127 protein-coding genes (1 of these 127 running past the window's edge) are annotated in these 115,343 nt (G+C 34.6%); 23 read left to right on the forward strand and 104 right to left on the reverse strand.

Features of this window, described 5'->3' with window-relative positions; translation table 11 throughout:
- The coding region (locus ACFHWD_RS05515; protein ID WP_378060951.1) for a hypothetical protein at positions 1–268 on the forward strand (268 nt) is incomplete at its 5' end.
- Positions 269–300: 32 nt separating this feature from the next.
- On the opposite strand, the gene ACFHWD_RS05520 is transcribed toward ACFHWD_RS05515, so the two are convergent.
- The 40 genes from ACFHWD_RS05520 to dapF form a co-directional block, all read right to left on the reverse strand.
- On the reverse strand, positions 301–1,179 hold the full coding sequence (locus ACFHWD_RS05520; protein ID WP_179977194.1) for a site-specific tyrosine recombinase: 879 nt from the start codon (positions 1,177–1,179) through the stop codon (positions 301–303).
- Between the two features lie 30 nt (positions 1,180–1,209).
- Complete coding sequence (locus tag ACFHWD_RS05525) at positions 1,210–1,440, reverse strand: endonuclease III (RefSeq protein ID WP_150356502.1); 231 nt, start codon at positions 1,438–1,440, stop codon at positions 1,210–1,212.
- Positions 1,437–2,087, reverse strand: coding sequence for a stage II sporulation protein M (spoIIM, locus tag ACFHWD_RS05530; protein ID WP_150356503.1), 651 nt, complete (start codon positions 2,085–2,087; stop codon positions 1,437–1,439). The genes ACFHWD_RS05525 and spoIIM overlap by 4 nt, the downstream gene beginning before the upstream one ends.
- A 73-nt stretch (positions 2,088–2,160) precedes the next feature.
- Positions 2,161–2,682, reverse strand: coding sequence for an NUDIX hydrolase (locus ACFHWD_RS05535; protein ID WP_150356547.1), 522 nt, complete (start codon positions 2,680–2,682; stop codon positions 2,161–2,163).
- Positions 2,683–2,789: 107 nt separating this feature from the next.
- Positions 2,790–2,960 carry a hypothetical protein gene (locus tag ACFHWD_RS05540; RefSeq protein WP_179977193.1) on the reverse strand — a complete coding sequence of 57 codons (171 nt, stop codon included), beginning with the start codon at positions 2,958–2,960 and terminating at the stop codon, positions 2,790–2,792.
- 142 nt (positions 2,961–3,102) lie between these two features.
- The gene (spo0A, locus tag ACFHWD_RS05545; protein ID WP_150356504.1) at positions 3,103–3,918 is read right to left on the reverse strand and encodes a sporulation transcription factor Spo0A; all 816 of its coding nucleotides are present in this window, start codon (positions 3,916–3,918) and stop codon (positions 3,103–3,105) included.
- 215 nt (positions 3,919–4,133) lie between these two features.
- A complete protein-coding gene (spoIVB, locus tag ACFHWD_RS05550) occupies positions 4,134–5,240 on the reverse strand; it encodes a SpoIVB peptidase (RefSeq protein ID WP_378060955.1) in 1,107 nt (368 codons plus the stop codon).
- 178 nt (positions 5,241–5,418) lie between these two features.
- On the reverse strand, positions 5,419–7,119 hold the full coding sequence (gene recN / locus ACFHWD_RS05555; protein WP_179977191.1) for a DNA repair protein RecN: 1,701 nt from the start codon (positions 7,117–7,119) through the stop codon (positions 5,419–5,421).
- Between the two features lie 11 nt (positions 7,120–7,130).
- Entirely contained in the window at positions 7,131–7,583 is a 453-nt protein-coding gene (locus ACFHWD_RS05560) for an arginine repressor (protein ID WP_150356507.1), read from the reverse strand.
- A complete protein-coding gene (locus ACFHWD_RS05565) occupies positions 7,570–8,433 on the reverse strand; it encodes an NAD(+)/NADH kinase (protein ID WP_150356508.1) in 864 nt (287 codons plus the stop codon). The genes ACFHWD_RS05560 and ACFHWD_RS05565 overlap by 14 nt, the downstream gene beginning before the upstream one ends.
- The gene (locus ACFHWD_RS05570) at positions 8,430–9,254 is read right to left on the reverse strand and encodes a TlyA family RNA methyltransferase (RefSeq protein WP_150356509.1); all 825 of its coding nucleotides are present in this window, start codon (positions 9,252–9,254) and stop codon (positions 8,430–8,432) included. The genes ACFHWD_RS05565 and ACFHWD_RS05570 overlap by 4 nt, the downstream gene beginning before the upstream one ends.
- 19 nt (positions 9,255–9,273) lie before the next feature.
- Entirely contained in the window at positions 9,274–11,148 is a 1,875-nt protein-coding gene (dxs, locus tag ACFHWD_RS05575; protein WP_150356510.1) for a 1-deoxy-D-xylulose-5-phosphate synthase, read from the reverse strand.
- Positions 11,149–11,204: 56 nt separating this feature from the next.
- A complete protein-coding gene (locus ACFHWD_RS05580) occupies positions 11,205–12,089 on the reverse strand; it encodes a polyprenyl synthetase family protein (protein ID WP_150356511.1) in 885 nt (294 codons plus the stop codon).
- Positions 12,090–12,114: 25 nt separating this feature from the next.
- On the reverse strand, positions 12,115–12,354 hold the full coding sequence (locus tag ACFHWD_RS05585) for an exodeoxyribonuclease VII small subunit (RefSeq protein WP_179977190.1): 240 nt from the start codon (positions 12,352–12,354) through the stop codon (positions 12,115–12,117).
- Positions 12,355–12,369: 15 nt separating this feature from the next.
- Positions 12,370–13,566 (reverse strand): exodeoxyribonuclease VII large subunit, encoded by a 1,197-nt coding sequence (xseA, locus tag ACFHWD_RS05590; protein ID WP_150356513.1) that lies wholly within the window; start codon positions 13,564–13,566, stop codon positions 12,370–12,372.
- 48 nt (positions 13,567–13,614) lie between these two features.
- On the reverse strand, positions 13,615–14,076 hold the full coding sequence (gene nusB / locus ACFHWD_RS05595) for a transcription antitermination factor NusB (protein WP_150356514.1): 462 nt from the start codon (positions 14,074–14,076) through the stop codon (positions 13,615–13,617).
- A gap of 138 nt (positions 14,077–14,214) precedes the next feature.
- Positions 14,215–14,607: an Asp23/Gls24 family envelope stress response protein gene (locus ACFHWD_RS05600; protein WP_150356515.1), complete on the reverse strand. Its 393-nt coding sequence runs from the start codon at positions 14,605–14,607 to the stop codon at positions 14,215–14,217.
- Positions 14,608–14,715: 108 nt separating this feature from the next.
- Entirely contained in the window at positions 14,716–15,246 is a 531-nt protein-coding gene (locus tag ACFHWD_RS05605; RefSeq protein WP_150356516.1) for a SpoIIIAH-like family protein, read from the reverse strand.
- A 59-nt stretch (positions 15,247–15,305) separates the two neighbouring features.
- Positions 15,306–15,959 (reverse strand): stage III sporulation protein AG, encoded by a 654-nt coding sequence (spoIIIAG, locus tag ACFHWD_RS05610; RefSeq protein ID WP_150356517.1) that lies wholly within the window; start codon positions 15,957–15,959, stop codon positions 15,306–15,308.
- 14 nt (positions 15,960–15,973) lie between these two features.
- A complete protein-coding gene (spoIIIAF, locus tag ACFHWD_RS05615; RefSeq protein ID WP_150356518.1) occupies positions 15,974–16,570 on the reverse strand; it encodes a stage III sporulation protein AF in 597 nt (198 codons plus the stop codon).
- 16 nt (positions 16,571–16,586) lie between these two features.
- Positions 16,587–17,807: a stage III sporulation protein AE gene (spoIIIAE, locus tag ACFHWD_RS05620; protein WP_179977187.1), complete on the reverse strand. Its 1,221-nt coding sequence runs from the start codon at positions 17,805–17,807 to the stop codon at positions 16,587–16,589.
- An 8-nt stretch (positions 17,808–17,815) separates the two neighbouring features.
- Complete coding sequence (spoIIIAD, locus tag ACFHWD_RS05625; protein ID WP_150356520.1) at positions 17,816–18,199, reverse strand: stage III sporulation protein AD; 384 nt, start codon at positions 18,197–18,199, stop codon at positions 17,816–17,818.
- 9 nt (positions 18,200–18,208) lie between these two features.
- Positions 18,209–18,406 carry a stage III sporulation protein AC gene (spoIIIAC, locus tag ACFHWD_RS05630; RefSeq protein WP_150356521.1) on the reverse strand — a complete coding sequence of 66 codons (198 nt, stop codon included), beginning with the start codon at positions 18,404–18,406 and terminating at the stop codon, positions 18,209–18,211.
- Positions 18,407–18,466: 60 nt separating this feature from the next.
- Positions 18,467–18,985 (reverse strand): stage III sporulation protein SpoIIIAB, encoded by a 519-nt coding sequence (spoIIIAB, locus tag ACFHWD_RS05635; protein WP_150356522.1) that lies wholly within the window; start codon positions 18,983–18,985, stop codon positions 18,467–18,469.
- A gap of 1 nt (position 18,986) precedes the next feature.
- Entirely contained in the window at positions 18,987–19,904 is a 918-nt protein-coding gene (spoIIIAA, locus tag ACFHWD_RS05640; protein WP_179978271.1) for a stage III sporulation protein AA, read from the reverse strand.
- 129 nt (positions 19,905–20,033) lie between these two features.
- A complete protein-coding gene (locus tag ACFHWD_RS05645) occupies positions 20,034–20,438 on the reverse strand; it encodes a CD1247 N-terminal domain-containing protein (RefSeq protein ID WP_150356524.1) in 405 nt (134 codons plus the stop codon).
- 39 nt (positions 20,439–20,477) lie between these two features.
- Positions 20,478–21,035, reverse strand: a complete 558-nt coding sequence (gene efp, locus ACFHWD_RS05650) for an elongation factor P (RefSeq protein WP_150356525.1) — start codon at positions 21,033–21,035, stop codon at positions 20,478–20,480.
- A gap of 313 nt (positions 21,036–21,348) precedes the next feature.
- Positions 21,349–22,425 (reverse strand): Xaa-Pro peptidase family protein, encoded by a 1,077-nt coding sequence (locus tag ACFHWD_RS05655; RefSeq protein ID WP_150356526.1) that lies wholly within the window; start codon positions 22,423–22,425, stop codon positions 21,349–21,351.
- A gap of 120 nt (positions 22,426–22,545) precedes the next feature.
- Positions 22,546–22,959, reverse strand: a complete 414-nt coding sequence (locus ACFHWD_RS05660; protein ID WP_150356527.1) for a hypothetical protein — start codon at positions 22,957–22,959, stop codon at positions 22,546–22,548.
- 17 nt (positions 22,960–22,976) lie between these two features.
- Positions 22,977–23,417 (reverse strand): hypothetical protein, encoded by a 441-nt coding sequence (locus ACFHWD_RS05665; protein WP_150356528.1) that lies wholly within the window; start codon positions 23,415–23,417, stop codon positions 22,977–22,979.
- Between the two features lie 85 nt (positions 23,418–23,502).
- On the reverse strand, positions 23,503–24,234 hold the full coding sequence (locus ACFHWD_RS05670) for a hypothetical protein (RefSeq protein ID WP_150356529.1): 732 nt from the start codon (positions 24,232–24,234) through the stop codon (positions 23,503–23,505).
- 1 nt (position 24,235) lies between these two features.
- Entirely contained in the window at positions 24,236–24,634 is a 399-nt protein-coding gene (locus ACFHWD_RS05675; RefSeq protein WP_229980933.1) for a hypothetical protein, read from the reverse strand.
- A gap of 5 nt (positions 24,635–24,639) precedes the next feature.
- The gene (locus ACFHWD_RS05680) at positions 24,640–25,137 is read right to left on the reverse strand and encodes a type II secretion system protein (RefSeq protein WP_229980917.1); all 498 of its coding nucleotides are present in this window, start codon (positions 25,135–25,137) and stop codon (positions 24,640–24,642) included.
- Entirely contained in the window at positions 25,106–25,576 is a 471-nt protein-coding gene (locus tag ACFHWD_RS05685; RefSeq protein ID WP_229980915.1) for a prepilin-type N-terminal cleavage/methylation domain-containing protein, read from the reverse strand. Before ACFHWD_RS05685 ends, ACFHWD_RS05680 begins: the two co-directional genes overlap by 32 nt.
- Positions 25,576–26,046: a type II secretion system protein gene (locus tag ACFHWD_RS05690; protein WP_229980913.1), complete on the reverse strand. Its 471-nt coding sequence runs from the start codon at positions 26,044–26,046 to the stop codon at positions 25,576–25,578. The genes ACFHWD_RS05685 and ACFHWD_RS05690 overlap by 1 nt, the downstream gene beginning before the upstream one ends.
- Positions 26,033–26,443 carry a type II secretion system protein gene (locus ACFHWD_RS05695; RefSeq protein WP_378060966.1) on the reverse strand — a complete coding sequence of 137 codons (411 nt, stop codon included), beginning with the start codon at positions 26,441–26,443 and terminating at the stop codon, positions 26,033–26,035. Before ACFHWD_RS05695 ends, ACFHWD_RS05690 begins: the two co-directional genes overlap by 14 nt.
- A 34-nt stretch (positions 26,444–26,477) precedes the next feature.
- Positions 26,478–27,695, reverse strand: coding sequence for a type II secretion system F family protein (locus tag ACFHWD_RS05700; protein WP_378060968.1), 1,218 nt, complete (start codon positions 27,693–27,695; stop codon positions 26,478–26,480).
- On the reverse strand, positions 27,686–29,182 hold the full coding sequence (locus tag ACFHWD_RS05705; protein ID WP_378060970.1) for a GspE/PulE family protein: 1,497 nt from the start codon (positions 29,180–29,182) through the stop codon (positions 27,686–27,688). Before ACFHWD_RS05705 ends, ACFHWD_RS05700 begins: the two co-directional genes overlap by 10 nt.
- Before the next feature lie 169 nt (positions 29,183–29,351).
- Positions 29,352–30,416, reverse strand: coding sequence for a hypothetical protein (locus ACFHWD_RS05710; RefSeq protein WP_150356028.1), 1,065 nt, complete (start codon positions 30,414–30,416; stop codon positions 29,352–29,354).
- The gene (gene dapF, locus ACFHWD_RS05715) at positions 30,416–31,237 is read right to left on the reverse strand and encodes a diaminopimelate epimerase (protein ID WP_150356027.1); all 822 of its coding nucleotides are present in this window, start codon (positions 31,235–31,237) and stop codon (positions 30,416–30,418) included. Before dapF ends, ACFHWD_RS05710 begins: the two co-directional genes overlap by 1 nt.
- Positions 31,238–31,443: 206 nt before the next feature.
- On the opposite strand from dapF, the gene ACFHWD_RS05720 reads away from it, so the two are divergent.
- The 4 genes from ACFHWD_RS05720 (at position 31,444) to ACFHWD_RS05735 (ending at position 36,131) form a co-directional block, all read left to right on the forward strand.
- Positions 31,444–33,192 carry an NFACT family protein gene (locus tag ACFHWD_RS05720; protein ID WP_179977113.1) on the forward strand — a complete coding sequence of 583 codons (1,749 nt, stop codon included), beginning with the start codon at positions 31,444–31,446 and terminating at the stop codon, positions 33,190–33,192.
- A gap of 199 nt (positions 33,193–33,391) precedes the next feature.
- A complete protein-coding gene (gene pyrR / locus ACFHWD_RS05725; protein WP_150356025.1) occupies positions 33,392–33,925 on the forward strand; it encodes a bifunctional pyr operon transcriptional regulator/uracil phosphoribosyltransferase PyrR in 534 nt (177 codons plus the stop codon).
- A 44-nt stretch (positions 33,926–33,969) separates the two neighbouring features.
- The gene (gene uraA / locus ACFHWD_RS05730) at positions 33,970–35,292 is read left to right on the forward strand and encodes a uracil permease (RefSeq protein ID WP_150356024.1); all 1,323 of its coding nucleotides are present in this window, start codon (positions 33,970–33,972) and stop codon (positions 35,290–35,292) included.
- 77 nt (positions 35,293–35,369) lie between these two features.
- Positions 35,370–36,131 carry an exodeoxyribonuclease III gene (locus ACFHWD_RS05735; RefSeq protein ID WP_179977112.1) on the forward strand — a complete coding sequence of 254 codons (762 nt, stop codon included), beginning with the start codon at positions 35,370–35,372 and terminating at the stop codon, positions 36,129–36,131.
- Here the strand turns inward: ACFHWD_RS05735 and ACFHWD_RS05740 are convergent.
- From ACFHWD_RS05740 to mraZ, 20 genes are all read right to left on the reverse strand, one after another.
- The gene (locus ACFHWD_RS05740) at positions 36,128–37,045 is read right to left on the reverse strand and encodes an RluA family pseudouridine synthase (RefSeq protein ID WP_179977111.1); all 918 of its coding nucleotides are present in this window, start codon (positions 37,043–37,045) and stop codon (positions 36,128–36,130) included. The genes ACFHWD_RS05735 and ACFHWD_RS05740 overlap by 4 nt on opposite strands.
- Positions 37,035–37,490, reverse strand: coding sequence for a signal peptidase II (gene lspA / locus ACFHWD_RS05745; protein ID WP_150356021.1), 456 nt, complete (start codon positions 37,488–37,490; stop codon positions 37,035–37,037). Before lspA ends, ACFHWD_RS05740 begins: the two co-directional genes overlap by 11 nt.
- Positions 37,491–37,663: 173 nt before the next feature.
- The gene (locus tag ACFHWD_RS05750; protein WP_179977110.1) at positions 37,664–38,356 is read right to left on the reverse strand and encodes a 5'-methylthioadenosine/adenosylhomocysteine nucleosidase; all 693 of its coding nucleotides are present in this window, start codon (positions 38,354–38,356) and stop codon (positions 37,664–37,666) included.
- 161 nt (positions 38,357–38,517) lie between these two features.
- The gene (locus ACFHWD_RS05755) at positions 38,518–39,204 is read right to left on the reverse strand and encodes a DivIVA domain-containing protein (protein WP_179977109.1); all 687 of its coding nucleotides are present in this window, start codon (positions 39,202–39,204) and stop codon (positions 38,518–38,520) included.
- 15 nt (positions 39,205–39,219) lie between these two features.
- Positions 39,220–39,999, reverse strand: a complete 780-nt coding sequence (locus ACFHWD_RS05760; protein WP_378060976.1) for an RNA-binding protein — start codon at positions 39,997–39,999, stop codon at positions 39,220–39,222.
- A gap of 31 nt (positions 40,000–40,030) precedes the next feature.
- A complete protein-coding gene (locus ACFHWD_RS05765; RefSeq protein WP_150356018.1) occupies positions 40,031–40,297 on the reverse strand; it encodes a YggT family protein in 267 nt (88 codons plus the stop codon).
- 52 nt (positions 40,298–40,349) lie between these two features.
- A complete protein-coding gene (locus ACFHWD_RS05770) occupies positions 40,350–40,817 on the reverse strand; it encodes a cell division protein SepF (protein WP_150356017.1) in 468 nt (155 codons plus the stop codon).
- Positions 40,818–40,828: 11 nt separating this feature from the next.
- On the reverse strand, positions 40,829–41,494 hold the full coding sequence (locus ACFHWD_RS05775) for a YggS family pyridoxal phosphate-dependent enzyme (RefSeq protein ID WP_150356016.1): 666 nt from the start codon (positions 41,492–41,494) through the stop codon (positions 40,829–40,831).
- Positions 41,495–41,640: 146 nt separating this feature from the next.
- A complete protein-coding gene (locus ACFHWD_RS05780; RefSeq protein WP_150356015.1) occupies positions 41,641–42,366 on the reverse strand; it encodes a DUF881 domain-containing protein in 726 nt (241 codons plus the stop codon).
- A 10-nt stretch (positions 42,367–42,376) separates the two neighbouring features.
- The gene (locus ACFHWD_RS05785; protein ID WP_150356014.1) at positions 42,377–42,718 is read right to left on the reverse strand and encodes a small basic family protein; all 342 of its coding nucleotides are present in this window, start codon (positions 42,716–42,718) and stop codon (positions 42,377–42,379) included.
- Positions 42,719–42,738: 20 nt separating this feature from the next.
- On the reverse strand, positions 42,739–43,458 hold the full coding sequence (locus ACFHWD_RS05790; protein ID WP_378060980.1) for a DUF881 domain-containing protein: 720 nt from the start codon (positions 43,456–43,458) through the stop codon (positions 42,739–42,741).
- Positions 43,459–43,465: 7 nt separating this feature from the next.
- Positions 43,466–44,239 (reverse strand): cell division protein FtsQ/DivIB, encoded by a 774-nt coding sequence (locus ACFHWD_RS05795; protein ID WP_150356012.1) that lies wholly within the window; start codon positions 44,237–44,239, stop codon positions 43,466–43,468.
- Between the two features lie 202 nt (positions 44,240–44,441).
- The gene (spoVE, locus tag ACFHWD_RS05800) at positions 44,442–45,554 is read right to left on the reverse strand and encodes a stage V sporulation protein E (RefSeq protein ID WP_179978263.1); all 1,113 of its coding nucleotides are present in this window, start codon (positions 45,552–45,554) and stop codon (positions 44,442–44,444) included.
- A 132-nt stretch (positions 45,555–45,686) separates the two neighbouring features.
- Entirely contained in the window at positions 45,687–46,640 is a 954-nt protein-coding gene (mraY, locus tag ACFHWD_RS05805; RefSeq protein ID WP_179977107.1) for a phospho-N-acetylmuramoyl-pentapeptide-transferase, read from the reverse strand.
- A gap of 37 nt (positions 46,641–46,677) precedes the next feature.
- Entirely contained in the window at positions 46,678–48,072 is a 1,395-nt protein-coding gene (murF, locus tag ACFHWD_RS05810) for a UDP-N-acetylmuramoyl-tripeptide--D-alanyl-D-alanine ligase (RefSeq protein ID WP_378060982.1), read from the reverse strand.
- A 73-nt stretch (positions 48,073–48,145) separates the two neighbouring features.
- A complete protein-coding gene (locus tag ACFHWD_RS05815; RefSeq protein WP_229980904.1) occupies positions 48,146–49,603 on the reverse strand; it encodes a UDP-N-acetylmuramoyl-L-alanyl-D-glutamate--2,6-diaminopimelate ligase in 1,458 nt (485 codons plus the stop codon).
- A 163-nt stretch (positions 49,604–49,766) separates the two neighbouring features.
- Positions 49,767–51,608 (reverse strand): stage V sporulation protein D, encoded by a 1,842-nt coding sequence (locus tag ACFHWD_RS05820; RefSeq protein WP_150358413.1) that lies wholly within the window; start codon positions 51,606–51,608, stop codon positions 49,767–49,769.
- 6 nt (positions 51,609–51,614) lie between these two features.
- Positions 51,615–52,085 (reverse strand): cell division protein FtsL, encoded by a 471-nt coding sequence (locus ACFHWD_RS05825; protein ID WP_179978262.1) that lies wholly within the window; start codon positions 52,083–52,085, stop codon positions 51,615–51,617.
- A gap of 36 nt (positions 52,086–52,121) precedes the next feature.
- On the reverse strand, positions 52,122–53,051 hold the full coding sequence (rsmH, locus tag ACFHWD_RS05830) for a 16S rRNA (cytosine(1402)-N(4))-methyltransferase RsmH (protein ID WP_179977105.1): 930 nt from the start codon (positions 53,049–53,051) through the stop codon (positions 52,122–52,124).
- A gap of 20 nt (positions 53,052–53,071) precedes the next feature.
- Positions 53,072–53,500, reverse strand: coding sequence for a division/cell wall cluster transcriptional repressor MraZ (gene mraZ, locus ACFHWD_RS05835; RefSeq protein ID WP_150358418.1), 429 nt, complete (start codon positions 53,498–53,500; stop codon positions 53,072–53,074).
- A 300-nt stretch (positions 53,501–53,800) separates the two neighbouring features.
- On the opposite strand from mraZ, the gene ychF reads away from it, so the two are divergent.
- Positions 53,801–54,898 (forward strand): redox-regulated ATPase YchF, encoded by a 1,098-nt coding sequence (gene ychF / locus ACFHWD_RS05840; protein ID WP_150358410.1) that lies wholly within the window; start codon positions 53,801–53,803, stop codon positions 54,896–54,898.
- A 62-nt stretch (positions 54,899–54,960) separates the two neighbouring features.
- Here ychF and ACFHWD_RS05845 read toward each other — a convergent pair whose 3' ends face one another.
- Entirely contained in the window at positions 54,961–57,291 is a 2,331-nt protein-coding gene (locus ACFHWD_RS05845; protein ID WP_150358409.1) for an AAA family ATPase, read from the reverse strand.
- Between the two features lie 231 nt (positions 57,292–57,522).
- Here ACFHWD_RS05845 and ACFHWD_RS05850 point away from each other — a divergent pair, with 231 nt between their 5' ends.
- Complete coding sequence (locus ACFHWD_RS05850; RefSeq protein WP_150356385.1) at positions 57,523–57,951, forward strand: hypothetical protein; 429 nt, start codon at positions 57,523–57,525, stop codon at positions 57,949–57,951.
- A gap of 51 nt (positions 57,952–58,002) precedes the next feature.
- On the opposite strand, the gene ACFHWD_RS05855 is transcribed toward ACFHWD_RS05850, so the two are convergent.
- The 4 genes from ACFHWD_RS05855 to ACFHWD_RS05870 all read right to left on the reverse strand — a co-directional run bounded on the left by ACFHWD_RS05855 (position 58,003) and on the right by ACFHWD_RS05870 (position 64,614).
- A complete protein-coding gene (locus tag ACFHWD_RS05855) occupies positions 58,003–58,353 on the reverse strand; it encodes a PqqD family peptide modification chaperone (protein WP_179977104.1) in 351 nt (116 codons plus the stop codon).
- Positions 58,343–60,262: an OPT family oligopeptide transporter gene (locus ACFHWD_RS05860; RefSeq protein WP_150356384.1), complete on the reverse strand. Its 1,920-nt coding sequence runs from the start codon at positions 60,260–60,262 to the stop codon at positions 58,343–58,345. The genes ACFHWD_RS05855 and ACFHWD_RS05860 overlap by 11 nt, the downstream gene beginning before the upstream one ends.
- A gap of 66 nt (positions 60,263–60,328) precedes the next feature.
- Complete coding sequence (locus ACFHWD_RS05865) at positions 60,329–61,792, reverse strand: aminoacyl-histidine dipeptidase (RefSeq protein WP_150356383.1); 1,464 nt, start codon at positions 61,790–61,792, stop codon at positions 60,329–60,331.
- Positions 61,793–62,064: 272 nt separating this feature from the next.
- Positions 62,065–64,614, reverse strand: a complete 2,550-nt coding sequence (locus tag ACFHWD_RS05870) for a calcium-translocating P-type ATPase, PMCA-type (RefSeq protein ID WP_179978261.1) — start codon at positions 64,612–64,614, stop codon at positions 62,065–62,067.
- A gap of 288 nt (positions 64,615–64,902) precedes the next feature.
- Between ACFHWD_RS05870 and ACFHWD_RS05875 the strand changes: the two genes are divergently transcribed.
- Entirely contained in the window at positions 64,903–66,219 is a 1,317-nt protein-coding gene (locus ACFHWD_RS05875) for a putative manganese-dependent inorganic diphosphatase (protein WP_150356381.1), read from the forward strand.
- Between the two features lie 91 nt (positions 66,220–66,310).
- Here ACFHWD_RS05875 and ACFHWD_RS05880 read toward each other — a convergent pair whose 3' ends face one another.
- From ACFHWD_RS05880 to ACFHWD_RS06035, 32 genes are all read right to left on the reverse strand, one after another.
- Complete coding sequence (locus ACFHWD_RS05880) at positions 66,311–66,706, reverse strand: hypothetical protein (protein ID WP_150356380.1); 396 nt, start codon at positions 66,704–66,706, stop codon at positions 66,311–66,313.
- 82 nt (positions 66,707–66,788) lie between these two features.
- A complete protein-coding gene (locus ACFHWD_RS05885) occupies positions 66,789–67,574 on the reverse strand; it encodes a flagellar basal-body rod protein FlgG (RefSeq protein ID WP_150356379.1) in 786 nt (261 codons plus the stop codon).
- A 33-nt stretch (positions 67,575–67,607) separates the two neighbouring features.
- Positions 67,608–68,375 carry a flagellar basal-body rod protein FlgG gene (locus ACFHWD_RS05890; protein ID WP_229980893.1) on the reverse strand — a complete coding sequence of 256 codons (768 nt, stop codon included), beginning with the start codon at positions 68,373–68,375 and terminating at the stop codon, positions 67,608–67,610.
- A complete protein-coding gene (locus tag ACFHWD_RS05895; RefSeq protein WP_150356377.1) occupies positions 68,372–68,575 on the reverse strand; it encodes a hypothetical protein in 204 nt (67 codons plus the stop codon). The genes ACFHWD_RS05890 and ACFHWD_RS05895 overlap by 4 nt, the downstream gene beginning before the upstream one ends.
- Positions 68,572–69,042 carry a DUF6115 domain-containing protein gene (locus ACFHWD_RS05900; protein ID WP_150356376.1) on the reverse strand — a complete coding sequence of 157 codons (471 nt, stop codon included), beginning with the start codon at positions 69,040–69,042 and terminating at the stop codon, positions 68,572–68,574. Before ACFHWD_RS05900 ends, ACFHWD_RS05895 begins: the two co-directional genes overlap by 4 nt.
- Before the next feature lie 35 nt (positions 69,043–69,077).
- Positions 69,078–69,809 carry a FliA/WhiG family RNA polymerase sigma factor gene (locus ACFHWD_RS05905; protein ID WP_150356375.1) on the reverse strand — a complete coding sequence of 244 codons (732 nt, stop codon included), beginning with the start codon at positions 69,807–69,809 and terminating at the stop codon, positions 69,078–69,080.
- Positions 69,810–69,812: 3 nt separating this feature from the next.
- Complete coding sequence (locus ACFHWD_RS05910) at positions 69,813–70,484, reverse strand: flagellar brake protein (RefSeq protein WP_179977101.1); 672 nt, start codon at positions 70,482–70,484, stop codon at positions 69,813–69,815.
- A gap of 14 nt (positions 70,485–70,498) precedes the next feature.
- Positions 70,499–71,377, reverse strand: coding sequence for a MinD/ParA family protein (locus tag ACFHWD_RS05915; RefSeq protein WP_179977100.1), 879 nt, complete (start codon positions 71,375–71,377; stop codon positions 70,499–70,501).
- Positions 71,371–72,525, reverse strand: a complete 1,155-nt coding sequence (gene flhF / locus ACFHWD_RS05920) for a flagellar biosynthesis protein FlhF (RefSeq protein WP_150356372.1) — start codon at positions 72,523–72,525, stop codon at positions 71,371–71,373. Before flhF ends, ACFHWD_RS05915 begins: the two co-directional genes overlap by 7 nt.
- A complete protein-coding gene (flhA, locus tag ACFHWD_RS05925; protein ID WP_150356371.1) occupies positions 72,525–74,591 on the reverse strand; it encodes a flagellar biosynthesis protein FlhA in 2,067 nt (688 codons plus the stop codon). Before flhA ends, flhF begins: the two co-directional genes overlap by 1 nt.
- Positions 74,592–74,595: 4 nt before the next feature.
- The gene (locus ACFHWD_RS05930) at positions 74,596–76,419 is read right to left on the reverse strand and encodes a fused FliR family export protein/FlhB family type III secretion system protein (protein ID WP_150356370.1); all 1,824 of its coding nucleotides are present in this window, start codon (positions 76,417–76,419) and stop codon (positions 74,596–74,598) included.
- 49 nt (positions 76,420–76,468) lie between these two features.
- A complete protein-coding gene (gene fliQ, locus ACFHWD_RS05935; protein WP_150356369.1) occupies positions 76,469–76,738 on the reverse strand; it encodes a flagellar biosynthesis protein FliQ in 270 nt (89 codons plus the stop codon).
- An 11-nt stretch (positions 76,739–76,749) separates the two neighbouring features.
- The gene (fliP, locus tag ACFHWD_RS05940; RefSeq protein WP_378060992.1) at positions 76,750–77,526 is read right to left on the reverse strand and encodes a flagellar type III secretion system pore protein FliP; all 777 of its coding nucleotides are present in this window, start codon (positions 77,524–77,526) and stop codon (positions 76,750–76,752) included.
- The gene (fliO, locus tag ACFHWD_RS05945) at positions 77,516–77,929 is read right to left on the reverse strand and encodes a flagellar biosynthetic protein FliO (RefSeq protein ID WP_179977098.1); all 414 of its coding nucleotides are present in this window, start codon (positions 77,927–77,929) and stop codon (positions 77,516–77,518) included. Before fliO ends, fliP begins: the two co-directional genes overlap by 11 nt.
- 54 nt (positions 77,930–77,983) lie before the next feature.
- Positions 77,984–78,514 (reverse strand): flagellar basal body-associated protein FliL, encoded by a 531-nt coding sequence (gene fliL / locus ACFHWD_RS05950; protein ID WP_179977097.1) that lies wholly within the window; start codon positions 78,512–78,514, stop codon positions 77,984–77,986.
- Positions 78,515–78,558: 44 nt separating this feature from the next.
- Entirely contained in the window at positions 78,559–78,753 is a 195-nt protein-coding gene (locus ACFHWD_RS05955; RefSeq protein WP_150356365.1) for a flagellar FlbD family protein, read from the reverse strand.
- A 353-nt stretch (positions 78,754–79,106) separates the two neighbouring features.
- Entirely contained in the window at positions 79,107–80,159 is a 1,053-nt protein-coding gene (locus tag ACFHWD_RS05960) for a flagellar hook-basal body complex protein (RefSeq protein WP_179977096.1), read from the reverse strand.
- A gap of 246 nt (positions 80,160–80,405) precedes the next feature.
- Complete coding sequence (locus tag ACFHWD_RS05965; protein WP_150356363.1) at positions 80,406–80,810, reverse strand: TIGR02530 family flagellar biosynthesis protein; 405 nt, start codon at positions 80,808–80,810, stop codon at positions 80,406–80,408.
- A gap of 20 nt (positions 80,811–80,830) precedes the next feature.
- The gene (locus tag ACFHWD_RS05970) at positions 80,831–81,604 is read right to left on the reverse strand and encodes a flagellar hook assembly protein FlgD (RefSeq protein WP_179977095.1); all 774 of its coding nucleotides are present in this window, start codon (positions 81,602–81,604) and stop codon (positions 80,831–80,833) included.
- Between the two features lie 21 nt (positions 81,605–81,625).
- Positions 81,626–83,086 (reverse strand): flagellar hook-length control protein FliK, encoded by a 1,461-nt coding sequence (locus tag ACFHWD_RS05975; protein WP_179977094.1) that lies wholly within the window; start codon positions 83,084–83,086, stop codon positions 81,626–81,628.
- Positions 83,087–83,147: 61 nt separating this feature from the next.
- Positions 83,148–83,582 (reverse strand): flagellar export protein FliJ, encoded by a 435-nt coding sequence (fliJ, locus tag ACFHWD_RS05980; RefSeq protein ID WP_150356360.1) that lies wholly within the window; start codon positions 83,580–83,582, stop codon positions 83,148–83,150.
- A gap of 19 nt (positions 83,583–83,601) precedes the next feature.
- Positions 83,602–84,909, reverse strand: coding sequence for a flagellar protein export ATPase FliI (gene fliI / locus ACFHWD_RS05985; RefSeq protein WP_179977093.1), 1,308 nt, complete (start codon positions 84,907–84,909; stop codon positions 83,602–83,604).
- A 30-nt stretch (positions 84,910–84,939) separates the two neighbouring features.
- On the reverse strand, positions 84,940–85,707 hold the full coding sequence (locus ACFHWD_RS05990; RefSeq protein WP_179977092.1) for a flagellar assembly protein FliH: 768 nt from the start codon (positions 85,705–85,707) through the stop codon (positions 84,940–84,942).
- Positions 85,691–86,707, reverse strand: coding sequence for a flagellar motor switch protein FliG (gene fliG / locus ACFHWD_RS05995; RefSeq protein ID WP_150356357.1), 1,017 nt, complete (start codon positions 86,705–86,707; stop codon positions 85,691–85,693). Before fliG ends, ACFHWD_RS05990 begins: the two co-directional genes overlap by 17 nt.
- A 5-nt stretch (positions 86,708–86,712) precedes the next feature.
- Positions 86,713–88,299, reverse strand: coding sequence for a flagellar basal-body MS-ring/collar protein FliF (fliF, locus tag ACFHWD_RS06000; protein WP_179977091.1), 1,587 nt, complete (start codon positions 88,297–88,299; stop codon positions 86,713–86,715).
- Between the two features lie 15 nt (positions 88,300–88,314).
- A complete protein-coding gene (gene fliE, locus ACFHWD_RS06005; RefSeq protein WP_150356355.1) occupies positions 88,315–88,698 on the reverse strand; it encodes a flagellar hook-basal body complex protein FliE in 384 nt (127 codons plus the stop codon).
- Positions 88,699–88,716: 18 nt separating this feature from the next.
- On the reverse strand, positions 88,717–89,148 hold the full coding sequence (gene flgC / locus ACFHWD_RS06010; protein WP_150356354.1) for a flagellar basal body rod protein FlgC: 432 nt from the start codon (positions 89,146–89,148) through the stop codon (positions 88,717–88,719).
- Between the two features lie 11 nt (positions 89,149–89,159).
- The gene (flgB, locus tag ACFHWD_RS06015) at positions 89,160–89,561 is read right to left on the reverse strand and encodes a flagellar basal body rod protein FlgB (protein WP_150356353.1); all 402 of its coding nucleotides are present in this window, start codon (positions 89,559–89,561) and stop codon (positions 89,160–89,162) included.
- 427 nt (positions 89,562–89,988) lie between these two features.
- Positions 89,989–90,846 (reverse strand): flagellin, encoded by an 858-nt coding sequence (locus ACFHWD_RS06020; RefSeq protein WP_150356352.1) that lies wholly within the window; start codon positions 90,844–90,846, stop codon positions 89,989–89,991.
- A 158-nt stretch (positions 90,847–91,004) separates the two neighbouring features.
- Complete coding sequence (locus tag ACFHWD_RS06025) at positions 91,005–91,346, reverse strand: hypothetical protein (protein ID WP_150356351.1); 342 nt, start codon at positions 91,344–91,346, stop codon at positions 91,005–91,007.
- 238 nt (positions 91,347–91,584) lie between these two features.
- On the reverse strand, positions 91,585–91,920 hold the full coding sequence (locus ACFHWD_RS06030; protein WP_229980880.1) for a single-stranded DNA-binding protein: 336 nt from the start codon (positions 91,918–91,920) through the stop codon (positions 91,585–91,587).
- A 112-nt stretch (positions 91,921–92,032) separates the two neighbouring features.
- Entirely contained in the window at positions 92,033–92,404 is a 372-nt protein-coding gene (locus ACFHWD_RS06035) for a VOC family protein (protein ID WP_150356349.1), read from the reverse strand.
- A gap of 144 nt (positions 92,405–92,548) precedes the next feature.
- On the opposite strand from ACFHWD_RS06035, the gene ACFHWD_RS06040 reads away from it, so the two are divergent.
- Entirely contained in the window at positions 92,549–93,286 is a 738-nt protein-coding gene (locus ACFHWD_RS06040) for an MBL fold metallo-hydrolase (protein ID WP_179977089.1), read from the forward strand.
- Positions 93,287–93,301: 15 nt separating this feature from the next.
- Positions 93,302–94,027, forward strand: a complete 726-nt coding sequence (locus tag ACFHWD_RS06045) for an adenosylcobinamide amidohydrolase (RefSeq protein ID WP_378061002.1) — start codon at positions 93,302–93,304, stop codon at positions 94,025–94,027.
- 6 nt (positions 94,028–94,033) lie between these two features.
- Here ACFHWD_RS06045 and dut read toward each other — a convergent pair whose 3' ends face one another.
- Positions 94,034–94,465, reverse strand: coding sequence for a dUTP diphosphatase (gene dut, locus ACFHWD_RS06050; protein ID WP_150356346.1), 432 nt, complete (start codon positions 94,463–94,465; stop codon positions 94,034–94,036).
- A 139-nt stretch (positions 94,466–94,604) separates the two neighbouring features.
- On the opposite strand from dut, the gene greA reads away from it, so the two are divergent.
- Positions 94,605–95,066 carry a transcription elongation factor GreA gene (greA, locus tag ACFHWD_RS06055; RefSeq protein WP_150356345.1) on the forward strand — a complete coding sequence of 154 codons (462 nt, stop codon included), beginning with the start codon at positions 94,605–94,607 and terminating at the stop codon, positions 95,064–95,066.
- Between the two features lie 51 nt (positions 95,067–95,117).
- Here greA and ACFHWD_RS06060 read toward each other — a convergent pair whose 3' ends face one another.
- A complete protein-coding gene (locus ACFHWD_RS06060; RefSeq protein WP_150356344.1) occupies positions 95,118–96,500 on the reverse strand; it encodes a D-serine ammonia-lyase in 1,383 nt (460 codons plus the stop codon).
- A gap of 171 nt (positions 96,501–96,671) precedes the next feature.
- Here ACFHWD_RS06060 and ACFHWD_RS06065 point away from each other — a divergent pair, with 171 nt between their 5' ends.
- From ACFHWD_RS06065 to ACFHWD_RS06090, 6 genes are all read left to right on the forward strand, one after another.
- Positions 96,672–97,925, forward strand: a complete 1,254-nt coding sequence (locus ACFHWD_RS06065) for a hypothetical protein (protein ID WP_150356343.1) — start codon at positions 96,672–96,674, stop codon at positions 97,923–97,925.
- A 95-nt stretch (positions 97,926–98,020) separates the two neighbouring features.
- Positions 98,021–98,746, forward strand: a complete 726-nt coding sequence (locus ACFHWD_RS06070; RefSeq protein WP_179977087.1) for an ABC transporter ATP-binding protein — start codon at positions 98,021–98,023, stop codon at positions 98,744–98,746.
- On the forward strand, positions 98,733–99,485 hold the full coding sequence (locus ACFHWD_RS06075; protein ID WP_150356341.1) for an ABC transporter permease: 753 nt from the start codon (positions 98,733–98,735) through the stop codon (positions 99,483–99,485). Before ACFHWD_RS06070 ends, ACFHWD_RS06075 begins: the two co-directional genes overlap by 14 nt.
- Positions 99,486–99,503: 18 nt before the next feature.
- The gene (locus ACFHWD_RS06080) at positions 99,504–100,961 is read left to right on the forward strand and encodes a cell wall metabolism sensor histidine kinase WalK (protein WP_150356340.1); all 1,458 of its coding nucleotides are present in this window, start codon (positions 99,504–99,506) and stop codon (positions 100,959–100,961) included.
- A gap of 2 nt (positions 100,962–100,963) precedes the next feature.
- Positions 100,964–101,653: a response regulator transcription factor gene (locus ACFHWD_RS06085; RefSeq protein ID WP_150356339.1), complete on the forward strand. Its 690-nt coding sequence runs from the start codon at positions 100,964–100,966 to the stop codon at positions 101,651–101,653.
- A gap of 77 nt (positions 101,654–101,730) precedes the next feature.
- Positions 101,731–103,761, forward strand: coding sequence for a thioredoxin domain-containing protein (locus tag ACFHWD_RS06090; RefSeq protein ID WP_378061006.1), 2,031 nt, complete (start codon positions 101,731–101,733; stop codon positions 103,759–103,761).
- 62 nt (positions 103,762–103,823) lie between these two features.
- Here ACFHWD_RS06090 and ACFHWD_RS06095 read toward each other — a convergent pair whose 3' ends face one another.
- Positions 103,824–104,387, reverse strand: a complete 564-nt coding sequence (locus ACFHWD_RS06095) for a DUF3867 domain-containing protein (RefSeq protein WP_378061008.1) — start codon at positions 104,385–104,387, stop codon at positions 103,824–103,826.
- 193 nt (positions 104,388–104,580) lie between these two features.
- Here ACFHWD_RS06095 and ACFHWD_RS06100 point away from each other — a divergent pair, with 193 nt between their 5' ends.
- The 3 genes from ACFHWD_RS06100 to ACFHWD_RS06110 all read left to right on the forward strand — a co-directional run bounded on the left by ACFHWD_RS06100 (position 104,581) and on the right by ACFHWD_RS06110 (position 109,721).
- Entirely contained in the window at positions 104,581–105,852 is a 1,272-nt protein-coding gene (locus tag ACFHWD_RS06100; RefSeq protein ID WP_378061010.1) for a DNA recombination protein RmuC, read from the forward strand.
- 142 nt (positions 105,853–105,994) lie between these two features.
- Positions 105,995–107,689 (forward strand): putative bifunctional diguanylate cyclase/phosphodiesterase, encoded by a 1,695-nt coding sequence (locus tag ACFHWD_RS06105; RefSeq protein WP_378061012.1) that lies wholly within the window; start codon positions 105,995–105,997, stop codon positions 107,687–107,689.
- A gap of 1 nt (position 107,690) precedes the next feature.
- A complete protein-coding gene (locus tag ACFHWD_RS06110; protein ID WP_378061014.1) occupies positions 107,691–109,721 on the forward strand; it encodes a PAS domain S-box protein in 2,031 nt (676 codons plus the stop codon).
- A gap of 70 nt (positions 109,722–109,791) precedes the next feature.
- Here the strand turns inward: ACFHWD_RS06110 and ACFHWD_RS06115 are convergent, their stop codons facing one another.
- A complete protein-coding gene (locus ACFHWD_RS06115) occupies positions 109,792–110,520 on the reverse strand; it encodes a DUF434 domain-containing protein (protein ID WP_150356296.1) in 729 nt (242 codons plus the stop codon).
- Positions 110,521–111,307: 787 nt separating this feature from the next.
- On the opposite strand from ACFHWD_RS06115, the gene ACFHWD_RS06120 reads away from it, so the two are divergent.
- The 3 genes from ACFHWD_RS06120 to ACFHWD_RS06130 all read left to right on the forward strand — a co-directional run bounded on the left by ACFHWD_RS06120 (position 111,308) and on the right by ACFHWD_RS06130 (position 113,575).
- Positions 111,308–111,913, forward strand: coding sequence for a GGDEF domain-containing protein (locus tag ACFHWD_RS06120; RefSeq protein WP_179977082.1), 606 nt, complete (start codon positions 111,308–111,310; stop codon positions 111,911–111,913).
- A 61-nt stretch (positions 111,914–111,974) separates the two neighbouring features.
- Positions 111,975–112,748 (forward strand): YitT family protein, encoded by a 774-nt coding sequence (locus ACFHWD_RS06125; RefSeq protein ID WP_179977081.1) that lies wholly within the window; start codon positions 111,975–111,977, stop codon positions 112,746–112,748.
- Between the two features lie 188 nt (positions 112,749–112,936).
- The gene (locus tag ACFHWD_RS06130; protein ID WP_268905671.1) at positions 112,937–113,575 is read left to right on the forward strand and encodes an AEC family transporter; all 639 of its coding nucleotides are present in this window, start codon (positions 112,937–112,939) and stop codon (positions 113,573–113,575) included.
- A 28-nt stretch (positions 113,576–113,603) separates the two neighbouring features.
- Here the strand turns inward: ACFHWD_RS06130 and ACFHWD_RS06135 are convergent, their stop codons facing one another.
- The 3 genes in view from ACFHWD_RS06135 to ACFHWD_RS06145 are tightly spaced (at most 12 nt apart) and all read right to left on the reverse strand, a layout consistent with a single transcriptional unit that may run on beyond the window.
- Positions 113,604–114,437, reverse strand: coding sequence for an energy-coupling factor ABC transporter ATP-binding protein (locus ACFHWD_RS06135; protein WP_150356294.1), 834 nt, complete (start codon positions 114,435–114,437; stop codon positions 113,604–113,606).
- Positions 114,438–114,449: 12 nt separating this feature from the next.
- Positions 114,450–115,229: a cobalt ECF transporter T component CbiQ gene (cbiQ, locus tag ACFHWD_RS06140; RefSeq protein ID WP_150356293.1), complete on the reverse strand. Its 780-nt coding sequence runs from the start codon at positions 115,227–115,229 to the stop codon at positions 114,450–114,452.
- Positions 115,230–115,232: 3 nt separating this feature from the next.
- On the reverse strand, positions 115,233–115,343 hold the final stretch of the coding sequence (locus ACFHWD_RS06145) for a hypothetical protein (RefSeq protein ID WP_150356292.1). The gene runs 234 nt beyond the window's last position; the window shows 111 of its 345 coding nt (coding positions 235–345); the start codon falls outside the window, past its right edge; it ends in the stop codon at positions 115,233–115,235.

The raw sequence follows: 115,343 nt of genomic DNA on the forward strand, positions 1-115,343 counted from the left end.
GAATACATCATATATAATAATTCGTCAAGTAGTTATTATTTTAGGTATCGAACCTAAAATAACAAGGACTATTCATATCCAACTTATAGAAAATAGGAGAATTACGCCCTTTTTGTTAAAATTTAAATCGGCTGCACTACTTTTGAAACTAATAGTTGAAATACCAAATACAACTGCAAAAAACAAAGATAATATTATTTTACTTTTGTTTTTCACTTTATGCTTTTACCCTGGTGATTCAAATGGGGCCGTCGCACTAATTGATTAGTGCAGCAGCCCCTATATTTTTACCTACCCCCATTATGACCTGGGGTGAGACTTTTTATAAACTTCAGCAATTTTATTTCTTTTCAAAACCGACGAATAAATCTGGGTTGCGGAAAGATCTTTATGGCCCAAGAGCTCTTGTACAGATTTAATATCCGCTCCATTTTGAAGTAAATGCACGGCAAAAGAATGTCTTAATGTAAAGGCATTTATATTTTTATCTATTTTAGCTTCTTTTGCATAGTATTTTATTATTTTCCAAAATCCCTGCCGGCTCATTTTTACTCCCTTTAGATTTAAAAATAAAATATCCAAATTATATACATTTAATTCCTGCCTTATATCTAAATATTTTTTTAAATATTTCACAGCTACAGAACCTATAGGCACTATTCTCTCATTATTCTTGGAATTACTACATTTTACATATGATAATTTTAGATTTATATCATATAACGTAAGATTTAGAAGTTCCATTACTTTCATTCCAGCAGCATACATCACCTCAAGCATAGCCTTATCCCTTATCCCCTTGTCAGTGCTTAAATCCGGCGATGAAAGGAGCTTGTCTACTTCTTCTATAGTCAATACCTCCGGTACATTATGCACTATTTTGGGAATTTGATAGTATAAAATCGGGTTTTCATTTACAATTCCCTTAAGCATGAGATATTTGTAAAAATTTCTAAGGGATACAATATTTCTAACTATTGAAGATACGGCTTTGCCTGCTTTCTGAAGATACTGTACATAAGCCATTATAGATATAATCTCTACTTTTTCTACACTCTCTTTTCTATCCTTTATAAAATTAAAAAATTTATCTATATCTCTTACATATGCATCCATAGTATTTTTACTCATATGCTTTTTTTCCAGTTCTTTTGTATAAGCCAATAAAAGGCCATTCAAAATTATCACCCGCTCTTTGAAGTTATAATTTTAAAATTTCAGAAATTCGTTGAAAACATTAATATAATTGTATATCAGATCCACATTTTTGCTGAATATACCATTTACCAGTATGCTGTTGTCGTAAGAATGGGGTTCAATAATAAAATTATATAAAATAGTATCTATAAACTTAGGCAAAAATATTCCAAAAAATATCAATATAAAAAAGCACTTTAATACCCCTATAATAAAATTTGATTCCTGCTCATTAAATATCATAATAATATCCCTTCAAAGCTGGCTACAACAAGTTTAACCATATTTGGAGTTAAATAAGCTTCCATAAAAAAACCCACACACATTACCATGGATACCATTAGAAAAGACATAGAATAAGAGGTAATACTGACTAAAATATGTGATTTCCATTGAAGTCTCGCTCTATCTTTAAAAATCATAAGTGAAAATTCCATAGCAAGTACAGATGAAAGTATTATGCAGGGTATGTATATTATATTCTGGGGCAAAACCCCCAATAGTGAAATCCACATTCCTTTTATTCCTAATTGGCTTATTATAAAACTTATAGTAAATCCTATAGTAAATCCCTTTATTATATCTATAATAAGTATTATTGGTATTCCTATCATTGTAAGTCCTAAAAACCATATAGCCAAAATTACAGGAATATTATTTTTTAAAGTTTGAAGTAATATAGATTTATAATTTAAATCTCCAGAATTCACAGCAGTTGCAAAATTCTTAAGATAGCTTACGAGATCACTTTTTTCAAATCCTCCCATATATCTGACACTGTATATGCCCATCACTATACCTGTAAAAATACATAACAGGCTTATAACATACAGCCAAAAATTATTTTTAATATGTCTATTTATCAAACCTGAAACTTTATTTTCTAACACTATTTTATCCCCCTTTTGTCAATCATCTTCTCTCTAAATAATCTATGATCCACAAAAGAGTTATATGACTATATTATATCATCATAAAAGCACATATAGTCTTGGCATCTATTATTTCACCATTTTTTATCATATCTTTAATCTCACCTATTTTAACCTCTTTGATATTTATAAATTCATCTTCATCACCTATATCGTCTCTTCCCTTGTATAGATCCTCAGCCTTGAAAATATATATATATTCATCACAAAATCCAGGACTCGTGACTACCTTCCCAATATATTCAAATTTTCTTGCTTTATAACCTATTTCCTCCTCCAATTCTCTCATTCCGCATGTCTTTATATCTTCATCCTTCTCAATTTTTCCTGCAGGTATTTCAAGAATATTTCTCTCTATAGGCTTTCTAAACTGTTCTACCATAAATACGGTATCACTATCTTTATAGGCCAGTATTGCCACACCGCCAGGATGATTCACTACTTCTCTCTTACTTTTTCTCCCATTTGGCAATACAACAGTTTGTAGATTGACCTCAATAATTTTACCGCTGTATATCATATCTTTTTTTATAGTTTTTTCAGAAAAATCCACCTTCATATCACTTCCAATACAAAATTATGCTGTTTTATAATTTATTTAAATAAAATTTCAAATTAATTATCGTTTTCAATTTTATACTTTACTATTACAATTGTCAATTATATTTGGTTTTCTATTTTTTTTACCAACTTTTTGTAATACCTTATAATTTCTTTTATCTCTTCTTCTCTATCTATATCATTTGATATTTTTTCTCTAAGCTCGTTTACTCTACTTATAATTAAATTCTGTATGTTTCTTATTTCTTCTAACTCCAACTCTATCTTCATTTGTTCATATAACCTCCTTGCAAAAACTTCCATTCATTTTATATAAAATGAACGGAAGTTTTCAAATTAATTGATTTTATCTTTATGTTTGTTAATATTTTCATATAACTCAAAATCTTTCTAATCATTGATAATATTTATTCTAAGATACTTTGTTCTTTAATCGAAGTTTGTCAGCCACCATGGCGATGAATTCGGAATTGGTTGGCTTTCCCTTGTCATTATGTATAGTATAGCCAAAGATTTTATTTATAGTTTCCACCTGACCTCTTGACCAAGCAACTTCGATGGCATGTCTGATAGCCCTCTCAACTCTACTGGCAGTTGTATTGTATTTTTTAGCTATAGAAGGATATAATTCCTTCGTAACTGCTGATAAAAGTTCCATATTATTTACAACCATAGTTATTGCCTCTCTTAAATACATATAACCTTTTATATGAGCTGGAACACCTATTTCATGAATTATATTGGTTATCTCCTGTTTCAAATCTGCAGGATCATCCTTGAAAGATTTTATTTCATCGTTGTCCACAAATAACGTATTTCTTTTAACTTCATCCCCTCCTATTATAACATTGTTGAACATCTGCCTTATTCTTCTCGTAAGTACATTCATATCAAAAGGTTTTATGACATAGTAATCTGCCCCTAAAGTTATGGCTCTCTGGGTTATCTTATCCTGTCCTACTGCAGACAAAACTATTATCCTTGGCATTGGATCCATATTCATAGTATTTAGTCTTTCCAAAACTCCCAGTCCATCAAGATGAGGCATTATTATATCAAGCACTACTAAATCCGGCTTTTTCTCCTCAATCAGCTTAAGTGCCTCTAATCCATCCTTGGCAATACCTGTAACCACTATGTCCTTCTGGTTTAAAAGATAATCATTTAGAATATTACAAAATTCTTTATTATCATCTGCAATAATTACACTTATCTTTGAATCTTCCATATTTTTACTCCCCTTTTCTTAATTAATTCCCATATCTTAACAAATAATAAATTCGACAAAGGAATTTTAATTCCTTCTTTTTTATGTAAAAATTTTTATCTTTTATATAATCATTTTTTTGATTCTCTTAAATAAATATATTATACTTTATGTAGTTATAAAGATAGCATTTAAAATGCTATCTTTATAACTACATAATTACTTTAGCATATCTTCTACTTTAACAGGATATCAGCATCTTTTAACATCCAGTCTATATAAATGCCATATCCTATTTCAGGCTTATTTATAAGTACGTGGGTCACAGCTCCCACCAATTTACCATTTTGAATTATAGGGCTTCCACTCATCCCCTGGACTATTCCACCAGTTTTATTCAGCAGCCTGCTGTCTGTAATCTTTATGACCATACTTTTAGGTCCGGGCAGGTCTTGAGTCAGCAATTTCTGTATTTCTATATCATAGTACTCAGGTGTTCTTCCTGATATAGTAGTGAGGATCTTAGCGGGTCCTTCTTTTATTTCACTTCTCAAACCAATTTTAAGCGGCTCATAATTTACATTCTTAAGTTCTTCATTTCCCTTGCCAAAAATTCCACATTCTGTATTTTTATTTATATCACCTAATTTAAGTTCCTCATTTACAAATATACCTTTTAATTCACCTGGATTTCCCTTAACTCCCTTTTTAATAGATACTATGGATGAGTCAACTATATCTCCCGAATTTATATTCAACTTAGTTCCCGTATCTACATCTACTATGGGATGCCCTAATGCTGCAAACATTCCACTTTTTTCATCATAAAAAGTTAAAGTTCCAATTCCTGCAGTAGAATCTCTTATCCAAAGTCCTATTCTATAATTATTGTCTTCTAGCTCATTTACAGCCTTCACTGTCTTCTCAATTTTATTTCCATTTCTTTCCACAACTATTTTTATATTTTTTCCCTTTGTTCTATTTATTTCAGTCTGAGTCTGCTCAGCATTTTTTACAAAAGTATCATTTACCTTAATTATATTGTCTCCTATTCGTATGCCGGCCAGTGCAGCTGGGCTTGTTACCTTTCCCTGAGGAGTTTGTATATCTGAAAGTGCCACTACTAGCACTCCTTTGGTACTCAACTTTATTCCAATAGGCTGGCCGCCGGGATACACAGTAATATCACTGGCTTTAGCTGCTTTAAATGTTGACTTTGTTTTGATTGCCTGAGATAAACCAATACCTTTATCTATATTTTCAATTTTATAATAAGCACATAACATCATAAACAGGATTGGAATTAACATCCAACGCAATGTGATTTTGACCTTTTTTCTCATGCTTTTACCTCCCGTCTTACATTGCTTTTTCTAGGATTAAGTTGCCCTTTTAAATATGTTATTATGCTATTATATAGTTACATCTATAGTTAATGTATTGTTTTTAAATATAAATTTATACAGAAAGTTAAAAGTCACCTTTTAAGCATTTACTTTAAATGTTTAAAGACAACTTTTTTCAATTTTTATTTTCCAATTTTTTTAAATCTGCCATTTTAACAATTTCCTTAGCATGTTCCAAAGTAAGCGGCGTAACCTCAGAGCCTCCTATCATCCTGGCTATTTCATATTGTTTTTCCTGTTCATTCATTCTTTTAACCTTGGTATAGGTTTTATTTTTAATAACCCTTTTTGAAACCCAATAATGAGTATCGGACATAGATGCAATCTGAGGTAAATGAGTCACGCAAAAAACCTGATGTTTTTTTGATATATTGTACATTTTTTCAGCTACACACTGCGCTATTCTTCCACTTATTCCTGTGTCTATTTCATCAAATATAATAGAGGGAATGTGATCTTTATCCACAAATACAGTTTTTAATGCCAACATCATCCTCGACAGTTCTCCACCTGATACAATTTTTTGAAGAGGCTTCAAGGGTTCACCTGGATTAGTCGATATGTAAAAAGTCACTTTATCCATGCCCTTTAAATTGAATTTTTGCTCCAGTTTGACTTCTATTTTAAATACGCTCTTTTCCAACCCTACAAACTTCAACTCGTTTTTAACATTTTTTTCTAAGTCCAGGGCTATTTTATATCTGCATTCATGAATCTGTTTACATTTCAACTTCATCTTATCTTCTAATTTTAGTCTTTCCAAATTCAAATTTTCTATTATTTTAGAAACATCTTTCATCTCTTCATATTGCTTTTCTATTTTGTTCCTATAATTTAGTATATCTTTTACACTGCTTCCATATTTTTTTTTAAAACCATTTATCTTGTATATTCTACTATTTATAGCTTCTAATTCTCCTGCATCATAGTAAAAATTATCCTTTATATCTCTTATATCCTCTATACACCCTTCTATGTTATAATAACTATCCTTGAGAGAGTCTGATATATCCTTTACCTTGGAAACAATGTTTTCTATGGAAGCAAGCTGCTTTATAACCATACCTAAACTGTCATATACGGAGCCTTTATCTCCATTGCTGCTATAAAGGCTTACATAACAACTGTTTATAGTATTGTTTATTTTTTCGGAATTTGAAAGTATCTTAAACCTTTCATTTAATTCTTCTTCTTCCCCCTCTTTTAAATTAGCAGAGTCAATTTCGTCTATCTGATATTTCAAAAAATCAACAAGTTTTTCCCTATCCTCACTCTTACCAGAAAGATCCTGTATTTTATTCTCTATATGAATTAAATCTTTATAATCCTTTTCATACTGCCTTAACATGCTGCCAATGGAACTCTCCCCATAGTAATCTAAATAATATATATGATTTTCCTCTGAAAGTAGATTTTGATTATCATGTTGTCCATGTATATCCAGCAAAGTACTGCTTATATGTTTTAAGTTTGCCATCAAGATTGATCTTCCATTGACCTTTGCCACAGTTCTTCCAGACTGAAAAGATTCTCTGCTTATTATGACTAGATTTTCATTGGAGTCAATTTCTTCTTCTTCTAAAACTTCCAAAGTTTTAGGATTCTCTACAGTAAAAACCGCCTCAACAAAAGTCTTTTTTTCTCCTGTTCTTATTAAGTCCCTATTGAACTTTCCTCCCAATACATAATTTATGGCATCAATGAGTATGGATTTACCAGCTCCCGTTTCTCCAGAAAGTACGTTAAATCCCGATTCAAAAGATATACTTAATTTTTCTATAAGTGCAAAATTTCTTATGTTTAACTGGAGTAACATGAGCAACCCTCCTATCCAGAAATCATCTTTTTCATCCTTTGAGTTATACTTAGAGCTTTTTCATTATCTCTTGCCATGACAAATATAGTATTGTCCCCAGCTAAGGTTCCCGCTATTCCAATAAAATTCAGTGAATCAATAGCTTCTGCTGCCGCCGGAGCAGAACCTGAAATGGTCTTTATCACTACAAAATTATTTACATTTTCAACACTTATAACTGTTTGAGAAAATATATTTATAAGTTTATTTGACAGAACATTTTCCGTATGCGATATAGTGGCATATTTATATCGTCCACTATCAGCCAGTACCTTTATAAGCTTTAATTCCTTTATATCTCTTGAAACAGTTGCCTGCGTTACATTCATTCCACTTTTTTTAAGTTTTTCTGCAAGTTCCTCCTGGGTTTCAATATCATTTGAATTAATGATTTCCAATATTTTAGCATGCCTAGTTACCTTCATATATCTCACCTTCACATCCTTTTGCCTTAAATGTAATTTTCTCCTTAAGTGTATTAAAATAATCATTATTGTCAAATTTAATAAGTTTTCTCTTGTTTTGAGATCTTTCTATTTTTATAGGTCCAAACCCATTTACTTCAATACACTGCTGGCCGTCTACGGATAAATATACATTCTCAAATTTTTTTTTCGATGTTATGCTTATACGTGACCTGCTGTCCAGTATAATAGTTCTTGCAGTTAAAAATTGTGAATACATAGGCGTCAGGCACAGTACATCTAAAGATGGGTGTATTATGGGGCCTCCTGCAGATAAATTATAGCCAGTGGAACCTGTGGACGTACATACTATAATACCATCCCCATTAAATGTATTGTAGAAAGCACCATTTATATAGATATCATATCTCTGTATACCTGAATCGACTTTTCTACACAGTACTACATCATTCAGACCATCATAGCTTTTAACGCCATTCCCATCATCATAACTGCACTGTATCATATCTCTTTCCTCTACTGTATATTTTCCCATAAACAGTCTATTTAAGGCTTCTTTGACGTTACTTATCTCCACCTGAGCTAAAAATCCCAAATGCCCTATGTTTATTCCCAGTATAGGTGTCTTTGATTTAAGTACATTTTTAGATGTATTCAGTATAGTGCCATCTCCACCCAATACTATAATCACATCTAATCTATTGCTTTCATTTTCATCCAATCCTACGCAGTCCTCATATACGTTTATATTGACATTATTATCTATATTATGTATATTTTTTATTATAAAGTTCAACATTTGTTTATTCAAGTCTTTTGTTGTATTGACATTAATACCTATATTTTTCATAGTTCCTCCCCATTGAGCTCACCATGTGATGTTTCTACTATTTTAATTATATCCTCGTCTTTAAATAATCCATTAAAATCCTTTTTCTTAGTAAAATATATGAGATATTCTATATTCCCCTGGGGACCTTTTATGGGAGAATAATCCAATAAAATTATTTTCAAACCCTTTTCTTTTAAAAATTTTGCAATATCATTTATAACTTCTATATGCGTCGATTTTTCTCTAACAACACCCTTTTTCCCCACTTTTTCTCTTCCTGCTTCAAACTGCGGCTTGATAAGTGCCACTACACTGCCATTGTCTTTTAATAAATTCATAACTGCCGGTATAACTTTTTTCAGCGATATGAAAGAAACGTCTATACTGGCAAAATCAGCAGCTTCTCCTATCTGATCCGGAGTTACATATCTTATATTGGTTCTCTCCATACAAACTACCCTTTTATCTATTCTGAGCTTCCAGGCAAACTGCCCGTACCCCACATCTATGGAAAACACTTTTTTAGCCCCATTCTGAAGCATACAGTCAGTAAATCCACCTGTAGATGCACCTACATCTACACAAACCTTATTCTTTAAATTTATGTGAAATTTCTCTATAGATTTTTGTAATTTTAATCCTCCACGGCTTACAAAGGGAAGTTTTTCTCCTCTAAATTCAATATTTGAACTCTCTTTTATTTTTTGTCCGCACTTATCCACTCTCTGCCCATTTACAAATATTTCTCCAGCCATAATGCTTGCCCTGGCTTTTTCTCTGGAAGGAAATACACCTTTATTTACCAGAAGTACATCCAACCTCTCTTTTGATTCTGACATAATAAACTCCCTCACACCTTTAAAATACATGGCTCAATGCTTCTGTTTTAAGTACAGCACTTTCAATTCCCCTTGCATCCAATCCATACAATTTATATAAAATGTCAACTTTGCCATGCTGCACAAATTCATCTGGAAATCCTAAGTTTACCACTTTAATTTTATTATCTTTGGTATTTACATATTCCAGTATATAGGAGCCCAATCCACCTCTTACTACATTATCCTCAATGGTTATAATGGTTGCTCTTTCTTCTATTAATTGATTGAGCATGGTTTTATCAATTGGTTTGGCAAAACAGGCACTTATAATTTTAATATCTATATTCCTTTCTTTAAGCCTCTGCGATGCCAAAACTGCATGCTGTACCATTTTGCCCTGAGCTATCAATGCTATTTTACCTTTTCCTGATACATATTCCCATTTTCCAATATTAAAGTTTTTCAATGGTTTAAGAAGTATATCATCCCCTCCTCTTGGATATCTTATAGCTATAGGAAAATTTTGTTTCAATGCCCACTTTAACATATAAGGCAATTCATCTATACACTTAGGCGACATGATAGTCATATTTGGCATCTGAGTCAGATATGACAGATCAAATATGCCCTGATGGGTTTCTCCATCTTCTCCTACAATGCCGGATCTATCAACTGCAAAAACTACGGGAAGATTCTGCATACATACATCATGAAGCAGCTGATCATAGGCCCTTTGCAAAAAAGTAGAATAAACTGCAAAAACAGGTTTTAAACCTGAACTGGCCATTCCTGCCGCCAGCGTAACTGCATGCTGTTCTGCAATACCCACATCAAAAAATCTTTTTGGAAATCTTTCTGCAAAATTTTTAAGACCTGTACCATCCCTCATGGCAGCAGTTATGGCTACTATTCTTTTATCCTTCTCTGCCAGACTGCTCATTTCAGCTCCAAAGGTTTTAGAATAGGTATTGATTGAAGTTTTCACCAATTCCCCACTGCTGCAATTAAATGGACCTATTCCATGAAATTTGCCTGGATTCTTTTCGGCGAACTCATACCCTTTCCCCTTTTTGGTTATTATATGTATGAGAACTGGATTATTTAGTTTTTTAGCTGAATTAAGAACTTCCGTAAGTTCTTTTATATTATGTCCATCTATGGGGCCTAGATACTTTATCCCCATATCCTCAAAAAACATTCCCGGAACAACCATTTGTTTTATTCCATTTTTGAGTTTTTCAAGATACTTTGCCATTCCTTCCCCAATATTCGGTATCTTTTTTAACTTATTTTCCACTTCTTTTTTAAACTTGTTATATTTAGGATCTATCCTGATTTTATTCAGATATTTAGATACTCCCCCTACATTTTTCCCTATGGACATCTGATTGTCATTTAATACTATTATAAGTTTTGTCTTCCTGTATCCCACATCATTTAGAGCTTCCAGCGCCATTCCTCCTGTTAAGGCTCCATCTCCTATGACTGCAATCACATTATAATTCTTGTGTTCTAGATCCCTTGCCCTTGCCATACCAAGGGCTGCAGATATGGAAGTGCTGCTGTGCCCGGTTTCAAAAAAATCATATACACTCTCATTTCTTTTAGGGAATCCACTTATTCCCCCAAACTGCCTTAAAGTATCAAAACTATCCTTTCTCCCTGTTAGAATTTTATGCACATAAGCTTGATGACCTACATCCCATATAAGTTTATCGTGATTTAGATCAAATGCACTGAACAAACTCAATGTAAGTTCTACAACTCCCAAATTAGAAGCCAGGTGCCCCCCTGTCTTAGATACCTTGTCAATTAAAAATCTCCTGATTTCCACAGCAAATTGTTTTTTCTGGTTAAGAGACATTTTTTTTATATCATTTATATCTTTATATCTATCCAGCAAACTAAGCATTTTCATCTATCCTTTTTTATTAATAAAATCACTTTACAAATATTTTACACAGAAAATTATTTTTCTCTATTTAATAAAAATAAAGTTAAATTCTCTAACTGAGATGTATCCTTTTTAATTTCCTTCAGTACATCCATGCATTCACCTGTAATTGAATTACACATTTCCCTGCATTTATTCAATCCATAAGTGGTTATAAAAGTAGTTTTATTATTATCCAAATCACTCTTCGTTTTTTTACCTAAAACAGCAGTATCTCCTGTTATATCCAATATATCATCCTTTATTTGGAAGGCCAATCCTAATTTTTCACCATAATACCCCAACTTGCTTATATCCTGCTTGTCGGCAGACGCATGTACTGCTGCTGAAATTATAGAGCCCTTTATAAGAGCCCCGGTCTTTTTGCTGTGCATATAATAAAGTTGATCTATTGGTATCTCAGTATTTTCACTCAATATATCCACTGTCTGACCGCCCACCATTCCCTCAGCACCTGCACTTTCAGAAATAATACTGCAGGCCTTTAAAGCATTTTGTCCCCTTCCAATACAATGCCTGAACATCAAATTCATGGCTTCATTTAGAAGTCCATCTCCTGCCAGCATGGCAATGGCTTCGCCAAATATTTTGTGATTGGTGGGCTTACCCCTCCTCAGATCATCATTGTCCATAGCCGGAAGATCATCATGAATCAGAGAATAAGTATGTATCATCTCTATAGATGCTGCTACATCTATCACTTCACTGTAATTATCCCTGTAGAGCATATAAGTTAAAAGGAATAATATAGGCCTTATTCTCTTCCCACCCGCATTTAAGCTGTATTCCATAGCTTCATACACTCTTTTATTATAAGAACCTTTTCCCTTCATATAGTCTTTTAAATATTCATCCACTTCACCTTTTAGTTTTTCAACTATACCATTATTGACTTTCATTAATAAACTCTCCTCATTCCTATTACTATTTACTATTTATCCGAAGGCTGTCTTTTTCTTTAAAATCTTTTTCTCCCTCTTCAGTAAGAATTTTTATCTTTCCTTCTGCTTCATTTAGCATTTTATACAATTTATTACAGAGTTTTATTCCATCTTCATAGTTTTTTAAGCTCTGTTCCAAAGATAATCCGCCTGTATCCATTGAATTTACTATGTTCTCTAACTCCAGCATGATACTTTCATAACTTTCCTTTTTTCTAGGCATAATTACCCTCCTTTTTTAGATGCGGTTAAATTTGAATTCACCATCTCCATCTTTCATTATGACTTTAACCCGCTTTTTTTTATTCAATTCCTCTATAGTATTTATTACATTATTATGTTCGTCTTCTATTATAGAATATCCTCTGTTTAATACATTTAACGGATTATGGGCTGAAAGCAGAGAATTTATTTTAGTGAGCTTCTCCTTTTCTTCATTAACCTTTGTATTCATCTTTAAATTCAACATTTGTTTAAACTTATCTATAGTTTCATATTGATTTATTATATAGACCATGGGATTATAAGATTCCAAACTTTTTTTCAACAGAAATAATCTATCTCTTTCACTGTTTACTCTGTTCCCGATATAATTAGAGATCACATTTTTATAATTTAACAGCCTCTGCAAGAATTCATCCATGTTAAATACTGCAATTTCAGCAGCAGCAGAGGGAGTTGGTGCCCTCCTATCCGATACAAAATCCGCTATAGTATAGTCAATCTCATGTCCGACTCCTGTTATTATAGGCTTCTTCGAATTATATATGGCTTCTGCCAGCTTCTCGTCATTAAAACACCAAAGTTCTTCTATAGAGCCTCCTCCTCTAGCTATAATTATAAGCTCCACATCCTCTATAGAATTCAATTTATAAATACCCCTTATTATATCTTCACTGGCATTTACTCCCTGTACCAATGCTGGATAAATTAAAATCTTCACTTTATCATTTCTTCTTTTAGTAACATTTATTATATCCCTTATAGCCGCTCCAGTAGGCGAAGTAATAACACCTATTTTTGAAGCGCAAGCTGGTATTTTCTTTTTATGTCTTTCATCAAATAGGCCCTTTTTATCCAACTCAGCTTTCAACTTTTCAAAAGCCATGTACAATTCTCCTATGCCATCCGGTTTCATTTCACTGCAATAAAGCTGATATACTCCTTCTTTTTCGTAAACAGATATTCTCCCTTTAGCTACAACTTTCATGCCATCTTCAGGCAGGAAATTCAATTTGCTGGCTGAATCTCTAAACATAACACAATTTATTCTACTGTATTCATCCTTTAAAGAAAAATACATATGTCCGCTGCTGTGAAGTTTAAAGTTGGAAATTTCTCCTTTAATAGAACAATTGGCAAGTATAAAATCACTGTCAAATGCCTTCTTTATGTATCTATTAATATCAGACACCGTCAACGTCTTAATGTACATAGCACTTATCCTCTCAATATCTTATTCTTACACATTTTTATCCAATTATCATTTTTCCCTTATCATATTTCCAAGCACGCCATTTATAAAAGATGCAGATTTATCTGAAGAATATTTTTTAGCCAGTTCTATAGCCTCGTTTATGGACACCTTCTCTGGTATGCTATTTTCATATAAAAATTCATAAGTACAAATTCTCAAAATTGCCACATCAACTTTAGATAATCTGTCCAATTTCCATTTTCTCAAATACTTTTCAATCTCTTTGTCAATAGTATTCTTGTTCTCCTCTATACCCTTTAGAACTCTTATTATATACTGTGTGTCCAAATCTTTTAAATCACTGATTTTTTCTCCATAGAATTCTTCCTGATTATACTCTGCTGAATTTTTCTCTTCTCCCACGGCATTTTCCTTTAAACTCATTATGATATTACTGGATTTTTCTTTATTTATAGTCATTTGAAATAATAATTTCATAGTCAATTCCCTGGATTTCTTTCTATTCATTTTTTCCTCCTACTTAAATGTAGCCTATAAAAATAATTATTGTCATTTCAGATACAATTATACTTAAACTAATATACTAGTTCAAGTTTATTTGTATAAAAATAGTGCACCCTTAAATCAGCGGGTGCACTACCTATTTCACTCTTCTACATCATCATTACTTTCTTCTGTTTTGGGAATCATAACATTTTGTACATGTATGTTTATAGCCGAAACATCAAGGCCCGTCATAGATTCAACTGCCCTTTTTACATTTTCTTGAACTTTCAAAGCTACATCTGGAATTCTAACTCCATATTCCACTACCACATATAAATCTATAGCTGCACTGTTTTCGCCTACATTTACTTTAACACCTTTAGATAAATTTTTTTTACCCGACAGTATTTGAGTAATTCCTCCCACAAGGCTGGCACTCATTCCAACTATCCCATCTATCTCAGTAGTAGCAAGGCCCGCAATCACACCTACAACTTCATCAGATATTTTTACAATACCCATATCTATTTCATTATTCGTATTTTCTTCCATTGTTGCACCTCCTAGATTTTCACATCATCGAAAGACCCACGTTATATATATTATAGCAAAGGAATATTTTTTTTACAATTACTTATTTTATGTAATACTCTACGTCCTTTAACCCTGTTTAACTTCTATTTCCACATCTTGAATCTTAGACACACTCATGACTACATCTTTTATCACTCTTGTATCCTTATCTGACAATTTATTCTTTCCCTTAACTATTACTCTGACTTTGTTATCTTCTATAGAACATATCACATCTTCATATCCCTTGCTCTTTAGAATATTTTCTATTTTCATCTCATAATTCGTATTCATTGCCAATTCAGTATACTTTTTCTCTGCATCTGCACGGTTTTCCTTGGATGCATTAGTATCATCTATGAGACTTTTTAAAGTCTGAAGAGTTTCAGCATTTTTTTGATCTCTGGTAAGTCTTGTTTCCTCAAAAAACTGGGACTTAGACTGAGTTTGTGTTGTATTCTTAGTATTGTTGTTGTTAAGAGATATGGTACTTTTGCCGCTTTCATTGTCTACTCCATTTACATAATTTATAGGACTATTTAATTTTGTAGCAACAACTCCAACACAGATAATCAGTGCTAAAAGAGTCACAATAATAACAGCTTGTTTTTTATTCATTTTCAATTCCCCCCATCTACCTTCTAAAAAAATTATATGCACAAAGATATATTTATATACTATTTTTTCATAGGATATACATTCACCTTATCCTGGGATATTCCAAATAAATCAGTAACAGCTTTGGATATTCTAAGTTCAGTTACCTTGTCTTCAGCTCCTTCAGCCACAACGCATACCCCCATTACTTTTGGATTATAAGTTTTAAGTATAAGAGGTTCTGACTTGCTGCCATCATTTGTGGTTACTACTGTACTGCCGTTATTTTTTTGAGTGGTATTTCTCGTTCCACCTGAATTGTCTTTTTCCTCTGTAGTATTGGTTGAGTCATTTATATTAACTGCCGGCACATTTTCCTCTCCACTTTCAAAACTTACCATAACTTCTACCTTCCCCACACCATCTATCTGCTCCAGTGTATTTTTCAGATTATCCTGTATAGATTTTTCATAATTATCAGAACCATTTTGGGAGGCTTCACTTTGACTTTGGTTTTGATTTCCCCCATTGCTTTGTCCGTTATCACCGTTTATATTGCTGCTAGAAGTGCTGCTGGAGGTGTTCTTACCGTAATCGCTAAAAAGGCTGACAGCAGCAATTATAAGCACTCCCATAAGAAACACTATGGCTAAATTTATAATATTCTTCTTGTCAGTATGGATTTTGTGATTATTGTCTTTGGTAATTTTGTTTAACCATTTTTTTAAATTCATAGATTTACCTCCTACTAAGAATTTACGTGTATAATATCCTTAGATACACTTAATTCCTGGCTTAAATAAGTTTTTATCTCTGAAGCCTTTTGACTATTTTCAGAATTCAAATTATCTACAGATGCAGTTTCACCACCTATCTCAACCTTTTTTATTTTTTCTACATTGCCATTTTTAATTTTTACATTTATATTTTTTATATATACCATATTATTTTTCTCATCATACCCTGCTCCCACTTTAATTTCATATTTTCCCTCCGGATATTTTTCTTCAAGATTTTTCTCACAGCTGTTCTGCAAGTTTGCCTCAAAGGTTTCTATAGTCTCTGATATATTTTCCTGCTTATACTTGTCAAATTCACTGGAAGATTCTTTAGTCCCAAAATCTTTATTAAAGTCCTCCACGGCTTTTTCAGTATAGCTGTTTATATTAAAATCCCTATTGAATACTTTTATTATGGGATTGATAAATACTGTAATAAGAATCAGTCCCAGTACAAATTTACAATATTTCTTCATACTGTTATCCGGGAGAATCATCTCCACTGCTATTATAAAAAATACAGCAGTACATACACTTATCAGCCATTCTCTTAAAGATTGAAGCACGCATCTCCACCTTCCTTCACATCATAACCTTTCCCGCCGATGCCAGCATGGCTATCATTATAAAAAACATCACAGACACACATATTAAACAGGCCATTACAAGAATAAGAGAATCTCCTGCAGAATTTATACAATTTACCAGTCTTCCGTCACTTATGGGTTCTATAAGAGCTGCAGTGATCTTATACAAAACTATCATAATAATCAATTTAATTATAGGAAAAAGTAATATGATAATGATGATCAAAAGCCCTAGACTGCTCAGTGCATTTTTCAGCAAAAAGGAATATCCCGCTACAGTGGCCACTGCATCTGAAAGGCTTTTACCAACTACTGGTACAAAATTGTCCACTGCAAATTTAGCCGTTTTTACAGTAACCTCATCGATGCTCTTTGAAGTTATGCCCCTTACAGTCACAATACCTATAAATACGGTCATTATAATCCCCTGAGCCCACAGTGCACATTGATTTAAAAGTTTAGTAAGCTTATCTATCTTATATTCCGAAGATAAATTGTTCACAAACTGAAGTACAAAAGACATAGATATTATCGGTATTATAATATCCATAAACAAATTTGCACTTATGTTAATAGCGCCTATTATAATTGGATCCATAATAGAAGCTTCCACAAATCCACCTACGGCCGCTATTAGAGTTATAAGTATTGGTATAAGTGCTACCATAAAATCTGTCATTTCCTTTATGGTGGATCTGGCGATATCCACCCCTATATAAAAACTCTTTGCCATTATTATTATAATAAGTGAATAACAGGCAAAGTAAGCTATATTGGATAATCCCTCACCGCTAAAGGCTCTCTGTAAATTTGTGAGCAGTGCACATATGAGTGCAATGACTATCAAAAGCACCAAAAGTTTTATACATGCTGACATTTCCCTAAGTCCATAGGATATCAGTATATTCATGATTTTTTTAAGTGATATTTTCCCATCTCCACTTTTTATAAAATTCTTCACATAATCTTTTGCATCCAGATCTTTTAAAACTTCATTTTTTGTTTTCATATTGGATATATAGTTATAAAAATTTTCAATTTGCTGTTCTTGAGCTTCACTTTCCTTATTTCCCGTTCCATTTTGAGATGTATTCTCCAGTTGGGCATTATCCTGTATATTGGTGTTCACTGTATTGGTGTCAAAAGCTTGTACATTAAAGCCCATTATTAAACTTAAAAATAAACCTACAAGTAAACTCACTATAACATTCTTCATATTAACACCTACATAATTTTTAAAATTGACTGTAACACAGCCATAAGTATAGGAATTGCAAGTACTAAAATTAAAATCTTACCTGCAAATTCAACCTTTGCTCCTAAATTTCCCTGTCCAGCATCTCTACATATTTCACTGCAAAAAGAAGCCAGATACGCAATGGCAAGTATTTTAAATACAGTAGTTAAATAAACAAAATCTATATTTGCCTTAACTGCCAACTGCTGGATAAATTGAAGTATGGCTGTTATCTTTGTTATCATAAATAAAAATATAATAACTCCGGCAACTATACTTATGTATACTGCTATATCATCTCTTTTTCCCTTAAACAGAAGAGTTATAAACAAGGCAATAAAGGCAAAAGCTACTATTTTAATTATCTCCATAATCTTCTCCTAAAGCTGAAACATAGTCCTGACGGCATTAAACAATTTACTCACCAAATCTATCACCATCATAAGTACAATTAAAATTCCAGTAAGATTTGTCAACACTGCATAATCACCTTTGCCGCTGGCCTCTAACACTTTATTTATAAGTATGACAATTATGCCCACTCCAGCTATTTTAAAAATTAAACTTATGTCCATCATTTGATTTTCTCCCCTTTTTCATTTCTTATGGAATTTATCTAAATACACACATATTGCCACTCAGACTGAAATTATCACTATCACAGCTCCCAGTGAAAACCCAAGACACCTATACATCTTTAAATTTTTATTCATTGCAATTTTTGAAACTTCAATTTGATTTTTTATGTTGTCCAAAGTCAGTGAGAACATTCTTTTTTGTCCCTCTATATCTGATTCTCCAAGTGTTTTTGATAAATCCAATATTGCAGATATATCTTCATTTTTCAAACTTAAAATTTCTCTTTTATCACTAAATGCACATTTAAAAGCCTCATATACATTGTCAACGGAATTACTGTAAAGCATAGATGATATATCTTTAAAAACATCTTTAATGGGATCAATACTTTTTAACGCTGTATTTAAAATGGCATCCGGCAGCGGAGTATGCGTATACATGATTTCATTTTGAAGCTGATGAATACATCTCTGCATTTCTTTTAATTGTTCCACCCTTTTTTTGAAAATTCCTCCGTAAGTAAATCCTATTCCAGTGGAAGCAAATATTATCATAATATACCCCAAAATCTTCAGCATTTCATCCCCTCCATATTACAGAACTATTTGTAAAATCATACACATATTCAACTGTACCGGAACCTTTTCTGCTGCTCAATACTATGGCCCTTTTAAATATTTTATTATCCACTATTTCCTTAAAAACCGGCCTTCCGTACAGATCTTCTATTCCATAACCATGAATAGTTACAATCAAGCTTATTCCAGAATTCAATGCTGTTAGAATACTTTCCATATCCTTATAAGTTCCAATTTCATCACAAACTATGACGTCCGGTGACATGCTTCTAATAGCCATAATTATGCCCTGACTCTTGGGGCATCCATCAAGTACATCAGTTCTAATTCCCAGATTCATCTGCGGAATCCCATTAAAACAAGCCCCTATTTCACTTCTCTCATCTATTACACATATTTTTTTACCCGTAAGGCCTATATTCTGCATACCTCCAGATATATTTCTCACAATGTCTCTTATAAGAGTGGTTTTTCCACCCTTAGGAGGTGAAATTATTATAGTATTTATTATCTCATCTTCTCTTGTCAAAAACTTCATAATGGAATCAGAACAGTTGACAATTTCCCTACATATTCTGATGTTTATAGATGCTATATCTTTTATGGTCTTAACTTCACCTTTTTCAATAATACATCTCCCACATATACCCACTCTGTGACCGCCTTTGATAGTTATATAACCCTGCTTAATTTCTTCCTCAAAGGCATATATAGAATAATTGCTCATTCTCTGAATTATTATTTTTAGATCTTCCATCCTGGGTATATATCCACACACAACCTCTTTCAATCCTAATTGGAGTATTAAGGATCTATTGACCCTTATCCTTATTTCCTGTAAATAAGGGGACTTTATTAAATCTCCAATAGCAGTCTTTAAATTTTCCGGTAAAATGTTTAATATCTCCTTAGTATATATCTTTCTCATCTCCTTTCTTTATATTAATTCCTATTTTCATTTTTAAAAAATTATTCCATATAAATAAAAATAAAATAAAAAATCCTGTTAAAGTATGTAACCTTAACAGGATCTTTTATTATACGTAATTTAATTTTTACTATCATCACTAACACTGTTATCCCCAATAGGTATATTGTTATGACAATTGGGACAAGTTAAATTTTCCTTTTGTTTCAATATGTCTTTATCTATATACACAGTATCGTCACAATTTGGACATTTAACTTCTTCAAAATTTCCAACCATATCCCTATATGCCTCATAGTCTTCATCATACAGATCATCTTGTAAATATGCTAAGTTCTCATCTATGGCATCCATATAGTCTTCCGTATATTTTTGAGCCTCAGATAAATTTTCTATCTCTTCTGCCATACTCTCAAGTACATCTAAAATCTTCAAAAAAATTTTCCCTTCATTTGTACTTTTATCAATTTTTAGCCCATCCATCAGCCCGCTAATATAAGATACTTTAGATTTAATGGATTCCATGACATCACTTCCTAAATATTATTTATTTATTAGTATTTACTAAACTCTCTCCATATATTCTCCAGTCCTTGTATCAATTCTTATAGTTTCACCTTCATTTACAAATATAGGTACGGACACAACTGCCCCCGTTTCCACAGTAGCTGGTTTTAAAACATTAGTAGCAGTATTTCCCTTAACTCCCGGTTCAGTATGAGTTACTTGCAACTCAACAAAATTCGGAGCTTCTACAGAAAATGCCTCCCCTTTATAAAACTTTATTATGGCAAACATGTTCTCTTTTAAAAACTTTATTGCATCCTCTACCTTTTCATATTCCAATGGAATTTGTTCAAAAGTTTCCTGATCCATAAAATAATACAATTGACCATCCGAATATAAATACTGCATTTCTTTCCTTTCTATAACTGCCTCTTGCAATTTTGCAGTAGGATTAAAAGTAGTTTCAGTAACTGCTCCCGTGATAACATTTCTTAATTTTGTTCTTACAAATGCTGCTCCTTTACCCGGTTTCACATGGAGAAAATCCACTACTGTATACACTTGTCCATCTTGTTCAAAAGTAGTTCCTTTTCTTAAATCTCCTGCTGATATCATTTTCTGCCTACCGTCTTATATAAGCTCTAATTCAAGCTTATTTTCCCATTCATAGTGCCCGAAATCTAGCTGTTACAGCTATCCTACGTCAGGTCTCACACTCCAGGGACGTAAATTCGGATGTAAAATCCACCCTACAACTTCAATTACCTCTAAAATTAGTATTTGAAATAACGGCTTAACCCCTTTCTCATTCTTATTCGACCTGTTTTAATCCTAATTCAATTTTTTATAAACTCTTTATAAATCTATCTATTATCCATTTAACATTATATATCATTAAATACTATTTAACCATAGTAATATTGCTGACTTAATCTATGCATATTAAATTTTTAGGCGACTTTGACAAAACCCTACCACCATCTTCAGTTACTACAAGCAAATCTTCTATTCTAACTCCACCAAAACCCGGTATGTATATCCCAGGTTCATCGCTGACCACCATACCTGATTCCAATTTTCTATTATTTTTATAGCCAATTATAGGTGCCTCGTGAATTTCTCTGCCTACTCCATGACCCAGGCTGTGGCCAAAATTCTTCCCGTATCCTTTTCCACTTATATAATTTCTTGCAACGGCATCCACCTCCACTGCTGGAATGCCAGGCTTATACTCTTTTAAGGCCAATTGTTCAGCCTCTAAAACTATATTATATATTTTAAGCATTTCCCTTGAAGGTTCACCTATCACAACTGTTCTTGTCATATCAGAACAGTACTCCTTATAAATGCAGCCAAAATCCAGAGTTAAAAACTCTCCTCTTTTTATCACTTTTTCAGTAGCTTCACCATGAGGAAGACTGGATCTCACTCCGGAGGCCACTATAGATGGAAATGAAAGAGCACTGGCTCCTAACTTTTTCATATGAAATTCCAATTCAAGTCCTATTTCTCTCTCTGTCATGCCTGATTTTATAAAATTTACCATATGTGCAAAGGCCTTATCTGCAATAGCAGCAGCCCCTTCCATTAACTTTATTTCATCATCATCTTTTACTATTCTTATTTCTTCTACAATTCCCTCCATAGGAACAAGCTGACAATTCAATTTACTGTTAAAAACCACATATTGGCTGTAGGAAACTATGTTTTCCTCAAACCCAAGCCTTTTAATATTATTTTTATCTATTAAGTCTGATAAAAAATCTACAAAGGACATACCTTTACTATATTCTAAAATTTTATAATCTTTTACCTGTTCTGAGGCCTGTTCTGTAAACCTCGAATCCGTTATAAAGAATGCCTCTTCCTGTGTTATGAGTGAAAAACTTTCATTGCCCGTAAATCCACTTAAATAATTTCTATTTGGATCTCCCATCAACAAAACTGAATCCAATTTTTTTTTACCCATAGCTTCTCTTAATTTCGCAATCCTCTTTTTAAACATTGCAATTCCTCCTATAATAAGGCAGCATCAATTCATAAATAATCACATTTATTCCATTGTTACACTCAAACAATGTTATTTTATCAAAATTTGTGATTATTTGCAAACTTAAATGCCTATTCAGGGTACAAAATTAATATCTGTCCTTGCTTTTAAATTTTCATATCTGTCCTGTTCCATTGTAATATTATCCATACTATAAAAATTTTCTTTTTGACTTATTTTTTTGAAAGCATCCACAACTTTAGTTTTATCACCTGTTATTTCAACATTTACAGTTATTTTTCCCTCACTACTTCTCGAAAAATTTAATATTTGCACCCCCTCTATACCATTTAATTTCTGTAAAACATCACTGTAACTTATTCCACTCGTCTTCTTCAAATTCTTCTTTAAATTATTCTCTTGTAATTGAAGAACTCCGTTTTTTTCATTTAAATCTTTAATAAGAGCATAATTCTTTGATAAAAAAAACACACAGCTGCAGATCAGAGCTAATATGGTAAATCTAAATATATTATTTGCCATTTTCATTATTATCATTCCACCTATTATTTTAATCTTAAATTAATCTGCCAGATTTTCTTTTCCCCGTCCGTAATCTCTAAACATTTTAAATCTTTTATTATAAATTTATTTGTGTTCTCTATATTTTTGATCAGTGAAAGACAATTTTCCTCACCTTCTACATTGAAATTTATATCTTTATTTTGAATACTTATATCTTTAAAAGTTTTTCCCTTCCATATGTATTCGTAAAAATTTAAAAAACATTCAAATGTACCGCTTTTATAATGTACAGAACTTTTTCTGGATACTGAATTCTTTAATTCACCATCCAAATTGGTCAGTTTATTTTTATTTACTATAAACATATTTACAAGCAGCAAATTTATTATCAAGAGCAATACAACCGTAAATTTAAGTTTTTTGCCTTTTTCCGCTTTTACTCTTTCTTTATACCACTGAGGTAAAAAATATAATCCCTTCACATTAACTACCTCTCACTTAAATATTTTAAATACCTATTTTTTTCTATTATTAATGTCAAATGAGAAAACATACAAACCTTAAATATCACTTTACAATGAATTTTCCAAAATCTTTACATATATACTGTTTAGATACTTCTTCTATTGTATCTTTATAGGGAAAACCCACAAAATATATATATGTAAATTTAAAATCAGTCATCAAAATACTCAGCTTCATTTGAAATTGTTCTAGAATATCAAAAAAGTCATCCTTTTTTATATTTTTAAACACATTGTTAAATATCATTTTACATTTATGACATGCTATAAAATATAAAACCTCATTTCTCATTAATACAAATATATAATTTTCACTTTTTATTTTATCTTTATAATTTTCCCAAATATAAAATTGAATTGGCACTATGCCGGCAATATGGAATCCGGCGTTATGACATTCTTCTATCACTTTCCCGTTACGGTAATTCATACAGAACACCATTACCTCCAGGTTATATTTACAGCGCCTGATTATATCATAGGAAAACATTATATCATCGGTTTTTTTAAATTTATTTTTAAGTTCTTCCCTTATAATTTTAAAGATATTTGTTCTGCTTACTCTGGGTAATTTCATGAGCATCACATATACTTCTTCTCCATGAGCTAAAATAACTAGATTTCTATTCTTTAAATTTACTTTAATGCCCTTTATGGAAACAATATTCTTATTAATTACTCTACTATTAAATAGATTGAATATAAAATTTTTATTTGGGACTTCTCTATACACCATATCTGTATCATTTACTTCTAGAAATACCTTTCTATGCATTTTACTTACACTCCCTGCTGAAGGAATAATCTACACAACTGCATACAAATCTCCCTTCTCTAAGCTCGTATTCATAAATCTCTTCTTTATAAAATTTTCCATTAAATATGTATTCTGCTTTAAAGCAATCTATATTCTCATCATAATATATATAGCATTCTTCAAAATATATCTTGATATTATCTAAAGAGCACCTACTCCCTTTTAAATTGTTTTCTTTACAAGATACATTTTCAACTATATACCTATTTAACCTAGTTAAAAGATATTCTCTAGGTTTTTCAATTATGTCCAACTCGAGGCATTTTTTATAATCCTTCAAATTATTCGATCTAATGTTCATCTCCATACTGTAGCATCCAAGGGAAATAAAAATACATATACATCCTATAAGAACCACATATATCAATATAAACCCTCTTTCAGCTTTTTTCTTTCTATTCCAAAACATCTTTTATAAGAACTACCTTTCCCCATATCTATAGATATGTAAAAAATTCTTCCATACTTCTCCACCCTAAAATCCTCTATTCCTTTCAATATATTGTTTAAAGTAGAAGAATTGTTGGAACCATAGGAAATAACAATATAATTATCATTATGTTTTTTTATATAATCATACCCTCTATCGTCATATCTCCTCAATACAATCATATTATCTTTTATATCAATATATTTGGCACTCTCTACTTGATGTTCTATTATCATAAATGCTTCATTGACATAAAACAGCTCCCTGCTATAATTGACTTCCTCCCTGTGAAGTCTCATGTATTTTGATATGACCCTTATCTGTACTGTAGTTATAGATGCTGCCAGTGCTATAACTATAATCATCTCTATAATTGTAAAACCTTTTCTACACTTCGTTTTATCTTTTATAATTCCCCTTATAGAATTCACATTTATCCACCTTGATATTTCCATATATTTTTCTACAAAATTGTAAATTTATCTTTAACACCTCCCCTTCTGTTACATTTAAAATGATATAGGGCTCTTTTTCAGGCTTTACATCAGAAAATGAATTATAAACTTTTATTTTTTCCATATTTTCAACCTTTAGCTCATCACAGTTTAAATATACCCTGCCTTTTTCATATAAATTTAAAACATCTTCATAACTAAAATTATATTCAATATTATTTTTCACATATTCCATAATCAATGTACACCTGTTTACACCTTGATTATAATTCTTTACTTTGACAGCACTTACCTGTATACAGAGAGCTGCCATAAACAGCAGTGAAAAAACCACTATACTACACAGCACTTCTATTAAGGTAAATCCTTTCTTAACTGTTATTTTAGCTGTATTATTTTTTCCTATCTTCCACATCAGTACTTTATCTCCACATAAGCAGTGCCCACACACATAGTCAGGCAGTGAATTTTTTCTTTTCTATCCTTAAACTTTATACTACAGGCATCTTGAGTTATTCCCCGGTTATCTATTTTTATCCTGTTATCATCTCTTACCCCATTCAAAGTAAATCCCTCCGGCAATCTCATATTGAATATTTCATTTAAACCTACGTTAAAAGTTATGCATTCACTGTCTTGATCAAAATAGATATAACCTCCTTCTTTCTTATTATCTCTACAATAAGCCTTGGATTTGTTTATAAAATTTATAATATTATTGTCAGTTAAATCCACATCTATCTCGTTAGTAATTTTGCTGTAGAACCCCAAAGTGATCAAACTAAAGCTAAAAATTACAGAAAATAAACTCATAGTAAGGAGCAGTTCAATTAACGTAAAACCCCGTGATTTGGTTCCAGAAATCATAGTTTTAATTTTCATCATTAGGAAATATCTCAATGCCTTCTTTTCTCACTATGTAGGAATTATCTGCAGCGTCAATTTCCAAAGTATAGGTATTCTTGTCACTTTCATAATTTATAGTAATGTTCTGATCATCACTGCCCAGTTCAACACCGGTCTCTCCAGCGGAGGTAAGGGTGGATATACAGTTTTTTACATCTACCTCATCAAATTTTCCATCATTGTCTCCATAACTGGCCATAGCTGCCGTTTCTATTTGCTTAGCCGTATTAACAGCCTTTGTAATTTTAGCCTTATTTTGATAAGCAGAAAATTTAGGAACCAGAAACCCTAAAAGCACTAAAATTATGGCAACTACTAACATCAGTTCTATGAGGGTAAATCCTTTCTTTCTTCTATACCTGAATTTTCCTGTCATATTTCAACTACCTTCTTTCAATCTTATTTATAAATTACAATGTAGACTCCATTATAGTAAAGATAGGCATAAGTGCTGATATAACAAATATTCCTACTAACAGCGACAAGAATATTATTATAATAGGCTCCACAATCCTGACCATCTTTTTCAAACACCTATCCAATTTATTCCCAAATAATTGCTCCAGCTTTAAAAACATAACATCTATATTTCCCGTATTTTCAGCAGTATTAATTAAAGATAAAAATAATTTATCATTTATTTTTGCCTTACTCATTGCTTCACATATACTTTCACCTCCTTCCACATACTTTATTGCCTTCTCCATTTTATTTGACATAATACCATGACCCGCCAATTCACTTGTGATTTTAAGAGCCGTAATTATATTTACCCCGGATTTTACGAGTATAGCCATCGAAGAACATATTTTAAAAATCATAAGATCACTGTAAATTTTATTGAAGTAAGGTATTCTAATTTTTATATTTTCTACTATATCAGCCACCCTGCAATTTTTTCTAAATCCATAGGATATTATCCCTATAAAAATCACTGATGCTAAAATTTGAATATAGTGCAGTCTGAGAAACTGACAACTGTACATTACTATTTTTGTTAGAACTGGTACTTCACTCCCATTAGAAATTATAATGTCAATAAATTGTGGTACTATATCAACCATCAGAAACAGCAGCACAAATATTGAAACTACCAGTGTTATTGCAGGGTATATGAGAGAAGTTTTCAGTGAAGATATTATGCTGTAACATTTTTCATAATATTCAGATAATTTTTTGAATATTTCATCCAATCTTCCAGATTCTTCACCTATTTTAACCATTTCCACCATAAATACAGGAAATACATATTTAAACTGAGCCATACTTTCATGCAGTTCTTTTCCTTTTACCACTTCTTCTTTTACAGCTTTCAAAGTCTGTTTTACGGAATTGTTACCACACTGCTTTTCTAAGTCATCAAGCGTCTTAGACACAGGTATTCCTGCCCCCAGCATAATGCTCATCTGGCTGCACAATACACTTATATCCATCATGCTGGATTTTTTTAAAAATACATTTCTGTAATTTTTTACACTGCTCTGGTTATATATATAATATTCTTCTTCTCTCAAAGAAGCTTTTAATTGAGCAAATTTATATCTTTCGCATTTACCTTTGATTTTTTTACCTTCCATATTTATTGCCCAGTACTTTATTATAATATCCACCGCCTTTACTACAGGCACATCCTGAGAAACTCTTCATATGTAGTAACACCTGATTTAACAAGTTCCATACAATTTTCCTTCATAGTAGCCCCTCTTGATTCCTCTATGCTGTTTTCAACATTCAATACACTGTTTTTTGAAAAACCTCTCATATAATCATTCACATATGAAATATCATATATCACTGTCCTGCCTTTGTATGCCTTATGGTTACACCTGTCACAGCCCTTTCCCTTGTATAAAACCTGTTCAGAGGATAGATTCAATTTCACAATTTCCTCTGGAGAAGCCTGGTATTCTGTTTTACAGTAAGGACATATTTTTCTGACCAACCTTTGGGATATTATGCCTACAAGCGCATCCCGTATAAAATATTCCGGTATTCCCATATCTTTAAGTCTTATCGCGGATTCAGCAGAGTTGTTCGTATGCAGTGTACTTATAACCAAATGTCCTGTCACGGCTGCCCTTATAGCCATATGTGCCGTCTCTTCATCTCTTATCTCTCCAAGCATTATGACATCCGGATCCTGACGCAAAATGCTCCTGAGTCCCCGGGCAAAGTCAAGCCCTATTTTTGAATTTACATTAACTTGATTTACATCGTCCAGGGTGTACTCTACAGGATCTTCTATACTCACTATATTTTTTTCTCTAGCATTTATATTGCTCACCATAGAATAAACTGTAGTAGTCTTGCCGCTTCCCGTTGGACCCGTCACTAAAATGAGACCTGAACTCCTGTTTAACATGTTTTTTATCTTTGTCTCATCTTCTTTTAAAAATCCAAGCATATTGAGATTTTTTATCTCAGTATCCCTATATAAAATTCTCAAAACCACTTTTTCCCCATATATAGTTGGAAGAGTAGACACTCTAATATCATAATTGAAATTTCCCTTAGTATATTTTATTTTTCCATCCTGTGGAAGTCTTTTTTCAGCTATATCCATCTGGGCCATTATTTTTATTCTTGTACATAAAAGTGGATATATATTTCTAGGTATTTTTATGTACTCATATATAATGCCATCCACTCTCATCCTTATAGTCACACTTTTTTGAAAGGGCTCTATGTGAAGATCACTGGCCCTCTCATCTATGGCTTTATTTATTATGTAATTAGCTGCCTTAACTACAGGGGAACTTTGAAATTTATGTATATCTGAAATGTTTTCCCCGGTCATCTGTGAAGTATTTTTATTCATCTTTATGTCTTTCAATGCATGGTGTAAATTCTCCCTGCAATAATATGTATTTATCAAATCGTATATTTTTCTTCTGTCAGCTTTAACAAATCTCAATTCAACACCTAATATGAACTTTAGTTCCTCCACTAAATTAATATCTGGAGTTTTATCTGCAGCTATAATGATCTGTTCATCAGCCCGCTTCAATGCAATCACACAATTATCTCTGGCTATCTCTTCAGGTATCCTCTTCACTATATCTGGTTCCAATAAAATTTCATCAATGTTTACTTCTTTCATCTCTGTGGAAAACATATTATTTCTCTCTTTCTATCATATTTTAAAATACAAAGTACAAACTTCAAACAACATACAGTTCTAAACATATAATCAACAATATCGTATTCAACAATAATTTGTTATTGAGATTATATCCCAATAAAATATTTTCTAATCAATTATAATCAAAATAAAGTGATATTTTTCACTTCTCTTTATAAATATTATATATTCCCTCCTGATCAGATATGATATTTATGGATTTATCTCGGATGTTATACATGAATACATCTTCACCGCTCCCCCTGTTTACCATTCCCACAAAATACACATCTCCTCTTTTACTCTGGGCTATACCGCTGTACTCAGCAATATTTTCTGGGAAATCATAAGTTATCCTGCTAACTCCGCCATCCTTTTGTGTGAATTTATAAAGCGATTCAATATTTTCTTCATTTTTTCCAATAAAAAATACACAGCCATTTTTATTATCCACCGTAGAATCATATATCTGTTCAAACTCATCACTTAAGAACTTAAATTGTCCAGTTTTATGATTGTAATAATATAAATCCAATTCATCCTGATTCCGTGATGAAAACAGCAGATCATCCCCTATAGTGGTAAAATACATACAATATCCCCTTGTATCATTTAAATATACCTGTTCACTGTCTTTGCTGAGATCATATAGATATACTTTATCAGAATTTCTTTGCCCCTCTATATTTCCATAATATATTATTCTATGATCGTCCAGCCATTCATATAAATTCCCTGAAACCAAAACTTTAGATTTAAGTTCTATATATTTTTTATTTTTCAAATCATATACTTTCATACCCTGCGCACTGTCAGTAGAAGAACTGTTGAAAGCTCTATAGGCAATCTTATCTCCTGAAGGATTTATTTTTATATCTTTTACAGCAAAAAAGTCCTTGATTTCACTTTTTGTATTTCCATATAACGCAACTACCTTACTGCCAATTTTTGGGGTTTTATTTTTATCAACCAGATATACATAAACAGATTTTTGAGTATCATATACCATTTCTGAGATATGATCGACAGTTCCATTTTTAACTAATTGATTAGAATGTACATTAAATATATCCTCTTTATCTCCTCCATCTTTAATCACTATAACATCAGAATAATTTGGCTCTTTTATAACCTCGCCTTTATACTTATTCCTGGAACTACATCCACTCAAAGTGACAATATTTAAAAATACCGCCGTATAGAATATTATCTTCATGAAAATTTTCATTACATATCATATTCCCCTTTAAAAGAAACTTCTGCAGGACCCGTCATAAATACATTATTTCCTCTTATTTCCACCAATATATTTCCACCGGGTACTGTAACTTTAACTTTTTTATCAGTAAAATTCAACTTGTTTGCAGCCACAACACAAGCACAGCTTCCTGTACCACAGGCTAAAGTAGGGCCTGCTCCCCTTTCCCAGGTCTTTACTTTGATATTATTTTTATCTATAATTTCACAAAAATTTACATTGGTTCCCTGCGGAAATGCAGCATATTTTTCTACAGACTTTCCTTCTCTCACCTGGTATTTTTCCAGCCTGCCAAATATAACTGTATGAGGAACTCCCATAAACAGTGAAGTGATTTTATATATTTTTCCATTAGCTTCTATTTCCTTATTGACAATTTCATCCTCAAAATCAGCTGGAATTTCACCGGGTACAAAAGAGGGAGTCCCCATATCAACAGTAACTTCCTTAACCTCATCTGCATCTATATTCAAAAAGGCTTCCTTTATTCCATCTCCCGTTTCTATCCTTATGCTAGAACCCTTTACTATATTGTTCTCCCATACATATTTTGCAAAACATCTTATGCCGTTTCCACACATGGATGCATAAGATCCATCAGAATTAATTATTATCATCTTGATCTGTGCAATTTTACTTCCTCTAACTATTAATACACCATCTGCCCCTATTCCAAAATGCCTATTACAAAGCTTTACTCCAAGCTTACTCTCTTTACCTAAAAATTTATTTTTTCTATCATCAATGACTATAAAATCATTTCCGCTTCCCTGCATTTTAGTAAATTTCATATTAAAATTTCATCCTTTCGTAAAATTTTGCATACATAAATTAAGTTTACTACTGTGTCAACTTTTTATCAATGACAACTGTTGTACTCGGAATCATAGGCAAGCAATATTCTATACATAATCTTCCGATCAGCTTTATTTATTAAATTTTAGATGATATAATTTATTAAATACCCAATACAGAATATAAGAAAGAGGATGATATTATGGCATTAGATGGTATTTTTATATACAGTATTTTAGAAGAATTGAAATGTGAACTGCTGGGAGGGCGCATTGAAAAAGTCAATCAGCCTGAAAAGGATGAGATATTATTAACTATGAAAAACAACAGAAAAAACTATAAACTTTCAATTAGTTCCAGCCCCATATATCCTAAAATTCACATTACAGATAAAAATAAACCGAACCCCCTGCAGCCCCCTATGTTTTGTATGGTACTGCGAAAATATCTGAACTCCTCAAAATTAATCAATATAAGACAATTGGATACAGACAGAGTTGTATTCTTAGATTTTGAAAGTTCTGATGAATTGGGATTTAACAGTATTTACACATTAATAGTAGAAATAATGGGAAGGCACAGCAATATTACCCTAATTCGCCAGAGGGACAATTTAATCATGGACAGTATAAAACACATAACACCTGAAATAAATACCGTCAGATCACTATTCCCCGGAATTAAATATATATTTCCACCGACCTCAAATAAATTAAATCCTTTTCGTTTTTCTAAAAACGAATTCAAGACATTTATACAAAATCGCATAAAATACATAGATAAAAAATTTTTCTCCTCGACATTTACAGGGGTCAGTAGTTCATATTCAAAAGAGTTATTTCACAGATTGGAGGAATTGAACCTATCTGAAACCTTGAATGTTTTCGATGAAACAAGTGCAACTATACTATATGGTTTTAGTAATAAGATCTTCAACAAACTTAAAAATCACGAATTTTCCTTTGTATCCTACAAAAAAGGTTCTGTGGTAAAAGACTTTTATTGCGACAATCTGACCTATCTAGACGGCTATAAAGAAAATCTCTACTCCTCACCTTCCAAACTTGTAGAGGAATTTTATTTTGAAAAGGACAAAGCAGATAGATTGAACAACAGAAGTTCTGATCTTCAAAAACTTGTAAATATAAATCTAGATCGCTGCCATAAAAAAATCGATATTTTAAACCAGAATATTAAAGATGCTCTAGATAAAGATGTTTATCGAATTTGTGGAGAACTGCTTACCTCTAATATCTACAAAATAAAAAAGGGGCTCTCCCATATAAAAGTTCAAAATTATTACAACAACAATGAGTATCTAGATATAAAATTGGACGAAAATAAAACTCCTTCTGAAAACATTCAGCATTATTTTAAAAAATACAATAAATTAAAAAAGACAAAAAAGGCTGCCAGTGAACAATTGAGTATGGCAAATGAAGAACTGGAATATCTGAATTCAGTTATTACCAATATAAAAAACTTGGATAACTATGAGGATATTGAAGAAATAAAAAGAGAACTTATGGCAACAGGCTACATTAAACTAAAAAAATCAAATTCACGAAATAAATCCAGGGTTTCTAAGCCCATGAAATTTCTTTCCAGCGACGGAATAGAAATATATGTGGGCAAAAACAATCTCCAAAATGACTACCTTACTCTTAAATTTGCAGATAAAAGGGATATATGGCTTCACACAAAGAAAATTCCCGGTTCACACGTAATAATAAAAAATTTTGGTACAGTTCCAGACAAAACTCTGGAAGAAGCAGCTATGCTGGCAGCCTACTATAGTAAAGCTAAAGGCTCTTCAAAAGTAGCTGTAGACTATACCTCTATAAAAAATATACATAAGCCAAATGGAGCAAAGCCAGGAATGGTAATATACTATACCAATAAAACACTGTATGTGGATTCTTCAATGCCATCTATAGAACAGATTGAATAAAATTTATTTAAAATGGCTTGAAATATAAAAAAAATTATTTTATAATAAACAAGGTTATATATCCTTTAAAATGATCCAGTGAGATCAGTAAGGTAAAGTAGAATGGACGCCCTCTCACATGGAGAAGGGCTTTTCTTTATGCCCAATATACTAAGACACGAACTTTTAACTATAAGCTCGCAATGGAGGAGGTGATATTTTGAAGCTAAAAGCACTCATTTTAGATAAAAAGGCTATGGACAGGACATTGACTAGAATATCTCACGAAATAGTGGAAAAAAACAAGGGCACGGAAAATATAATGCTTGTAGGTATAAAAAGGAGAGGATACCCTCTGGCTGAAAGAATAGCGGAAAATATCTATAAAATTGAAGGTGTCAAATTGGATGTTAAATGTGTTGATATAAGCCTCTACAGAGATGATTTAAGTACTCTTTCAGAACAGCCTGTAGTAAAAGAATTTGATGTAACAGATGTAGAAAATAAAAGGATCATATTAGTTGACGATGTAATCTATACTGGCCGGACAGCCAGGGCAGCTATGGATGCAATTATTCATTCAGGCAGGCCAAAATTAATACAGCTGGCGGTCTTAATTGACAGAGGACACAGAGAACTTCCCATAAGACCTGATTACGTTGGCAAAAACATACCTACTTCCCGGGAAGAAATAATATCTGTAGAAATTTCAGAAATAGATAAAAGTGATTCAGTAAAAATATATGAACTGTAAAACTTTTAAAATAGTCCTGAGAGACTAAAAAAGGAGTGTCGTAAATGAAAGATTTTGTAGACGTAGAAGATAAATTACCCATATTAACTACTATACCACTCAGTTTCCAACATCTATTTGCCATGGTAGGTTCCACTATACTGGTCCCTATACTGACTGGTATGAGTCCATCCATTGCATTGTTCTGCAGCGGCATTGGAACTCTTATATATATAATATGCACTAAGGCCAAGCTGCCTGCTTATCTGGGCTCTTCCTTCGCATTTATAAGTCCCATACTCATCGCATCCCAAAATTATGGACCATCTGCCATGCTTTCCGGTGTAATAGCTGCAGGATGTGTATATGTAATAGTAGCCATTATAATAAAATTCTGTGGAGTAAATTGGCTCAATAAAGCTCTTCCTCCTGTAGTAGTAGGATCTATAGTAATTGTAATAGGCTTAAGTCTGGCCACTACAGCTATAAACTGGTCTGGATTCAACCCTACCTATACAACAGCTCAAATGCAGAGTATACCAAGGTGGGCATGGATGAGCGTTTCTGGAATAACCTTAGCTGTTGCAGTAGTTGGAAGTATGTATTTCAAGGGCTTTCTTGGAATAATACCTATATTGATAGCTATAATAGTAGGATATATATCTGCAATAATTTTAGGAGTTATACCACAACAATCCTTAAAATCCATAGCGAATACTTCATTTTTCAGTCTACCACCCTTTATGCTTCCAAAATTCAATATAAATGCCATGATACTAATGGCTCCAATTTCATTTGTAACTCTAGCAGAACACATAGGTCATATTTACGTGACAAACAACGTAGTAGGACGTGATTTCACCAAAGATCCAGGTTTGCACAGATCAATACTGGGAGATGGCTTAGCTACTATATTTGCAGGTTTTACAGGCGGCCCTCCAACTACGACATATGGAGAAAATATAGGGGTTATGGCCATAACCAAAATCTATAGTGTCTGGGTCATAGGCGGTGCTGCAATAATTGCCATTATTCTCTCCTTTATAGGCCCCGTAGCTGCACTTATTGAAAATATGCCAATGCCTGTGATAGGGGGAGTAAGCATACTTCTCTTTGGTATAATAGCCTCTTCAGGATTTAGGGTACTGGTAGAAGAAAAGATAGATTTCAGCAAAAACAGAAATCTCATATTGTCTTCTGTTATAATAGTAATAGGTATAGGGGGAGCTTCCATAAACTTCAGTGTCGGTGGAGCACCTGTGCAGATATCAGGAGTTGCTCTTGCATCTATCATCGGAATAGCACTGAATTTAATATTACCTGAAAAAAGCGCTGCAGAATTAAATGATTCAAATGATAAAAAGGATAGGAAAAGAAAAATAGGATAGTTATCCATGCTCCATGTCAAACCTGTCCTGGGTATATACATGGGACTATATTTTATATAAAAGGAGTCATATTACTTATGAGAATATATTCTTGGAACGTAAACGGCCTGAGAGCCATCTCAAAAAAGAACTTTTTTGAATGGATAGAAAACGAAAATCCTGATATACTATGTGTTCAGGAAACTAAACTTCAAGAAACTACCCTGGAAGATAAATTGAAAAACATAAGTGGATACCATTCATATTTTAGTTTTGCCCAAAAAAAAGGCTACAGCGGTGTAGCAGTTTACAGCAAATCTGAACCTGTATCCATAGAACATGGAATAGGAATTCCAGAATTTGATTCGGAGGGCAGAATCCTCGTAATTGAATTTAAAAACTTTACCCTGCTTAACATATACTTTCCCAACGGCCAGATGAGCCAGGAAAGACTGAACTACAAACTGAACTTTTATGATGCAATTTTAAATTACTGCAATCTCCTGGTATCTAAAAGTAAAAAGCTTCTAATATGCGGGGATTACAATACTGCCCATACTGAAATGGACATAAAAAATGCAAAAGCCAATGAAAAAAGCTCCGGGTTCCTTCCCATAGAAAGGCAGTGGATAGACAAGCTCATAAAAAATGGATATACCGACACCTACAGATATATGAATCCACAAAAGATAGAATACTCCTGGTGGAGTTATAGATTTAAAGCAAGGGAGAGAAATGCAGGCTGGAGAATAGACTATCACTTTGTATCAAACAACCTACTTAAAAAGGTAAAAAAGGCAGCCATCTTAACTCAAGTTACCGGTTCAGATCACTGTCCTATTATGGTTGAAATAAGTTAAACATGGCCTTTATCAATTATATCTATTATCTTTTTGAAATAATCCGGTATTTCTGTCTCAAACTCCATATACCTACCTGTTGAAGGATGTACAAAGCCTAATTTTCTAGCATGAAGCAGCTGTCCATCTAGTCTAAATCTCTGCTTTTTATATCCGTATACCGGATCTCCCACCAGTGGATGGCCAATATAGGCCATATGAACTCTTATCTGATGGGTTCTTCCAGTTTCCAGTACACATTTAATCAAGGTATTACTCTTAAATCTTTTAATGACTTCATAATGGGTAACTGCCCTTTTACCCCCATGAACTACTGCCATTTTTACCTTATCTCTAGGATGTCTTGCAATAGGCTTATCTACGATGCCATTATCCTCTTTTAAAACCCCCTCCACCAGTGCAATATACTCCCTAGTCATAGAGTGATCCTTTAACTGCTGGGCCAATTTGTTGTGAGCATTGTCATTTTTTGCAACTACAAGTATTCCCGAAGTATCCTTATCTATTCTATGTACTATTCCAGGCCTCATCACACCATTTATGCCTGACAAATCACTGCAGTGGTTCAAAAGTGCATTTACAAGTGTACCTGTGTACACGCCTGATGCAGGATGTACTATCATTCCCTGAGGTTTATTTACTACAATAATATCTGTATCCTCATAAAGTATATCGATAGGTATATCCTCTCCTTTTATATTCATCTCAACAGGATCGGGCAGTGTTACAATTACATTATCTTCACAATTGACTTTATAACTACTTTTTTTTATTTTTTTGTTTACTTTCACCCTTTTGTTTTCTATCAAATTTTGAACATAGCTTCTGGACTTATGCGGCAAATGTTTACACAAAAACATATCAAGCCGCATTTTTTCCTCTCCGCTGCATACTGAAAATTCTCTAGTTTCCATATTTTTCTTCCTTCAGTAAATAAAATAACAACAGCATTGTTCCCACTACTACAAAAACATCTGCCACATTAAATATTGGAAAGTAATAGATATTTTTAAAATGAACCGAAATAAAATCAACTACATATCCATAAATCAATCTATCTATTAAATTCCCCAGTGCTCCACTTATTATAAGAGAAAGACTTACTCTGACTACAATAGATTTCAATCTATGTTTCACCATATAGTATATCATGCCTGTAACTACTATTATTGTTATAGCTGCCAAAAAATAAAGCTTATTTTGCAGGATTCCAAAAGCCGCACCTCTGTTCTCCAGATATAGAAATGAAAATATATCTTTTATTATAACAACCTGGAAACCCTGAGCCAGACTTTGAGCCGCCCACATCTTAGTAATCCTGTCTATTAAAATTCCCAGTAGTATTATAGATACTTCCATTATTTTCCTCCTGGTGTATAATCTATCCGACCGCTACCATTGCTAATACTCCAACTTCTTAAAGTTGGAGATAAGCACTGCTACGCTCCTGGATAAGTTCTTCTAAGGTTCAGGTGGAGCAAGCATTCCCTATAAGCAAACTCCATCTGAACCTAAGAATCACTTGACAAAAACTATAAGTTCATAATCATATTCTTCAATATCTCAGTGGAGTTTTTTATAGCAATAGGTGCAAATTTTTTATAATCCATGCTGGCACCATTATTGGCATTGTCCGATATAGATCTTATTATTACAAAAGGTACATTATTCAAATAAGCCGTCTGGGCAATACTCCCACCTTCCATTTCACAGGCAAGTGCATTGAATTCACTATTTAAATACTTTATCTTTTCAGTGCTGCAGATAAATTGATCTCCTGTAACAATTCTTCCTGTAAAACTTCTTATATCCCCTATCTTTCTGCAGGCAAGCTGGGCCTTCTCCACAAGATTCCTGTCACACTTAAAATCATATGTATCCATTCTAGGGATCTGCCCTACTTTGTCCCCAAAGGCGGATGTATCTACATCGTGCTGTACTAAACTATTAGCTATAACCACATCTCCAGGGTATATATCTTCTGCTGTACCTCCGGCTACCCCAACATTTATTATATTATCTACATTAAAATCATCTATGAGAATTTGTGCGCATATAGCTGAATTCACTTTTCCTATTCCACTTTTAACTATTACCACCTTAGCACCATAAAGTTGTCCGAAATTAAACTTCATATTGGCTTTCACTTGAGCTCTGCTTAACTGAAGCTGGGATAAAAGTATTTTCACTTCTTCATCCATTGCCCCAATGATTCCTATAATCATAAATAATGACCTCCTTATACTTATCCATTGATTATTCTGAACAACACATATTAATAGCATATATAAACAAACATCAATTGTCAACTTTCTCAATTTGAAACAAATATAACAAGTACATCTTCTATGTAAAAAAACCACTCTACACTTTAGAGTGGTTTTCTCTATCCTTTAACAAAAAAATTCTTAATTTCATTCAACTCATCTTCATCTGTCAAAGTATTATCATTGTCATCTCTATCCTGACTTTCTTGAACTTCATTTTTATCTGCCCCCGAAGAAGTTTTTTCGGTATTTTGAACTTCATTTTCTATCTCTTTTTCCTTTATAGGAACATCTTTTGAAGAAGTATCATTTAAAGAAGATTCACTTAGTTCATAACCTATATCATAGCTTTTCACAAAATCTTTTTCCATATCATCAAACACTTCCAGTTGAGTCTTCATGAAATTTCTAAATTTAGTTCTAAATTTTCCGAACTCCTGCTTTACTCTCTCAAATTCATCATTAATTTGAATAACATCACTATGAGCCTTGTCTATTATTTTCTGAGCTGCTTCATTGGCATTTTTAAGTATAAACTCACTTTCCTTTTTGGCATTCTCTTTAGCCTGTTCAGAAGCATTCTGAGCTAACAAAAGGGTATTTTGTATAGTATTTTCCATCTTGTTATAGTGGTTTATCTTGTCCTCTACAGATTGAAGCTTTTCTTTCAAAAAAGAATTTTCCTTCTGTAGTGATTCATAATCCTCCGCTATCTTATCTAAAAAATCATCCACTTCATCTATATTATAACCCCTAAGATTTTTTTTAAATTCTTTATTTGTTATTTCTTCAGCGTTTATCTGCATGCTTAGCACCTCAAATCAACTAAATTTTTTTACAAGAAGCTTGTACCTGCCAGTTCCTGTAAATCCCCTTTTTCCAGCAATTTTAAACTTTCCACAGCCACTTACTGTTATTGTACAATATTCCTTTACCAACCTATCCTTTTTATCTACAGGCAAATAGTCAAGAAGAACCTTTCCCTGTCTAATTATTTCTTCAGATTTGCTTCTGGATAGATTGCAAAGAGAACTTACCATACAATCTATTCTAAGAGAAGAAACATTTAAGGTATAGGTTTTAAAGTTGTAATTGGGAATTTCTTCTGTATGAATATCTATATCACCCACTTCACAGGGACATCTTCCTACACTGTTCAAATTCATCTTCACATAATCACTTATATCTTCACAGACAGCTAAATAACACAGACCATTTCCATTCAATATTAAATCTCCAAATTTTTCTCTTTTGATTCCCAGGGACATAAGACTTCCCAAATAGTCCTTATGACTTAATTTTGTAAATTTCGACTTACAAATTATTTCTAACAACTTTACAGGATAAGAACATTCTACAGATTCTTCCGAAAATGCCATCATCTTTCTCTCCGCATCTTCAAATATACCATAACTATAAATATTCAATCCAATTTCTTCATTTAAATCCTGTAGAGCTCCCCATATATTGGGTGTACAAAATTCTCCTGTATAAACCACCTTATGACTTCGCTCTGCTAAAACCAACTTATCATATATAGGCAACATATAATTTTCACTACAAAAATAAAATCTATTTATAAAACTATCTTTCTTCATCATTTTCTCTGATCACTATCTATCTCTTTCTAAATTAAATTATAGAAAATACAACCCCTCTTATTATGTCTATTATAAAAAAAGCTATTATAGGGGAAAAATCTAAAGCAAGCCCCGGCATAATCTTCTGCTGAATCATCCTTCCCGGCCTCATAAAGGGTTCAGTAAATACATGTAGGAGATCTGTAAATGCATTTCCCCTTCCGGGCATGACCCAGGATAAGATTACATCCAATATAATAGCAGCTTCCAAAAACCTAAATAAAAGAGATAATGCTACAGTTAAAGTAGTGCTTATCATTTTTGCCTCCAAAATAATACTTATTTTAAATACAGTACATCTATATTATTGTCTACTTCCAACCAAATATTCCTTTTCCTGACAACTCACTTTTTAAATCACTGTTCACTTCTACACTTGATGGTGAAAGTATATACACTCCCTTTTCTATCTCCTCTAAGTCTCCACCTAGTGAATAACTCGCACCTCCCATAAAATCAAGCAGTCTCTGGGCTATTTTGGTTTCAAGGCCTGTGGTATTTATAACTACAATTTTTCTATTTTTGAGTTCATCACATATGTCCGCTGCTTCTTCGTAAGTAGTTGGCTTAACTATCCTTACTTTAGCAGATACAGTAGTATGTATGCTCACAACTTTATTCTGCCTTTTAGAATTTACAATAGGTTCTACTCCACCGAAGTTACTATTGGCTTTTCTATTATCAACCTGTTCTGTTTCATCTAATTCTTCTTCATCTTCTTCTAAATCATCTTCAAGACCTAAAAATCCCATCATCTTGTTTATCATTTTACCAGCCATAAAAATACCTCCTATTTATTATAATTTCTCTTTCCAAATATGCCTTCTCCAATTCTTACTAAAGTAGCTCCCTCTTCAACTGCAATTTTATAATCATGAGTCATTCCCATAGATAATACATTCATGCTTATATTTTTAAACTTTCTCTCTTTAAGCTTATCGAATATAGACTTCATTTCTTTAAAATAATATCTACAGCTTTCCTCATCTCCCTGTGGAATTACAGCCATTAGACCTCTTACCTTAACACTTGTGCAATTTTCGCAAGCCTCTATTAAACTCTCTAAATTCTCAACATATATACCGGTTTTACTTTCCTCACGGCCTATGTTTATTTGAACTAAAGTATTTGCAATTAGTCCCTCTGCACTATAGTGCTTTTCCAATTCATTGAGAAGTCTTATACTGTCTAAGGAATGAATAAGATAAACTTTACCTACTATATATTTTACCTTATTTCTCTGGAGATGACCTATTAAGTGCCATCTTATGTCTTTGGGAAGCTCAGACTCTTTGCCCATAAGCTCTTGAACTTTGTTCTCCCCAAAATCCCTAATGCCTGCATTATATGCAGTTTGTATATCTTCTACAGGTTTAGTCTTTGAAACGGCTACTAAGACAACTTTTTTTCCATTTAAATCTGCTTCTATACTATTTAAATTTTCCTCAATTGACAATAATACCGTCTCCTTTGTTGTTAAACACATATACATATAATTTTATTATTCTTCATAGAAATTAAAATTCCTTCAAAAATTAATTATTTTTTTAATTATTTTAACAAAATATAAGATAACTTAACGGCATAAATTGTAAAAATATTTTAGTCTTTGTTCTGCATAAATTGTACTTTATAATCTCCATTATAGGCCGGTATTTTCATGCTGCTGGTTTTAGTTACAACTACCACTATTTTTCTATTCATAAGTACTTTTAAATAATTTTCATTCGACATCATATAGTTGTAAAGCACATCCTTATTTCCTATGGCATCAATGGAAAAAGGGGAGGCAATCTTTACTCCATTTACCCTTAAAAAGGGCCCGCTGCAATAAATTTCAGAAGTGTCCACCATTCTGTGTCCATTTATTGAAACAGCCTCTGCTCCTGCATTTTTTAAGTCGTTCATCACTTGTATTACATCAGTATTATGTACTAATTTCATCTGATATTGAAAAGCATCCAGTCCATCTTCCATATCCCCATCATTTAAAAATATCTTTATCCCCTGTCCTTCTACAGCTACTTTGCCAAGTTCCATGTTATTCCTATTTAACTCCTGTTTTATTTCCGTTACAACCTGAGCTTCATTTTGTTCATTGTCTTCATATTTTTTCAGCTTATTGTAGTTATCTCTGTACTGTTCAGATAGATCAGATATTTGGTTGTAGAGTTGATTTTTATAGTTATATGCATCTTGATATTGCTTTGCACTTAAAATCACTCTCTTATTGGCATTCTCCTTCGTAAAGCTCATGTTCATAGATATCAACAGGCCTATAATTATAGAAGCTATAAAAACAAATACATTGGCTTCACTGCTTTTCATTTAACTCACCTCATCGACGTGGTTTGGTTCTTTCCAATAATTGTCTTCTTATAATTGCAAAATTATCAAATATTCTTCCCCCAAAAACTATAACTGCCGCCAAGTATATAGGCACTCCCAATTTATCTCCTAGATAAGCAAGTCCTGCAGCAAGGACTGCATTTCCAAAAAAACCAGATATGAAGATATCAGTTTGAAAATTTTTCGACAAATTAGCTCTTATAGCCCCAAAAACTGAATCTAAACAAGCTAAAATTGCCACTGACATATAAGGTGAAAATTTGTCTGGAATATTTACGTTCCATACCACTCCTATAATTATTCCCAATATAAGACCAATAAACGCTATCATATTTTTATCACACCTCTAAATTATTCCTTTACAGGTTTAGCATATTCAAATTTATATGCTCCATTATATTTCTTTATAGTTATATTATCTGACTTTTGAAACTTAACATCACATATATTTTTTATGTCTGCAAACACTTCTGGAAAGCTCATGTCACTGTACAGTAAATTTTTATCTCCTATAGCTTGTATGACTATTCTGCTGGAAGGTGATATCTTGTTGTCATTTATAAGTATATAATTTCCCGCAGTTCTTATACCCGTCCTGGAAACAACCCTTATATCATTTATGGATATGGCCTCAGCTCCTGCAAACCTGAGTTCATTTACCAAATATACTAGGTCCTTATCAGTTATATGATTGTCAACACCGCTTCCCCCAAACAAATTATTGTCATTAGGAGTAAGATATACGACTATTCCAGGTCCACTTACATCTACCTCTCCTGTAAGTATTCTGGTATTTTTCAACTGCTGTAAAAGATTTTTAGTGGAATCACTTTTACTTGCTGCTGCATCTTCATAACTCTTCACTTTATTTTGAAGTTCATTCACCTTTGCCTCCAGGGCTTTCTTTTCCTTTTTATATTGTTCTATGGTCACCGTGACATCCGTATTATTTTGATTACTTAAATTTAAAGTATCATCCTGTTTCATTAATGTCCTGAATTGATATGCAACCATAAACCCAAGTATGCAACACACTAAAGCAACACTGATCTGTGACGCAAATTTACGCATTTCTATTTTATCCTCCTACTTTATATACCGGATTACCATCAAATCTTACATCTATATATCCCTTGGCACCATTTAACTTTTCTTGAAGCAGTATGTTGAGTGCCCTATTCATCTTCTTGTCTAAATTCTCCCCGCTGCCAAGTTTTATACATATATTGCTAAAGTATGCCTTTACATCCAGCAAATCACTCACATCTACATAAGTAAGTGAAAAAGGCAAATTATTATTTACAATTATATTCCCCAGGGAAGCCACAATTTTTATCTTTCTTTCCTCTTTTTTACTGCTGATGGCTTCACCTATATCCGTTTTAGTATAATCAATTCCATCTAATCTAATCAAGTGCATATTGTTTATATTGTCTACCTTTTGAAGCAAAACACCATTTCCATCTATGATATAATACTTTCTATTACTCTCGTAGTAGAATAGTGCCTCTCTCTCTTTAACATTTATGTTTATAGTCCCGGGAAGTTCTCTGTTTATCACTACATCTTCCACATAGGGATTACTCAGTATTCCGCTGTTTGCATCTTTTAAATCAACATAGAATATATTATTCCCCACGTATATTCCGGATCTGTTTACAATATCAGTACTTAAAACATTTTTATTTCCATGGACTTCAATATGCCGAATATTAAAATAAGGAAGTTTTAAACAGAGAGTAAAAAATAATGCTATTAAAAATAACATAAAAATAAAAGCTCTTTTTACTCTTCTCTTCTTTCGTCTTTTTAAAATCATCTCATTATCTGTTTTCAACGGAAATTCACTCATTCCCTACCAACTCACTTTATAATTTAAATGTAAAATACTATAAGATATATATATATTAACACTTAATAAAATTAATTTCATTAAATTAATCATTAATTTTTTATATATTTTTTCTTACAGCAATATTAAAAAAAGTTCAAATATCAGATTCAGATAAGGCTTTTTACATAAACATAGCATTACAATTTTGCAATGCTATGTTTTATCCATATTCACTTTGCCTTGATATATTCAGAAGTATGCCCATGGCTACCATATTTATTACAAGAGAAGATCCACCATAGCTTATAAAAGGCAGCGGCACACCTGTTACTGGCATGGATCCAGTTACAACTGCTATATTTATTATTGCCTGTACTGCAATAACAGAGGTTATTCCAGTAGCCAGAAGTGTACCATAGGTATCTTTTGCCTTTATGGCAGTCACAATCCCTCTCCACACAATTACTATAAACAGTGCAACAATAATTGTACAACCTATTAGTCCCAGTTCCTCTCCTATGATAGAAAATATAAAATCATTATGGGGTTCAGGTATGTAATAGCACTTCTGCCTTGATCTCCCCAATCCTACTCCCCATATTCCTCCAGAACCCATGGCTAAAAGAGATTGAATAAGCTGATATCCATTACCTTTAGGATCAGCCCAGGGATTCAGAAAACTTGTAAACCTGGCCATTCTATAAGGCTCAAATATTATTCCAGCTATTCCTGCAAGGATCACCAGTCCCACTACACCGATCATATGGGTAATTCTGGCTCCAGAAACATAGAGGACTATCATCGTAACTATCATTATTACAGCAGCTATACTCAAATTTTTCTCTGCAAATACAAGGCCCGCATAAAACCCTGAAACCAATAGATAGGGTATAACTCCATAGAGCAGAGTTCCTATTTTTCTTCCGCCTTTCACCTCTATACTTTTAGCCATATACAATACCACAATGTATTTAGCTATTTCAGAAGGCTGGAATCCAACAGAACCTACTCTTATCCATCTCTGGGCACCTTTTGTGGACTCAAAGGCAAATACCGCAAGTAAACATATTACGGATATTATCATAAGCAGTTTTGTATACTTCTTTATATTTTTATAGTCAAATTTTATAGTGAGAAACATAAAAAATGTCCCTATTATCGCCCATAACCCCTGTCTTTTTAAAAAGAACATACTATCTTGTGTGCTTTTATCAAAAAATGCCTTGTAAGAACTGGCACTATAGACCATTACCACTCCAATGGCCACCAATAGCATTATAGTTGAGAACAGTATAAAGTCTATAGAACCCATTTTAGTCTTTGACTTGCTAATTTTCATAAAAATCCTCCTAATTATTACTGCTGAGGCTGACAAGAGTTATCCGAACGTTACCATTGCTAATACCCCCAGCTTCCTAAAGTTGGAGATAAGCACTGCTATGCGCCTGGATGAGGCGGTTCTTAACTATAGGGATAAAAATCCAAATAAACATAATATCACTGTAACTATACAAAATATAGAAACAACTTTAGTTTCATGCCAGCCTGAAAGTTCAAAATGATGATGTATGGGTGCCATTTTAAAAATTCTTTTGCCAGTAAGCTTGAAGGAAATCACCTGAAGTATGACAGACAATGCCTCCAACACATATATTCCACCAATTATTATAACCAATAACGGAAGTTTTAATATCATAGCCACTGCCGCCACTGCACCGCCCAGCGCCAGAGAACCTGTATCCCCCATAAAAATCCTTGCTGGAAAAGCATTATATCTCAAAAACCCTAAAAGAGCTCCAGCCAGTACTGCACAAAAAACAGCCAATGTAATGTGACCCATAGCAAAGCTCACCAATGCCAGAAAAGTCATTACCAGCAGTGTAACGGAAGTAGCCAGGCCATCAAGACCATCAGTTAAATTCACAGCATTTGTAGTAGCTGCAAAATATACTATTATAAAGGGAATATAAAATTTTCCAAGATCCCAGGTCTCATGTGCAAAAGGTATTATTATAGATGTACCTATATATGGATTGCCTGCAGAATAACAGGCAAATACCCCTGATGTAATCAGTAACAATATCATTTTCTGATAAGCTCTAAGACCTAAGTTTCTCCTTCTGACTATTTTTAGGATATCATCAATGGCTCCAATTATTCCAAAAGCGACAAAGGCATATAGAGCTACCATTGCCTCATCTGAAGGATTTTTCACTAAAATCGCCATGGTTATGAAGGTAGCCAGTATAAATATTATTCCACCCATGGTTGGTGTTCCCGCTTTTTTTAGATGGCTCTTGGGTCCATCTTCCCTTATGCTCTGTCCAAATTTAAACTTATGTAAAATCGGTATTAAAATTGGTCCTTCTAAAATTGCTATTAAAAATGCTATGAGAACAGAATATATCAATTTATTCATAATCGTATTAATCCTAAATTAATAGGATCTTCACCTCCTAACAACTGCTGCTCTTCTTTAGTGCTTCTGCTATGACTTCAAACTTCATAAGTCTGGAAGCTTTTACAAGTACGGTATCTCCTATTTTAATATATTTATTCAAAAGGAAATTGAGAACCTCTTCTCCTCTATCAAAAATCATAAATTTTCCATCTCTATTTACAGCATCGAAGCCTCTTTTAAAATCCTCTCCGTGTTCTCCTAAAGCTATAAAAAGATCTACACCGCTTTTTGCTGCATATCTTCCAACTTCCTCATGTACCCTGCGGGATTCTTCCCCCATCTCTCCCATTGTCCCAAACACCACTATCTTCCTGTTGGATTTAAAATTTTTCAGGACATCCAGTGCAGCTTCCATGGATTCAGGATTTGCATTATAGCTGTCATCTATCACATTGAATTTTTTACCTCTGAATATCTCCATCCTGAGGGAAGCAGTCTCAACATTTTCAAATCCACTCCTTATTTCATCATAAGTCATGTTTAAAAGCCTTCCACAGGCAACTGCCAGCATTGAATTCAATATATTGTATTTCCCCGGTAAATTTATCTTAAAAGTTTCTCCTGTCTTGATTTTATTCTCACACACTTTAAATTCAATAGAATCCTCATTTATCATCGTATCATAGGCAGAAATATCTGCAGGTTTTTCCACTCCCACTCTTTTTATGACAAATTTTTCTTCCTTTAATTTTCCAAGAAGATCATTGTCAGAATTTATTACCAATATATTATTTTTCGCAAAGAAATCCGTTATTTCCAGTTTTGCCTTCAGTATATTTTCTCTGCTGCCTAAAATTCCTATATGCGCCCTGAGCACATTAGTTATAACTGCAATATCCGGCCGTGCAGCCTTAGCCATGTTATGTATTTCTCCTCTACTGTTCATACCCATCTCCAGTACTGCAACTTCATAGCTATTATCCAGTTTAAACAACATATGGGGCAGTCCTATTTGGTTGTTAAAATTACCTTCTGTTTTAAACACTTTAAATTTAGCATTCAACACATCTGCAATCATATTCTTAGTGGTAGTCTTACCTGCAGATCCCGTCACCCCTATTATCTTCACATGCAGTTTGCTTCTATAGAGTTCAGCTAAATCCAGAAGAGCTTTATTGCCATTTTTTACCCAAATTATAGCTGTACATTCACTTATTTCATCTTTATTAAATTTTATTTCATCTACCATGCAGATAGAAGCTCCCCTTTTGCTAGCCTCACCCACATAGTCATTTCCATTAAATTTTTCTCCCCTTAGAGCAATAAATATATCTCCACGCTCCAATCTTCTCGTATCCGTACATACATTTTTATATCCGCTGTATTTTCCATTTAATATTATTTTCCCCCCTACAGCATTTACTATTTCGTCAAAACCCATGTACTCCAAAATTGACACCTCCCTTTTTCAATTCACAATGCACAGTTCACAGTTAACGATTTACCATTGCAGTTGTGCACTGTCAATCGCCAATCGTCAATTCTCTTACAATATCTGCCACTACTTCTCTTTCATCAAAATGTATGGTCTTGCCTTTAAGAATCTGATAAGTTTCATGTCCCTTTCCTGCTATAACGACCACATCTCCCTTACCCGCCATCTTCATGGCTTCTTTTATTGCCTCTCTCCTGTTTTCAATAACAGTATAATTGTTCTTTTTTACTCCAGACAATATTTCATCTATTATGGACATAGGCTCTTCTGTTCTGGGATTATCCGAAGTTATAACTGCAAAATCAGAGAGTTCCGTACCTATTTTACCCATTATTGGCCTTTTGGTATTGTCCCTGTCACCACCGCATCCAAATACACATATAAGCTTTCCCGCAGTAAATTCTCTGGCGGTTTTCAGTATATTCTCCAGTCCATCGGGAGTATGGGCAAAATCCACTACAACCTCATATCCCAGATCATAGGGTTTGGTAACTATTTCACACCTTCCCGGTACAGCTTCCATGGACTCAAGTCCTTTTTTCACAGTACCCAGATCTATCCCCTCACACAAACAAGCTGCTGCACTTCCCAGGGCATTCATGGCATTGTATTTGCCTGGTATATTTAAATTTACAGACTCTGTACTTCCTTCATAACTGACATTAAAGTTTATTCCCCTTGAATGTACATTCAAATTACTGCCCCGTACATCAGCCTGCCTGTCTATGGCATAGGTCACTTTATGTCCCGGAGCATCCCTGTATACTCTCTCGCCATAACTGTCATCAACATTTATTATGGAATTGAATGCATTTTGAAACAGAATCAACTTTGCCCTATAATAATTTTCAAAGGTTTTATGAAAGTCAAGGTGATCTCTTGTTAAATTTGTAAATATTGCCTCACAGAATTTGACTCCATATGTCCTATCCAGATAGAGTGAATGAGAAGAGGTTTCCATAACACAGTAATCAACGGATTCTTTCACCATCTGTCCAAACAATTTCTGAAGTTCCAGAGATTCCGGAGTAGTTCTATGAGAAGGTATTTTTTTATCTCCTATATAATTGGAAATAGTTCCTATAAGACCTACCTTATAACCTGCAGCTTCCAGTATGGATTTCACCATAAAGGTGGATGTGGTCTTGCCATTTGTACCTGTCACCCCTATTATTTTCATTTTTTTTGAAGGATTTCCATAGTAATTGGAGGCCATAAGCGCAAGTGCCTTTCTGGTGTCTTTTACCTTTATTACAGTACATTGGGGCATAGATTCTACATCTTCACTCAACACTACTGCCGAAGCTCCATTCTTACAGGCATTGCCTATATATCTATGGCCGTCAGTAACATATCCACGAATGCATACAAAAACATCCCCTTTTTCTATTTCTCTTGAATCATACTGTATCTCCCTTATGTCCAAATCATTATTTCCCCTGATAATTTTATATTCCACATTGTCCAATAACTTTTTTAAATTCATAATATCAACTCCCTAGTTACAAATTATATACAAAATGCATATGTTTTACACATAGCATTGGCATGCAATATTCTCATTATAATAATATCGCATGCCCTACATTAATTTTCACCACTTGATCTATTTTATTATAATTTCTAAGATGCTGCATGTAAAGCAAAACTTAATCATCCTGATTGACATCATAAGTATTTTGAGCACTGCTTTGAGTTGTATCCTGCGGCACTACATCACCCTTTATTGCAAGATAATTAAATAAGTCTGTAAAAACCTGTTTTGCCGTCGGTGCAGCTGTCTGTGCAGCATAGTAATTAGATGGATCCGGCTCATCTACAGATACCAGCACTGTTATTTTGGGATCACTTGCCGGCGCCATTCCCACAAAAGAGGATACGTATTTCCCCGGCTGATATCCTCCAACTCCAGCTTTTTGTGCAGTTCCAGTTTTACCAGCTATATGGTAGCCGGCTATGAATGCATTTTTACCTCCTCCGTCTGAAACAACCTTTTCCAGGTATCCCCTGAGCTGGGCTGCTTTACTTGAATCCAATATTTTCGTGGTATTACCTTTAACATCATAGGTTTTATCTGTAATTTCCATGCCGCTGTTTTCATCATAATGCTCTATTTTTTTCATAACATGGGGAGTAATTAGATTTCCACCATTTGCCACTGCATTAAAAGCCCTTAAATATTGAACTGCAGTTACCGTATTGGCCTGGCCAAATGAAATGGTTGCAAGATCTATATCACTAATATCCTGTGTTTTCTTTACTATTCCCTTTGCTTCACCAGGTAGGTCTATACCTGTCTTTTGTCCAAATCCAAATTTGTGTATATAATCATTTAACTTTTCTTTCCCTATTTTCTTTCCAAGCTCTGCAAAACCCACATTACAGGAATTTTTTAGTATTTCCTCTAAATTTTGTACTCCATGCCCTGAACTTTTCCAGCAGTGTATGGTTCTCTTGCCTATGGTTATACTTCCATTACATACGAAAGTGTCATTCGGGCTCACAGAATTGGTTTCCAGCGCAGTCTGGGCAGTTACCACCTTGAATATGGAGCCTGGCTCAAAAGTATCACTGACCGCCCTGTTTCTCCAGGTTTTTTGTAGTTCATCATAGGATTCACCCTTTATCCATGGATCATTTGGATTATAATCAGGCTTGTTTGCCATAGCCAGTATCTCTCCATTTTTAGGATTCATCACCACTATAGAAACTGCCTTTGCCTTATAATCGTTAAGAGCCTGCTGGGCCGACTTTTCTGCAAAATGCTGGATCATCTCATCTATAGTAAGGACTACATCTTTTCCATCTACAGGTTTTGTAAATTCGGAAATAGTGTAGGGCAGCTCCTGACTTTTCCTATCCAGTTCCGCAATTCTACTGCCAGGAGTTCCGGCCAATTCCTTATTATAATAGAGTTCTACCCCCGTTAATCCCACTCCATCCGAATTAGTGTGTCCCATTACCTGGGACAAAAAATTGTTATTGGGGTAATATCTCTTAGTATCCGAAGATATCAGTATACCATTTAAATTCAAATTCCTCACTTTATCCGCCGCATCCTTTTCCACTCTCCGTTTTAAAGTTGCGGAGCCAATGGGAAGTCCCCCGGGCAGCGTCTTATTTAAAATTTTAGACACATCGCTTTTATCCATAGAAAGAATACTTGCAAGTTCACCCGCCAATTTATCCTCAGATATCTTTTTCTCTTCCATAGTTTCCTTAAGAGTATTCATGTCCAGATCAATTCTATATACATTAGCACTTACAGCTAATTCATTTCCGTTTCTATCCAGAATTTTTCCACGCTTCGCATCAATCTTTACATCGCTTGTCCATTGAGCTATAGCCATAGCCTTAAGTTGTGGTGATTTATATATCATTACATATCCCATCCTGCACACCAATAAAAAGAAAGTTAAAAATAGGAAACTAAAAGTAATTATCATTCTTTTTCTGATAATAACCCTGTCCCTATATTCCCTTTTATACAAATTAATTTACCTCCATATTAATTGCTTCAACTTATTTAACATACCTTTTTGTGTTTCTATACCATTCACATCTTTCTGGGCTTTTATAATCGGCTTATCTAAATTTATATAAACTGCATTTTGTTTATTCGGTACCACCATTTTGAGTTTATTCATTGCATTTTCCTCTATGTATTTTAAATTATTGTATTTCACCAATTCTACTGTTAAATTTTCATTCTGTCTATTAATATCACTTATATTACTTTCCACCGAATTCAACTCAGTTTGCATATTATATATTATCGAATATCTATATATGAGAGTTAACCCAACTACAAAAAACACACAGATATTTAAAATCACTTTAAGTTTCTTTTTTACCTTTGCCTGTCTATTTACATCCTTCTTTTTATGTATCTTATTGCTATGTTTTCTATAAGGTTTATATTCTGGCTGTAGTGCAGCGTTGCCATTTATTATATTTTCTTCATTCATCACTATCACTTTATTCACCCCACATAAACTTTAGAACTAAATTTTTTCAGCTGTTCTCAATTTAGAACTCTTACTCCTCGGATTTTTTTCTTTTTCCTCCTGTGCAGGTATTATTGGTTTCTTATTTATAATCTTTACAACAGGTTTTTTATTGCACACACAAATTGGAAAATTTGGCGGGCATGTGCATGGGTTTTCCAGATTCCTGAATTTAGATTTCACTATCCTGTCCTCCAGTGAGTGAAAAGTTATAACCGATATTCTTCCTCCTGCCTTCAGTTTCTCCACACTGTCCTCCAACGCCCTATCAAGTATCTTAAGCTCTTTATTAACCTCTATACGTATACCTTGAAAGGTTCTCTTTGCCGGATGACCATCTCTTTGAAATTTTAAAGGTACGGCCCTCTTTATTATATTCACAAGCTCCAGAGTCGTATTTATCGGATTCTTTTCCCTTTCCCTCACTATAAAATCTGCTATCCTATTGGCAAATTTCTCTTCACCATAGTCTTTCAAAACTCTATAAAGTTCTTCTCTTTCATATCCATTTACCACTTCATAGGCAGAAAGAGAGCTATCTCTATTCATCCTCATATCCAGCGGGGCATCCTTCATATAGCTAAATCCCCTCTCTGGATTATCCAGCTGATAAGAGGAAACTCCTAGATCCATAAGTATCCCATCTACACTATTTACCTTAAGTTCACTTAAAATCTCTTTTATATAATAAAAATTGCTGCAAACATAAGTCACATTTTTAAATTCCTTAAGATTTTCTTTTGCAGCTTTAATTGCTGAAATATCCTCATCAATTCCTATAAGTTTTCCATTTTCAGATATCCTCTTTAATATCTCTTTTGAATGTCCCCCTCCTCCCAATGTACAATCCACATAAATTCCATTTTCTTTAATATTTAAACTATCTATAGTTTCCTGTAAAAGTACAGGTACATGCCTAAATTTCATAAAATATGTCCTCCACTTTGCTATATTCCAAGTTCACTTAGCTGCTCTGCTATGTTGTCAAAGTCTATATTGGAATTATTGTATTCCTGCCAGCCTTCTCTACTCCATATCTCTATTCTATTTGATACCCCTATGCTCACTATTTCCCTATTTATACTTGCATATTCCAAAAGGGGCTGCGGCATGACAATTCTTCCCTGTTTATCAGGTTCCATTTCATTCGCACCGGAGAAAAAAAACCTCACAAAAGCCCTGGCGTTTTTATTGGTAAATGGAAGGCTTTTTAATTTTTCCTCCAACACATGCCATTCACAAAGTGGAAAAGCATAGAGACAACCGTCTAAACCCTTAGTCAATATGAACTTTGGCCCTAATTCTTCCCTAAACTTAGAAGGTATAATTATTCTCTTCTTACCGTCTAGAGCATGTTCATACTCACCTAAAAACATCACTGCACCTCTCACTGTTATTTTACTCCACTTTAAACCACTTCAAACCACCAATTATCTATTTCTATATTAACATTAAAATTCCTTCTTTTTTACGCAATTTTAATATATTTTTTAAATCTATTAAATTGTAGATTTTCACAAAATTTTACCGCATTTTTTTGAAAAATATTCCATTAAGTATAGAGTAATTTAATCTATAGGCTGTCTCTTTCATTGAAATAATATTTTCTGTAGAGTATAATTTAGAAAGGATTTTATATTTAGTCAATTATAATTTTAGGAAGGGAATGTACATAGATGAAACTTGGAATTGTAGGACTGCCAAATGTGGGGAAAAGTACTCTATTCAATGCAATAACAAAAGCAGGTGCAGAATCTGCTAACTATCCATTTTGCACCATAGAGCCAAATATAGGAGTAGTTAGTGTGCCGGACAGAAGACTGGACGTACTTGAAAAAATGTATAATTCGAAAAAAAAGGTCTACACGGCTATTGAATTCTATGATATAGCAGGACTGGTAAAGGGCGCCAGCAAAGGTGAAGGCCTTGGAAATAAATTTTTATCCCATATAAGAGAAGTTGAAGCCATAGTTCACGTAGTGAGATGCTTTGAAGATGAAAATGTGGTTCATGTAGATGGCAGTGTGGATCCTATAAGAGATATTGAAACTGTAAACTTAGAACTCATATTTTCAGATATAGAAGTTATGGACAGGAGAATAGAAAAAATATCCAAACTAGCTAAAGGTGGAGATAAAGAATCCAAAACACAATATGCTTTCATGTTAAAAATAAAAAAACATTTAGAGGAAGGTAAACCTGTACGGACTATGAAATTGACCGAAGATGAGGCTGAACTTGTAAAGGGATTTTTTTTGCTCACTACCAAACCGGTACTTTATGTAGCCAATATTTCAGAAGAGGATTTGACTTCTGGAAATGCAGAAAATAAATTCGTAAAAAAAGTAAAAGAATATGCAAAAAATGAAAGTTCGCAGGTAGTCATTATATCTGCAAAAATAGAAGAGGAACTCTCCACCCTGGAGGAAGATGAGAAATCAGAAATGTTAAAAGAATACGGTCTAGAGGAAGCTGGACTTGATAAACTGATAAATGCCAGCTACAAACTTCTAGGACTTATAAGCTTTTTAACTGCTGGTGAAAAAGAAGTAAGGGCCTGGACTATAAAACAGGGTACAAAAGCTCCTGAAGCTGCCGGTAAAATACACACGGATATACAAAAGGGCTTTATAAGAGCTGAGATCATATCCTACGATAAACTCATAGAATGTGGTTCAGAAGCTGCCGCAAAAGAGAAAGGCTATTACAGACTGGAAGGTAAGGATTATGTGATGCAGGATGGAGACGTAGTGAATTTTAGATTTAACGTCTGACAAATTAACCCAGCTAAAATATTTGCAGTAGATTTACTCTTGTAAACCTACTGCATTTTTCATCAGCTGTTTTTTCGTTTTTCTTTTCCAGACAGATATTTTTTCAATTCTCTCTTGGCTTCCAAAATCACATCATCATAATCTGTTTCCATAAGGATTTCCACTGCATCTTTTAAATTGTGCATATAATAAATATGAAAATTATCTTTCATTATTTCCTGTTCCACTTCATCCTTTAGTACCAGCCCCCTGGTATTTGCCCAGGGTATTAGGACTCCCTTTCCAATTGTATTATCCAGTATTTTGCATATTTTAAAAAATCCCTCTATTTTTTCATTTACACCCCCTATGGGCTGTACTTCTCCAAATTGATTTATAGAACCTGTTACCGCTATATTTTGTTTAATCCCAACTTTAGTAAGGGCAGAAATAATGCTTAAAACTTCTGCTACAGAAGCACTGTCGCCATCTATTTTACCATATGTCTGTTCAAAACTAAGATAAAAATCCACAGGGACTTTGCCATAGCCGCCTATTAATTTTTTTATGCATCCGTTTAAAATATTTACTGATTTATTGTGAATTTTGCCGCTTAAATCACTTTCTTTTTGAATATCCACAATGTTTCCACTGCCCTGCAGGCAAGTACAGGTTATCTTCACAGGTTTGCCCAGGCTGAAGTAACCTGTGCTTATTATAGAAAGTGCATTTACCTGACCCACTACCTTTTCCTTTACATCTATATATATCTGTCCTTCTCTATACATGTCATCTATCTGCTTTTCTACCAGTTCCTCCTCATAAACCACATCTAGAATATCACTTTTATCAATAACCTCTTTTCCCGCTTCAGAAACTCTATTGTCGGAAAGCATCAAAATTCTCTCCAGCTCATAGTCATCCATAAACAATTTATTTCTATCTTCAGCCTCTTTCGATAATACCTTGGCAAGTTCTCTTATTGCACTCTCATTAATGGGATGAAGTCCATTGTTCTTATATATTGAAAAAACTTTTTCCAGAAATATTGCCTTTGTATCCTTGTCTATCTTTAAAAGGGATCTGTGCTCTCCCTTTAATTTAAACATATTTTTAAAATCTTCATCATATTTATACAATAAATCGTAGGTTTTATAGTCCCCTATAAGTATTATCCTTTCACTAAACTTTATAGGTTCTGGTTTTAATCCACTTAAAGACAATAATTCCAAATACCCTCTATTGTAGTTTAAATCAACTCTACCGCTTATAATGGATTTTTTTAGATAATAATAGGCCCCCTTATTATTTAAAAGATCACTTACCCGAAGTATTAGACATCCTCCATTAGCTTTTAAAATCGATCCTGGAGTAATAAGACTGACATCTGTAATATAATTTCCATTCTTATTTTCATATTCTATACTTCCAAGTAAATTGCCAATACTCGGATCTTCTTCAAATATTATTGGAGGTCTATCCCTATCACTGTTATCCACCAATACATTTACTGAATATCTATAAATTATCCTCATTATATTTTCCTTGTCATCTTCATAATTTATAGAATAAATATCTTTTATTTCATTTTCTATATTGCTGCACACTTTATCTAAAAATTTTAAAGCCCCTCCGTTTTTATTAAACATTTCTGAATACTCTTTTTTAATTTTCTTTGTCATTTCTGCATAATATTCACCTATAAGGAGTTTGATTCTTTCAATCTGACCGAGTTCAATGACCTTCAATTTTTCCAGTATCTCTTCCGTATTACTTTTGAGTAAATCCACCTTATGCAGTATTTCTTCCTTGTCCTTTAATTTTAACATATCATATTCCTCTTCGTTCATTGGTTTCCCATTTTCCTTTAGGGGAATAAAGCTAAATCCACCTTCGGTAATTTTTAAGCTAAACCCTTCACTTTCGCACATCTCCACAACTTTATTTATCAAATTATTTCTCTTTATCTGAAGATCTCTCTTCAAAATTTCTTTTTGTTTATTTCCAGAATCATTATAGAATTCATAAGTGCACTTAAAATACAAATTTTGTATTCTATTTAGCATATATTTTAATTTTTTTCCCTTACCTGATGGTAAAAACAGCACTTTAGGCATCTTGCTATTTTTAATTACTATATAACATATATCTTCTATGCCCCTTCTATCTTTTATAACTTTACTTATAAAATTCATAATATTTTCAAGCCTATCTTTTGAAAAATTTTCTATAATATATATATTATATCCTTCTTTATCTATATTTAACGAAGCTTTAATTTTTTCATATATTTCCCCGTATTCGGATTCAATTTTAAGTCTATCATCTGAATCCCCTTTACTGTCAAAATTAAAATCCACATCATCCAATTTGAAATTATATACAATTTTCTCTTTAGACAGTTCTCTATTCATATTCTTCCTCCTTTTAAGTGCTTAATATAATAATATTCTTAAAGGTCATATTTAGGAACGAATTTTAAAAATAAGTATATATACCTTTTATGTAAACAATAATAAAAGTTAGAGGTTATATTTTAAAAAACAAATATACTATGGTATAATATAATCAAATTTTTTATGCAATATATATATAAAAATTTTTACTTAATATAAAAATAAAGTAATGAAGGAGTTTGTATATACATGAGTCTTAAAGATAAAATTGCGCACTATTACACAAAATCTTATTTAAAAAAATATGGTGACAGATTGACACAAGTACAGGGAACTGTGGTATCTGCCAAAATAACTAGAAAAACTATACTGTGGATATTCAATAAATTATCAGTAACTCTCCTTGTAAGACCTGAAAGGAGCAGAAACATAGTCAGGTGTTCCTATAGTAAAAATAGATGGTTTAAAAAACCTGATTTTATATCTGTAAACCAGGGAAATCTGGTCTTAATTCAAGGCCTCAAGAGTAGAAAAGTAAAGAAAAGCAAAGGAAAGGAAAAAGAGAAGAGAGAATTTATACAGCTCTTGAATATAAGAAATATGTCCACCAAAAAAGATCTCGTGCCTATAGAAGGTAAGATACCTAAAGTACAGAGAAGAGTTCAACGATTTAAATAGCTTAATGATGCAAAAAAAGATGGCAGCTACAATGTAGTGCCATCTTTTTTATTACAGATTTGCTTTTTCTATATAATGACAATTGACCTCAATATGATTTAAAAACAACAATAACCTTTCATAGAGTGGATAAACTTTATCGCCGTACTTTACCTCCAGATTTTTCCCAATATCTTTTACAGTTCTAGTACCGTCTATCTGCAGAAATACATAACTTCCGTACTTATCCATAGTAATTTTTTTATATTCCGGAATTCTGAATTCAAGTTTCCTAAAAAACTTTTGAATCCTATGATCCTGTTTTTCAAATATGGTCACAATGCCCTCTTTATCAACTTCATATTTCAGGTTATCCGAAATTTTAAATATTATATTCAAAGCCTCTTTACCGTTATTCAACATCTTTCACTTTACTTCTCAGTATAGGTACCACGGAGGCTATTACAAGAACTATCAACATTATAAATGCCATTCCATTAGTAGAGGCAAACCCACTTGGGCCATTCCCTTTTATAACGCCTGATACCTGAAGTATTATACCGATAAGTCCTATTATAGATCCACCGGCAACAAGCCCGGAGGATAAGCTTACACCATTGGAAACCTTAGCCTCTTTTTCCTTCTCAGTTTTAGAACTTCTTTCTACAAATAAACGGACAATTGCACCTATCAGTATTATAGAAGTCGTGGATATAGGTAAATAAAATCCTATAGCAACAGTCATCACAGGAAGTTTTAACAGGAACAGCACGCCTCCCATAACAGCACCGACAATTATCATAACCCAGGGTAATTTACTTGACATTATACCTGCAGTCAATGTCGACATCAAATTAGCTTGAGGCAGTGCAAAGGGCACATTATCGCCAGTCATTGCAAGCTGACTTGAAAGTAATAGTATAACACCGGTAACTACTGCAACACCAACTATACTGGCTACGGCAAAATATTTCTGCATCTCATTTCTGTCACCGCCAACTATAAAAGTAACTTTTTGTGACTGACAGTAGCCTCCGGCTGCAGCTATAGCAGTAACTATAAATGTACCAAATAATAGCAGAGACCTGTTGTCTCCAATGCTTTTCCATCCCATTCCTACAAATAATAATGTCACAATAACCAGAGAAGCTATAGTCATACCAGATACAGGAAGATTAGAAGTTCCTATAGTACCAGTTAAACGGCCGGAAACTATAACAAACAGCATTGATAATAACAGTGATAAAATAGAAACAATTACTGCCATTGCTATGTTGCCACCGGATACCAGAAAACCACCTATAAATCCTATTAATACACCGCCAATCAATATAAGATTTTCAGCAGAGGAGCTTCCGGCACCCTTTGAAGACTTAGCATTGAGGGTTGCCTTTATAGAAGATCCTATGGTTGGTATAAGCCTTATTGCGCTTATCAAGCCGCCGGAGAGCATCATACCTGCCCCTATATATTTCACATAACTGCCTGCTATATCTTTGACCTGCATGGCATTTACTGTGACACTGGGATCATTCCATACAGATGGACCACCTTGTCCCAGAGAAGCAAAGTAACCTATTAAAGGCATAACAGCAAAATTAGATAATAGAGATCCGGCAAACATGGTCAAAGATACTTCCATGCCAACTATGAACCCTATACCTAATAACAACGGATTGACTTCAATTTCAAATTTCCACTTGTAGAATGATTCATTTACATAGCTTACAACATTGTTAGCCACATTTAGAAATGAACTGGTTAAAACAGTTAAAATACCTCCTATTCCAAATCCGATTCCCATGTACTTGATTGATTCCTTGGCACCTTCTGAAGCAACAAGTGTCTCAGATATGGCCATTGACTCAGGATACATCAGCTTGCCGTGTTCCTCAACTATCAGATAATTGTAAACAAGGGAAGCTATTCCTATACCAAACAGTGCTCCGCCCACACCGACAACAAAACCTTCCAGAAAAGAAACTTTTGAACCTATCAGAAGGACTGCCGGCAAAACAAATATCATACCACTGGCAATGGATTCTCCACCGCTTGACATACCCTGAAGCAGGTTTTTGCCGAGGATACCCTTTTGTTTGGCAAATACAGCTATAAATACAGAACCCAATATGGAACCAGGTATACCGGCGGCAACTGTAAGTCCTGCTTTCATACCTGAATAGGCAGTAGATGCTGCAAATAGTACAGCTAGAATAATACCGATTATTAATACAGCAGTATTTCCACCGGATTTAGAACCGCTGGAAACGTACGGAACATAATCTCTGCCAGCTATGCCGCCGTACGCACCTTTAGATAATTTTTTATTCATATAATTATGGACCTCCTTTTATAGTCACAATTGATAATTATATCACAATTACAGTGATATTAAAATTTATTTAAGAGATTTCAAAACTTGTACTAGATATTTCCATGTTCTCTGTGTAGAAGGTATACTCAAATGTTCATCTGCAGTATGAACTCCAAACATAGTTGGTCCAAAAGATATCATATCCAGCTGCCCATTAAATTTTTCTTCAAAAAGTGCACATTCAAGTCCTGCATGAATTGCAGTTACCAGAGGTTTTTTACCAAATAATCTTTCATATACGTCTATAAAAACTTCTCTTATCTTTGAGTCAGGATTGTATTTCCATTCAGGGTAAGCTGCTTCCACGGTTACTTTTCCATTGTTGAGATCAGCTGTGGCAATTATGGTATTAAGTATATTTTCCTTTATGCTCCCCACAGAACTTCTTATTGAACTTATGGCTTCAACACCATTCTCTTTGGTTTGAACTACTCCCAGGTTCAGCGAGCTCTCCACCAGTCCCTCTATATCCATGCTCATACTCTGAACTCCATTTGGAATCAAATACAGGAAATTTACTATATTTTCTGAAGTTTCTGCAGACATAACTCTCTTTGGAATTTCTTCCGCAGCCTTTAAATTGACTTTTAAATCTGGATCAGCAGTTTTAAATTCAGCTTTAAATATTTTTTCCAAATTGGAAACTTCCTCTTTTAATAGGGATTCATCTCTCTTATTCACACATATGACAGCTTTGGCTTCACGGGCAATTGCATTGTGCTTTGAACCTCCCTCTATAGAACTCATATTAAAGTTTATTTTAGAACTAAGGCTTTTAAGCAGACGGGCCAACAGTTTGTTTGAATTAGCTCTTCCCTTGTGTATTTCCGAACCAGAATGGCCGCCTTTCAATCCTTCAATTTCAAGGACATAGGGAACAAAATTTTTATCTATATTTTTCCACGCTATTGGAATACTTGTCCTTGCGGAACATCCGCCGGCACAGCTTACAAGAAGTATCCCCTCTTCCTCTGAATCTATATTTATAAGTGTCTTGCCAGACACATTTTTAGGATCCAGTGCCAGCGCTCCATCCATTCCTGTTTCCTCAGAAGTAGTAACCACCAATTCAATTGGCGGATGGTCTATATTCTCCGAGGCTAGAACTGCCAGTCCCATGGCAACTGCTATGCCATCGTCTCCTCCAAGAGTTGTCCCTGCTGCGTATAACATATCATCTGCTACTTTCAATTTAATGGGATCTTTCATAAAATCATGTTCTATTCCCGATTTTTTCTCACAGACCATATCCATATGTCCCTGAATTATTACACCTGGGCTGTTTTCATATCCTCTAGAACCTGGTTTTTTTACAACCACATTCAACGCCTCATCCTGTATAACATACAGGTTATGTTTTTTTGCAAAGGAAACTAAATAATCACTGATTTCCCTTTCATTACCTGAACCTCTTGGAATATTGCTGATTTCCTCGAAATACCTAAATACTTCAACAGGTTCAACGTTTTCCAATATCCTATCTCCCATTTATGATCTCCTCCTAATACCAAAACATCTATTTCGATCTGGTATTTATAAAATAATGTTCACTCACATTATAATGCTTATCTACATTTCAGCATAAAAAAATTAAAAAATCAACTATTGTAATTTTTTGATTTTTTAATTTTTTACGTTTTTATTTAACTTTATAACCTACTCTGTATTACCTGTATAACAAATATGATAATTTACAGCAGCTTTTAATTACAATTTGGTAAATGTGAATAAAATTTTAATACAACTGAATCATGTCCGATTTAAGCATTATCTGATTTAAAATATAAATACAAGCTATTCATAAATGCAATTATGCCAGAGAAAAATAGAACTATAAACCATTGTGAAATCATAAGTGCCGAAGTATGAAAAACCATCTGCAAAAACGGTATATATACTGTGCACAAAAGCATGGCTATGGATGTGGCAACTGCAGCTAAGAGATATATATTGGTGAATAAACTTATCTGGAATATAGAATGTTTTTCAGATCTACATTCAAATACATGTATCAGCTGGGATATAATAAGAGTACAAAGTGCCATGGTTCTTGCTGTTTTAAGACCAAAACCCAAATACAGACCTATTACAAAGGCAAGCACCGTACACACTCCAATAAGTGCCCCCCTTACAATGATCTTTTCACTAAGACCCCTTGCAAATATGCTTTCATTTTTGGCCCTTGGCTTTCCACTCATTATATCTCCTTCCGGCGGATCTACTCCAAGAGCTATGGCAGGCAGTCCATCCGTGGCTAAATTCACCATGAGTATCTGTATGGGTAAAAGAGGTGTATCCAGGTAAAATATAGAAGTCAAAAGCATTGTTAAAACTTCTCCCAGATTACAGGACAGCAGATATCTTATGAATTTTCTTATATTGTCATAAATAACTCTTCCTTCTTCCACTGCCGATACTATAGTGGCAAAATTATCATCTAAAAGTATCATGGAGGATGCTTCCTTGGTTACATCCGTACCTGAAATTCCCATGCAAATTCCAATATCCGCTTCTTTTACTGCAGGAGCATCATTTACGCCGTCTCCTGTCATGGCCACAATATTATTTTTAGCTTTAAAAGCTTTAACTATTCTAAGTTTATGCCCTGGATTTACCCTGGCAAATATAGAAATATGCTGTATTCTGTCAAAAAGTTCTCTATCACTTAATTTATCCAATTCTTCTCCCGTTATAACCTGAGATTGTGAGCTGCATATATCCAGCTCTTTTCCAATGGCAAAAGCTGTATTTTTATGATCCCCCGTTATCATAATAGGTCTTATACCTGCCAGCTTACATTTTAATACAGCATCTTTTGCCTCTTTCCTAGGCGGATCTATAATTCCAGCTACCCCTATAAAAATCAAATTACTCTCCAGTGATCTCCCGGCAATTATCCCGCTGTCCTTATAAGCACCTGCTATGCATCTTAAGGCATTTGAAGTCATATTTTCCACTGCTCTTAAAACTTTTCTTTTTTCATTGGATGTCAACAGTTTAACCTGTCCTCTATCCAATATATAGCTGCATTTATTAATGACCCTTTCAGGTGCACCTTTTACATAACATACTTTTTTAACTCCTTCTTTCATTATGACAGACATCATTTTTCTATCAGAATCAAAAGGTATGTCATAAACTCTTTCAGCTCTATCCAGGAATTTTTTTAAGGTTTTACCATCTGTAAAAAATGCTTTTATTAAAGCTGTTTCCGTAGGATCCCCCATAAGTGCCTCCGAAATATCATCTTTTTTTATGTCAAAATTGCAATCGTTGCAATATGTAAAAGCCTTTTTCATCGTCATATTCTCAGAAAAGGCCCCTCCATCGGTCTTGCGTATTTTCCCATTGAAATACAGAGCCTTTACAGTCATCTTATTTTCAGTAAGGGTACCTGTCTTATCACTGCATATTATGGAAGTACATCCCAGAGTTTCAACTGCAGGCAGTTTTCTCACAAGGGCATTCCTCTTTAACATCCTGGATACTCCAAGAGCCAGTGCAACAGTAACTATAGCTGCAAGTCCCTCTGGAATAGCTGCTACCGCCAAACTCACCCCTACCAGAAACATCTCATACTTGTCCTGCCCTCTCCAGACACCGGTTAAAGTCACTATAATACATATTGCTATACATATTACTACAAGCACTTTCCCGAGGGATGCCAATTTTTCTTTAAGAGGAGATCTGTCCTTTTCAATATCCTGAAGCATGCCCGCTATCTTCCCCATTTCAGTTTCCATTCCCGTCTGTACTACTCTGGCTTTACCCTTTCCCTTAATAACTACAGTTCCCATATATATAGAATTGTTCTTTCCTGAACTGCTTTTTTCCACACCTTCCGATTCTCCCGTCAAAAGGGATTCATCTACCATAAAATTGCTTTTAGACAGCAAAATGCAGTCTGCCGGCACCTTATCACCGGATTCTAAAAATATTACATCTCCTATTACAAGCTCTTGGGCGTTTATGATCTTAATTTTACCGTCTCTAAGAACCTTCGAGGTGGGAGAAGCCAGTTCTTTTAAAGTTTCTAAGGATCTCTCAGTTTTAAATTCCTGAACAAAACCCAGTATAGCATTCATAATTATGATAATAAGAATAGTTATCGCATCTGCTTTTTCCCCCATAAATCCGGATATTACAGTGGCAACTATAAGAATCCAGGTTATAAAATCATTGAATTGAGAAAAAAATATTTTTACGGGAGATATTCCCTTTTTCTTTTCAATGCTATTGGGTCCGTATTTTTTTAGTCTTCTCTCAGCTTCAATCTGGGTGAGCCCGCCTTCTATCTCTCTTTCATTAATCAACTTTACCCCTCCAAAGTAATTATTCTCTTTACGTTAATTAAATATATGCCCCCTTTGTGTGCTATTATGACAATTATCAATTGACAATTCACAATGCTCAATTCAATGAGGATTTTCGGTGAATATGAAAATCCGCCAAAATTTATATTTGAACTCTGGACTTTGATAATTGGATACAGGTGGATAATTATTCTGGATTTTGTTATAATATTTATATTAATCCATAATAATCACTTGATATACGCATGTTAATCTTGTACATATATATACTTAGGAGGAAAAATTATGAATGATGTTGTATACATTACAGGACATAAGAACCCGGATACAGATTCCATATGTTCTTCAATAGCTTATGCAGAATTTAAAAACAAGATGGGAGTAAATGCAGTTCCCATAAGACTAGGGGACTTAAGCAATGAAACCAAATTTGTATTGGATTATTTTGGCGTTAAGCCTCAGAAACTGGTGGAAAATGTAAAGCCTCAGGTTTCTGATCTGGACATTGACAGTGTAAATCCTATATCTCCAAAAACTTCTCTCAAAACAGCCTGGGCAATGATAAGTAAAAACAGTGTAAAAACTCTGCCCGTAGTAGATGATTCTGGCAGATTAATAGGTATTGCATCCAAATCCGACATAGCTTCCTATTATATGGATACATTGGATGCCAATGCAGCTGCCAAACTCATACCTCAAAACACTCCCGTAGACCGTGTGATGAAAAAAGACGATATAGTATCTTTTAAAATCCATGATCTCATAGATAACGTAAAAGATGTGATGCTCAAAACAAGATACAGAAATTATCCCGTGGTTGATTCCGAAAACAAGGTCATAGGAAATATTTCCAGAGATAATCTCAAATCACAGAAAAAGAAAAAAATAATACTTGTGGATCACAATGAAAGGGCCCAATCCGTATACGGCCTGGAAGATGCAGAGATATTGGAGGTACTGGATCACCATAAAATAGGCGATATACAGACTGGTTCCCCTATATATTTTAGAAACGAACCGATAGGCTGTACTGCAACCATAGTGGCTTCAAGATTTTTTGAAAATGGAATAAAGCCTTCTCAGAAAACCGCAGGGCTATTATGTGCCGCCATAATTTCAGATACTCTTTTATTCAGATCACCTACTTCCACAGATATTGATAAATCAACACTGAAGAAACTGTCTGCTATAGCAGATATAGAGCCTGAAGCTTTTTCCACACAGATGTTTAAAGCGGGTTCTTCCCTGGAGGGAAAAACTCCAGAAGAAATATTAAACCAGGACTTTAAAGTTTTCAACATCTCCAAAACAAAACTGGGAGTCGGTCAAGTTTCTACTATGGATACGGAAGGATTTAAAACTGTAAAAGATGATGTAGTAAAATCTATGGAATTCAAATGTAAGGATGAAAATTTTGATCTGATAATACTTATGGTTACAAACATATTAAAGAGTGGTTCCGAATTAATCGTAGTGGGAGAACAGAAAGATGTGATTTCCAGGGCCTTTGGAGTAAATCTAAAGGACGGAAGTGTATATGTACCCGGTATTCTCTCAAGAAAAAAACAGGTAATTCCACCGCTTACTGCAGCACTGTCATAAAAAACAAAGGGAGCAATTCAGCTCCCTTTGTTTTTTAAAGATTAAAGCTCAAAATTTGATATTTTACATTTGAACTTTGATCTTTGAATTGTCAGTCTTCAATTTCTGACATGTCCACGGTTCTTATTTTAGTTCCAGATTCACCGCGATCTATAAATTTTTCACTTTTATCATCTTCACTGTTTTTATCTTCTGCATTTAAATCAACAGATTCATCTTGATCCATATCATACATACCATCATCAGGTCTGTAGTATCCTGTCATCTTATCTGATCTGCCATAGTCTGGCGAATATGTTGGCGGCTGCATGTAACCCCTTTGGTTTATACATCTCATGCATGGATTTGAATAACTATTCAAGAACATTGGACACATTCTATACATATTAGGTGGATACATATACTGCACTGGATAGTCGACATCCCAATCATACATATCATCTTCTCCGATATATTCATTGGAATCCATAATTGGACATCTATACATACTTTAACTCCCCCTGAAAATATTACATCCATACATTATATGCAGTTACATTCCATATGTTTACATAAAAGTTTAGAAGCAGTTATCTTCTCATGCTATTTATAAGTCCCCACATCTCATCTGCAGTTGTAAGTCCCTTGGAGGCAAGTTCAAAAGACCTCTGGGCAAGTATCATATCTGTCATTTCCTGCCCTAAATCCACATTTGACTGCTCCAGATAACCCTGTAGTATATCGGCATTATTGTTTAAATTCATCTGGACACCATTTCGTGGTACATATAAATTATCCCCTACGGATCTCATGGAGTCCTGTCCAATAGTATTGTATATGTTAATTTTACCGTACAATACACTGTTGTTATTTATCTTCATATATATCTGACCCTTTTGATTCACAGTAAAATTATCCTCTTTAAATACTGTACCTGAATTAAAAAGAGCTGAACCCTCAGCTGTCAGATTTACCTCAAGCCTGTTTCCATCTGGATCAACTAAATTTCCAGCTGCATCTATGCTAAAATTGCCAGCCCTTTCGTAGGCTGATGTGCCATTTGGCAAAGCCACTCTAAAAAATCCCTCTCCGTCTATGGCCATGTCCGTCTTAAGTCCGGTTTCCACCATACTTCCCTGGGAGGTATCCCTAATCCACTCCGTAGTTTTAACTCCTGTTCCGTTAATTGTATTTACTCCTCCTGCATTAGTAGGATACCCAACCCTGTGCAAAGTCTCGTACACCAGATCCTGAAAATCTACATTTTCCTTTTTATATCCAACCGTATTCACATTGGCTATATTATTTGATATACTGTCAAGTTTTTCCTGCTGTGCGTTCATGGCACTTCTACTATTCCATATAGCTCTAAGCATAACAAAACCATCCTTTTCAATTATTCTTTGAATTTATACTTTTCCCACTTCATTTACAAGCTTGTCTAAGGTTTCATCAATAGACTGTACCGCCTTTTGATCTGTCTCGAAGCTTCTCATGGTTGTGAGCAGATCCGACATTGCATTTACTACATTTACATTGGATTTCTCCAGCGAGTTCTGCCTTACCACCGCATTGTATTCCACAGGATTTGTGCCTGTATACAAATTATCTCCCACTTTAGTAAGTGTATTGTAATCATTAAAATCTACAGTGTAAATCTTATACCTGGGAGTTCCATTTATACTTATATTGCCATAGGGATCTGAAGTCATCTTTCCACCACCTACATCTATAGCTCCGATATCGCCCGTAGCAGCATCTCTTGCCATAACTTCATTGCCTGAATCATCCACAAGTATTCCATTTATGTTTACATGAAAATGTCCATCTCTTGTATAAAATTCATTCCCATCAGGCCTCCTGACCGTAAAAAAACCCCTTCCGTCTATGGCAAAGTCCGTAGATATACCAGTAGACTGTATAGTTCCCTGGGTAAATCCAGTATTAACCGAATCTATTCCACTTCCCAGACTTATACCTCCTATGACATTTCTCACATTTCTGCCTGCCACTACCTTGTCATAATTCTGCAAGAGCACATCATTAAATGGTTTCACCTCCAGCGTATCTCCCTTAAATCCCACAGTATTCACATTGGCCAAATTATTTGTTATAACGTCCTGTTTTGCCTCCTGAGTTATCATTCCAGACACCGCCGTATAAAAACTTCTTATCATTTATTTTCACCTCCGCTGTTAATTACCTTCATTTCATCAGGATACTGCATTCCCATGGATCTGGCCTTATCTTCAATCTGACTTTTACTCATTTGATATTGTATTTTAACTCCACTCATAATAAAAGTAGCTAGTAAAATTCCTATTCCCACACCTATCAGCAGTTTTCTATCACTGAGAAAATCAAAAACTTCCTTCATTTTATGTACAATTCTTTTATTAATAGAACCTCCCCCTTGCCAATACCTGTTTTCTTGGATATTTCATCTATCGACATGTCTTTATGAAGTAAATTTCTCACCTCATCGATCTTAACATTGTTTACACCTTTTGTTTCGTGCTTTTTGGGCTCAGCTTTAACCTCAGTCGCTTGATGGTGCTTTTTAGGACTGGAGTCACCAATCACTTTGTTACCCGCTCTATCGTATAATATCATCTTATCCATATTATTTTTATTTTCCTCTTTCAGGCTCTTGATTTCTTTTTGGAGTTCAAATACTGTTTCTGCAAATTCTTTTCTTATTTTTCCAATTTCTATCTTATAATCCTCCATATCATTCTGCCTCATATCCAGCTGTCCCCTAAAAGATTTTTTTTCCCTTAACACCGCATTTAAATTCAAAGCTATCAGAATTATTCCAACTGCAATCAATATAATCGAAGTCATAAAAATTTCCTTTCTATCAAAATCAAAGTCTGCAATTAATTATACATATATTTTAATTTTACCATAGCCCTTCTCAAATGCATGATAGCCCTGCCGTGAAGCTGACATACCCGTGATTCCGATACATTTAAAATATGACCTATCTCCTTTAATGTAAGCCCCTCATAATAATACAAGGTGAGAACTAAATTGTCTTTCTCATTTAAAAGTTCTAAAGCTTTGGCTAAATATTCTAATTTTTCTTTTTCCTCCAGACTTCTTTCAGGGCTTGGACTTTTAGGATCCTCTACAGTTCCCATAAGCGGAATATCATCTTCCTCTGAAAATATCAAATCCTCCAGAGACACTATGGATATATAATTTATATAATTTTCAATTTCCATCATTTCCTTAAGAGATATATTGAGTCTATCGGCTATTTCAATACTCTTAGGTTCTCTCCCAAGTTCCTTTTGAAGAGATTCCACCGCCCCATTGTACCTATTAAGCTTGTCCATGGATCCTTTGGAAATGGGACTGTTTCTTCTCAATTCATCTATCATGGAGCCCTTTATTCTTATAGAGGCATAGGTAGAGAATTTCATGCCCCTATCCTTATCAAATTTGTTTATCGCATCCATCAGCCCCAGCATCCCGTAACTCACTAAATCCTCATACTCTATATACTTGTTTTTCCCTATTATAACTCTAGAGGCAATATATTTTACCAGAGGAAGATATTTTTTTACTAACTCTTCTTTTACATTTAACTCATTCGCCAAAGCCATATTTTAATCCTCCTTTGCTCCTTTTTTTATATGTTCCCGCATTATCTGAAACAATAATCTTATGATCCTCTCCCTGCTCATTTTATCCAGGTCTGTAAAAGCCAGCCCAAGTATTAATTTTGAATTATCCTTATTTCGGTCAATTCTGACTATTTTCCCCTTTACAGTTAAACTGTCGTTTTCCATGGGAATGGTTACCATAATAATATCGTCAATTTGCAATTTATATTCCAATTTGTCATTTACAACTACTTTCATTCCTCCGCCGCTCATATCTACAGAATAAGCATTAAACACCCTTACCTGATCATCTAGATTATGTAGATCCTTTCTCACAGGTACCATGGCGCAGAGTACATCAAAAATTATTGGAACCCTGACAAAATTTCTTCTCTGTACAACCTCTACTTCAGTAGGCTTTTTTATCATTATTATAAGTATTTTTTCTATTTTTCGTCCTACAACTACTGTATGAAAGCTATATATGTTTTTCCCCGAATAATATACTGCAGCTATCTTGTCACCCTTTTTTAAAGCTATATATCTATGGTTGTTTACGGGTATATTTATGCCTATACAATCGTCCGAAAGGTCCTGAATATTGCTCTTATAGACTTCGCCGCCTATCTCTATTTCAATCCTGCTGTTCACTGTAAATTCAATATTGCATTTCACTTTATCCCTTCTTTCTACGAAAAAATATCAAAAATTCTCTTAAATAAGTCCTGGATACCCTTTCCCCCGTCATCTGTTTTAACTCCACTCAGCCTATTTGCTATAAAATTCACCTCTCTGGAAATCTTCGAATTAGGATAGCTTATCAAAAATGGAGTTTGCTGCCTAACTGCCTGTATAAGCCTTTTATCCTCTGACATGCTTCCAAGATATTCAGTATAAATATTTAGAAACTTGTTCACTACACTGTTAAATTTATTAAAGGTTTTTTTGCCCTCTTCAATGTTCATGACCTTATTTATAACGATTTTTACTGAACTCTTCAATTTAAAATGATCTACAGCTTTAACCAGGCTATATGCATCCGTAAGAGATGTAGGTTCCGGTGTAGTAATCACAATAACCTCTTCGCAGCAAGCGATAAACCCAAGCACATCTCTGTTTATACCTGCTCCTGTATCCAGTATTATATAATCCAAATCACCTAATAAAGACAACTTCTCTATAAAATTCTCTCTCTGTGATTTTGTTATCTCCTCAATCTTTGATATTCCCGTTCCTCCGGGAAGCAATTTCACTCCAAAGGGCCCTGTTACAATAATTTCATCTATTTTCTTATTTCCAAAGATCACATCATACACACTGTATCTCGGTAAAAATCCCATAAGCACATGATCATTTCCCATGCCCATATCTGCATCCAGTATAAGAACTTTTTTTTTCATCTTCTGCAGTGCTATGGCTGTATTAACCACAAAATTACTTTTACCCACTCCTCCTTTACCGGAGGTAACTGTTATTATTGTAGGTTTTGCAGCACACTGGGAAAAATCTTTTTTTACCTCTTTGCCTTTTGAAGCCAGTCTCCTCAATTTTTCAGCCTGGTCTAGCATATGATATCCTCTCCCAATACCAACTTCGTCAATTCTTCAGAACTCATAGATTTTATATCCTCAGGTACATTCTGGCCTGTAGTTACAAAACTTATAGGCTTTTTAGCAGACTGCAGAATATTTAATATTGAGCCATAAGTACAAGTTTCATCCAATTTTGTGATTATTACATAATTATATTTCAATTGTCTATAGCCGCTCACTATGGCATCTATGTCCCTGTTTTTAGTAGTACAGCTTATCACTAAATGTATATTATCTGTTTTGACTTTATCTATAAATGCCCTCAGCTCCGATATCTGCATTTTATTTTTGCTGTTTCTTCCCGTAGTATCTATTAAAATAGCATCGCAGTCTCCCATGTCTTCGATGGCTTTCTCCATATCCTTCATGGTAAGTACTACTTTGAAGGGTATATTCATTATATCCGCATAAGTTCTAAGCTGTTCCACAGCCCCTATTCTGTACGTATCTATTGTTATAAGTCCAATTTTCTTCTTTTCAATAAGGGCCATTCTGCCTGCAAGTTTAGCAATAGTGGTGGTCTTTCCAACACCAGTAGGTCCTATTAACACCACTGCACGGGAAAGCTTTCCACTATCCACTTTTATCATATTCTGTACTACTTCTTTTAATTTTTCCTCATCTTTTCTATCATCTTCCATAATATTTATGCTGCTCAATATCTTCTTTATTACATTTTCATTTAAATCACTGTTTTCAAGTTTTACCTGAAGTTCACTTTTGCCGATATTTCCATAAGGGTTATTCATCATTTTATCCAGCATGCCCTTCATCTGATGCACTTCTTTTACCAGTGCATCATTATTTTTTTCTACTATACTGTCTTCATAGACACCTCCTGTCATGCTGGAGTTCTGTTTCAAACTGCTATTTTCAGATTCTTCATTTCTTATTCCATTATTCAATATTCTCTTTATGGTTTTAATACCGTAATTCATATTATCTTCTTTTTTTCTATTGTCCACAGCAGCAGTTACTTCTAAAATTTTTTTGGAGAAAAATCCCAATATGCCTTTTTTCCTTATCTTTCTCTGACTTATTATAACAGCCTCGCTGCCCAGCTCATATTTAATCCTGGTAATAGCTTCATTCATGCTGTTGGCCTTATATTTTTTAACAATCATTATATTGAAACCACCCCTTCAGTCTTTATCTCCACATCATTTGGTATTTCATTCAATGACAGTACGTTCACTGCTGGAAATACCATCTCAATTAATCTTCTAAAAGGTGCCCTTATTTTAGGCGAAACCAAAACTACAGGTTGATTTTCATAAAAATAAACTGAATCCAGCATTTTTCTGAGGGATTTCAATATCCTGCTTGTAGTATCCGGATCCACCGCAGGAAAAGATCCCTGCATGGACTTTTGAATATTGCTTCCTATCAATTTCTCCAGATCCTGGGACAATGTAATTACAGAAATTGCCCCCTTATCATCTATAAGTGAATTACATATGCTTCTTCCCAGTGCAAAGCGTACATATTCCGTTAAAAGCTCTATGTCCTTTGTATTTCTGGAATTATCCGCAAGGGATTCCAGAATGGTAACCATATCCTTTATAGATACTCTCTCTCTCAAAAGATTCTGCAGCACTTTTTGAACTTCTCCTATGGTCAGCAGATCCGGTATGAGTTCTTCAACTACAGTAGGATATTTTTCCTTAACGGAATCCAGTATGAGTTTAACTTCCTGCCTTCCCATGAGTTCATAAGAATGATTCTTGATGGTTTCCGTAAGGTGCGTCACCAGTACCGTAGTAGGATCCACTACAGTCAGTCCTTTTATTTCAGCCTCTTCCCTCTGATCCTTGTTTATCCAGATAGCTGGAAGTCCAAAGGAAGGTTCAGTAGTACTTATGCCCTGGATATCACTGTTTGAATTAGTGGGATCCATGCACAACAGCATATTTGGCATGAGCTCACCTTTAGCTACTACAGTACCCCTTATCTTTATCACATAATCATTTGTCTTAAGCTGCAGATTATCCCTGATTCTAATTGGCTGTACTACTATTCCCATTTCAATTGCACACTGCCTTCTAACTGAAGTTATTCTCTGGAGAAGATCACCTCCCGAGCTTTCGTCAGCCAGTGGTATCAGCCCGTAGCCTATCTCTATCTCCATAGGTTCCACGGATATTAGATTCATAACATTTTCCGGTTCCTTATTTTCTATTTCAGTCATTTCCTGACTCTGCATTGCCTCCTGTTGTACGAGCTGCTGCTTTTCATCTTTGTGCAGCAGGTAGGCTGCTATAATACAAGCTGCTGCAAGTATTAAAAATGCCATATGTGGAAGACCGGGTATCATGGAAAGGAAAAGCAGTACGGCACCGGCTATGGCTATTACTTTGGGAAAACTAAGCAGCTGCTTTACAGCCATGGTTCCAAAATCCTCATCACTTCCAGAACGGGTTACAAGTATACCTGAAGCTGTAGAAATGAGAAGTGCCGGAATCTGAGACACGAGTCCATCTCCTATGGTCAGCTTAGTATAAGTCTGGGCAGCCTGGGAGGCATCCATGCCCTTCACAACTATACCTGTGATTATACCAGCTATTATATTTATAACTACAATTACCAGAGCAGCTATGGCATCTCCTTTTACAAATTTAGAAGCTCCATCCATGGCTCCATAGAAGTCCGCCTCCCTTTGAAGTTTTGCTCTCTTGTCTCTGGCTCCCTTTTCGTCTATCAAACCTGAATTCAAATCCGCATCAATACTCATCTGTTTTCCAGGCATTGCATCCAGCGTGAATCTGGCAGATACCTCTGCCACTCTGTTGGCACCATTGGTTATTACAATAAACTGTATGATGATGATTATCAAAAATATTATTACTCCAACTATATAACTTCCGCCAACTACAAACTCTCCGAAAGAATTTATAACTTCCCCTGCATAGGCATCCCTGAGTATCAGCCTTACAGAAGAAATATTCAGTGCCAGTCTGAAAAGTGTAGTTATCAAAAGCAATGTGGGAAATACTGAAAATTGAAGTACTTCCGTAGTAAACATAGTCAAAAGTATTATAACTATGGACAGCGTTATATTAAATGCAATGAATATATCCAGTAATTTTGCCGGAAGTGGAATTATGATCATAAAGACTACCATTACGATCAAAAGTGCCATGAGTATATCCACATTGTCTTTCAGTTTAAACCTGTTTCTGCTTCTTTCCAAAATATCACCTCATCTTGTAAACCAGTGCCAATATCTCCGCTACTGCCTGGTACATTTCTACAGGAATTTCCCTGTCAATATCCACTTCATCATATAGGAGCCTTGCAAGAGGACGGTTTTCGATCACAGGCACATCATTTTCCACAGCCATCTTTTTTATTCTAAAAGCCACTGCATCCAGCCCTTTTGCCACTACCACCGGAGCACTGTTTTTGCCGTCTTCATATTTGAGGGCCACTGCTACATGGGTAGGATTCGTAACTACAACTGTTGCCTTTGGAACTTCCTGCATCATTCTTCTCATGCCTATTTCTCTCTGTTTTTGTTTTATCTTGCTCTTAATCTGGGGATCTCCTTCATCCTGCTTGTACTCCTCTTTTACCTCCTGTTTTGACATCTTAAGATCCTTGTTGTACTGAAAATTTTGAAATATGTAATCTATAATAGCTATGGCAAGCATTATTATAGTTATCCTAAAAAATATGTTCACAGTAAGTTTTGACAGTGCCTTGATCACGCTCTCAAAATTCAAACTGCTCAGTGTCATTATATACATGTAATTGTCTTTTATAAATTTATATCCTATAATTCCAACTATTACAATTACCAGGGTATCCTTAAAAAGTTCCATTACAGCTCTCATGGAGAACATTCTCTTAAACCCATTTATGGGATTCAATTTCGAGAAATCAGGTTTCAGCGTCTGGGCCGTCACAAGCCCCCTGGTCTGCAGTAAATTTGCCAAAACTCCCATGAGTAATATTGGCAGAGCTATGGGTAAAAATATAAGTGCCAGTCTCCATACAGTTATAAAAGCTATTTTCTGGACACTTCCATAATTTAAGGAAGTCAACAGATAATTATTTAAAAATGCCACCATGGTATCTTTCATCTGGGAACCTATATATCCTCCAAAGACAAGTATAGCTATCGTGGAAGCTAAAAGAGTCAGTGCTAGAGCCACTTCCTTACTTTTAGCAACCTGTCCCTTTTTTCTTGCATCACTTTTCTTTCTGGGAGTGGCTTCCTCCGTCTTGTCATCGGAGGCAAATATTATAAGCAGCGGCAGAGTATGATAAAATCCCCTTATGGAATCCGGTATGGCATAAAAAGTCTTTTCCATAATATTCAAAAATATAGGGAGTGCAAAGCAAAAGGAAGCCATGCCGACTAATATCTGTATTGGGAGCCCCAGTATCATTATGTTAAGCTGCGGTACAGTCCTTGCTATGAGAGCCATAGTCAAATTAACCACCAGCATTATGATGAGTATGGGAACTGCTATTTTCACTGCTATGGAAAAATATGTTATGAAAGCTTTTATTACAATATTGATGGATCCCTGTGTCAATAAAAAACTTCCAAGTTTTATGGTGCTGAAACTTTCCAGCAGGGATTTTATAAGCATATGATGGCCATCCACTGCCAGAAAAACCACCATACCGAGCCAGTACATAAGACGTTCCAGAAGAGTGGAGGTACTTTCGGAATTGGGATCAAACATACTCATCATGGAAAGTCCCACCTGTAAATCCATGTAACTGCCGGCAATTCTAAATGCCGTAAAACACAAGCTCACCATAAAACCCAGGGTGAGGCCTGCCGCGGCTTCATTTATACAATTGTATATAAACGGAATAGTACTGTTTATGTTATTCACAGTAGAATAATCTATACCCGGTAAAAGTATGTATGCCATAACCAGTGTCAATCCCACTTTAACCGTATTGGGAGTACCATTGGGAAAAAATATGGGAACCATCATGAAGAAACAGAACATTCTAATACTAACAAGTACTAAAGCCGTAAAATACAGTGTATTTATCAAACTAATCCACTCCGTAACTATAAACTATACACTCTTAACTATTAACTGATCACTGGGTTATATGTGCTATGTATGTAAAAATTCTTTCAGTAAAACTAACCATCTGGTGGAGCATCCAAACTCCGGTAAAAAGTCCCACTATGGCAATGGCAATAAGTTTAGGCACAAAGGTAAGTGTCTGTTCCTGTATCTGTGTAGTAGCCTGAAATATACTTATTATAAGTCCCACCAGTACTGAAACTATTAAAATTGGAGCTGAAATCAAAAGTCCCGTCTGTATTGCATCTTTTATGATACCCACTACCATATTTTCACTCATTCAAATTCACCTCACGAAAAACTTATAATCAAAGATTTCACCAGCAGATACCAGCCATCTACCATGACAAACAAAAGCAGTTTAAAAGGCAGTGATATCATAACAGGAGGAAGCATGAACATCCCCATTGACATGAGCACACTTGATACCACCAGATCTATTATCATAAACGGTATGTACAGCAGAAAACCTATTTGGAAAGCGGTTTTCAGCTCACTTATCATATAAGCTGGAATCACCACATAAAGAGGTGCATTGTCTTTCGTAACCTTATAATTGAGCTTGGCATTGTCCACAAAAAGTTTCAGATCCTTTTGTCTTGTCTGCCTCAGCATAAATTCCCTCAGTGGTTTTGCCCCCGTTTCTATAGCCTGTTCCTGTGTTATTTTATTGCTCAGGTAAGGCTGTATGGCTGTAGAATTTATTTTCCCATAAACGGGAAGCATTATAAATACCGTCATAAAAAGCGCAAGTCCTATCAATACCTGATTTGGAGGAGACTGCTGTGTTCCCATGGCACTTCTCAAGAATCCAAATACAACTATTATTCTCACAAAGCTTGTCATCATCATTACAAATGAAGGAAGCAGTGTCAAAATGGTAAGCACTATAAGCAGTTTTATACTGCCCACATACTGCTGGGGCGTGGAAGCATTGTCTACAGAAACATTCACATTTGGTATTGGGAAATCAGTAGGGGCTGCATGTGCTCTAAAACCTGCCAGAACAATAAAAACAAATATTAAAAATGAAATAACTATAATGCTTTTGCTGTGCTTAACGCTCATCTCTATCTTCCTTTTTCACTTTAAGTTTTTTAGCTGAAATACTGCGGCCGACTTTGTTCACCAAATCCTGCAGGCCGGTTTTCCTATATAAATCCCCTAAATTTTTATATTCGTAGACATTTTTCATACTTTCAACTTTTGACAATTCTTTCTCCGGCAGCTCACAGATTATTTCAACTTTTCCATTTGAAGACGAAATCACATATCCTTTTTCACCGATTTTTATTACAAACAAGCTATTTTCTTTGGAAAGCTGAGTTCTCTCAAGTATATTTATATATCTGCTGCCCTGAATACTCTTGAATTTTTGTCCTCCGTACCTGGCAAAAATATATATGAGGAAAACTATAAAGAGCAGTGACAAAATCACTTTAAACAGCATCCACCAAAATTGTAAGTCCATTTAAATTTCAACCTTTCCAATGGGATTTATACAAAACTGCCAAATCATATACTTTTACTGGGTGAGTATATCGTCAAAATATACATTATTCAATCTTCCATTTTCCAGCATGGGATTTATTTTCTGGATAATCTGCATTTTTATATTGTCCATATACTTTGGATTTATGTCGGACACCTTTTTGGTCCTCAGAATGTCTATGACAGCATCCCTTATCATAGGCTTCTTGTCTGTAAGCTCTTCATTCAACTTTTTATCGTCATATCCGAGATATGCACTTATTTTCAAGTAGTTTTTCCCACCCTCATCTGCCAGATTTACTGTAAAATCACCTAAGTCAAAAGTATATTTGGACACAACCTGCTGCAGATAACTTGAACTGCTGCTGTTTCCCTGGCTGGATGTCTGCTGGGTTTGAACCGATGAGCTGTTGTTCTGTGCAACTACATTTGGACTTTTGCTGCTGCCCTTTAAAAACTTGTTGTATCCAAAATAAGCTCCTGCACCTATAGCAGCCAAAAACAAAAGAGTTATCAAAACTATCTTGAAGTTTATTCCACTCTTTTTTTCCACTCCATTTTCCATCACACTCTCTCCTTTCAAAATATTATGTATAAGCTATTGAAACACTATTTAAAATCTCCCCTGTATATTTTTCTCTTGTACTCTATAACCTTTCTTATTATCTCATCATTGGATTCCTTCACCACATATTTGTTCCCGTTTGTAAGAGTTATCACACTCTGGGGAGTTTCCGTCAATTTTTCTATATGATCTGCATTTATAACAAATTCCCTGTCATTTAATCCCGTAAGTTTTATCATAGAAACCTCCTTATTCAATTCACAGTTCACATTTCAATGCACAATTGATGAGGATTTTCGGCTGCACCGAAAATCAACAATATTTGATATCTGAACTTTGATATTTGCCCTGCCTCGTGCTGGTTCTGTTAGAATTTTACCATCATCGGGCACAAGATACAATAATGAATTTGCCAGAATAACCCGGGATGATTTCTATAATTTGTTATGGATTCATAAATATGTAATACTCTTTTTACATTACAATGCACAATTGACAATGTACAAACTTATAATCAAGGGAGATTTTCGGCAGATGCCGAAAATCAACCATATCTGATATTTTATATCTGAACTTTGATATTCGAAATAGGCTATCTCTTCAGGTTGACCAGATCCTGGAGTATCTCGTCGTCTGTGGTTATTATCTTGCCGTTTGCCTGAAAGGCCCTTGTAGCTATTATCATGTCCGTGAACTGCTGTGCCAGGTCCACATTGGACATCTCCAGGGCGCCCTGAATCATGTTTCCGTAGCTGCCGCTGTTGTCGTCTGTAGTATCGCCTTTTCCGCTTCTCACTATAGGCTGTCCTGAGTTTGCAGATACAGTGTAGAGATTTCCGCCCTCCTTTACAAGACCCCCCTCATTCTGGAAGGATACCATGGCTATCTGCCCAATGGCAGCAGTTTTTCCATCCGCCAGCTGTGCAGTTATGTAACCGTCCTTTGACACTGAAAAAGATTTTACTTTTACCTCCTTGCCATCAACTGTTATACTATTTGGAATAGAAAGTGGTACTAATTGTCCTGTAATTGCTTCTACACCATCTTTTGAATTGGCATCTACAAAATCTATTTTGTTCTGTTCATCTGGATTAGAAGAATAATGTATAGTAGCATCTTGAGCAGTATCTTTTTCATTTTTACCTTTCAGCTCATATCCCATAACCCTATGACCGTCCACAGTGAGAAGATTTCCCTGGGTATCCAGGAAGAATGCACCGTCTCTCGTATAAGATGGTTCTATTTCATTAGTGGGGGCAGTTCCTTGTCCCAATATATCATTTGTAATTTTTATTCCAGTATTACCAGAGTCATCCCCCAAAGCACCGGTTCCCACTACAAAATATCCAGGTCCGTCTACCATGAAGTCCAGAGTTCTGTTGGTGGTTCCTACGCTTCCTGTTGTAAAATCCGTGCTTATACCTGCCACCTTCACTCCAAGGCCGCTCTGCTTTCCGTTGACACCGCCTATGCTGTTGCTGGGGGCACTTGGATCCGAAAGTGTCTGGCTTATGGTGTCCTGAAAGTTCATGCTCTGGGATTTGAATCCCGTGGTGGTGGAGTTTGCTATGTTGTTTGCAACTACGTTCAATTTCTGCTGGTTGGCCCTGAGGCCGCTTATTCCCGAGTACAATGATGGTAACATATATTTCCCTCCAATTTTTTTAAATTCACAATTTACAATTCACAAGGATTTTCGGCAGCTGCCGAAAATCAATTGTATTTGATATTTTTCTTGTCCTGTTTCTTTCATTCCGCAGAACCTGGCTTCCACCTTGTGGTCCGGCCAGCTTTTTTTGAATTCACAATTAACAATTAACAATTAACAATTGACAATTGACAATTAATGAGGATTTTCGGTTTCACCGAAAATCAATTATATTTGAAATAATTACACTATCACCATGCTGTCTATGTTGGTAAATACGCTGTCATTGTCCGCATTCTTGTTCAGTGCCGTAATCACAGTCCTGTTTTTTATGGAAGTGATGAGCACCGTATCCTTGTAGAGAAGTGCGGATTCCCTGCATCCTCTGTCATCCGCCCTATTTATGGCGGAGTTTATGTTTTTCATGTCCTTTTCACTTAACACTATGTTCCTGCTTTTAAGCCTCTCTGCAGCATGATTTGATATAGTAAAACTATTGGCCTTGTCTATCTCAGTCTTCAAGGTATCCTTGAAGGATATTTCCCTCTGGCGGCTGTTCTCCACATTATTCGTACTGTCTTGAATGCCGTATGCTGCAGCTATATCCTGTGTAAAATGCAGCTTGCCATTTACGACTCTATATCCCATGGTTTCATCACACCTGCACTTTATGAATTCTCTACCCTGGAAACCTGATCAAAATAAAAGTCCTTGGTTTCATTGTCCCCAATTTGCACCTTTATAATTATTCCGCCGGTTCCCCTGGATACGGACTGGACTACACCGCTGTAGTCATTTCCATCTTCATCTTTTTCATCTATATCAACTTTTTTGCCTATAAGTGAGGTTGCATTTAAAAGCATCATATTATTCGTAGTTGGATCAAAAGCATCTCCCAGATCATCGATTCTAATCACATCGTCTATGTCAAAATCCTTGTATATGCCATTGCCGTCCGCATCCTGGCCTATAAGTGTGTTCAGTGTTATGTCATCGCCATTTTTTAGGACTCCCACCACCTGGCCGTTATAATTGCTTCCATTGGAATCCAGATCGCTGAAGGTGACATATTTATTCACAAGTGAATTGGCTGAATTCAATTTATTGCTGCTGTTTAAATTGGTCATCTGCTCCAGAGATGAAAACTGTGCCAGCTGGCTGACATACTCCGTTCCGCTCTGGGAATCGCTGCTTGTAGGATCCTGATTTGAAAGTTCCGCTGCCAGTATTTTAAGGAACATGTTCTTATCTATGTCACCATTGGCCTTTACTATTTTAGTTCCCCTTTCAGTTCTGGTAGGATCACTGTAAAAATCACCGATGGTAGTGTCATCGTCACTGGATGAATCAGTTGTTTCATTTGTATTTACAGCATTCTGATCTGCAGCTGCAGCAGCCATATTATAATTTCGATTCAAGCTATTATCAACCGATATAGCCATAACAATTACCTCCTCTCCAAATTAAGCCAGTATATTTACATTGTTTTCCTCATAATAGTCCTCCTGGGGGGCTTCTTCCCCGGATATACTGTCAACGGTCATATTCTTTCCACTGCCGTTTCCCTTGTTCTGCTGTCCTTTTCTGCTTTCATCCCTGAAATAGGTAGTGTCCTCGTTGTAAAGATTCAGGGAAAAGCTTTGAACTCTTATATCATTGCCCTGAATTTTGTTTGATAAATCCTGTAGATTGTAATTCAAAAGATTGTAGGTATCCTGATTGGAGGCTGTGATAGCTGCTTTCATTTTGCCAGCTTCCATAACCAGATTTATGGTGATTTCCCCCAGTTCCCTGGGATTTACCTTTACTGTCAGCTGCTTCACATTGTTGAGATCCATGTATTTTAAAGTTTTTATGATATCAGAAGTAAAGGAATTTTTGTTTATGACCAGATTTTTCAGATTTTCTACAGTGTTGTCTCCGTTTATGTTTGAGAATTGTGTCATAAAATTGGCAGCTTTGGAGATCTTGTCTCCATCTCCGCCTTCTATTATTTTCTTCAATATTTCATCTCCACTGCCGGTGAGATTTCCACTGCCCTTGTCACTGGATTTATCAGAATTATTCTGGGACACGTTTCCGTCTTTAGAAGATATCAGGTTATTATTCGTACTCAACTGGTCATTTTGAGAAGATACCGTACTATTGTCCATATTTGACTGTCCATTCTGGATAATATCCTGCATCCTAGTTCCGGCCAAACCGGCATTTAAGCTCTCTCCTGTAGTATCTGTGCGCATCTGTGCAGCCAGGGCAGAATTTATCTCGCTTTTTATCTTGTTGTATATGTTCTGCTCCAGATTTGCTCCCTGGGATACTTTGGATAAAATACCTGCTTCCAATTTTTCACTGAACTCCCCGCTGATTCCAAGTTTCTGCAGAATATCTGCAAGTCCGTCTATATTTTTTTCCACTATTTTATCTATGATATTTTTGCTCCCAGCTGTATTGTCCGATATTATAGCCTGAAGGTTTTTCAAAATATCACTGCTTATGTTGTCACTTAGAAGATCACTTATTTTATCCATCAGTTCACTGTCATTCAAATTACCATTATAGGAAAACAACATATTGAGTATATAAGACAAATTTTTGGGATCTACATCTTCCTGCTTAATTTCATCTTCTATTTTCTCTATTTCCTCCTGACTGAAACCTGCCTTTTCCAGCTGCCCTTTCAGTTTTTCATCTAAATTTTGATCTTTGCTGCTGTCATTAACTGTAACACTGTCTTCTGATGTTCTACTTGCTTTTACATTTTCATTTGAATTATCGGATTTTGAGACATCCTTAAAGGCATCTTTTAATGTATTTTTGAAATCACCGGAATTTTTCACATTTGTCCTGTCTCCGGAAACATTTGATGCTGTGTTGTTTAGAACATCCGCGGCATTTACAGATGCTGCAGCATTTATGTTAGCCACTTTGTATTCACCTCCTTTCCAGCATATATGTACTCCAAAATAACAATCTTTAATCAAATCATTACCTTGTACCTAAATTTCTAATAAATCCATAGAGGGCAAATTCATCGTTCAACTTCTGCTCTATTCTATTCTGTTCCTTGACGAAGTTTCTGTATCCCTTGTCCTTTAATGTTTCCACAGTTTTTCTGTCAATCTGTCTCTGCTTCAGCTCTTCCCTTTTTCCCTCTACAATCTTTTCTTTTTTGCTGAGTTCCTGGGAGGTTTCATTTATGTTATAGTCCAGGGCATTTATATAGATATGCGTTATCTTCTGCTCTATGGCTGATGTGGGGAGAGGTCTGTTTTTATACTCATTATATTTTTCCTCCATCTGGGTAAGCTTCTCTTTTACCTTCAGCTTTTCACTTTGAGCCTTTTGAAATTCTATTTTACTTTTATCTTCTCTATCAATTCTCATATCCAAGAGTTTCTGCAGTTTAAAATTGTACTTCATTGGCTTTTCCTCCCTGATTTTAGTCAAACATGTTCTTCAATCTGTCTACACTTTCCTCTAAAGTAGAGTGTTCATCCATTTTCTGCTTCAAATAATCAACTATATCATCATAATATCTTATGGCCGTATCAACCTTCTTGTTGTTGCCCTTCACATAGGCACCTATATTTATAAGATCTTCTGAATTCCTGTATGTAGATAACATATCTCTTGCAAAAGATGCACTTTTCCTGTGCTCCTCGGTGGTTACTTCAGGCATGAGCCTGCTTATGCTGGCAAGTATGTCTATAGCAGGATAATGATTTTTATTGGCAAGAGTCCTTGACAGCACTATATGTCCATCCAATATACTTCTGACCGCATCTGCAATGGGCTCATTCAGATCGTCACCATCCACCAGAACAGTATAAAATGCAGTTATAGATCCTTTATCTGACATTCCCGCTCTCTCCATAAGCCTTGGGAGCTTTGCAAATACTGAAGGAGTATACCCCTTTGTAGCAGGAGGTTCTCCAACAGCTAGTCCTATTTCTCTCTGTGCCATGGCGAACCTGGTTACAGAATCCATCATGAGTATCACTTTTTTTCCCTTATCCCTGAAATACTCTGCAATGGCAGTTGCGGTAAAAGCTCCTTTCAGCCTGACAAGTGCAGGCTTATCAGAAGTTGCACATACTATGACGGATTTTTTCAATCCACTTTCCCCAAGGTCCTTTTCTATAAAATCCCTTACTTCTCTTCCTCTCTCACCTATAAGTGCTATTACATTCACATCTGCTTCAGCATATCTTGCAATCATGCCAAGAGTTGTACTTTTACCGACCCCACTTCCTGCAAATATACCAATTCTCTGACCTTCTCCGCAGGTCAAAAAACCATCTATGGCACGTATACCTGTAGAAATGGCACTGCTGATTCTTCTCCGCTTCAGCGGATCCGGCGGTTCCGCATCCAGTTCGTAGAAACTGCCGGATTTCAACGGATCTCCCTGAAGAGGATTGCCAAGTCCGTCCAAAACTTTTCCGAAAAGTTCCTCTGAACATTCAACATTTAGATGCCTTCTTTCAGGAACCACTCTGCATCCTGTGGAAATTCCAGTAAGCTCCCCCAGGGGCATGAGTATTATGTCATCTTCTTTAAAGCCCACAACTTCGCATACAATTTTATGATTTTCTTCATTATATATAGTACATACTTCTCCTATGAAGGCCTTTATTCCCTGAACCTCTATAGTAAGTCCTATTACTTTTTTTACAGTTCCCTCCTGGTAGGAAAAATTGGCCTCGCTTATTTTTCTATTCAATTCCTGAAAGTTTAAATTTATCACTAAATCATCACCCTTATGGCAAAAAATCTGCTAATTGACGCCCTCAAATATTTTCCTCAATTTCTTCACAGCTATGTCCACGGACAGCACAATTTTCCCATTATCTCTTTCTATAACTACACTGCCCTCTTCCAGAGACTCATCCGGTATTATGAATATATCCCCCTTAAAAGGCAGTTGCTCTCTCCACAGATCAACCTGCTTCTTAAATTCACAGCAGTATTTCTCTCTGCTCTTTATGATGAAAGTTTTAGAATTCTTAACCTGTGAAAGTGCATTAAACACCATCTGATTCAAACTGTCCTTGTTTTTAATCTCTTCTTTTAAAATATTCTCCACAGTATTTATTACAAATTTTTTGATTTCCTCTTCTTTTTCCGTCAAATATCTGTTTTTTTCCTCTACAGCAGCTTTTAAGACAGCATCTGCCTTCTTTCTTATATCTTCGCCTTCAATTTTAGCCTTTTCTATATTTTTCACATATCCTTCATCATAAGCACTTTTGAAGCCTTTCTCCTGCCCCCTTTTTCTGCCGTCCTCATATCCCTTTTTACTGGCAGCATCATAGGCCTTTTTTTTGATTTCCTCAGCTTCAACACTGGCTTTAGAAAGTATTTTCTCTCTTTCTTCGGCCGCACCTTTCAACATGGTTTGTATCAGACTGTCATAATTACCTTCAGGTGAATCGACATTGTTCTTCCTTTTAGGAGGAGGTTGTTTTTTAAATACCGTAACTATATCGTGAGTACCATCTTTATTTATGCTGTCACCTTTTATAATCTTATATGATGATCGCATCTTCTCCACCTCTCGCCATAACTATTTCTCCGGCTTCATCCAACCTTCTTATAATATTCACAATACCCTGCTGGGCCTTTTCCACATCCATAAGTCTTACAGGTCCCAGGAATTCTATATCTTCCTTCAGTGCTGCGGAAGCCCTCTTGGACTGGTTCCTGAAAATACACTCAGCCACCTCTTCAGAGCATCCTTTAAGTGCAAGTGAAAGATCCTTTGAGTCCACCTCTCTGAGTACCCTCTGAATGGATACATCATCCAGAGTGACAATATCCTCGAATACGAACATGGACTCTTTGACTTTTTCTGCCAGTTCTGCATCTTCCTTCTCCAATCCCTCTGTAATATTTTTCTCCGTAGCCCTGTCCACCTGATTCAATATATCCACAATGGTCTGGACACCACCAATTACTCTCATATCAGACTTAACTACGGAAGATAATTTGTCATCAAGTACTTTTTCTATTTCTTTTACAACCCTGTGGGAAGTAGTGCTCATTGTAGCAATTCTATAGGATACCTCAGCCTGAACATTTTCAGGAAGTGCTGAAAGTATCTGCCCGGCTTTGTCAGGCTGAAGATAACAGAGTATAAGCGCTATGGTCTGCGGGTGCTCATCTGATATTATATTCAAAAGCTGGTGAGCATCTGCCTTCCTAGCTATGGCAAAGGGTCTGAACTGCTGCGTCGCCTCTGTAACTTTATCCAGTATTTCAACTGCCCTCTGAGTTCCAAGGGCCTTTGACAAAAGATTTCTGGCATACTCTATGCCGCCTTCCAATAGATAATCCTTGGCTTTATTCATCTGTACGAATTCCTGAAGTATTTCCTTTTTCTGATCCGATTTCACTGAACTTATATTGGCTATTTCATAAGTTATCTTCTGTATCTCGGCTTCCGGCAGTCTTTTAATTATACCTGCAGCTGCTTCTGGTCCAAGAGTTATAAATAATATGGCAGCCTTCTGTACTCCAGTTAATTTTTGATTGTCCCTAGCCATTCTTATCACCTCTCATCTTCTGCTAACCATGATTTTATTATGTCTGCAACTTGATCAGGCTTATCTTTAGCGTATTTCTTTATTTCATTTTCAACGTGAGTATCTTCATTTTCCGATTCAAGTTCTACAGGTTTAAATTTAGGCTTCTCTTTAACCTGGGTTTCATCTCCTACAACTGCATCTATACCCTGAGGCTCCATTTCCTCATCAAACAAATCTTCCTCCTCATGTTTTCTTCTCCAGAGTATAACTCCAACTACAGTGGCAATCACTGCTGCTGCAATACCGCCTATAATTGCAATCAGCCTGTTTCTCTTTGCCAGCTGCTCTGCCTTATCCATGGCATCCATATCTTTCTTCGCATTGTCCTGGGCAGTGGTATCAAAAGGTATACCCTCTACATTTATGGTGTCTCCCCTGTTTGCATCATAACCTATGGAAGAAACTGCAAGATTTCTTATGGAATTCCTAGTAGCATCATCTACATTTCCATCCAATGCCACAGAAGCTGTAAGCCTCCTTACACTTCCAGGAGCTTTTACAGTTTTTTGCTCTGATTTGGATACATCATAATTTCTAGTGGCCTCATTGTAGGTTGAATTTCCATTATTTCCAGTAGTAGTCGTGGTATTGCTCATATTATTGTCCACGGGGCTGGCACCTGCATTATTTGTACCCCCGGCATTTGTGCTGTTTATCGTATGTTCACTTACCACTGCTCTTCTATTGGGATCGTAAGTCGTGGCGTCCTGCTGTACAGCATCAAAATCCAGGTCCGCATTTACTCTCACCTGAACCTTACCTTTGCCATATACGGTTTCCAGCATACTTAAAAGCCTCTTCTCAAGATCTTTTTCATACTGCTGCTGAAGCTGCTGCTGTTTTTCTGCAGGAACGGTGCTGTCTTCAGTACCAGTGCCTTCATCTTGATATAGATCCTTGGACAAAAGCTGCATCTTGTCATCTATAACCTGAACATTTTCCTTAGGTATATTTTTCACACCGCCTGATATAAGTGCAACCAAAGCCTTTACCTGATCCTGGCTCAATTTTTGTCCGGACTTCAGCTTCAAAGTTATAGAAGCACTTCCGGGCTGAGTATCTTTTACAAATTCAGTGTCATCTGGAAGTACAAGATGCACCCTGGCATCTTCAACCTGCGGAAGAGATTTTATAGTCCTCTCCAGTTCTCCCTGGAGAGCTCTCTGATAGTTCACCTTTATCTCTGCATCTGTAGTGCCCAAATTACTTTTATCAAACAGCTCAAAGCCCTGGCTTCCATTGGTGAGCTGTACTTCTGAAAGCACCTTCATCCTATCACTGTCTACCTCATCTTTAGGTACCAGAATTGAATTTCCCTCTACTTTGACATCTACTTTATCATCTTGGAGTTTTTTATACACTGCTGCTGAATCAGTTTCATTCATATTTGAAAAAAGCACTGCATATTTTTTCTTTCCCAAGGACATTCCTCCAAATATAATCGCCGCTATAATTCCCACAGCTATGACTCCAAAAGCTATCTTTTTATTTCTACTCAAATTTTTCCATTTATCTATTAAATTCTTAAAAAATTGCGATAGCTTACCCATCCATTAGCACTCCTTCTACAACTGTGTTCTATTCAATTCCTGGTATGCATCTACAAGTTTATTCCTGATTTGCACCGCCAATTCCAGCGACATCTTAGCTTGTTCCGTATCCAGCATTACATTGTGTATATCCGTTCTGTCACCTTCTATAAGCTCTTTGGTGCTGTTATCCGCCTGCACCTGCTGGTCATTTACCTCATCCAGCTCATTTTTCAGCATTGACGCAAAATCGGATATACTGCTGTCATTTTCATCTGTACTTCCATCTACTTTGCCATCTTCTGATATGGCGTTATTAAGATTATTAACTACTGTATTATTGCCGTTTAGATTGCTGTCCTGAACAGACTTGTTAAAATCAAATACACTGCTGTCAGGCACATATTCATTTATTCTCATATGTACTTATCCCCTTTTCTATTTTCCTATTTCCAGAGCTTTCGAAAACATGCTCTTTTCCGCATCAATGGCACTTACATTTGCTTCATAGGATCTGGTAGCCACCATCATGTCGGCCATTTCATTTAATATATTTACGTTAGGCATGGACACATAACCATCAGCATCTGCATCTGGATTAGTAGGATCATATACCCTCTTAAATGGTGAAGGATCATCAACTACTCCCACAGCTTTAACACCTCTGGGTATATCTTCATATTGTCCATTTTTATTTAATTCACTCTGTAAATTTTCCTGAAAAACCGCTACTTTCCTTCTATATGGTTGTCCATCAGCTCCTCTAGTAGTCTCTACATTGGCCATATTGGAAGCTATGGTATCCATTCTTAGTCTCTCTGCTGAAAGTCCGCTGGCACTTATTCTCATTGTATTAAAAGCTTCAATCACAATTATCACCCCTATCTTCCATCTATTACATACCGCTTCATGGCCAGTCTGCTGTTTATCTGTGTTACAAGTGCATTGTACATGAGAGCATTAGCTGACTGATTTACCATCTCATTGTCTATGTCCACATTATTTCCGTCTTCCCGCATGCTGGTACTATTGTCTGTTTCCAACTCAACGGAGCCATAATCACTGTCTATTTTCATGTGTTTTTCATCATCTGTCTTAAGTTCCAAATCATCCATACTTTTTTTTAAATTTTCTTCAAAAGTGACATATTTCCTTTTATACCCCTTGGTATTTATATTGGATATATTTTCGGCTGTTGCGCTGCTCCTGGCCTGGGATGCATCCAATCCTTTCTGCAGCAGAGTATACACTAATTCGTCATTAGGCAACTGAGATATGTTCAATTATTATCCCTCCATTTCCATTATTCTATATAATTGTATATATTTTCATTTACAAATTTTCCAAAAAGGAAATATATTTAATCACATTTTATTTTTGATTAAAATCACATTCAATATAACTTATATTACCACAAAATTATATGTTAATGCTACAATTATATGAAATTTTTTCTAATTAATATAAATTTTAATCAAAAACAAGAAATTACGATATTATAATACAATTTTTATGAAAATATTTTCTTTTCTGCCATTAATAGCATACATAAATACATAGTATATTATTTATTTTCCAATATTCATGTTACAGATATGTTATATTTGCGTTATTTCATATAAAAATTCACATTGTTTTCAGCAAAAAACATCAGGGAACTACTTAAACATAGATAAACTCTATATTTAGGTAGTTCCCCGCTGTAAAAAATTATTTTCGGGTATTCTCCAGTATTTTAAGTACATCCTGCGGAAGTTCATTGGCTTGTGCAATCATGGCATTGGATGCCTGCACAATTATAGATTCCTTTGAGTAACCTACTATTTCTTCCGCTATATCAGCATCACTTAAACCGCTGTCTGCATCAATCATCCGATCTGTTAACTCCTGCATGTTATAATAATTGGATTCAAATTTATTTTCCAGTGCACCATATTTGCTCCTGTAAGAAATGACCTTATTTAAAGTACTGTCTATCGCAGTAAGAGCATCATCTACATTACCATCCAATACATCTTTACCCTTACCACTTTTGATAAGATACAACTCCGATATATCGCTCTGTTCACTATTTGTCAAATCCAGCTGTGGTATGTCTGCACTTTCTCCCGCATTGGCCCCTATTTGCATACTTAAGACCTTATCCTCTTCATTTTGTCCCAGCAGCTTCAATCCGTTGAATTCCGTCTGATCCGCCATAGAACTTATTCCATCCAGCAGCTGATCTATTTCATTTTGTATCACACTTCTGTCCGATGGAGTAGTCGTCCCATTGCCCGCCTGCAGTGTAAGCTGTCTTATTCTCTGAATCATACTCGTGATCTCCTGAAGCCCTCCTTCTGCAGTCTGAAGCATGCTCACGCCATCCTGTACATTTCTAGCTGCAGTTTGAAGCCCGCCTATCTGCAATTTAATATTCTGGCTCTGTACCATTCCGCTGGGATTGTCCTTGGCACTGTTTAATTTAAGGCCGCCGGATATTCTAATTAAATTTCCGCTTTGTCTTTTTAAAGCCTGGTTTTGAAGAAAATTCAAAGTCAATGCCGGCATGTTATAGCTTATTCTCATAAAAACCCCACTCCTCTTTTCATTGCCCACACAACAATATTACACAATATTATTATCGAAAGCTCCTATAAAATGCTTTAGTGGAAATTTCAATATGAATTATACAACTACTTTAAATCATAATTTTTTATGGACAACTTCACTATGGATTGCATGTCCTATATAGTTCTGTCATAGGGTTCCATTTTTACATACATCTTAAATAATTCCAGTGCCTGTTCCTCACTTATCTGTCCACTATCTAAATTGCGATATAATATATATAAATTGGCATTCATATTTGGATCTGTACTTTTGGTTTCCTTCATCTTTTCAAGTATCTTCTGTTTAAGGGAAATATTTCTTTTGTAAAGTTCTTCTTCTATTAAATTCAACATTTTCTCTGCTTCTTTTTTTATGGACTTTTCCCTGCTGCTTATCTTTATATTTTTCAATCCCGAAATCAACATATCTATACAATTCTTATTAATAAGTATTTTCTCCGACTTGTCACTTCCCATAAAAACTCCCATCCTTCCTTAAATTATCCTACCTTATATTTTACCAACTGAAGTAATATAATGTCAAAGGAACTGTCCTCAAGAATCACCTGATTCAATAGCTAGTACACTTATTTTAAAGCTAAAAGTGCTTATATCAATTAATAGTGATATAAGCCTGCCTTGACAGGCTTATATGTCGTATCCTCTTAACTTAAACTCAAACAATTTCAAACAGACCTACAAGTATAATTTCAAATCAAGCTAAAGCTTCCTCTTTATACTCTAGGAACTGAATCTTGTCTGCCTCCACAATAGTGGAGAACTTCTTTACTCCATCCTTTACATAGTTCTTAGTGCTTATCCTGCCATTAACACCTAACAGCCTTCCCTTTTTCAAATAGGGATACAATTTTTCTCCCTTGTTAGTCCAATAGGAAATTGGAATAAAATCTGCTTCCCTTTCACCGCTGCTGTTTACAAAATCCTTGTTAACAGCTAAGACAAATTTAATTACACTTCTTACATTGTTTTCCATCTTAATAATCTCTGCATCCTTGGTAAGTCTTCCAATAAGAGTAACACTATTCAACACCTTTACCTCCCTGTTAGTTTTTCTATAATTATGTCCCAGAGGGAAGGTCTTATTCAACATAATTCTTATTTACCATAAATTTTCGAATAAATATTTTACAAATTTACAATTTTTAATGTTCAAGAGGTAAAATTTCTGTCCAGTATCCGTCAGGATCTGATATAAAATAAAGGCCCATTTTCTTATTTTCATAGCATATACAGCCCATCTTTTTATGATACTCATGGGCAGCCTTAAAATCGTCTGTTCTAACTGCCATGTGAACTTCATTATCCCCTAAATTATAAGGCTCCTTTCTGTCTTTAAGCCAGGTGAGCTCTATTTTGTAATCTTTTTCTCCATCTCCCATAAAAACCAGCGTAAAACTTTTATCCTCTGCTTCTTTTCTTCTGATTTCTTTAAAACCAAGAGCCTTTTTATAAAATTTTATACTTTTATCCAAGTCAAACACATTTATGTTGTTGTGATCAAATACAAATTTCATTATCCATCATCCCTTCATATTTGTAATTACCATATTCTCCATACAATTATATCCTATATTCTCACATATGTTAACTAAATTGTAAAAATTGCTTTTTCTTGTGCTATAATGAAAATAATTTAAATTATAAAGTAGGTGAAATACATGAAAAAATACAATATTAAAATCCATTATCTATACCACAGCAGTTTCGCCATAGAAACTCCACTGAATTTTTTTATATTTGATTACTATATGACTTCCTCTGACCCCCGTAAACACACTTTAGAAAATGGTTTTATTTCAGAAGAACTCATAAAAGGCAGGAAGAACATATTGGTTTTCTGCTCTCATAAGCACCCGGATCACTTTAATCCTGCAATATTAAAATGGCAGAAAATAAACCCTTATATAAAATACATATTGAGCAGTGATATAAAAATCAAAAATCCCCCTAAAAATTATTACAGGCTGTCTCCCTATGAAAGCGTAAATTTAGGAGATGTGCATATAAAAACTTATGGTTCTACAGACATAGGTATTTCATTTTTGATAAAAGTAGAGGGGATCACTATATTTCACGCCGGTGATTTAAATTTATGGCGCTGGAAGGAAGACACCGAAGCAGAACAAATAGCTGCTGAAAAAAATTTCAAGGCAGAGATAAAAAAAATAAAGGGAGAAACCATAGATTTTGCATTTTTCCCCGTGGACCCAAGGCTGGAAGAATACTATTGTTCAGGAGGAGAATATTTTATAAATGAAATTCATCCTGAGTTCTTCATACCCATGCACTTTTGGAACAGCAACTATATAACCAAAAAATTCGCGGAGCTTGTAAAACATTCTTCTACAAAATGTCTTGTCATAGATCACAGAGGGCAGACTTTTAATTTTACATAGAGAGGACACAAACAATTGATAAGTTTAAATGAAAATCTAAATTTCAACGATGCCAAATTAGAAGTAACTGAAAATCATGTTCATATTGAATTTTTAAAACCAGTGGAAATATTGAGTTCTGCTATATTGAATGGCGGCTTTACCAATGCCAGCAATATAGTAAATATAAAAGTCCGTCAAAATAAGAACTCAGACAGTCATAAAAACTTCCCCTCTCCTGAAATTACCATCAAGGAATATATAGAGTCAAAAAAATGGAGGGGCAAATCCGTTGGAATGATGACTGCTGCCAATATGAAATCTTTTAGAAGCAGCCGTGCTGTTAAGGACAGTGTAATAGTACAGAGCTTTATTACCATGGGAGTATCCAATGCACGAAGGGCGGGAGACACTGCTGACTGGAAAAGCCTTAATTCCAACAATCTTAAACCCGGTACCATAAATATAATTTTAGGCACAAACGCAAGGCTGTCAAAGTCTGCCATGGTAGAAGCCCTTATGATCATTACAGAAGCCAAGGCCTGCATAATGCAGGATTTCAATATACTGAGTCCTGTAAGCAAAAAAATTGCCACGGGAACAGGCACAGACTCCTGTGTAGTTTTTACAGGTACAGGCCAAAAAATAGATTACTGCGGGAAACATGTATTAATGGGAGAAATGGTGGCCAATGTAGTCCTAAAATCCCTGAAGGAGTCTTTATCCGAAATAGTTTCCTGGGGGAAAACCCAGTGGATTTGAACTTTTTTATTTCATCCCCGTGGACCCAAATCCCTCCTGGCCTCTGTCCGTATCACTTAATCTATCCACTTCTTCCACAGATACCTGTTCTACGGGTTTCACCACCATCTGGGCGATTTTCATTCCCTTTTCCACCAAAAAAGGCTCTTCTCCCAGATTTATCATAAGCACTTTTATCTCACCCCGGTAACCCTCGTCTACAGTTCCCGGTGAATTCAACAGAGTAATTCCATATTTCAAAGCAAGTCCACTCCTGGGTCTCACCTGAGCTTCAGTATTTGCAGGCAGTTGAATTTTTATTCCCGTAGATACAAGTTTTCTCTCCATTGGCCTTATAAGTATTTTTTGCACTGAAAACAGATCAAGGCCTGCATCCCCGCTATGGGCATAAAATGGAATTTTAGCTTCTGGATTTATTTTCTTTATCATCAATTTCATAAATTATACTTCCTCTTTCTCTATGTAGTTAAGATTCTACTAATAAAATACCATCAAAATTTGAAAAACACAATAGAAATGTCATTACAAAAATGTTATTATCTATATTAAGTAATTATTTAAGAAGGTGTTTATAACTATGTACAATTATCTTACCAGGGAAGCTATAGATAAATTAAAGGAGGAAATTGAACACAGAAAAGTGGTGGTAAGACACAAGATAAACGAAGATTTAAAGGAAGCCCGGGCCCAGGGAGATCTAAGTGAAAATTTTGAATACAAGGCTGCCAAAAGGGATAGAGCCCACAATGAAAGCAGAATAAGGTATCTGGAAAAAATGATAAGAACTTCAAAGCTCATAAAAGATACCACCTCAAAAAACCAGGTGGGGCTCGGCAAAACGGTACATTTAAAATTCTCCGGCGATAACGAAATTGAAAAATTCAAAATAGTAACTACCATAGAGGCAGATCCTATGAAAAATAAAATAAGTATAGAATCCCCCCTGGGAGCTGCAATATATAAACATGTCACAGGTGACAGCGTTGCCGTAAAATCACCTGAGGGACAATATTACGTAAAAATCGAGAACATAGAGTAAAAGACAGCAGTCCATGGAACAGATATGAAGCTGTCCATGGACTATTTTAAACTAGTTATCCGAAAACTTCCTATTTAGTAAAATATCCTTTCCTGTTTTATAATAGGAATTCATCACTTCCTCTGGAACCATACTTCCCCCTGTGGCCCATGCAATATGACAGGAACCTTTCATCTTATCTTTCAGAGCATTATCCTCCATATATTTTTTACCTGCTTCGTCCTTAAATAATTGAAGAGGTCCCGAAACTCCAGCCAGAGCTGAAGGTTCCAGCAAAATATTTTCCGAATCTATAAGTGTGCTCAAAAGCATATATAATTTTTCATCTTCTACCGTATAACAACCGCTTATCAATTCTTCAAGAGTTTTCCCCACAAATTTTGACGCCCTTCCAACCGCAAGTCCATCTGCCTCGGTAATTCCATCAATACCAAAGTCCTGAACACAGATTTTATCATGAAGTCCGGTCATAAGCCCGAGGAGCATACAGGGTGAATGAGTTGGTTCTGCAAAAAAGCAATGGACATTATCCCTGAAAACCAATTTCATTCCAAAGGCAACTCCCCCGGGTCCACCTCCAACTCCACAGGGAAGATAAACAAACAATGGATGATTTTCGTCAACTGTAATATGTATTTTTTTCAGCTGATCTCTTAACCTATAAGCTGCCACTGCATATCCCAAAAATAAATTGGTGGAATTCTCATCATCCACGAAATACATATTTGGATCCAGTGAAGCTTGCCTTCTAGCTTCTACTATGGCTTTACTGTAGTCCTCTTTATACTCAATTACAGTAACACCCTTGCTTCTCAGGAGATCTTTCTTCCACTGCCTTGCATCAGCAGACATGTGTACATACACCCTAAATCCCAATTTTGCACTCATTATGCCAATACTAAGACCTAAATTGCCCGTTGACGCCACTGCGATAGAGTATCTGGAAAAAAATTCTCTGAATTTATCACTGTCAATAATTGAATAGTCATCGCTCTCTTTTAACATATTATTTCTCATTGCCAGATCTTCTGCATGCTTTAATACTTCATAAATACCTCCTCTGGCCTTGATGGAACCTGAAATAGCAAGATCATTATCACACTTCATTATCAACTGACCCTGTATCTTCCCGCCGGACATTTCCTCCATCTTTTTCTGCATAGCAGGTATTTTTACAACAGGTGACTCTATAATGCCTCTAGTTTTTCGAGTTTCCGGAAAGACTTTTGACACATAGGCTGCAAATCTTTCAAGTCTTTTTTCTGCATCCTTCACGTCTTCTTCATTAAGCGAAATATTCTTCACAGCATCCAGGAACTTTTTAGCCTTTGGATTTGCCCAGAAAACCTCTTTTGTGGAGATGATATTATCCATCAATGGGAACTGCTCTTTCCACCACTTTATAGATTTCCCCTGTAAAATTTTATCTTCCATGTTTATCCCTTCTTCCTATTATAATATGACAATCTTATTATAATACAAACGCTGCTGTTTATCAGGCAAAGAGTTTAGATTTTGTTTATAATTAGTTTATACAAAATAGAGATATATATTTTAAAATATAATCAGGAAGTACTTCCAAATAAAATACAAGGAGATGTGAAAATGAAACTAGGTAAAAAAACAGCTGTGGTAATAAGTTTTACTATAGGAATAGCAATGTTTGCCACTACAGCTTTTGCCGAAGTTACATCCAAAAGCGGTTATGACCAGCTCAAGGACTCGGTAAAATACACTGCAAAAGCCTGCACCGGCGGACTTTCAAGCTATACTGCAGATATGTCCTTTGTCATAAAGGACGGCACCAATACAGTATATTCCAGTGACAATATATTCAAATACGATCTATCAAATAAATCAAAGGAGGATATAAGTACAGTTTACAACGGTTCAAAAAAAGCTGAAAATTATTACTATATGGACAAGAATAGTATAATAAATAAACCCAAGGATTCTCCCTCCTACTATGTGACTAATTATACAGACGGCACAAACTGGAATATAACAAATCCCTTTGATGAAGACAGAGCTTCAGATATTGAAAAGATAGCAGATGCCATTGTAGGAAATCTCAAAGATTCTGTTTCAGTCAACGTGAAGCAGGATGGCTCCAGGGAGATTTCCGGATCCTTAAACAACACACAGATCCCGTCACTTATAAATGCACTTGTATCCTTTCAATTCAAAAATTCATTTGCTGAAAGCACAGGAAGAACCGGCGACAGGATCAGCGTTCCCAAACTTACAAATAATATATTTGTAAAAAATGTCAAGGGAACTGCCTCTGTTGACAAAAACGGCTTAATCAAAACCATACTTGGTTCAGGAGTCATTTCAGGTACCGATAAAAATGGGCAAAATCACAATTTGACTTTTGAGCTGCTTTTGAAAATAAGCGGCATAAATTCAACTGCAGTTAAAAAGCCCGATCTTTCAGGTAAAAAGACAATAGTACAGACTGCTAAATCCTCTGAAACAGACAAATTATCCAATCCTGAAAAATACCTTGGAAAATATACCCACAATATAGTAATTGAAAAGGATGGAAAATTTATAAAAATAGGTGAAGGAACAGTAAATATTGAAAAAATAGATACCAATACTGTAAGCGGAACTTATGAAGCAAAATATATAAAGGGCTATGAAGAGGGAAATCAGAAATTGAATTTCAGCGGCAGTTTTGATAAACAGAAAATTGGTGGTAATGATTTCAATGCGGACATAACTGCAACTGCAGATGCAAAGGGAACTGTAAAAGGCAATTTATATCTTGATCCAAACTATGCAGGCATACAATTTAGCATAGAGGGAAATACCCTTACAAACTCTGATTCGCAGTACAATAAGGTATTTGACTAATAATTTATGGTGAAGATTTTCGGCTAATGCCGAAAATCTTCCAAATTTGATATTTAAACACTGGTAATTGAACTTTAAATAAGAGAGGTGTATAGATGGAAAACGCTATTGAAATAAAAAATTTATGCAAGACATACAAAAATGGAAGAGGCATAGACGACATAAACCTCGATATTCAAAAAGGAGATATATTTGGCTTTCTGGGGCCAAATGGCGCCGGGAAAACCACAGCTATGAAAATAATGACAGGTCTCATGAAGCCGGATCGAGGTGATGTGAAGATACTTGGTCACAGTATTTTGACGGAATTTGAAAAGGCAATCTACAACGTTGGATGCATCATTGAAACTGCAGAGACCTATCCATATTTGACGGCTTTTGAAAACTTAAGACAGTTCTCCAGATATTATGAAGATGTGGATACCGGCAGAATCACAGAAATTTTAGATGTTGTAGGACTCCTGAAACACAAGGACGAAAAGCCTGCAGGGTTTTCCCTTGGAATGAAACAGAGACTTGGAATTGCATCTGCGCTGCTGTCAAAACCCAAAGTAGTAATTTTAGATGAACCTTTAAACGGCATGGATGTAGAGGGAATGATAAATGTTCGAAATATCATCAAGAACCTGGCGGAAAAGGAAGGAACCACTTTCTTTATTTCAAGCCATCTTATCCATGATATTGAATTGACCTGCAAACATATTGGAATACTATATAACGGCAGGGTTATCAATGTGGACAGCACAGAAAACATATTGAATAACTATGCTTCCCTTGAAAATTATTTTATCAGCGAGGTAGAGAGAAATGGTAGAATTTAAACAAGCTTTAATAAATGAAATGGAAAAATTGTATAAAAAGAAAAAAGCCACGGCGGCGGTTGTGCTTTCTCTGATCTTTATTGTATTTGGGCAAATTTTCATATCCCTGGTGAGAAATAATTTTGGTGTACAGGGAGTTTCCAGCAGTGAATTTCCCCTCCTCATTCTTTCCATAATTATAAATACCCTGCTTCCACTATTTGTAGCGCTTGTCACTATAGATAGTTTTTGCGGTGAATTTTCTCAAAACACCATGAAAATAACCCTGACAAGACCCATTACCAGATTAAAACTGTATTCAGCAAAAATAGCATCCATATGTATATTTATATTTTCAATGCTGGCATTGTCCATGATATTTTCCATAATATCAGGACTTATATTCAATTCGAATTCCCTCAATCTGTCGTATATACTTAAAATAATAATTTCCTATGCAGTAACTCTGTTTCCCATGGTAATTCTATGCCTTGTAATTGTTCTATTTGCAAATATATTTAAAAGTGGAATAGCCGTATTTTTCCTGTCCATACTTGTATTCATTGCCTTTAAGGCATTGGAAATCTTCTTACCTGCTTATTCTGGCATTTTTTTCACATCCATGTTCGGGTGGTATAACCTGTGGATCATGGACAATATTCCTCTCCTTAAAATTTTTCGAGAATTCATGATGATGCTCAGTTATGCTATAATATTGTATACAGCTGGATATTATATATTCGATAATAAAGATTTCTAGCCTATGAAAGGAATAAAAATGGATATAAAAAAGCGTCTTATAATCTACAATAATCTGACTATAATAGTTCCATTCATAGTTACAGCTGTAGTTGCCTTAATATTTATATTTGTTTCTTCAAAATTTTTTAATGCAAATATAACTTACAGAGATTTCAAAAAAGTTTCCCTCGTAAAATCAGAATTGTTAAATGTAACTAAAGACATAGCAAAATCAAGTACCAAAAGTATAAAGGGAGATCAAGAATTTCAAAAATATCTGACGGAAAAGCTCTCCGTTGTAAATGGAAAAATTATAATAATCAAAAACGGAAATATTGAATTTTCTTCACAGAATCTGGAAAAAATCGACATAGCAAAATCTTTAAGGGAATCAGACAAAAGGCTGAATAATTCCCTGCAGATAGATAATATTTATTACTCAATTGACAGATTTCCACTGGTATTCAGGGACGGGACTTACGGCAAAGTTATATTCCTGGTTCCAGCTGCAGTAGAACCGGATATTTTTAAAAGTTTTATTATAACCATACTTCTTACATTTCTTATCTGTTTTGCCTCGATGAGTGTAATTATATCTTATATATTTTCCAAAAAAATACTGGAACCCATCACCCTTTTAAAAAAGGCTACGGCAGAAATAAGTCGTGGTGACCTTAATTTTAAAATTGTGGAAAGCGGAGACAGAGAAATAAAGGAACTCTGTGCTGATTTTGAAAAAATGCGAATACAGCTTAAGGATTCTGTGAGAATGAGAATGAAATATGATGAAAACAGGAAGATGCTCTTATCCAGCATATCCCATGACTTGAAGACTCCTATAACCTCTATAGAAGGCTATGTGCAGGGAATTTTAGACGGAGTGGCAAGCACTCCCCAAAAATTAGAACATTATTTAAAAACCATATATTCCAAGACTGGACAGATGAACTCCATGATAGACGATCTTCTTCTGTATTCCAAACTGGATCTGAAACAGATTCCCTTCAATTATGAAAAAACGGATATTGTAGAATACTTCAACTATTGTATTTCAGAGAATGAACCCGAACTCGAAGAATCCAATATAAAAATCAAACTGGAAAATCATCTTAAAAATTCAAAATATGTTATGATAGATAGAGAGAGGTTTATGAGAGTTGTATTAAATATTATAGGCAACTCAAAAAAATATATGGACAAAACCCATGGACAGATAACTATATTTTTAAGGGAAACCAATTTAAGCATTATAATCGAAATACGAGACAACGGCTGCGGAATTGGTCAGGATAACGTAAATAAAATTTTCAACAGATTTTACAGAGAAGATTCATCGAGAAGCAACATCAGTGGAAGCGGCCTGGGACTTGCCATATCAAAACAGATCGTAGAAGGTCACAATGGAAAAATATGGGCTATTTCCCATGGAACTGAGGGCACAAGCATAATAATATCCCTTGGTAAAATTATAAATACATACAGACAAGAGAGGTAATTATGAAAAAAATTTTAATAATTGAAGATGACTTGAGCATAGCAGAACTTCAAAGAGATTATCTTGAACTGGAGGGATTTGAAGTCACAATATGCACAGATGGTATGGAGGGCCTAAATACACTTAATAAACATGAATTTGATCTTTTGATTTTAGACGTAATGCTTCCTAAAATAGACGGATACAGTATTCTACGCAGCATACAGGACAAAAAAGATATTCCCGTACTCCTGGTTTCTGCCAAAAAAGAGGAAATAGACAAGATCAAAGGTCTTACTTTGGGGGCAGATGACTACATCACAAAACCTTTCAGTCCAAGTGAACTTGTGGCAAGAGTAAAATCCCACATTCAAAATTACGAGAGAATAAAAAATAAATTCACTTCAAAATGTTCTAAAGTAACTATAAGAGGACTTGAAATATTAAAGGATTCCAGACAGGTATTCGTAAATGGCACTGAAGTTTTTCTGGCTCAAAAGGAATTTGACCTTCTTCTCTATATGGCTCAAAATCCAAACATAGTCTTCAGCCGTGAGGAATTATTTGAAAACATATGGGGACTTGACTCAATGGGAGACAATGCTACAGTTACCGTACACATAAGGAGAATAAGGGAGAAAATAGAGTTTGATCCCTCACATCCCCAATATATAGAAACAGTTTGGGGCGCAGGATATAGGCTTAGAAGCTAATTGAGCACTAAAGGCCTGTTATATTATAATTTATTTAGGATATACTATAATCAAACTTGAAAAGAGGAGGTGGTTTTATGAATAATTCAACAAATACACCTAATAGATTAATAAATGAAAAATCTCCATACCTGCTTCAACATGCACACAATCCTGTGGACTGGTATCCCTGGGGCAAGGAGGCCTTTGAAAAGGCAAAAGTCGAAGATAAACCAATATTCCTTTCTATAGGTTATTCGTGCTGCCATTGGTGTCATGTGATGTTAAGGGAAAGTTTTGAAGATAGAGAGATAGCTGAAATACTGAACAATAATTTTATATCTGTAAAAGTAGACAGAGAGGAAAGACCTGATATAGACAGCGTCTATATGAAAGTCTGTCAAGCACTTACAGGCAGCGGCGGATGGCCCCTTACAGTGATCATGACTCCGGAGCAGAAACCTTTTTTTGCCGGGACCTATTTTCCCAAAAAGGATATAGGTGAAACTTTGGGACTGACAAGTATTTTGAAATATCTTTCCTCTGCCTGGAAGGACAACAGAAACCAGCTCCTGCAGGTAAGTAATTCCATAATGAATTCAATATCGGAACCAAGTAGAGCTCCTATAAAAGGTATATCAAAAGATATATTTAAAAAAGCCTTTTCCGAATTCAAGCAAAATTTTGACAGTGTATACGGAGGATTCGGCGGTTCTCCAAAATTTCCAACTCCTCATAACCTGTTTTTTCTCATGAGATATTTCCACATAACCAAAGACAGCTGCGCTCTTGAAATGGTGGAAAAAACATTGGACTTCATGCAGAGAGGAGGACTATACGATCACATAGGATATGGATTCAGCCGCTATTCTACAGACAGGAAATGGCTTGTTCCGCATTTTGAAAAAATGCTCTATGACAATGCACTGCTCGCTATAGCCTATGTAGAAGCTTTTCAGATAACGGGCAATAAAAAATATTCCGAAACGGCAGAAAACACACTTACCTATGTTTTAAGAGATATGACTTCAAAAAAAGGCGGTTTCTATTCTGCAGAAGATGCGGACTCCGAGGGTGAAGAAGGCAAATTTTATGTATGGTCCCCTGAGGAAGTAAAAAAAGTACTGGGAGAAGAAAAAGGCACTAAATTCTGCCGCTGTTTCAATATAACAGCTTCCGGCAATTTTAAAGGTAAGAGCATACCCAACTTAATTGATTCCTCAATTTCGGAGGAAGATACAGACTTTATAAAAGACTGCAGAAAGAAATTGTTTGACTGCAGGGAGAAAAGAATACATCCGCACAAAGATGACAAAATACTGACTTCCTGGAATGGCCTCATGATTGCAGCCCTTTCCATAGCTGGAAGGGTTTTGAACAACAAAAAATACACTGCAGCTGCAAAAAAAGCGGCTGATTTTATCTTTAAAGAATTGATCGGGAAAGGCGGCCGCCTAATGGCACGTTATTGCAAGGGTGAATCCTCTATTGCCGGCTATTTGGACGATTATGCCTTTTTGATATGGGGACTGATAGAACTATACGAATCCACCTATAATCCAGAATATCTGGAAAAGTCCCTTGAGCTAAACGAAGACATGTTTAAATTTTTCTGGGATGAAAAAAATGGAGGCTTTTTCCTTTACGGCAGCGACAGTGAGCAGCTTATTACAAGACCAAAGGAAATATATGACGGTGCCATTCCCTCCGGCAACTCTGCAGCTGTACTAAATATGCTGCGATTATCCCATTTAACCCCAGTATATGAATTTGAGGATAAAATTCAGAAACTATTTAAAAACTTTGCCAGCGAAGTAAACAGTTTTCCCACAGCATATTCATTTTTGCTGTGCGGAATATTATTTTACAAATACCCCACCAGGCAGATCATTCTATCAGCTGGTGACAATACCGAAGATACAAAAAAAGCAGTTGCTCTAATAAACAAAAAATATAACCCTTTTTCTATTTCGCTTTTATACTCCCATTTAAACGAAAATCTGGAAAACATATTCCCTTCCATCAGAGATTATCTGGCTGTACGAGGAAAAACCACCGTATACATTTGTGAAAATTTCACCTGCCATAAACCTGTTACAGATGTAAATTCACTGAAAAATATGCTGTGATGATTTAAAATTACAAAAACCCTGCACAAAAATATCTCCTGCAGGGCTCCCTGCCCTTGCAATCAATACTGAAACGTTCCTGCATTTTCACACAGAGATACCTGAAGTTCTCTATCCTTCATCACTTTTTTATAAGAGCACAGGAATTCATTCAGTTCCGGATCTTTTAAATCTATCTTCCCACCACTTTTTAAAATAATTTTTTCCTCGCTTATAAATACGTTTAAATCATTCAAGGAATTTTTTATACTATACGTAATCATAGTTATACTTCCCATTTTGCTTTTGTATTTTTCCTGAAAGCCCATCTTTTTTCTCAGGCTTTCATAATCTACACCTTTTCCCATGGCAGGCATATCAATGCCCATACTTTTCATCTGTTTTTCTATATCCTCCATATTAAATCCATACCTTTTCATAAGCTCTTTCTGAATATTAAACAGCTTCTCCTGGGATATATTATTTTTTTCCATATACTCCTGAATGTTTTTATAAAAATCACCCATAGAGAGCTTTCCCTGAGACATGTCATAAGAAAGTCCATATACGTAATCTTCAAACTTTTCAACATCCTTTTCCCGAGCTTTATTTTTAATATCATTAAAATTTACAATTCTATCATCCATGAAAAATCCTCCTCTATAAAATATTCTACCATACGAGTTAATAACCATTTATATATTAATTTTATCAAAATTCACAATATAATACTATAAATTCATATAAAATATAAAAAAGCTATTTCAAAAGGATCTATTTATTTTCCGGAAAAACAATATTATAATAATTATACAATAGTTTTGTAAATGGAGTGATTTTATGAAGATTATTACTATATTACTCATAATGGCAAATGTGATTTTAACATCTATATTGTTAATTAAAAAAAACACCAGCATCAGTTCAAAAGATATTTCAAATTTACATAGATCAATAAAAGACATATTTATAAATATTGATTCTACAATAAAAGATGAATTTTCAAGAAATAGACAAGAAAACAGTTCTTTAAAAACTCAAAGCAATATTGAGCTTTCAAATAACCTCAAAAATATTTCCGATATACAGAAAAACCAGCTTGACAGTTTTTCAAAACAGCTTCTAGCTCTTACAAATTCCAATGAAGAAAAGCTCAACAAGATGAGAGATACAATAGAAACAAGAATTTTAGGACTGCAAAATGAAAACAGTAAAAAACTCGATGAAATGAGAACTCTGGTTGACAAAAAACTCAATGAATCCCTGGATAAAAAGCTCAGCACATCCTTTTCCTCCATAAGTCAGAGACTGGAAATTCTCTACAAACAGCTGGGTGAAATAGGAAGCCTTGCAAATGGTGTCAATGATTTAAAAAGAGCTCTCTCAAATATAAAAGTGCGGGGAACATTTGGTGAAATTGAGCTGCAGTCCATATTGGAGGATATTATGACAAAAGAACAATACGAAACAAACGTGGCAACAAAAAAAGGCAGCAATGAAAGAGTTGAATTTGCCATTAAGATTCCATCCAAAGATGAAAAAAAAGAATTTATATATCTACCTATAGATTCAAAATTTCCCCAGGAGGATTATCAAAAATTACTGGATGCAGAGGAAAATGGAGACAAGCTGTTACTGGAACAATCAAAAAAAGCCCTGATTGCCAGAATAAGATCCGAAGCTCAGGACGTAAATAAAAAATATTTAGATCCTCCAAATACAACGGATTTCGGTATTATATTTCTCCCCACGGAAAGCCTCTATTCAGAAGTAGCAAAAGAAGCTGGTCTTATGGAACAGCTGCAAAGAAATCTTAAGATCATAATAACAGGCCCCTCCACAATATCAGCTTTTTTAAACAGCCTCCAAATGGGCTTCAGAACTCTGGCAATTGAAAAACGCTCCAGTGAAGTCTGGGAACTGCTGGGTGCAGTAAAAACTCAATTTTCAAAATTTGGTGCTATACTTGAAAAGACCCAGAAAAAGCTTCAGGAAGCCAGCAATACCATAGAAACAGCCTCAAGAAAGTCCAGGACAATAGAGAGAAAATTGAGGTCAGTTGAAGAATTACCATTGGATAAAAGCAGCTCTGTGTTAGAAAAAGATAATTGATTTCAATTTTTTAGGTATACCTAATTATACTTAAATAACCATGCCATATTATGATATAATATTAATAAATTTACCTTAAATATGATATTTTTCCCTAACCTTCAACATTAACCTGTCAAACTTAAATTGGAAGGAGGTCAATATGTGCATTCACAGTAAAGGAAATGAACAAATTTATTTAAGAGCCTTAAAAAGAGCTGACATAGCACTTTGGGAGTGGAATATAGAAAATAGTACATTTTTTTTATCCAGCAATTATAGTCACATAATTGAAAATAGTAAAAACAATTTTAAAGATCTATTTGATTTTATTCAAAAAACTGCTGCTGATGCCGATACAGCAAGTGCCAAAAATGATCTGATTTTTTTCCTCAATGGAAATACCTCCACATATAAAAGTGAGTTTAGAGTTTCAACCAATGCTGAAGAAATTAAATTTATACTTATCAGGGGAAAAGCCTCTAGGGATATTCAAGGTAAGATCAGCTTGATATCTGGATCAATAGAAGATGTTACTGAAAAGAAGACACTGGAAAGACACATTGATCATCTTGCCTATTATGATTCTTTAACAGATCTTCCAAACAGGCTTCTATTTGTAAACGACCTCAAAGCAGCTCTGGACAATTCACAAAAGGGCGCATTGATGTTTATGGATATAGACGACTTTAAATTAGTCAATGATACTTTCGGCCATGATTACGGTGATTTACTATTGATTATCTTTTGCCAGCTGATTATTTCATGTATAAAAGGTTTAGGAAAATTATATCGTATAAGTGGAGATGAATTTATAATACTTGCCAATGAATTCAATTCATCTGATGAACTATTAAAATTATGCGGCAATATATTCAATTATTTAAAAAAGCCATTTGAAGTTAAAGGTGACAAAATATATATAACAATAAGCATGGGTATTACTATATTTCCGAAAGATGCCAGTGATATAGACGAGCTATACAAATATGCCGATTTAGCATTATATCAGTCCAAAATTAACGGGAAAAATACTTTTACCTTTTTTCAACGTCAAATATTAAACTCATATCGCAGAAAAATCTATATTGAGCAGGAGTTGAAGTCAGCTGTAAAAAACAATGAATTTTATGTACTGTATCAACCTCAGGTAGATACTGTAAAAAACCAGGTAGTAGGCTTCGAAGCTCTGTTGAGGTGGCAAAATGCAAAACTTGGATCTGTTCCTGCCGATGAATTCATACCAATAGCAGAAATGACAGGAAATATTGTAGAAATCGGTGAATGGGTACTGGACTCCGTATGTAAAACAATCAATAAAATGAAAGCAAAAAATCATAATTTGAAAAAAATATCTATAAATGTCTCCCCCATTCAATTAAAAAAGTACAATTTTGCAAACAGGTTTATAAGCATATATGAAAAATATGGCATCTCACCTTCTCTGCTTGAAATCGAGATAACAGAAGGTACTTTAATAGATCTATTTAGCTATAAAATTGAAACTATAAATACACTTCTAAAAAGGGGAGTTAAAATTTCCATAGATGATTTTGGAACAGGCTATTCTTCACTGAATTACTTGACCACTCTGCCAATTAGTACAATAAAAATAGACAAATCATTTATCAATAATATCTACAACAAAAAAAATAAATCCATAATAAAATGCATGATTGACCTGTCAAAATCATTGAACTATGAAATAATTGCCGAAGGCGTAGAAACAAAAGAACAGCTGAACTTACTTTCAGAAATTGGATGCAGTATAATCCAGGGATATTATTTTAGCAGACCACTTACTATGGATAAAGCTGAAAAAATTCTAATTAAAAAAAGGAACTTTGGAGGAATTTAAATTGATTGATCCAGCAAGTAATAAAAATATTCAAAACAATTTTATAATAGACAAAGATACACTGGAAAACTCTAAAAATTCTGTATTGGTAGTTAATTTAAAAGGAAAAATCCTGTATGCCAATAAAAATGCAGTAGAATGTTACGGATATTCAATGGAAGAACTATTATCCATGAAAATATCTGATCTAGGATCTTCAAACGAACCATTTCATATGGACCAGCAATTTGAAAGATCAGAAGGTAAAAAAATAAACTTTCAAACCCTGCATCACACCAAAAACGGCTCAAATTTTCCCGTTGAAGTGTCCTACATTAAAATTAAATATAATTCAGAAATACTATTTTTAACTGTAATAAAAGACATTACAGTTAGAGTAAAAAAAGAAGATACCTTAAGAAGACTAGCTTCCATTATTGAAAATTCTGAAGATGCAATTTTAACCAAGGATTTAAAGGGTATTGTTACGAGCTGGAACAAGGGAGCTCAAAATCTCTATGGATACAGCAAAGAAGAAATCATAGGTAAAAGTATATCCACGATTATACCCGATGAAAGTAAAGAAGATATTGTTTCAATATTAGACAAAGTAAAAAATAACATAAAGATAAATCATTACGAAACTGTACGTATGCGCAAAAATGGTACAAAACTTCCCATATCAATAAGTGTTTCACCTATTTACAATGAGGACAATAAAGTCATAGGAGCATCTACTATTGCCAGAGACATAACTAAAAAGATAAAATCTGAACAGGAATTGAAAAATAAATATGAAGAGCTCTCTTCTATATATGAAGAACTGGCAGCCACCGAGGAAGAGCTGAGAACTAATTATAAAGAATTGAGCAAGGCTAAACAACAGGCAGAAAAAGCTAAAATAGAAGCAGAAAATGCAAATAGAGCCAAAAGCCAGTTTTTAGCCAACATGAGCCATGAAATCAGAACTCCATTAAATGGCATTATAGGAGCTATTGAATTACTTGGATTAATGAATATAAATGAAGATGAAGAGTCATACATTGAAATATTAAAGAATTCCTCAAAACATCTACTTGGTATAGTAAACAATATTTTAGATATATCCCAAATAGAATCGGGAAACATTGATCTCTATATAAAAGTATTTAATTTTAAAAATATGATTGACGTTTTCGTACGGGAAGTTTCATTTGCCTGTGAAAAGAAAAATATAGGTTTTACTTATTACATGGATTCCCTTATACCTTATAAAATGGCCGGTGACGAATTAAAATTACGACAAGTGCTGATAAATTTATTTAATAATTCACTTAAATTCACACAGAGCGGAAGAATAACTTTTAAGATTAAATTATTATCACAGATAAATGAAAAAATAATACTTGAATTTTCCATAAAAGATACTGGCATTGGAATCAAGGATGAATTTAAAAAGGAAATTTTTAAAAAATTTTCTCAGCAGGGTATATCATACAGCAAAGATTATTCAGGCACGGGACTTGGCCTTTCAATATCAAAAGAACTGGTAAAAATCATGAATGGTGATATATGGTTTGAAAGCACAGAAAATCTCGGAAGCACCTTTTATTTCACATCAGAATTCTTTCTGGATTTTAGTGAATCATCTAACAACTCCTCATCTAATTTTGATGAAAACAGGAAATCATCATCAAAAAACATGGATAAAACCATTCTCATAGTTGAAGATAATGATATAAATATGCAGATAGTCCGAAATATGATAAAAAATTTAAAATACAGTTATCAATGCGCATATACAGGAAAACAGGCATTGAAGCTTTTGAAAAATACTTCTGTGGATCTAATACTCATGGATATACAGATGCCTGAATTAAATGGACTTGAAGCCACAAAAATAATAAGGAAAAATGAAATCCATACTGGAAATCATGTACCCATAGTGGCAATGACTGCATATGGAATGCTGGGAGACCGGGAAATGTGCATTGGGAGTGGTATGGACGACTATATTTCAAAACCATTTCCTCTTGAAAAATTGAAAATCACCATAAAAAAATTTTTAGGGTAAAAAAATCGGCTGTTTTAAAAATGAAGTTCAAAGTTTGGATCTTTGAACTTTATGCCCATTTAAGTTTTTCTTATATTTTACCGCTTAAATTCACTATATTAGCATCGGTTATGTAATCCTCTATAATAGACCTGGCAAGATTGCACCAGCTGAAACATTCATCAAGTATTATAGAATCGCTTGTCACTATATTTTCCTTTTCATATAAAAAAGAATCCACCCCATTCATAAGATTTACTTCCGTATCGGCATGCCATTCTACAGAATGTTCCAAAATAAATTTTTTCAGCCTTCCCGAATTTGATACGCCCCTGTCAAGCAGGAAATTGACCCCGCAGACATGCATATCATCAAGTTTTTTCCCTATGGCATTCAGAGCATAATGGGTTTTGTCAACAATATTATAGGTACCTCTAAGACCTGCTAAATCCCTGAAAGTCCCATCATTACACAAAATCACAGGAGCCCCCGAAAAGGCTGTTTCCAATGTAATAATAAGATTAAATCCATCTATATACAAAAACTCGTCTCTCAATGAATCAGGAGGAAGGCATTTCGATTTTCTTATTTTTATTTTTTCATAGGATGCAGTTGAACGCCTCAAAGCATCTCTTTGTCTGGAGGAGAACTGATAATGATTCCCAACCATCTCTAAAATAGAAGATACTTTATAATTCCTGTTAAGAAGCCATTCTACCTCCTGCTGTGCTTTTTGAAGCTTTAAAACAGATTCTTTTGAAAACCACCTGTTGTCCTCGGGATCAGTTCCCCTGTTCACTATCTTTAATTTTCTATACATTATTATTCTCCTACAGCAAATATAGTATCACCCATCAATATCTATTTTACCCTATTTGTCAAAGTGAATGTACTCAAATACTTCATAGGATAGTTGTCCTTTTTATTGATTTTTATAAAATAGAATGATATAATTGTCCATAACTTATTCAGAGGGATGTCTTATGAAAAACAATTTTTTTAAGAAGATCTTTTTCCAAAAATACGATGATATAAATTTCAGAACAGATATGGTCAAAAATAATATCTCAAGATTAAGGATACTGGCAAAAGTATTTATTATCTGTCAAATATGGTTCATAATCGTAAATATCGCAGGCTCAATATATTATCCCTATAAAGATTATATCTTTATTTATCTGCCATTTTATATAATTTTTATCGGAATGAACTTGCTATTTTTATCAATATATTATAAAAACTTCCAAATTGCAAATAACACTGTCAAAACAATAAGGAAAAATGAACTTACAATAGTGCTTTATATAAATTTTATCATGATATGGGGAAGTATCATTTCCTTAATTGACCAGGAACACTATGGCCACCTGATGGTTTTTATGATAAATATGATGACCTGTTCCAGCTTTTTTATAATGTCTACAGGCAGTTTTTTGATTTCAATTTTATCATCCTCCCTGGTTCTAATTATAGGATTACCATTTTTTCAAAAATACAGTATCACATTGATTACACATTATTTTAATCTGGGCCTATTTATTCCAATCTGTTTTTTTGTTTCAAGAGTTATATATAATAATTATTGTAAAACATATAAGAGCACTACAATGTTAAAAAAATCAAACCGGCTTTTGAGGTATGAAACATTACTGAATAAATCCATTAACAATAAATTGGAAGAGGCAAACAGACTGCTTAAAAGCCTTTCATCTATTGACGAGCTGACAGGTATTGCAAATAGAAGAAGTTTCAACAACTATATGCATATACCTTTCGAAAATACCAATCAGACAAATTTTTTGCTTTCCATAATAGTAATAGATATTGACAATTTTAAATGGTTTAACGATAGTTATGGACATATATATGGAGATAAAGTGCTTGTAAAAACAGCCGGACAGATAAATTCAATTGCCAAGCAATTTTCTGGATTTGCTGCCAGGTGGGGCGGTGATGAATTCATTTATGCAGCCTTTAATACAGGAAAAAAAGACATTTTAAAAACTGCCAAAAATATAATGGACGCTATTTCTAAAATTCAAGTCTCAAATGAGGCTCTAAAGTGCTCTTCTTTTATAACTGTGAGTTTAGGTGTATTTTCCATGCATATAATTAGCGAAGACGATATACAAAAATGCATTAATAATGCAGACAAAGCACTTTATCTTGCAAAAAAAAGCGGCCGGAATTGCTTTAAATATTATAGTAGTTGACAATTCTCTATTAAACTTCTAATATAAAATTACATTGTGGAAAGAGACGGTGGAATAAATCATGAAATTTTATAAAAGCATATGTATAGAATTATTATTTAAAATGCCTTCTCTATTTTTTGGCTTTTTTTTATGTTCTATATCAATACTTCTGGCACTCTATTCAAAACTTGGAATGAGCCCCTGGGATGTTTTTCACATGGGTATAGTAAATCATTCCATTTTTTCTTTAGGACAAGTAACTCAAATCGTAGGCCTTGGCATAATACTGCTTTCGATTTTTCTCGGAGTAATTCCCGGAATTGGAAGCGTGTTTAATATGTTTTTCGTTGGAATCTTCGTGGATTTAATGAACAACACAGGTATATTTAGAACACCTCAAAATATTACAGGGAAAATATTGATGCTCATACTATCTATTATACTCATGGGCATATCCACATATTTTTATCTGCGAGTTGAGCTGGGCGCTGGTCCCAGAGACGGACTCATGGAAGGTCTTGTAAAAAAGCTGAATAAACCAGTGTGGCTTATAAGAGGAAGCATGGAAATTACAGTTTTGATAATAGGATTCTTTTTAGGAGGCCCTGCTGGAATTGGCACTCTGATATCTGCAGTGGGAATTGGACCTGCTGTGGAATTTACCTTCAGAATAGGAAAATATGACTCTAAAAATACCCATCATATGAATTTCATAGATTTATACAGAAATATCAAAGGCGCAGATAACAAACTTGAAAAAAAGTGCAAAGAACAAATATTAAATAATGTTCAGATGGAGAAAAGTATTTCTTATAAACAAACTCCATCTGAACCCAAGAAACACTTGATCTAACCTCTTTTTTTATTCTTGTAAATAATTTTTCCTACTCTATCGATGTGTTCTTTTAATTTTTGATGATTCAAATGCGTATAATCCACAATATCAAAAAAATAGGGCATAGGACTTTCATACTCAAGGTCTGCATGAAGTTTTGATAATATATCAAATGTTATTTTATCACCATAAATTGCAATGTCTACATCAAGAAAAAAAGAAATACTCTTGAGTTTGCCATGATGTTTTCCAACTGCGGTTTCATGGGATTTCCGGTGGCCCAAAGCGTTTTTGGAAAGGAAGGAGTGGTGTATGCTGCTGTTTTCAATATACTTTTCAACATTTTTGTATGGACTTACGGAGTAATGCTCTTTAATAATAAAAAGAGCCTCAAAGGCCTGAAAAAATCTTTAAAAAATCCTGGAATAATTTCCTCTTTTATAGGACTCATAATAATGATTTTTTCAATAAAAATACCTATTATACTCATGGATACCATAAATATGGTGGGAGGACTTACCACCCCAATATCCATGCTTATAATAGGAAGTTTGTTGTCAAGAAGTGAGCTTAGAAAGATTATAAAGGACAAGAGTTTGTACTATGGCTCACTCATAAAACTCATAATTTTACCTGGAGCACTGTATCTTATTTCAATTTTATGTGGTGAAAATTCCATTGTCATAAAAACGCTGATTTTAATGCAGGCTATGCCTGCCGGCGCTTTTACAACAATCTTTGCAGAAAATTTCAACAAGGACAAGGAGTATTCAGCCTTTATAGTATCTTTTTCTTCCCTGTTGTCCATAATAACCATACCTATAATAATCAAACTGTGCTTCTAGAAAAATTTAAGCTTTGTTCACAATTTATTCACGACCCCCGGTGGTTTTCCAGAACTTCTTTTGCCTGACCAATAGTAAGTGGAAGGCTATCCACATTTAACATTCCATCCTTACCTAGTATTTCAACTAAATGAGCTACTCTTGGAAGCCTTAAATTAATTTTTCGAATAAGCTCTTTTTGATTGAATACTTCTTCAGTAGTACCTCCCATCACAATGCTTCCTTTATCTAAAAGATAAACTGTATCAGCTAAAAGAGGAACTGTATCTACATCATGGGTGGCAAAAATCAAAGTAATTTTCAGCTTTTTATTTATAAGATCCAAAAGCTTAATCAACTTGTATACTCCCCTGGGATCAAGAGCTGCAGTAGGTTCATCCAGCACCATCACCTCGGGCTTCATAGCGAGAACACTTGCAAGTGCAATCCTCTTTTTCTGTCCTCCGCTTAAATTATGGGGACTTTTGTCATCATATCCTTTCATTCCAACCACATCTAACGCCCATGCTATGGTATCTTCTAACTTCTTTCCGCTCATTCCCATGTTTAAAAGACCATAGGCTATTTCCTGGCGAACTGTAGAATTAAAAAGTTGATCATCGGAATCCTGAAATACCATGCCTACCATCTGTCTTATTTTAACTAAATTTTTTTTGCATACTTTCAGTCCATTTATCGTAATAATGCCGGATTTAGGTTTTGAAATTCCATTAAATAGGTGGAAAAGTGTCGATTTACCTGCTCCATTTGGCCCCAGTATTGCCACTTTTTCTCCCCTTTTTATCTTCATATTAACATTTCTAAGTGCCAGGCTGCCATCACTATAGGCATAGCTGACTTTATCCACTTCAATAAGTGACATAACTATTCTCCTTTAAACAAATATATTTATCAAAATTAAAACCATCAATAAAGCCATTATCAAAATTCCAAAACGAAAATCTCCAGCTGGAATAGGGTAAGTAAAAAACTTAGCTTGTCTACTATCTTCATTATATCCTCTTGAAAGCATAGCATTATAAACTCTTACACTTCGATCTAAAGATTCTATCATAATATACACCGCTATTTTGCCCGTATCCTCTATACGACGCAGCCAGCTGGATCTATCCCCCATACGACTTAGTTGTGCATATCTCATATTTTTGCCCGTATCTTCAATTATAAATATGTACCTATACATCATATCAGCTAAATCTATTATAATCGAAGGAACTTTTAGTATTCTGAGGGTTTCCAGTATTTCAATCATCGGAGTGCAAAAAGAAAGTATGCATGCAAGACTAACTGCAGCCATTATTCTCAGCATCAATAAAGTTCCAAGCGCAAGTCCCTCTCTGTATATATTCAGATGATAAGTTCCAAAGGGAATATATGTTAAAACAGTTTCCCCATTTGTAAAAAGTACACTTACAAATACAAGCCATGCTATACTAAAAGGTATGAGAAGCCTTTTTATAAGTCTTTTCCAGGGAACACCCAAAGTATAATATCCAATTATAGACAGCATCCACAGAGATACTATAAGATACCACTTGGACAAAAAAGTTGTTATTATAATTGCACTTAAAAACAGTACGGTTTTTACTCTTCCATCTAAACGGTGTAAAAAACTTTTATTGCCAGATATCCTGCCAAATGAAGATAGTTCCATAATTTATTCTTCCTTTAACTTATTTTTACTGGAATCGCCAAATAATTTTTCCCAATGATGTCCCACTATTAAACCTGCGAAAAAATTTGCTACAGAAAATGCTCCTACCTGTGC

Origin of the sequence: Clostridium sp. MT-14 (genome assembly GCF_042436595.1) — a bacterium.
GTDB classification, from domain to species: domain Bacteria; phylum Bacillota; class Clostridia; order Clostridiales; family Clostridiaceae; genus Clostridium_B; species Clostridium_B aromativorans.

Excerpts from the sequence above, each read along its gene's own strand:
- lspA (WP_150356021.1), bottom strand. The coding sequence starts at position 37,490 with ATGGAAGTATCTATAATACTACTGGGAATTTTAATAGACAGGATTACT.
- ACFHWD_RS06025 (WP_150356351.1), bottom strand. The coding sequence starts at position 91,346 with ATGGGAAGTGACAAGTCGGAGAAAATACTTATTAATAAGAATTGTATA.
- ACFHWD_RS05660 (WP_150356527.1), bottom strand. The coding sequence starts at position 22,959 with ATGAAAATGGCAAATAATATATTTAGATTTACCATATTAGCTCTGATC.
- ACFHWD_RS06105 (WP_378061012.1), top strand. The coding sequence starts at position 105,995 with ATGTGCATTCACAGTAAAGGAAATGAACAAATTTATTTAAGAGCCTTA.
- ACFHWD_RS05855 (WP_179977104.1), bottom strand. The coding sequence starts at position 58,353 with ATGTTGAATAACGGTAAAGAGGCTTTGAATATAATATTTAAAATTTCG.
- ACFHWD_RS06115 (WP_150356296.1), bottom strand. The coding sequence starts at position 110,520 with ATGTATAGAAAATTAAAGATAGTGAACAGGGGAACTGATCCCGAGGAC.
- ACFHWD_RS05970 (WP_179977095.1), bottom strand. The coding sequence starts at position 81,604 with ATGGCTATATCGGTTGATAATAGCTTGAATCGAAATTATAATATGGCT.
- ACFHWD_RS06060 (WP_150356344.1), bottom strand. The coding sequence starts at position 96,500 with ATGGAAGATAAAATTTTACAGGGGAAATCTATAAAGTGGTGGAAAGAG.
- greA (WP_150356345.1), top strand. The coding sequence starts at position 94,605 with ATGTACAATTATCTTACCAGGGAAGCTATAGATAAATTAAAGGAGGAA.
- ACFHWD_RS05780 (WP_150356015.1), bottom strand. The coding sequence starts at position 42,366 with ATGAAAAGCAGTGAAGCCAATGTATTTGTTTTTATAGCTTCTATAATT.
- ACFHWD_RS05525 (WP_150356502.1), bottom strand. The coding sequence starts at position 1,440 with ATGATATTTAATGAGCAGGAATCAAATTTTATTATAGGGGTATTAAAG.
- ACFHWD_RS05900 (WP_150356376.1), bottom strand. The coding sequence starts at position 69,042 with ATGACTTCGATTATATTGATTGCAGTTGGAATAATTCTGATAGCTTTG.
- mraY (WP_179977107.1), bottom strand. The coding sequence starts at position 46,640 with ATGAATAAATTGATATATTCTGTTCTCATAGCATTTTTAATAGCAATT.
- ACFHWD_RS06120 (WP_179977082.1), top strand. The coding sequence starts at position 111,308 with ATGTTAAAAAAATCAAACCGGCTTTTGAGGTATGAAACATTACTGAAT.
- ACFHWD_RS06040 (WP_179977089.1), top strand. The coding sequence starts at position 92,549 with ATGAAAAAATACAATATTAAAATCCATTATCTATACCACAGCAGTTTC.
- ACFHWD_RS05765 (WP_150356018.1), bottom strand. The coding sequence starts at position 40,297 with ATGATAAGCACTACTTTAACTGTAGCATTATCTCTTTTATTTAGGTTT.
- spoIVB (WP_378060955.1), bottom strand. The coding sequence starts at position 5,240 with ATGAGAAAAAAGGTCAAAATCACATTGCGTTGGATGTTAATTCCAATC.
- ACFHWD_RS05735 (WP_179977112.1), top strand. The coding sequence starts at position 35,370 with ATGAGAATATATTCTTGGAACGTAAACGGCCTGAGAGCCATCTCAAAA.
- ACFHWD_RS05690 (WP_229980913.1), bottom strand. The coding sequence starts at position 26,046 with ATGATGAAAATTAAAACTATGATTTCTGGAACCAAATCACGGGGTTTT.
- flhF (WP_150356372.1), bottom strand. The coding sequence starts at position 72,525 with ATGATTGTTAAAAAATATAAGGCCAACAGCATGAATGAAGCTATTACC.
- spoIIIAC (WP_150356521.1), bottom strand. The coding sequence starts at position 18,406 with ATGATGGACATAAGTTTAATTTTTAAAATAGCTGGAGTGGGCATAATT.
- dut (WP_150356346.1), bottom strand. The coding sequence starts at position 94,465 with ATGAAATTGATGATAAAGAAAATAAATCCAGAAGCTAAAATTCCATTT.
- xseA (WP_150356513.1), bottom strand. The coding sequence starts at position 13,566 with ATGTACATTAAGACGTTGACGGTGTCTGATATTAATAGATACATAAAG.
- ACFHWD_RS05990 (WP_179977092.1), bottom strand. The coding sequence starts at position 85,707 with ATGCGATCATCATATAAGATTATAAAAGGTGACAGCATAAATAAAGAT.
- spoIIIAE (WP_179977187.1), bottom strand. The coding sequence starts at position 17,807 with ATGAAGAATGTTATAGTGAGTTTACTTGTAGGTTTATTTTTAAGTTTA.
- spoIIIAB (WP_150356522.1), bottom strand. The coding sequence starts at position 18,985 with ATGCTGAAGATTTTGGGGTATATTATGATAATATTTGCTTCCACTGGA.
- ACFHWD_RS05905 (WP_150356375.1), bottom strand. The coding sequence starts at position 69,809 with ATGGCTTTGGCGAATGAGTTAAATGTAAAAGAAGAGTTAGTAAAAAAA.
- ACFHWD_RS05815 (WP_229980904.1), bottom strand. The coding sequence starts at position 49,603 with ATGAATTTAAAAAAGTTATTGGACAATGTGGAATATAAAATTATCAGG.
- ACFHWD_RS05965 (WP_150356363.1), bottom strand. The coding sequence starts at position 80,810 with ATGGGATATAGAGTCGTAAATGGCAAGCTGCATTTTACACAGGATATA.
- spoIIIAD (WP_150356520.1), bottom strand. The coding sequence starts at position 18,199 with ATGGAGATAATTAAAATAGTAGCTTTTGCCTTTATTGCCTTGTTTATA.
- ACFHWD_RS05955 (WP_150356365.1), bottom strand. The coding sequence starts at position 78,753 with ATGATAAAACTTACGGGATTAAATGACAGGGAATTTGTTATAAATGCA.
- fliG (WP_150356357.1), bottom strand. The coding sequence starts at position 86,707 with ATGGCTAGGGACAATCAAAAATTAACTGGAGTACAGAAGGCTGCCATA.
- ACFHWD_RS06080 (WP_150356340.1), top strand. The coding sequence starts at position 99,504 with ATGGATATAAAAAAGCGTCTTATAATCTACAATAATCTGACTATAATA.
- ACFHWD_RS05720 (WP_179977113.1), top strand. The coding sequence starts at position 31,444 with ATGGCATTAGATGGTATTTTTATATACAGTATTTTAGAAGAATTGAAA.
- ACFHWD_RS05570 (WP_150356509.1), bottom strand. The coding sequence starts at position 9,254 with ATGTCAGAATCAAAAGAGAGGTTGGATGTACTTCTGGTAAATAAAGGT.
- cbiQ (WP_150356293.1), bottom strand. The coding sequence starts at position 115,229 with ATGGAACTATCTTCATTTGGCAGGATATCTGGCAATAAAAGTTTTTTA.
- mraZ (WP_150358418.1), bottom strand. The coding sequence starts at position 53,500 with ATGTTTTTAGGTGAGTATGAACATGCTCTAGACGGTAAGAAGAGAATA.
- ACFHWD_RS05860 (WP_150356384.1), bottom strand. The coding sequence starts at position 60,262 with ATGAATAAAAAATTATCTAAAGGTGCGTACGGCGGCATAGCTGGCAGA.
- rsmH (WP_179977105.1), bottom strand. The coding sequence starts at position 53,051 with ATGAAATTTAGGCATGTACCTGTACTTTTACAGGAAACTATAGATAGT.
- ACFHWD_RS05670 (WP_150356529.1), bottom strand. The coding sequence starts at position 24,234 with ATGCATAGAAAGGTATTTCTAGAAGTAAATGATACAGATATGGTGTAT.
- ACFHWD_RS05825 (WP_179978262.1), bottom strand. The coding sequence starts at position 52,085 with ATGAATGAAGAAAATATAATAAATGGCAACGCTGCACTACAGCCAGAA.
- ACFHWD_RS05915 (WP_179977100.1), bottom strand. The coding sequence starts at position 71,377 with ATGCTAGACCAGGCTGAAAAATTGAGGAGACTGGCTTCAAAAGGCAAA.
- spoIIIAG (WP_150356517.1), bottom strand. The coding sequence starts at position 15,959 with ATGAATTTAAAAAAATGGTTAAACAAAATTACCAAAGACAATAATCAC.
- fliQ (WP_150356369.1), bottom strand. The coding sequence starts at position 76,738 with ATGAGTGAAAATATGGTAGTGGGTATCATAAAAGATGCAATACAGACG.
- fliF (WP_179977091.1), bottom strand. The coding sequence starts at position 88,299 with ATGGGTAAGCTATCGCAATTTTTTAAGAATTTAATAGATAAATGGAAA.
- ACFHWD_RS05740 (WP_179977111.1), bottom strand. The coding sequence starts at position 37,045 with ATGGAAACTAGAGAATTTTCAGTATGCAGCGGAGAGGAAAAAATGCGG.
- fliL (WP_179977097.1), bottom strand. The coding sequence starts at position 78,514 with ATGGAAAATGGAGTGGAAAAAAAGAGTGGAATAAACTTCAAGATAGTT.
- ACFHWD_RS06135 (WP_150356294.1), bottom strand. The coding sequence starts at position 114,437 with ATGTCACTTATTGAAGTGGATAAAGTCAGCTATGCCTATAGTGATGGC.
- ACFHWD_RS05655 (WP_150356526.1), bottom strand. The coding sequence starts at position 22,425 with ATGTTTAAAAAGAGGATTGCGAAATTAAGAGAAGCTATGGGTAAAAAA.
- ACFHWD_RS05685 (WP_229980915.1), bottom strand. The coding sequence starts at position 25,576 with ATGTGGAAGATAGGAAAAAATAATACAGCTAAAATAACAGTTAAGAAA.
- nusB (WP_150356514.1), bottom strand. The coding sequence starts at position 14,076 with ATGAATAGAAAGAAATCCAGGGAATTGACTATGAAATTATTATTTCAA.
- ACFHWD_RS05755 (WP_179977109.1), bottom strand. The coding sequence starts at position 39,204 with ATGCAGATAAACGCTGAAGAAATAACAAATAAAGAATTTAAAAAAAAT.
- fliE (WP_150356355.1), bottom strand. The coding sequence starts at position 88,698 with ATGAGAATAAATGAATATGTGCCTGACAGCAGTGTATTTGATTTTAAC.
- fliO (WP_179977098.1), bottom strand. The coding sequence starts at position 77,929 with ATGGACTTACAATTTTGGTGGATGCTGTTTAAAGTGATTTTGTCACTG.
- ACFHWD_RS05580 (WP_150356511.1), bottom strand. The coding sequence starts at position 12,089 with ATGAAAGTCAATAATGGTATAGTTGAAAAACTAAAAGGTGAAGTGGAT.
- ACFHWD_RS06085 (WP_150356339.1), top strand. The coding sequence starts at position 100,964 with ATGAAAAAAATTTTAATAATTGAAGATGACTTGAGCATAGCAGAACTT.
- ACFHWD_RS06100 (WP_378061010.1), top strand. The coding sequence starts at position 104,581 with ATGAAGATTATTACTATATTACTCATAATGGCAAATGTGATTTTAACA.
- fliP (WP_378060992.1), bottom strand. The coding sequence starts at position 77,526 with ATGAGCGTTAAGCACAGCAAAAGCATTATAGTTATTTCATTTTTAATA.
- ACFHWD_RS06070 (WP_179977087.1), top strand. The coding sequence starts at position 98,021 with ATGGAAAACGCTATTGAAATAAAAAATTTATGCAAGACATACAAAAAT.
- ACFHWD_RS06065 (WP_150356343.1), top strand. The coding sequence starts at position 96,672 with ATGAAACTAGGTAAAAAAACAGCTGTGGTAATAAGTTTTACTATAGGA.
- ACFHWD_RS05845 (WP_150358409.1), bottom strand. The coding sequence starts at position 57,291 with ATGAATAGAGAACTGTCTAAAGAGAAAATTGTATATAATTTCAAATTG.
- ACFHWD_RS05785 (WP_150356014.1), bottom strand. The coding sequence starts at position 42,718 with ATGATAGCGTTTATTGGTCTTATATTGGGAATAATTATAGGAGTGGTA.
- ACFHWD_RS05960 (WP_179977096.1), bottom strand. The coding sequence starts at position 80,159 with ATGTTACCATCATTGTACTCGGGAATAAGCGGCCTCAGGGCCAACCAG.
- ACFHWD_RS05605 (WP_150356516.1), bottom strand. The coding sequence starts at position 15,246 with ATGAATAAAAAACAAGCTGTTATTATTGTGACTCTTTTAGCACTGATT.
- ychF (WP_150358410.1), top strand. The coding sequence starts at position 53,801 with ATGAAACTTGGAATTGTAGGACTGCCAAATGTGGGGAAAAGTACTCTA.
- ACFHWD_RS05890 (WP_229980893.1), bottom strand. The coding sequence starts at position 68,375 with ATGATAAGAAGTTTTTATACGGCGGTGTCTGGAATGATAACTCAGGAG.
- dxs (WP_150356510.1), bottom strand. The coding sequence starts at position 11,148 with ATGCTTAGTTTGCTGGATAGATATAAAGATATAAATGATATAAAAAAA.
- ACFHWD_RS06125 (WP_179977081.1), top strand. The coding sequence starts at position 111,975 with ATGAAATTTTATAAAAGCATATGTATAGAATTATTATTTAAAATGCCT.
- ACFHWD_RS05750 (WP_179977110.1), bottom strand. The coding sequence starts at position 38,356 with ATGATTATAGGAATCATTGGGGCAATGGATGAAGAAGTGAAAATACTT.
- ACFHWD_RS05875 (WP_150356381.1), top strand. The coding sequence starts at position 64,903 with ATGAATGATGTTGTATACATTACAGGACATAAGAACCCGGATACAGAT.
- ACFHWD_RS05600 (WP_150356515.1), bottom strand. The coding sequence starts at position 14,607 with ATGGAAGAAAATACGAATAATGAAATAGATATGGGTATTGTAAAAATA.
- ACFHWD_RS05865 (WP_150356383.1), bottom strand. The coding sequence starts at position 61,792 with ATGGGAGATAGGATATTGGAAAACGTTGAACCTGTTGAAGTATTTAGG.
- ACFHWD_RS05540 (WP_179977193.1), bottom strand. The coding sequence starts at position 2,960 with ATGAAGATAGAGTTGGAGTTAGAAGAAATAAGAAACATACAGAATTTA.
- ACFHWD_RS05770 (WP_150356017.1), bottom strand. The coding sequence starts at position 40,817 with ATGGCTGGTAAAATGATAAACAAGATGATGGGATTTTTAGGTCTTGAA.
- recN (WP_179977191.1), bottom strand. The coding sequence starts at position 7,119 with ATGTTACTCCAGTTAAACATAAGAAATTTTGCACTTATAGAAAAATTA.
- fliJ (WP_150356360.1), bottom strand. The coding sequence starts at position 83,582 with ATGAAGTACAATTTTAAACTGCAGAAACTCTTGGATATGAGAATTGAT.
- ACFHWD_RS06020 (WP_150356352.1), bottom strand. The coding sequence starts at position 90,846 with ATGAGAATAAGCTATAACATGCCGGCATTGACTTTGAATTTTCTTCAA.
- dapF (WP_150356027.1), bottom strand. The coding sequence starts at position 31,237 with ATGAAATTTACTAAAATGCAGGGAAGCGGAAATGATTTTATAGTCATT.
- ACFHWD_RS05880 (WP_150356380.1), bottom strand. The coding sequence starts at position 66,706 with ATGTATAGATGTCCAATTATGGATTCCAATGAATATATCGGAGAAGAT.
- ACFHWD_RS06075 (WP_150356341.1), top strand. The coding sequence starts at position 98,733 with ATGGTAGAATTTAAACAAGCTTTAATAAATGAAATGGAAAAATTGTAT.
- ACFHWD_RS05705 (WP_378060970.1), bottom strand. The coding sequence starts at position 29,182 with ATGTTTTCCACAGAGATGAAAGAAGTAAACATTGATGAAATTTTATTG.
- ACFHWD_RS05695 (WP_378060966.1), bottom strand. The coding sequence starts at position 26,443 with ATGACAGGAAAATTCAGGTATAGAAGAAAGAAAGGATTTACCCTCATA.
- ACFHWD_RS05645 (WP_150356524.1), bottom strand. The coding sequence starts at position 20,438 with ATGGAATCCATTAAATCTAAAGTATCTTATATTAGCGGGCTGATGGAT.
- ACFHWD_RS06035 (WP_150356349.1), bottom strand. The coding sequence starts at position 92,404 with ATGAAATTTGTATTTGATCACAACAACATAAATGTGTTTGACTTGGAT.
- ACFHWD_RS06095 (WP_378061008.1), bottom strand. The coding sequence starts at position 104,387 with ATGGATGATAGAATTGTAAATTTTAATGATATTAAAAATAAAGCTCGG.
- ACFHWD_RS05850 (WP_150356385.1), top strand. The coding sequence starts at position 57,523 with ATGAGTCTTAAAGATAAAATTGCGCACTATTACACAAAATCTTATTTA.
- ACFHWD_RS06090 (WP_378061006.1), top strand. The coding sequence starts at position 101,731 with ATGAATAATTCAACAAATACACCTAATAGATTAATAAATGAAAAATCT.
- uraA (WP_150356024.1), top strand. The coding sequence starts at position 33,970 with ATGAAAGATTTTGTAGACGTAGAAGATAAATTACCCATATTAACTACT.
- ACFHWD_RS05885 (WP_150356379.1), bottom strand. The coding sequence starts at position 67,574 with ATGCTTAGAGCTATATGGAATAGTAGAAGTGCCATGAACGCACAGCAG.
- spo0A (WP_150356504.1), bottom strand. The coding sequence starts at position 3,918 with ATGGAAGATTCAAAGATAAGTGTAATTATTGCAGATGATAATAAAGAA.
- ACFHWD_RS05895 (WP_150356377.1), bottom strand. The coding sequence starts at position 68,575 with ATGAAGGAAGTTTTTGATTTTCTCAGTGATAGAAAACTGCTGATAGGT.
- ACFHWD_RS05585 (WP_179977190.1), bottom strand. The coding sequence starts at position 12,354 with ATGCCTAGAAAAAAGGAAAGTTATGAAAGTATCATGCTGGAGTTAGAG.
- ACFHWD_RS05560 (WP_150356507.1), bottom strand. The coding sequence starts at position 7,583 with ATGAAGGTAACTAGGCATGCTAAAATATTGGAAATCATTAATTCAAAT.
- ACFHWD_RS05760 (WP_378060976.1), bottom strand. The coding sequence starts at position 39,999 with ATGATGAAGAAAGATAGTTTTATAAATAGATTTTATTTTTGTAGTGAA.
- ACFHWD_RS05795 (WP_150356012.1), bottom strand. The coding sequence starts at position 44,239 with ATGAGTGAATTTCCGTTGAAAACAGATAATGAGATGATTTTAAAAAGA.
- ACFHWD_RS05710 (WP_150356028.1), bottom strand. The coding sequence starts at position 30,416 with ATGAAAATTTTCATGAAGATAATATTCTATACGGCGGTATTTTTAAAT.
- efp (WP_150356525.1), bottom strand. The coding sequence starts at position 21,035 with ATGATATCAGCAGGAGATTTAAGAAAAGGAACTACTTTTGAACAAGAT.
- ACFHWD_RS05790 (WP_378060980.1), bottom strand. The coding sequence starts at position 43,458 with ATGCGTAAATTTGCGTCACAGATCAGTGTTGCTTTAGTGTGTTGCATA.
- ACFHWD_RS05565 (WP_150356508.1), bottom strand. The coding sequence starts at position 8,433 with ATGAAAAATATAGGTATTAATGTCAATACAACAAAAGACTTGAATAAA.